The sequence below is a fragment of the Actinacidiphila rubida genome (assembly GCF_900110255.1).
Taxonomy (GTDB): domain Bacteria; phylum Actinomycetota; class Actinomycetes; order Streptomycetales; family Streptomycetaceae; genus Actinacidiphila; species Actinacidiphila rubida.
Window position 1 is genome coordinate 1 of record NZ_FODD01000004.1, and the last position, 115343, is coordinate 115343.

The window sequence follows — 115343 nt, forward strand, 5'->3', positions numbered from 1 at the left end:
GGGGACGAGGGGCGGGGTGGGGCGGAGGGCGGGGGGACCTGGTCGCGGCGGGGGCGGAGCCGGGAGCGGACGTCGGCGTGGGGGAGGAAGTCCGCCCATCGCTCGGGGTACTCCGCCGGAGGCGCGTCCTCGTCGCCGAACGCCTGGCGGGCCCGCCGGGCCGCGGCCCGGGCCACCACGTCGGCCGCCGCCGCCTCGCGGCGCCGCGCGTTCTCCTCGCGTGCCGCGGCCGTCGCCAGCGACGGCCACACCCGGTCGGCGGCCGCGTTGACCGCCGCGCCCACCAGCACGGCGAACGCCGAGACGCCGATCCACAGCAGCACCGCCACAGGCGCCGCCAGCGACCCGTAGATCGTCGGCCCCTCGACCGCGTGCGTCAGGTAGATGCGCAGGACGAAGCTGCCTATCACCCACATCAGGAGGGCGACGAGCGCGCCCGGGACGTCCTCGTACCAGGGCGCCCGCACGGGGACCGACACGTGGTAGAGCGTGGTGAGGAAGGCGACCGAGGCCAGCAGCACGAATGGCCAGTACAGGATGTTCATCAGGCCCGCGCCGCCGGGCAGCACGTCGGTCACCGCGCTCGGCCCGACCACCACCAGCGGCAGCACGGCCGCGCCGAGGATCAGGGCGACGACGTACAGCGCGAGCGACATCAGCCGCGTGCGGACGATGCCGCGGCGGCCCTCCAGGCCGTACATGATCGTGATGGTGTCCACGAAGACGTTGACCGCGCGGGACCCCGACCACAGGGCGATGACGAAGCCGAGCGAGATCAGGTCCGGCCGCCGGCCGTGGAAGACGTCGTCGACGAGCGGCTTGACCAGCTGGTTGACGCCCTTGTCGGAGAGCACCGTCGACGACGCCCGCAGGATGTTGTGACGTATGTGGTCTATGGTGTCGAGACCGATGACGGTGTCGACGTAGCCGAGCGCGCCGACGAGCCCGAGCAGCAGCGGCGGCAGCGACAGCAGCACGAAGAACGCGGCCTCCGCGGCGAGCCCGGTGACGCGGTACTCCATGCAGGAGTTGATCGTGTCCTTCAGCAGCAGCCAGGCCACCTTGCGCTTGGAGACGTTGCGGTACAGGGCCCGCGCACGGCGCCAGCGTCCGGGACGCCGGTGGCTTCTTTCTTCTGCTGCTTGCACCCCCTTACGTTAGCTGGCATGACAGCCCCCACTCACACGGTCACGAATCAGGCTCCGCCCCTGGTGGGGCATGACGTGTACCGCACCGACAGCGTGCTCAGCGAGGCCGTCGGGCGGCACGCGGACCCGGAACGGTTCGCCGAGATCGACGCGGAGCTGCGCCTTCTCGGGATCTCGGCGGGATCCGCGCAGGCGCAGAAGTGGGGTGAGCAGGCCAACGCCCACCCGCCGGTGCTGCGGACGCACGACCGCTACGGGCACCGGATCGACGAGGTCGAGTTCCATCCGGCCTGGCACCGGCTGCTCGGTCACGCGATCACCGCGGGGCTGACCGACGCCTGGTCACGGCCGGACGGGCACCTGCGGCGGGCGGCGGGCTTCCTGGTGTGGACGCAGGTCGAGGCCGGGCACGGCTGCCCGCTGTCGATGACGCACGCCGCGGTGCCGGCGCTGCGCACCGACCCGGAACTGGCCGCCGAGTGGGAGCCGCGGCTGGGGTCGCACGTGTACGACCCGCGCCTGGTGCCGGCGGGCGAGAAGCCGGGCGCGCTGTTCGGTATGGGCATGACGGAGAAGCAGGGCGGCTCCGACGTGCGCGCCAACACGACGCGGGCCGTGCCGCTCGCCGAGGACGGCACGTACACGCTCACCGGTCACAAGTGGTTCTGCTCGGCGCCGATGTCGGACGGTTTCCTGGTCCTGGCACAGGTGGACGAGGGCGGGCGGGACCGGCTGACCTGCTTCCTGGTGCCGCGGGTGCTGGCCGACGGCACGCGCAACGTCTTCGCGATCCAGCGGCTCAAGGACAAGCTCGGCAACCGCTCCAACGCCTCCTGGAGGTGGAGTTCGCCGGGACGTGGGCCCGCCGGGTGGGCGAGGTGGGGCGCGGTGTGGCGACCATCATCGAGATGGTGGCGGCCACCCGGCTCGACTGCGCGGTGGGCTCGGCGGCCCTGATGCGGCAGGCGGTGGCGCAGGCGGTGCACCACGCGACGCACCGCTCGGCGTTCGGCGGTCCGCTCGTCGACAAGCCGCTCATGCGGAACGTGCTGGCCGACATGGCACTGGAGTCGGAGGCGGCGACCACGACGGCGATGCGCCTGGCGGCGGCGTACGACGCGGACACCGAGCAGGAGCGGGCGTTCCGCCGCCTCGGGGTGGCCGTGACCAAGTACTGGGTGACCAAGCGCTGCCCGGTGATCGCCGCCGAGGCGCTGGAGTGCCTCGGCGGCAACGGCTACGTCGAGGAGTCGGGCATGCCGCGGCTGTTCCGCGAGTCCCCGCTGAACTCCGTGTGGGAGGGCTCGGGCAACGTGCAGGCGCTGGACGTGCTGCGGGTGCTGCAGCGCGAGCCGCAGGCACTGAACGCGTTCCTCGTGGAGATCGGCCGGGCCCGCGGCGCCGACCACCGGCTGGACGCGGCGGTCAAGGACCTGCTGGGCGAACTCGGCGACCTGGAGGGGATCGAGGCGCGCGCCCGCCGCATCGTCGAACGCATGGCCCTGGTCCTCCAGGGCTCGCTCCTGGTCCGGTTCGCCCCGCCCGCCGTCGCCGACGCCTTCGCCGCGTCCCGGCTCGGCCCGGACTGGGGCACGACCTTCGGCACCCTCCCCCCCACCCTCGACCTCGCCTCCCTCGTCACCCGCGCCCGACCGACGGAACACTGACGTCCCCGCGCCTCTCTCGCCGGAAAGCCCGTCCCCCGTGACCGGGACTCGTACCCGGCCACTTCCGAGCCGCGCCGAGAGGGGTGCCCCAGAAGGACCTCGTAGGGCTTGAGCCAAAGGGCGCGCCGCTGTCGAAAGGGTGGGGGCACCTCCCAGCGGTAGCTGGGGGAGCCCGGAGGCGAAAGCCCGGCAAAAAAAGGCCCCAAAAAAAGCAGAGGGTGGCGCCGCGCCGACTCGGCACCACCCTCTGTCTCGTAGGCCGACCGCGCAGGGGGTGCATGGGTGCAGCCCGAGTACGGTGACGCCCCGTCACTCTCCGTCCAAGTCGCGTAGGCTCGCAACCGTTGCATTCCGTTGCACGCCGCGGGCCGCGGCGGATGAGGGATCCAGGGTGGGAGCGACGTGGCGTTTCTTCCGAGCGGGCTCGGGCGGCTCGACGGCCTGGACGTCCGCAGGTCGCCCCATCTGCTGGCCTCGGTCCGGGAGGCGGCCCTCGCCGGGAGCGTGCCGCCGGAGGAGCCGCGCACGGTGATCGGACAGTCGTGGACCCGGGCGCTGGGACACGGCGTGGATCCGGACGTGGGCGGGCACAACGGCCTGATCGCCACGGAGGAGATCGAGCACCGCCGCCGGTCGTCGCCGCTCGGCGACCTCCTGCCGGTGCTGCGCGAGGGTCTGGTGTCGGTCGCGGACGCGGCCTGGCACATCATGGTCGTCACCGACGCCGACGGCCGGCTGCTGTGGCGGGACGGCAGTCTCGCGGTGCGCAGGAGCGCGGACCGCCTGGGGTTCGCGGAGGGCGCGTCCTGGGCCGAGGAGGTGGTGGGCACCAACGCGATCGGCACGGCGCTCATCACCCGGTCGCCCCTTCAGGTGCACTCCGCCGAGCACTTCGTCCGCACGCACCACGGCTGGACGTGTGCCGCGGCGCCGCTGCACGATCCGCGGGACGGGCGGCTGCTGGGGGTGGTGGACGTCAGTGGTCCGGCCGCGACGCTGCATCCGGCGACGCTGTCGCTGGTGGCGGCGGTGGCACGGGTCGCGGAGGGCGAGTTGCGGTCGCGGCACTGGGCGGCGGTGGAGGGGCTGCGGGCGATGGCGGCGCCGATCCTGGCGCGGATCGGGGGCCAGGCTCTGGCCGTGGACCGCAACGGCTGGACGGCGGCGGTGACCGGCATGGCGCCGCCGGATCGCGTGGCGCTGCCGGCGTCGATGGGGGCGGGGCCGCTGTGGCTGCCGTCGCTGGGGATGTGCACGGCGGAGCCGCTGCCGGGGGGCTGGCTGATCCGGGTGGACGGCGGGGAGCGGGCGCCGGACGCGGGCCGGGTGGTGCTGGACGTGAGCCGTCCGCGGTCGGCGTCGCTCACGGTGTCCGGGCCGGCGGGCAGTTGGACGCAGACGCTGAGCCCGCGCCATGCCGAGCTGCTGTTCGTGCTGGCGGTGCACCGGGACGGGCGGAGCGCGGCGGAGCTGGCGGGCGACCTGTTCGGGGACCCGAGCCGGACGGTGACGGTCCGCGCCGAGCTGTCGCGGCTGCGCCGCAGTCTGGCGGGCGTGCTGGCGCACCGGCCGTACCGGTTCGCGGACGGCGTGGACGTGGCGCTGGTCCGGCCGGAGAACCCGCTGGACCTGCTGCCGCACTCGGTGGCGCCGGTGGTGCTGGCCGCGCGGCGCTGAGCCGGACCGCCCGGCGGGCGGGTGCCGGCCGCATCGTAGGGTGTGCGGCATGAGCACCCCTGTGACCACCTGGTATCTGGAGCAGAACGCGCCCGAGGAGCTGCGGCCGGCGGCCGAGCCGGCGCTGCCCGGTGTCACGGTGGTGCGGGCCGAGGTGCCCTCGGGGGTGCTGGGCCGCTTCCTGTACGCGGCGGTCGGCGGCGACGTGTCGTGGGTCGACCGGCTGCCGTGGCCGGCCGAGCAGTGGCAGGCGCATCTGGAGCGGCCGGGCGCGGAGGTGTGGATCGCGTACGAGCGCGGCACGCCTGCCGGCTACATCGAGCTGGACGCGCAGGACGAAGGGGCCGTGGAGATCGCGTACTTCGGGCTGCTGCCGGCGTTCCGGGGCAGGGGCCTCGGCGGCCACCTGCTGTCGTTCGGCACCGCGCGGGCCTGGGACCTGGCCGGGCGCTGGCCGGGGCGGCCGGAGACCCGCCGGGTGTGGGTGCACACGTGCTCGCTGGACGGCCCCCATGCGCTGGGCAACTACCAGCGGCGCGGCTTCCGCGTGACCCACACCACAGTGTCTCACTGATCGAGATGATCGAGTCCACATGACGGATAACGGTGGACTGCCCGAAGACCCGCGTGCCACGCTTCCGTCATGTCGCGCACTGGAATCGCCTTGGTAGGTCGGCCGCACGTCGACTTCTGCCGCGTGTCCAGCGCCATCTGTCCGGCGGGCTGACAGCACGCTGACCGAGTTCAGCACCACTCCCCCGCCCTCCCCGTCGTCGTGGACGTGTGCGGTTCCCCGCTGCCCCGTTGAGCCTCACCTCCAGGCGTTCTCCCAGGCCGCAGGGTTCCTCCGCGTTGTTCCGACCGCATTTCGAGCCTGCCCGAAGGACGCATCGCCATGGCTGCCAGCCCCGATCAACCGCAGACCCCGGCCAGGAGCGCCGCGGCGGCCGCCCGCCGCAAGTCCGGGCGCCACCGCGGTGAGGGCCAGTGGGCCAAGGGCCACTTCACTCCGCTCAACGCCAACGAGCAGACGAAGAAGGACGACGACGGTCTCAATGTGCGGACACGTATTGAGACGATCTACGCCCACCGGGGTTTCGACTCGATCGACGGCGCCGACCTGCGCGGCCGCATGCGGTGGTGGGGCCTGTACACCCAGCGCCGCCCCGGGATCGACGGCGGCCGGACCGCCGTGCTGGAGCCCGAGGAGCTGGACGACCGCTACTTCATGATGCGGGTGCGGGTCGACGGCGGCCGGCTGACGGTGGCCCAGCTGCGGGTGATCGGCGAGGTCTCGCAGGAGTTCGCCCGCGGCACCGCGGACATCACCGACCGGCAGAACATCCAGCTGCACTGGATCCGCATCGAGGACGTCCCGGAGATCTGGCGACGGCTGGAGGGCGTGGGCCTGTCCACCACCGAGGCGTGCGGCGACGTGCCGCGCGTCATCGTCGGCTCGCCCGTCGCGGGCATCGCCGAGGACGAGATCATCGACGGCACGCCCGCGATCGACGAGATCACCGAGCGCTACATCGGCAGCAGGGAGTTCTCCAACCTGCCGCGCAAGTTCAAGACCGCGATCTCCGGGTCGCCGCTGCTGGACGTCGTCCACGAGATCAACGACCTGGCGTTCGTCGGGGTCGAACACCCCGAGCACGGGCCGGGGTTCGACCTGTGGGTGGGCGGCGGCCTGTCCACCAACCCGCGGCTGGGCGAGCGGCTGAACGCGTGGGTGCCGCTGGCCGAGGTGCCCGAGGTGTGGGCGGGCGTCGTCGGCATCTTCCGTGACTACGGCTACCGGCGGCTGCGCTCCCGCGCCCGGCTGAAGTTCCTGATGGCCGACTGGGGCCCGGAGAAGTTCCGCCAGGTGCTGGAGGAGGAGTACCTGAAGCGGGAGCTTGTCGACGGTCCGGCCCCCGAACTCCCCCGGCAGGTCTGGCGCGACCACGTCGGCGTGCACCGGCAGAAGGACGGCCGCTACTACGTCGGGTTCGCCCCGCGGGTCGGCCGGGTGGACGGCGCCACGCTCACCAAGATCGCGGAGGTCGCCGCCGGGCACGGTTCGGACCGGCTGCGCACCACCACCGACCAGAAGATGCTCGTGCTCGACGTGGCCGAGGACCGGATCGAGTCGCTGACGGCGGCCCTGGAAGCGATGGACCTGCGGGTGCGGCCGTCCTCGTTCCGGCGCGGGACGATGGCCTGCACCGGCATCGAGTTCTGCAAGCTCGCGATCGTCGAGACCAAGGAGCGGGCCTCCACGCTCATCGACGAACTGGAGCGCAGGCTGCCGGAGTTCGACTCGCCGATCGGCATCAACATCAACGGCTGCCCGAACTCCTGCGCACGGATCCAGACCGCGGACATCGGCCTCAAGGGCCAGCTGGTGACCGACGCCGACGGCAACCAGGTCGAGGGCTACCAGGTCCACCTCGGCGGCGGCCTGGGCCTGGACCCCGGCTTCGGCCGCAAGGTCCGCGGCCTGAAGGTCACCGCGGCCGAACTCCCGGACTACATCGAGCGGGTGCTGACCCGCTTCCAGGAGCAGCGCACCGACGGCGAGCGCTTCGCGCAGTGGGCGGCACGGGCCGACGAGGGGGCGCTGTCATGAGCGAGCGTGCCGCACCGTTCTACTGCCCCTACTGCGGCGACGAGGACCTCCGCCCGTCGGAGGAGGGCCACGGCGCGTGGGAGTGCCGGGCCTGCAACCGCGCGTTCCAGCTGAAGTTCCTCGGCCTGCTCGCCGAGGGGTTCAGGGCCGCTCCGTCCCAGCACTCCGCACCGGACTCCCCGCATGGAGGCGCTTCGTGACCACCGCTCAGCACACGGCGGAAGAACTGGAGCGGCTGGCCGTACAGGCCGGCCGCGACCTGGAGGAGGCGTCGGCGCTCGACGTGCTGCGCTGGGCCGCCGGCACCTTCGGCCGGCGCTTCTGCGTCACGTCCTCGATGGAGGACGCGGTCGTGGCGCACCTGGCCTCGCGGGCGCTGCCCGGTGTGGACGTGGTCTTCCTCGACACGGGCTACCACTTCCCGGAGACCATCGGCACCCGGGACGCGGTCGCGGCGGTGATGGACGTCAACGTCATCACGCTCACCCCGCGGCAGACGGTGGCCGAGCAGGACGCCGAGTACGGGCCGCGGCTGCACGACCGCGACCCCGACCGGTGCTGCGCGCTGCGCAAGGTGGCGCCGCTGGAGGAGGGCCTGCGCGGCTACGACGCCTGGGCGACCGGGCTGCGCCGCGACGAGTCCCCGACCCGCGCGAACACGCCGGTGGTCAGCTGGGACGCCCGCCGCCGGAAGGTCAAGATCGCCCCGATCGCGCGCTGGACACAGGACGACGTGGAGTCCTACGTCGCCGAGCACGGCGTCCTCACCAACCCGCTGCTGATGGACGGCTACGCGTCGATCGGCTGCGCGCCCTGCACCCGCCGGGTGCTGGAGGGTGAGGACGCGCGCGCCGGACGCTGGGCGGGGCTCGGCAAGACCGAGTGCGGGATCCACCAGTGACGGCGTCGCGGACGACGGTTCAGGAGAGCGAGAGCGGGATGAGCACCGGGGCCACGGTCTGGCTGACCGGTCTGCCGAGCGCGGGCAAGACCACCATCGCGCACGCGCTGGCGGAGCGGCTGCGCGGCGCGGGCCGCCGCGTCGAGGTGCTCGACGGGGACGAGATCCGCGAGTTCCTCTCCGCGGGCCTCGGCTTCAGCCGCGAGGACCGGCACACCAACGTGCAGCGGATCGGCTTCGTCGCCGAACTGCTCGCCTCCCACGGGGTGCTGGTGCTGGTGCCGGTCATCGCGCCGTACACGGACAGCCGCGAGGCGGTCCGCAAACGCCACCAGGCCCAGGGCACGGGCTACGTGGAGGTGCACGTCGCCACACCGGTCGACGTCTGCTCCGTCAGGGACGTCAAGGGCCTCTACGCCAGGCAGGCCGCGGGCGAACTCTCCGGGCTGACCGGCGTGGACGACCCGTACGAGGTGCCCGAGGACCCGGACCTGCGGATCGAGACGCAGGACCGCGCCGTCGAGGAGTCCGCGGCCGCCGTGTGGGCGCTGCTCGCCGAACGCGGCCTGGTGACGGGCGACGCCCTTGCTCGAGAAGCCCGCGAAAGGGGCCCGGCGGGCGACGCACCCGCGGCCACCGGGCCGCAGGCGACAGCGACATCCGAGCGTTCACGCCGCGGGGGCGGAGAAGCCCGCGAAAGGGGCACAGCGGGCGACGCACCCGCGGCCACCGGGCCGCAGGCGACAGCGACATCCGAGCGTTCACGCCGCGGGGGCGGAGAAGCCCGCGAAAGGGGCACAGCATGACGACGACCGTTGCGCACGGCGGGGCGACGGACAGTCCGTACGCGCTCTCGCACCTGGACGCGCTGGAGTCCGAGGCGGTGCACATCTTCCGCGAGGTGGCGGGCGAGTTCGAGCGGCCGGTGGTGCTGTTCTCCGGCGGCAAGGACTCGATCCTGATGCTGCACCTGGCGCTGAAGGCGTTCGCTCCGGCCGCGGTGCCGTTCTCCCTGCTGCACGTGGACACGGGCCACAACTTCCCGGAGGTGCTGGAGTTCCGCGACCGCACGGTCGCCGAGCACTCCCTGCGGCTGCACGTGGCGAGCGTGCAGGACTACATCGACGACGGCCGGCTGCGCGAGCGCCCGGACGGCACCCGCAACCCGCTGCAGACCGTGCCGCTCACCGACGCGATCCGCGAGCTGCGGTTCGACGCGGTGTTCGGCGGCGGCCGCCGCGACGAGGAGAAGGCCCGCGCCAAGGAGCGGGTGTTCAGCCTGCGCGACGAGTTCTCGCAATGGGACCCGCGCCGGCAGCGTCCGGAGCTGTGGCAGCTGTACAACGGGCGGCACGCGCCCGGCGAGCACGTCCGGGTCTTCCCGCTGTCCAACTGGACCGAGCTGGACGTGTGGCAGTACATCGCCCGCGAGGACATCGCGCTGCCGGAGATCTACTTCGCGCACGAGCGCGAGGTGTTCCAGCGGTCCGGGATGTGGCTGACCGCCGGCGAGTGGGGCGGCCCGAAGGACGGCGAGGCCGTGGAGACCCGGCTGGTGCGCTACCGCACGGTCGGCGACATGTCCTGCACCGGCGCGGTGGACTCGGACGCCACGACGCTCGACACGGTGATCGCGGAGATCGCCGCCTCCCGGCTGACCGAGCGGGGCGCGACCCGGGCGGACGACAAGATGTCCGAGGCCGCGATGGAGGACCGGAAGCGCGAGGGGTACTTCTAGCCATGACCAGCACCACGAGCCCGATCACCGCAGAGGCCCTGTCGGCGACGACCCTGCTGCGCTTCGCCACCGCCGGTTCGGTGGACGACGGCAAGTCGACCCTGGTCGGCCGGCTGCTGCACGACTCCAAGTCGGTGCTCACCGACCAGTTGGAGGCGGTCGAGCGCGCGTCGCAGATCCGCGGCCACGACGCGCCGGACCTGGCGCTGCTCACCGACGGCCTGCGGGCCGAGCGCGAGCAGGGCATCACCATCGACGTGGCCTACCGCTACTTCGCCACCCCCCGGCGCCGGTTCATCCTCGCCGACACCCCGGGGCACGTGCAGTACACCCGGAACATGGTCACCGGCGCGTCCACCGCCGAGCTGGCGGTGGTCCTGGTCGACGCCCGCAACGGCGTGGTCGAGCAGACCCGCCGGCACGCCGCGGTCGCCGCCCTGCTGCGGGTGCCGCACGTGGTGCTGGCCGTGAACAAGATGGACCTCGTCGACTACGCGGAGCCCGTGTTCGCCGCGATCGCCGAGGAGTTCACCGCGTACGCCGCGTCGCTGGGCGTCCCGGACATCACCGCGATCCCGATCTCGGCGCTGGCCGGCGACAACGTGGTCGAGCCGTCGGCGCACATGGACTGGTACGGCGGCCCGACGGTGCTGGAGCACCTGGAGACGGTGCCGGTCAGCCACGACCTGGCCGCCTGCCCGCCGCGGTTCCCGGTGCAGTACGTGATCCGCCCGCAGACCGCCGGCCACCCCGACTACCGCGGCTACGCCGGCCGGATCGCCTCCGGCATGCTGCGGGTCGGCGACCCGGTGACGGTCCTGCCGTCGGGCCGCACCACCACGATCACCGGCATCGACGTGCTGGGCACGAGCGTGGACACCGCGTGGGCGCCGCAGTCGGTGACGCTGCTGCTCGCCGACGACCTGGACGTCTCGCGCGGCGACCTGATCGCGCCGACCGCGTCCGCGCCGGCCGTCACCCAGGACGTCCGGGCGACGGTGTGCCACCTGCACGAGCGTGCGCTGCGGGTCGGCAGCCGGGTGCTGCTCAAGCACGGCACCCGCACCGTCAAGGCGCTGGTGAAGGAACTGCCGTACCGGATCGACCTGTCGCACGGGCTGGCGCACGAGAACGACCCGGCCGAGCTGGCCGTCAACGACATCGGCGCGGTGGTGCTGCGCACCGCGGAGCCGCTGCCGATCGACGCCTACGCGGACTCGCGGCTGACCGGATCGTTCCTGCTGATCGACCCGGCGGACGGCACGACTCTGACCGCCGGCATGGCCGGCGAGGCCTTCGCCGCGCAGCCGCCCCCGGCGGCGGCCGCGGCCGGGGACGACGAGGGATGGGACTTCTGACGATGTCCCAGCTGGCTCAGGAGGCCTTCTCGGGCTTCGCGAAGGAGGGCGGTCGCGTCGGCAGCGGCACGCTCGGCGCGGGCACGGGAGGAGTGGCGCGATGTGCGTGCTGACCGCGACCTCCTCTCCCGTCCGTGCGGCGCGTCCCGCGCCGCAGCCCTCTCGAAGACCTGACGCCACTCCGGCCGCGCCCTGACCCGTCTGGGCGCGACACGCCGGGCCTTACGAAAGGACACCCACGTGTCTGCCCTGCCCCGCCCGCTGGCCCGTTCCTCCTCCCGCCGCCGCAGACTCGTCGCCGCGGCCGCCGCCCTGCCGATCCTCATCGGCGCTCTGGCCGCCTGCGGCTACGGTTCCGACAAGTCCAGCACCGACGACAACGCCTCCGCCGCGGCGCCCGCGGCGAGCCCGAGCGGCGCCAAGCTCTCGGCCGACGAGGTGAAGATCGGCTACTTCCCGAACCTGACCCACGCCACCGCGCTGGTCGGCCTCAAGGAGGGCTTCTTCCAGCAGGCGCTGGGCAGCACCAAGATCAAGCAGGCCACGTTCAACGCGGGTCCGGCGGAGATCGAGGCGCTGAACGCCGGCTCCATCGACATCGGCTGGATCGGCCCCTCGCCGTCGATCAACGGCTACACCAAGTCGCAGGGCAGCGACCTGCGCATCATCTCCGGCTCCGCGTCGGGCGGCGTGAAGCTGGTGGTCAACCCGGCGAAGATCAAGACCCTGGCGGACGTCAAGGGCAAGAAGATCGCCACCCCGCAGCTCGGCAACACCCAGGACGTGGCCCTGCTGAACTGGATCAAGTCCCAGGGCTGGCACGTCGACGCGCAGAGCGGCAAGGGCGACGTGTCGGTGATCCGCACCGACAACAAGATCACCCCCGACGCCTACAAGAACGGCTCCATCGACGGCGCGTGGGTGCCGGAGCCCACCGCGTCCAAGCTGGTCTCCGAGGGCGCCAAGGTGCTGCTGGACGAGAGCACGCTGTGGCCCCAGAAGCAGTTCGTGATCACCAACGTCATCGTGTCGCAGAAGTTCCTGACGGCTCACCCGGACGTCGTCGAGGCGGTGCTGCGCGGCTCGGTGAAGACCAACGCGTGGATCAACGCCAACCCCGACAAGGCGAAGGCCGACGCCAACGACCAGCTCAAGGCGCTGACCCAGAAGGCGCTTCCGGCCGCCGTGCTCGACCCGGCCTGGGCGTCGATCAAGGTGCTGGACGACCCGCTGGCGTCCACCGCCAAGGACGAGGCGGACCACGCGGTGGCCGCCGGCCTGCTCAAGTCCCCGAAGCTGGACGGCATCTACGACCTGACGCTGCTCAACAAGGTCCTCAAGGCGCAGGGGCAGCCGGCGGTGTCCGCCGCGGGCCTCGGCACCGAGTAGGAGCGCCGCGCCCCGCCGCCCGACCGCAGCACTCCCAGACGCCAGCACCCGACAGACCCAGGAGGTGACACCGATGGCCGACACTCTCACCAGTGCCGCCGCTCCGGGCACGGAGACCGCCGCCTACGCCGCGCGGATCGACCACGTGTCGAAGGCGTTCGGCCGCCCCGGCGCCCAGCAGCTCGTGCTGGACGACATCGCCCTCGATGTGCGGCCGGGCGAGTTCGTGTGCCTCCTGGGCGCGTCGGGCTGCGGCAAGTCCACGCTGCTCAATCTGGTGGCGGGGCTCGACGAGCCGTCCGCCGGGACCATCGCCACTCCCGGCGGGCGGCCGGCCCTGATGTTCCAGGAGCACGCCCTGTTCCCGTGGCTGACCGCGGGCAGGAACATCGAACTGGCGCTGCGGCTGCGCGGGGTGCCGCGCGAGGAGCGCCGCACGGAGGCCGAGCGGCTGCTGGAGCTGGTCCGCCTCGGCGGCGCCCACCGCAAGCGGGTGCACGAGCTGTCCGGTGGTATGCGGCAGCGTGTGGCGCTCGCCAGGGCGCTCGCCCAGGACAGCCAACTGCTGCTGATGGACGAGCCGTTCGCTGCGCTCGACGCGATCACCCGGGACGTGCTGCACGACGAGCTGACCCGGATCTGGTCGGAGACCTCGCTGTCGGTGCTGTTCGTGACGCACAACGTGCGGGAGGCGGTCCGGCTGGCGCAGCGTGTGGTGCTGCTGTCCTCCCGGCCCGGCCGGATCAACCGCGAGTGGGCCATCGACATCCCGCAGCCGCGCCGCATCGAGGACGCCGCCGTGGCGGACCTGTCCGTCGAGATCACCGAAGAACTGCGTGGGGAGATCCGCCGCCATGGCCAGCACTGAGACGGGGACGGACGGTGCGGAGGCCGCGGCCGCCGCACCGCTCGACAAGACGCCGGCACCGGCCGCCGAGGCCGGGGTCCGCGGCGGCGACCTGTCGGGCCTGGAGGCCGGCCTCGACGCGCTGGAGACGGTGACGGTCGAGCGGTCGCCGCTGGGCCGGCTGCTGGTGCAGAAGGTGCTGCCGCCGGTCGTCGCGATCGTGCTGGTGCTGGTGGCCTGGCAGGTGGCGTACACACTGAAGCTGACGCCGTCGTACAAGCTGCCCAGTCCCCGCTCGGTCGCGTCCGCCCTGGGCGACCTGTGGGACCAGGGCATCCTGTTCAGCGTCATCTGGACGAGCGTGGAGCGCGGCCTGCTGGGCTTCGTCGTGGCCGTGCTGATCGGGACACCCCTCGGCCTGCTGGTCGCCCGGGTGAAGGTCGTGCGCGCGGCGATCGGCCCGATCCTGACGGGCCTCCAGTCGCTGCCTTCGGTGGCGTGGGTGCCGGCCGCCGTGATCTGGCTGGGCATCACCAGTTCGGCGATGTACGCGGTGATCCTGCTCGGGGCCGTGCCCTCGATCGCCAACGGCCTGGTGGCCGGCATCGACCAGGTGCCGCCGCTGTACCTGCGGGCCGGGCGGACCATGGGGGCGCGCGGGGTCCGCAGCGCCTGGTTCGTGCTGCTTCCGGCGGCGCTGCCGGGCTACACGGCCGGCCTCAAGCAGGGCTGGGCGTTCTCCTGGCGGTCGCTGATGGCCGCCGAGCTGATCGCCTCCTCGCCCGATCTCGGGCTGGGGCTGGGGCAGTTCCTCGAGAACGCCCGCACCAACTCGGACATGTCGCAGGTCCTGCTGGCCATTCTCATGATTCTGGCCGTCGGCATCGCCATCGACCTCATCGTCTTCAGCCCGCTGGAGCGGTGGGTGCTGCGCAGCCGCGGCCTGACCGCCAGGAGCCAGTGACCGTGCGCCGCGTCTTCCCGTCCCCGCCGCCGTCCCCGCGGCCGCTCGCGCCGCCGTTGGGGGCGCCGGCCGCCGGGCCGCCGCTGCTGATCGTCGCGCACGGCTCGCGCGACCCGCGGCACGCGGCGACCGTGCACGCGCTGGCCGGGCGGGTGGCGGCGGCGCGGCCGGGACTGCGGGTGGAGACGTCGTTCCTGGACTTCAACGCGCCCTCGGTGCCGCAGGCGGTGCGCCGGCTCGCGTCGGACGGAGTGCGCGACGTCGTGGCCCTCCCCCTGCTGTTGACCCGAGCATTCCATGCCAAGTCCGACATTCCCGCCGTTCTGCGCGAAGCCACCGCGCAGCTGCCCGCGTTGCGGGTGCGCACCGCGCAGGTGCTCGGCCCCTCACCGCTGCTGACGGCCGCGCTGGAACGGCGGCTGCGCGAGGCCGGGCTGACCGCCGCCGACCGTGCCGCCACCGGCGTCGTGCTGGCCTGTGCCGGCTCCACCGACCCCGAGGCGCGCGCCGTCGTCGACGGCATCGCCCGCCGCTGGCAGCGTTCCGGCTGGCGCGCCGTGCGGCCCGCGTTCGCCTCCGCGTCCCTCCCCCGTACGGATGAGGCCGTTCGGCAGCTCAGAGCGGAGGGCGTAAGGTCGGTCGCGGTCGCGCCGTACGTCATCGCGCCCGGCTTCCTGCCGGACCGCATCGCGCGCGGCGCCCGGGAGGCCGGGGCGGACGTGCTGGCTCCGGTACTCGGGGCGGCGCCGGAACTGGCGGAGCTGCTGCTGCGCCGGTACGACGACGCGCGTCTGCCGGTCGGACACCTGATCGTGGCCTGAGGACAACCCTTTCGGCCCGCCGAGCGGTCGACCGACCGAGGCTTCCGGAGCCCATGACCTGGAGGACGAGACCGGAAACGGCGGATGCATGACCCAGACCGAGGAGATATTCCAGCCCGGCGGGACAGGAAGCGGAGGGGATGACGTAGGCACGACGACGGGGGAGCCGACGGGGACCACGGCGGCCGGCAGCGCCGGCAGTGCGGCAGGACGCGGAGCGGCGCTCGGTACGCCGCCCCCCAGGGCGGCCCCCGCCCCGGCGGGCCAGGCCCGGCCGGGAGTGCGCAAGGACCGGCTGCCGGCGCTGGACGGGCTGCGGTTCGCCGCGGCGATGTCGGTGGTGCTGTTCCACTTCATGGGGCAGACCAGATGGTCGATGATCGGCATCTGGGGCCGCCCCTACCAGGAGACCTTTCCCGCCGCCCACCAGTACTTCGCCTTCGGGCGCCTGGGCGTCGACCTGTTCTTCCTGATCAGCGGATTCGTCATCTGCATGAGCGCCTGGGGACGCACCCCGCGGGACTTCTTCATCTCCCGCGTCACCCGGCTCTACCCGATGTACTGGCTGGCCATCGCGGTGTCCGCGGCGGTGATCTATCTCACCGACAGCCCGTTCGGGCACCCCAACCCGCGGCTGCTGTTCGCGAACTTCACGATGATGCAGCGCCCTCTCGGGGTGGACAACCTCGACCCGGTGTACTGGACGCTCTGGCCGGAGCTGTGCTTCTACCTCACCTTCGCGGTGGTGGTGTGGAAGGGGCTGAGCTACCGGCGGGTGGTGGTCTTCTGCGGGCTGTGGACGGTCGCCGCGGTCATCGCGCCCAGCGCCGACCTGCCGCTGCTGACGCTGCTCGCCAATCCGACCTCGGCGCCGTACTTCATCGGCGGCATGGCGTTCTACCTGATGTACCGGTACCGGTCGACGCCACTGCTGTGGGGCATCGTCGCGATGTCCTGGCTGCTGGCCCTGCACTTCCTGCTGGCGCCCAGCGGCGGCAGCAACAACTGGGACACCTGGTCGCCGTGGCGCGGCTGGCTGGTGCTGACGATCACGGTGTTCTACGGGCTCGTCGCGGCGATCGCCCTGGGCTGGACCCGGTGGGTGCGCTGGCGGCTGCTGACCACGGCCGGCACGCTGACGTTCCCGCTCTACCTGCTGCACGACGTGACGGGAATGACGCTCGCCCACTACTACGGCGACCGGATGGACCCGCGGCTGCTGGTCGCGGTCTCGGTCGCGGCACTCGTGGCGCTGTCGTACGTGGTGCACCGGTACGCCGAGCAGCCGCTCGCGCTGGCCATGCGGCGGTCCCTGAAGACCGCCGCGTTCGGCCTGCAGCCCCCCGCTCCACGCCGCTGACCTGCGGCGCGCTCCGGCCCGCGCGCCCCCGCGCGGTACCGGGTGTAAGGGGCATCCTCCCGTCGGGGGTGGGGTTCTCCCCACCCCTGAGGGGGAGAACGCCCTCCCCGAACTCACCAGTTGGCCGGATGGGTCGGGCCGCCCCCCGCCCCTAGCGTCGTAGGTGGTCAGAGCGGCAGGTCGCCGCCACCACGACGATCCACACAAGGGGGCACACCGTGAGTCGCGCACGCGGACGCACGCACGGCAGCAGGATGGGCATCGCGGCGGCGATGGGCAGTTGGAGCGCCCGCCACCGCTGGGCGGCGGTGGGCGGCTGGCTGCTGCTCGTCGTCCTGGTCGTGGTCATCGGGCAGGCCGCCGGCCGCCACGACGTCGACGAGGACCGGGCGATGCCCGGCGAGGTCTCGCAGGCGGCCACGATCATGGACGACGCCGGACTGGCCGACACGGCGAGCGAGATGGTCCTGATCCAGGCCCGGCACGCCGGCACCACCGTGGACGACCCGGCCTTCCGGGCCGCCGTCGGCGACGTGGTGGCCGCGGTCAAGGGCACCGGCAAGGTCACCGCCGTCGAGTCGCCGTACACCACCAGGGCCGTCTCGGCCGACCACCGCTCCGCGCTGGTCCGGTTCGACATGGCAGGACCGAAGGACAAGGCCGCCGACCAGGTGCAGCCCGTCCTCGACGCCGTCGACAAGGTCCAGGGCGGCCACCAGGACCTGAAGATCGCCGAGTTCGGCGACGCCAGCTCCGAGCAGGCGGTCAACCACGCCTTCGGCTCGGACTTCAAGACCGCCGAGTACTCGGCCCTGCCGGTGGCGCTCGGCATCCTGCTCGTCGCGTTCGGCGCGCTGGTCGCCGCACTGCTGCCGGTCGTGCTGGCCATGACCGCGTTCCTCGGCGCCACCGGCGTCGTCGCCCTGGTCAGCCACGCGGTGCCGATGAGCGACACCGCCAACTCCGTGATGCTGCTGGTGGGTCTGGCCGTCGGCGTCGACTACTGCCTGTTCTACCTGCGCCGGGAGCGCGAGGAGCGGGCCGCGGGGCACGACCCGGCGACCGCGCTGCGGATCGCCGCGGCGACCTCCGGCCGGGCCATCCTGATCTCCGGCATCACCGTGATCGTGGCCATGGCCGGCATGCTGTTCACCGGCATCGGGGACTTCGAGGCGATGGGCGTGGCGACCATGATCGTCGTCGCCATCGCGATGATCGGCTCGGTCACCGTGCTGCCCGCGCTGCTGTCGCTGCTCGGCGAGCGCGTCGAGAAGGGCCGGCTGCCGTTCCTGCGCCGGGCCGCGCGGAAGGGCGCTCCGGCCGCCGGTCCCGCCGGCGGCGGCAGCCGCTTCTGGCGGACCGTGCTGCGCCCGGTGCTGCGCAGCCCGAAGGCCGCCACGGTGCTGGCCGGCGGAGTGCTGGTGGCGATCGCGATCCCCGCGTTCGGCATGCACACCGCGAACCTGTCCATGGACCAGGAGCTCGGCGGCCACCTGAAGGTCGTCCAGACCTACGAGGCGATCAACGCCGCGTTCCCCGGCGGCCCGGACCCGGCCCACGTCGTCGTCAAGGCCGACGACATCACGGCACCGGCCGTCACCCGGGCCATCGCCGACTTCCGCGCCCAGGCCGTCTCCTCCGGCGCCAGCCGGGGCCGGTCACCCTGACCGTGCACGCCGACCGGAACATCGCCGAGATCCACGTGCCGCTGGCCGGCGGGACCGACCGCGGCAAGGCGGAGGCCGACCTCCACCTGCTGCGCGACCACGTCCGCCCCGCCACGCTCGGGAAGGTCGCCGGACTGCGGGCGCCGATCACGGGCGAGACCGCGGGTTCCATGGACTTCAACCACAAGATCACCAGCAGCGTCCCGCCGGTGTTCGCCTTCGTGACGGTCTTCGCCTTCGTGCTGATGCTGCTGTCCTTCAGGTCGCTGACCATCGCGCTGACCTCGGTGGTGCTCAACCTGCTCTCGGTGGGTGCGGCCTACGGCGTGCTGACCATGGTCTTCCAGCACGGCTGGGGCGCCTCGCTGGTCGGCGCGACCGGCACCGGCGCCGTGGTGGCCTGGCTGCCGCTGTTCCTCTTCGTGATCCTGTTCGGGCTGAGCATGGACTACCACGTCTTCGTGGTCTCCCGGATCCGCGAGGCCCGCATGCGCGGCCTGACCACCAAGGCCGCCATCGAGCAGGGCATCACCACCACCGCGGGCGTGGTGACCAGCGCCGCGGTGATCATGGTGGCGGTGTTCGCGATCTTCGGGACGCTGTCCATGCAGAGCATGAAGCAGATGGGCGTCGGCCTGGCCTTCGCGGTGCTCATCGACGCCACGGTGATCCGCGGGGTGCTGCTGCCGGCGGTGATGAGCCTGCTCGGCGACCGCAACTGGTACCTGCCGCGCTGGATGCACCGCCTGCCGGACCTGACCCACGACGAGCCGGCCGCCGCGGCGCCCGCCGCCCCGCAGGCCCCGACCGCTCCCCCGGTGCCGACGGGCCACGGCCGCTACTGACGGGCCCCGCGCCCGCCGCCGACCGCCCCGCACGGCCCCCGCGGGGCAGCGCAGCGCCCCCGTACCCGCCCGGGTACGGGGGCGCTGTCGGTGCCCGCTAGTACGGTGGGAAACATGACCGCAAGGAACAGCAGCGCAAGCGCCGCGGTGGTTCCGTCCGCCGGCGAGGTGGAGAGCCGGCTGGAGGACTACCGGGTCGAACTGACCGGCTACTGCTACCGCATGCTCGGCTCGGTCTTCGAGGCCGAGGACGCGGTGCAGGAGACCCTGGTCCGCGCCTGGCGCGCGGCCGACCGCTTCGAGGGACGCTCGTCGCTCCGCTCGTGGCTGTACCGGATCGCCACCAACGTGTGCCTGGACAGCCTGAACGCGGGCAAGCGCCGCGCCCGGCCGATGGACCTGTCGCCCGCCTCGCACGCCGGCGCGGTGCTGCCGGACATGACGCCGGAGTCGATGTGGGTCGAGCCGGTGCCGGACGCCCGCGCCGTGCCCGCCGCGGGCGCCGGCGACCCGGCCGACGTGGTGGTCTCCCGCGAGACGATCCGGCTGGCGTTCGTCGCCGCGCTGCAGCACCTGCCGCCGCGGCAGCGCGCGGTGCTGATCCTGCGCGAGGTGCTGGCGTGGAAGGCGAGCGAGACCGCCGAGCTGCTCGGCACCACCGTCGCCTCGGTGAACAGCGCGCTGCAGCGCGCCCGGGCCACCCTCGCCGAGGCCGAGGTGGGCGCCGACGTCCCGCCCGCCGCGCCGATGGACGGCGCGCAGGAGGCCCTGCTGGCTCGCTACGTCGACGCGTTCGAGCGCTACGACCTGGACTCGCTGACCAGCCTGCTGCACGAGGACGCCACGCTGAACATGCCGCCCTACCCGCTGTGGCTGCGCGGTCGCGAGGAGATACGCGCCTGGTTCCTGGGCACCGGCGCCGGCTGCAAGGGCTCGCGCCTCCTCCCGGTGAGTGCGAACGGCGCACCGGGCTTCGGCCAGTACCGTCCCGACCCCGACGGCGGCCACCGCGCGTGGGCGCTGCAGGTGCTGGACGTCACCGACGGCCGGATCACCGGTCTCAGCTCATTCCTCGACACCGAGCACCTGTTCCCCCTCTTCGGCCTCCCACTCGAACTCCCCGGCTAGACCGGCCAGTTCGACCAGGGCTCGCAGGTCCGCCGAGGCACCGCGCAGCCGCACGCGGTGACCGGTGCGGCGGGCGGCCAGGCGCAGGCGGGCCAGCGCGGCGACCGCGCCGAGACCGCCGAGGGCCTGGCTGTCCGGTGGCTCGGCGGCGGCCGGCAGGCCGCTGACGTCCACCGTGACCAGGCGCTCGACGGGATCCGGACAGGCCGGTTCCTGCGGGTCGCGGTCCGCCGCCACACTCGCTCCTCCCGGCCGGTCCGGACACGTCCTCAGCACGCGCCGGCACGCGTCGGCCCGCACCGGCCCGCACCGGCCTTCGACGGGGCCGGCGGGGCCCGAGGTCCCGCATCGGGGCCTCTGGGATATCGACCGCGCGCGCAGCCGTAACTCATCGCACCCGTGGGTACGTATGCGCCGCGGATTCCTGGGAAACCCGACGGAATTCCCGGGGGCGAGGGTGCGAGACTTGCCTGTGTCCGAACGAACGGCCGATGACCGCGGCATATGCGATCGGTCGGACACCCCAGCAGGCGGACGGAAGGCGAGAGGCTGGACATGGCGGACGCGGTGTTCACGCAGGAACGGGCGCGGGCGGTACTGGACGCGGCCGGCCACGCCCAGGCCGACCTGCTGTCCTTCGGGGAGAACGCGGTGTTCGCGGCCGGCCGCCTGGTGATCAAGGTCGGCCGGGGCGCCGACCTGCTGGACCGGGCCCGGCGCGAGGTCCGCACCGCGGACTGGCTCGCCAAGCACGACGTGCCCGCGGTGCGCTCGGCCGAGTCCGAGGTGCGGCTCGTCGAGGGTCACCCGGTGACGTACTGGCAGCGGCTGCCGGAGTCGCTGCGGCCCGCCGAACCGGCTGACGTCGCGCCGCTGCTGCTGCGCGTCCACGCCCTGCCCGAACCGGACTTCGGCCTGCCGCCGCGGGATCTGCTCGGCGGCGTCGAGCGCTGGCTGCGGCTGGCCGGCGACGCCGTCGACCCGGCCGACGCGGCGTTCCTGCGCAGGCGCAGGGACGGTTTCGCGGACGCGGCCGCGGCCCTCGAACCCCACCTGACGCCCGGTCCGATCCACGGCGACGCGCTGCCCCGCAACGTGCACATCGGCCCGGACGGCCCGGTCCTGGTCGACCTGGAGACCTTCTCCTCCGACCTGCGCGAGCACGACCTCGTCGTGCACACCCTCAGCCGTGACCGCTACGGCGTGCCCGCCGCCGCGTACGACGCCTTCACCGCCGCGTACGGCTGGGACGTCGCCGCCTGGCCCGGCTGCGAGGTCCTGCGCGGCGCCCGCGAGACCGCCAGCTGCGCCTGGGTCGCCCAGCACGCCCCCGCCAACCCCGCGGCCCTCACCGAGTTCCGCCGCCGCGTCGCCTCCCTGCGCGCCGGCGACCCCACGGTCCGCTGGTATCCGTTCTGATGGCGGCCCTCCCGCCTACGGGCGCCACCGGCCCCCGCGGCGAGGTACCCGCCGGCACCCGGTGTCAGCCGCGCAGGGGGACGGACGTACGCAGGGGCCAGGCGGTGTCGACCTGGGTGTCCTGGGAGCCCTTCCTGGCGAGCCACGCGGCGAAGTCCTCGGCCCAGGAGGCGTACCAGGCGGTCTGACGGGTCTGGAGGTCGGCGAGGTCGGCCTCGGCGACCTCGGGGAAGCGCAGGGCCAGGGCGCGGGCCACGCGGACCGCGGCGAGGGCGTCCACCCCCGCGTCGTGCGCGCCGTCCAGGGCGACGCCGTAGACCTGGCAGGCGGCCTCCAGGGTGCGCTTGCCGCGGCGGTACCGGTCGAGCGCGCGGTCCAGCACCAGCGGGTCGATGACGGGGCCGGGCGTGCCGCCCTCGGCCACCAGCGGCGGCAGCGCGTACCGCCGCAACTCCTCGTCGAGCAGCGTCAGGTCGAACGGCGCGTTGTAGACCACCACGGGCACCCCGGCCGCCCAGTGGCGGCGCAGCGCGTCGGCGACCTCCGCCACGACCTCCGGAGCCGGCCGCCCCTCGGCGGCCGCCCGCTGGGTGCTGACGCCGTGTATGGCCGTGGTCTCCGCCGGGATCGGCACGCCGGGGTTCGCGAGCCAGGCCCGGTGCCGCACCGGCTCGCCGCTCTTCACCTCGGTGACCGCGGCCGTCACGATCCGCGCCTGGCGCGGATCCGTCCCCGTGGTCTCCAGGTCGAAGCCGACCAGCAGATCCTCATGCCATGCCATGGCGCGTCCTTCCAGCCGATTCCCCCGTGTGCCCTGCCATCATCCCGTGCCCCACTGACAGCGCCGCGGGGCGGGCCGGGTTCAGGACACCGGGCGCGAATCGGTCCAGATCCCCTCGAACTCCTCGCGGTAGACCTCGAACAGGCCGCCCTCGTTCGGGCGTTCGCCCTCGACCACCTTGCGTGATCCGCCGCGCAGCACCATCACGGGGACCTCCATGCCGCGTGCCCGCCGCAGGTACGTCTGCACGACCGCCAGGCCGTCGCCGCTGTCGCCGTCGACCAGGTAGGCGGTGAAGCGCGGGGTCTCGTCGAAGACCTGGATCTCGAACGCGCCCTGGTCCCGCAGCCGGGCCCGCACCCGGCGCATGTGCATGATGTTCATCTCGACCGAGCGGCCCAGCTCGCCGCGCCCGAGGCCGAGTTCCCGCTCGCGCCGGCGCACCGCGCTGCTGGCGGGGTTGAGGAACGCCAGCCGTACCCGGCAGCCGGACTCGGCCAGCCGCACCAGGCGCCGCCCGGAGTAGTTCTGCACCAGCAGGTTCAGGCCGATCCCGATCGCGTCCAGCCGCCGGGCACCGGCGAACAGGTCCTCCACCGGCAGCTGGCGCTGCAGCCGCACCCGGTCCGGGTAGACGCCGATGACGTCGGCGTAGCGGTCGGCGACCAGCTGCTCGACCGCGTCCACCGGCAGCCGCTGCGAGGTGTTGCGGGGGGCGCCGGCGCCCAGCAGTTCCAGCAGCCGCGCCGAGGCCCGCTCGGCCTGGTCCAGCACCGTCCTGGACAGCGCCCGGTTGCGCGACACGACGTGCCGGGCCACCTCCAGCTCGTCCAGGGCCAGTTCGAGTTCGCGCCGGTCGTCGAAGTACGGCTCGAAGCAGGGCCAGTGCTGGACCACCAGCTCGCGCAGCTGCGGCAGGGTGAGGAAGCTCAGCACGTTGTCGTCGGCGGGGTCCAGCAGGAACCCCTTGCGGCGGCTCACCTCGCGGACGGCGACCGCCCGCTGCACCCACTCGCCGCCGGCCGGGCCGGCCGCGGCCACCACCCACTCCTCGCCGTGCACCGGCTCGTAGATCGGCCGCAGCACGGCGTTGACGACGGCGCGCAGCCGCTGCTCGACGAGATTGAGCCAGACGTACGCCCGCCCGGCCCGGCGCGCCCGGGTCCGCACCTCGGCCCAGGCCTCGGCACCCCAGTCCAGTTCCGCTCCGATCTCCAGGGGCGCGGCGAGGGTGACCGCGCCACTCGGGCCGTCGGCGCTGGCGTCGTCAGCGACGTGCCGGTCGCCCTGCTCACCGCCACCCGGGAGCATCAGACCTCCGGACGTCACCGTTGCACCGCCTCCCACCCCGTCCACGATCAAGGAAGGGTACTGCGGTGCGGGGGGTGCCGCAGCGGTATCGACCCTACTTGACGACTAACGGAAAACCTCATCACCCTTGCGATTGCGCCCTGTTGTGGCTAGGTCACCCTCGGGTGGGGCGTGATGGGAGGATGCGGGTTCGGCAACACAACTGCCGGGATCGCGGGAGATGTCCCACGAGGTCCGGTTCCGGAGTGGAAGAGTCACTACATGCAAGTCTGGCCGGGTCAGTCGTATCCCCTCGGCGCCACCTTCGACGGGGCGGGCACCAACTTCGCCGTCTTCTCCGAGGTCGCGTCGCGGATCGAGCTGTGTCTGCTGCACGACGACGGCTCCGAGACGGCGGTGGAGCTGCGGGAGGCGGACGCCTTCGTCCGCCACGCCTATCTGCCGGGGGTGATGCCCGGTCAGCGGTACGGGTTCCGGGTGCACGGGCCGTACGACCCGGCCCGCGGCCACCGCTGCAACTCGGCGAAGCTGCTGCTCGACCCCTACGCCAAGGCCATGAGCGGGGCCATCGACTGGGACGAGGCGGTCTACGGCTACCGCTTCGGCCAGCCGGACTCGCGCAACGACCTGGACTCCGCCCCGCACACCATGACCTCGGTGGTGGTCAACCCCTACTTCGACTGGGCCGACGACCGGGCGCCGCGCATCGACTACCACCGGACGATCATCTACGAGGCCCACGTCAAGGGCCTGACGATGACCCACCCCGGGCTGCCGGAGGAGATCCGCGGCACCTACGCGGCGCTCGCACACCCGTCCGTGATCAGCCATCTGGTGGAACTCGGGGTGACCACCCTGGAACTGATGCCGGTGCACCAGTTCGTCCAGGACCACCGCCTGGCCGACGCGGGCCTGGCGAACTACTGGGGCTACAACACCATCGGGTTCTTCGCCCCGCACAACGGCTACTCCTCGCTGGGCGACCGGGGCCAGCAGGTGCTGGAGTTCAAGACCGCGGTGCGGGCGCTGCACCGGGCGGGCATCGAGGTGATCCTCGACGTGGTGTACAACCACACCGCCGAGGGCAGCCACCTGGGCCCGACGCTGTCGCTGCGCGGCCTGGACAACGCCTCGTACTACCGGCTGAGCGGCGACAAGCGCTACTACACGGACACCACGGGCACCGGCAACAGCCTGCTGATGCGCAGCCCGCACGTGCTGCAGATGATCATGGACAGCCTGCGGTACTGGGTGACCGAGATGCACGTGGACGGCTTCCGCTTCGACCTGGCGGCCACGCTGGCCCGGCAGTTCCACGAGGTGGACCGGCTGTCGTCGTTCTTCGACCTGGTGCAGCAGGACCCGGTGGTCTCGCAGGTGAAGCTGATCGCCGAACCGTGGGACGTCGGCGAGGGCGGCTACCAGGTGGGCAACTTCCCGCCGCTGTGGACCGAGTGGAACGGCAAGTTCCGGGACACCGTCCGGGACCTGTGGCGGGGCGAGAGCGCGACGCTGGCGGAGTTCGCGTCGCGGCTGACCGGCTCCTCCGACCTGTACCAGGACGACGGCCGCCGCCCGCTGGCCTCGATCAACTTCGTCACCTGCCACGACGGCTTCACCCTGCGCGACATGGTGTCGTACAACGACAAGCACAACGACGCCAACGGCGAGGGCAACCGGGACGGCGAGAGCCACAACCGCTCGTGGAACTGCGGCGCGGAGGGCGAGACGGACGACCGGGCGGTGCAGACGCTGCGGGGCCGGCAGGTCCGCAACTTCGTGGCGACACTGATGCTGTCCCAGGGCGTGCCGATGCTGAGCCACGGCGACGAGTTCGGCCGCACCCAGCACGGCAACAACAACGCCTACTGCCAGGACAACGAGCTGTCGTGGCTCCTGTGGCCGGGCAAGGCGGGCACCTCGGACGCCGACGAGGAGGCGCTGCGGCTGCACGACTTCGTGAAGTCGATGGTGTGGCTGCGCCGCGACCACCCGGTGTTCCGGCGGCGCCGCTTCTTCCACGGCCGCCCGGTCGAGGGCACGCACGACGAGCTGTCGGACATCGCCTGGTTCACCGCCGAGGGCCAGGAGATGACGCAGCGCGACTGGCAGGCGGCGCACGCGCGCTCGCTGGTGGTGTTCCTCAACGGCAACGCCATCTCCGAGCCGGGCCCGCGCGGCGAGCGGGTCACCGACGACTCGTTCCTGCTGATGTTCAACGCCGCGCCGCGCGCCCAGGAGTTCGTGGTGCCGGTCAACCACGGCAAGGAGTGGCAGCTGGTGGTGGACACCGAGCGGCCGGAGGGCGTCGTGCCGGGCACCGGCGAGCTGGTGGCGGCGGGCGACCGGCTGCTGCTGGCGGACCGCAGCATGGTGGTGCTGCAGCGCCCGGCGGACTGACGGCGCTCCGGGCGCGGGCGGTGGCCGGCTCGGGGCACGGAGTGGCGTTCGGACCGCTCCGGCGCGCCCCGGGCGCCGATCCGGGGTAGAGAAGACCCCATGACGGCAACCCCCGTGACGCCCAGCTCGACCTACCGGATACAGCTGCAGCCCGGCTTCACCTTCGCCGACGCGGCCGGCGCCGTGCCCTACCTCGCGGCCCTCGGCATCACCCATCTGCACCTGTCGCCCGTGCTGGAGGCGGTCCCGGGCTCCCGGCACGGCTACGACGTGGTGGACCACACGCGGGTGCGGGCCGCCTTCGGCGGCGAGCAGGGCCTGCGGGAGCTTTCCCGCACCGCCCGCGAGCACGGCCTGGGGCTGATCCTGGACATCGTCCCGAACCATATGGCGGTCCCCGCCCCCGAGTACCTCAACGGCCCGCTGTGGGCCGTGCTGCGCGACGGGCCCTCGTCGCCGTACGCGCCCTGGTTCGACATCGACTGGGACGCGCTGGGCGGCCGGGTGCTGCTGCCGGTGCTGGGCGAGCCGGTGCCGGACGTCCTGGGCGAGCTGTCGGTGGTCAAGGACAAGGCCGCGGGCGGCCGGGTGCTGCGGTACTACGACCACCGCTTCCCGCTGCGGGCGGGCACGGAGGACCTGCCGCTGCCGGAGCTGCTGGAGGCCCAGTGGTACCGGCTCGCCTACTGGCGGACCGCCCGCACCGAGCTGAACTACCGCCGCTTCTTCACCATCTCGGACCTGATCGCGGTGCGCGTGGAGCGGCCGGAGGTGTTCGAGGCCACGCACGCGACGGTCCTGGGACTGCTGCGCGAGGGCGTCGTGGACGGGCTGCGGATCGACCACCCCGACGGACTCGCCGACCCCGCGGGCTACCTCCGGCGCCTGGCCGAGGCGACCGGCGGGCGGTGGACGGTGGTGGAGAAGATCCTCCAGCGCGACGAGGAGCTGCCGTCCGACTGGGCGTGCGCGGGCACGACGGGGTACGACGCGCTCGACCGTGTCGACGGGCTGTTCACCGACCCCGAGGGCGCGGCGGAACTGGCCGATTTCTACCGGGAGTTCACCGGCGTCCCGGACGACCGCGGCGGCCGGTGGGCGGCCACCGCGCGGCGCGCGGCGTACCGGGTGGTGACGCACGACCTGGCGGCCGAGGTGGCCCGGCTGACCCGTTCGGCCCAGCGCGCCCTCGCGGCGGCGCCGCCGGACGCGGACACGGGCGCGGGAGCAGGAGCGGGCGCGGGAGCCGAGGCGGGCGCGGGAGCCGAGGCGGGCGCGGACGGCGGCGCGGGGGCGGGGGCGCTGGCGGACGCGATCCGCGAGCTGCTCGTCCGCGTGCCCGTCTACCGACCGTACGTCCGGCCGGGGCAGCCCGCGGCGGACGCCGACACGGCGCTCATGGAGGGGGCCGCGGACCGGGCCCGCGAGCAGTGCCCAACGGCGCTGTCCCCCGTCCTCGACCTGATGCGCGACCTGGCGCTGGGGCGGCGGCCCGGGGAGGACGCCGCCGACTTCTGCGTGCGGTTCGCCCAGGTCGCCTCCGCGCTGCACGCGAAGTCCGTCGAGGACACGTCGTTCTACCGGTACGTGCCACTGCTGTCGCTGTGCGAGGTGGGCCGCGACCCCGGGCACCCGGCGACCACGCCCGAGGAGTTCCACGCCTACTGCGCCCGGCTGCTGCGGGAGCGGCCGGCGACCGGGACGGTGCTGTCCACCCACGACACCAAGCGCAGTGCCGACCTGAGGCTGCGGCTGGCGGTGCTCACGGAGCGGCCGGCGGCCTGGCGGGAGTGGCTGGCCGCCCGCGACGCCCGGGCCGCGCGACTCGGCACGCCGGCGGCGCCCGACCGGCACACCCAGTACACGGTCTTCCAGACCGGTGTCGGCCTCGGCTTCTGCTCCCCCGACCGGCTGGTGCCCGCGGTGCTGAAGGCCGTGCGCGAGTCGGGGCTGCGCACCTCGTGGACCGAGCAGGACGAGGCGTACGAGAAGGCGGTCGCCGACTTCACCGACGAGGGGCCCTGCGGGGTCCAGGTCTACGACATCGGCGAGTTCACCGGGACGCTGGAACGGTACGCCGCCGCCAACAGCCTGGGCGCGGCGCTGCTGCACCTGACGATGCCGGGCGTGCCGGACGTGTACCAGGGCACGGAGTACCCGGTGTACACGCTGGTCGACCCGGACAACCGGGGCACGCTCCACCAGCCGGAGCCCGGCACCAACCGGTTCGGGGTCGCCCGCACCCTCCAGGAGCTGCTGGACGGCGCCGAGCCGCGCGGCTTCGACCAGGCCAAGCTGCGGCTGACCGCGGTCGCGCTGCGGCTGCGCCGGGAACACCCCGAGTGGTACGGGCCGGCGGCCGCGTACCGGCCGCTGGCCGCGGCGGGCCCGGCCGCCGCGCACGCCGTCGCGTTCGTGCGCGGCGAGGGCGCGGTCTCCGTCGCCACGCGCCTGCCGGCACGACTGGAGGACGCCGGCGGCTGGGACGGCACCGTGCTGCCGCTGCCCCCGGGGACCTGGCAGGACCGGCTCACCGGCGCCCGGCACGAGGGCCGCGTCCCGCTCGCCACGCTCCTCGCCGGCTCCCCCGTGGCCCTGCTCACCCCGGCGTAGGCGCCGGCGGCCCGGCGGGGTCCGGGCGCCGAGGTCCGGGAGGGTGAGCGGCCCGTTTCCGCGCGGCCGGCAGGCCCGCGGAAATCCGGTGGACCCGCGGCCGGCGTCCGGGCTACGGTTCCGGGGACGTCCGAGAGACCAGGAGAGGAGGCGAGAGCGATGACCGTCACCGTGCCGCGCTCCCGCCCATCCGCCGGGCGTCCCTGAGTCCACGGGAGCGCATGCCTCCCGAAGGAATTCCAGGACACACATGTCTGATCTGATCTTCCGCCCGCTCGTCGCGGGCGAGTCCGCCCTGTTCACCTCGCTGCCCGACGCCGGCCTGGTCGGCCGCGCGCTGCTGGGCCGCACCTTCGCGACCGTGGACGAGGGCGGCGAGTACCGCCCCGACTGGTCGTGGGTCGCGCTGCGCGACGGCAGGGTCGTGGCCCGCGCCGCCTGGTGGGGCAAGGACGGGGACACCGCGCCGGTGGCCCTGGACTGGCTGGACTTCGCGCCGGGCGAGTCCACCGCGGCCTCCGAACTCCTGCGCGCCGCGCCGCTGCACGCCGAGTACGACCTACTGCTGCCGCACGGCTGGCGCGAGGACCCCGCGGTGCGGGCCGAGGCCGAGGGCCGGAGGGCCGCCGCGGAACAGGCCGGTATGCGGCTGCTGGTGGAGCGCTACCGCTACACGTGGTCCGGGGAGTCGGCGGGGTCCGCGGGGTCCGCGGAATCCGCGGGCACCACCCCGCTGCCGCCGCGCACCGGCCGCCTGGAGTGCCGCCCGGTGCCGGACGACGCGACGTTCCGCGCGGTGATGGCCCGCATCATGGAGGGCACGCTCGACGCCCACGACCGCCGCACGCTCGACGAACAGGGCCTGGAGGCCGCGCTCGACGAGACGATCGGCATCCTCGACTGGATGCCGTCGCCCAAGGACTGGCGGCGGCTCGCCTACGCGCCCGACGGCGGGATCGCCGGGCTGCACGTTCCGGCGGAGAACCCGGGCGGGCCGTGCATCGGGTTCATCGCCGTGGTCCCGGAGTACCGGGGCCGCGGCTACGCGTACGACCTGCTGCTGGAGTGCACCCACGACCTGGTCGACCGCGGCGCGACCCGGATCGCCGCCGCGACCGACCAGGGAAACTTCCCGATGGCCGCCGCGTTCGCCAAAGCGGGCTACCCGATCACGCAGGAGCGTGTGAACTTCGTCTGAACCACCCGGCCTCCGGGCATGGATCTGCTCGGGAGCAAGTCGACCTGAGCTGACGGAGGCCGTGCGTGCTGTTCGAGGTGTGGGCGCCGGGCGCCCGGCAGGTGGAGATCCTGATCGACGACCGCACGCACCGGCTCGGCCCCGACCCGTCACGGACGGGGTGGTGGCGGACGGAGCTGCCGGCCGGGGACGGCACGCGGTACGCGTACCGGCTCGACGGCGGCCCGCCGCTGCCGGACCCGCGCTCCCGGCGGCAGCCGGACGGTCCGGACGGCCCGTCCGCGGTGGTCGACCACGACGCGTTCGCGTGGTCGGTGCCGTGGCCGGGCCGCGGGCTGCCCCGCGCGGTGCTCTACGAACTGCACGTCGGCACGTTCACGCCCGAAGGCACCTTCGACGCCGCGATCGAGCGGCTGCCGCACCTGGCGCGGCTGGGCGTCACGCACGTCGAGCTGATGCCCGTCTGCCCCTTCCCCGGCACCAACGGGTGGGGGTACGAAGGGGTGTCGCTGTGGGCGGTGCACGAACCCTACGGTGGCCCCGAGGCGATGAAGCGCTTTGTCGACGCGGCACACGCGCACAGCCTGGGCGTGGTACTCGACGTGGTGCACAACCACCTCGGCCCGTCCGGCAACCATCTCCCGCCGTTCGGCCCGTACTTCACCGACCGGCACCACACGCCGTGGGGCGACGCGGTGAACCTGGACGCGCCCGGCTCCGACGAGGTGCGGGACTTCCTCATCGGCAGCGCGCTGGCCTGGCTGCGCGACTACCGGCTCGACGGCCTGCGGCTCGACGCGGTGCACGCCCTGGTCGACACCCGGGCGCTGCACTTCCTGGAGGAGCTGTCGGCCGCGGTGGACGGCCTGTCCGCGGCGCTGGGCCGGCCGCTGTTCCTGATCGCCGAGTCGGACCTGAACGACCCGCGGACCACCGCCCCGCGCGACCAGGGCGGCCTCGGCCTGCACGCGCAGTGGAACGACGACTTCCACCACGCCCTGCACACCGCGGTGACCGGCGAATCGCAGGGCTACTACGCCGACTTCGCCGCGTCCGGCCCGGCCGGGCTCGCCAAGGTGCTCGGCCGCGGCTTCTTCCACGACGGCAGCTGGTCGTCGTTCCGCGGCCGCCATCACGGGCGGCCGCTGGACCCGGCGTCCGCGCCCGGGCGGCGGCTGCTGGGCTACGCCCAGACCCACGACCAGGTCGGCAACCGCGCCACCGGCGACCGGCTGCCGCCGGCCCAGCTCGGCGCCGCCGCCGCGCTGGTGCTCACCTCGCCGTTCACGCCGATGCTGTTCATGGGCGAGGAGTGGGGGGCCGCGACCCCGTGGCAGTTCTTCACCGACCACTCCGACGCGGAGCTGGGCGCGGCCATCACCCGCGGCAGACGGCGGGAGTTCGCGGCCCACGGCTGGTCGGAGGAGGAGGTCCCGGACCCGCAGGACCCGGCGACCCGCGACCGCTCGGTGCTGGACTGGGCGGAGCCCGACAAGCAGGAGCACCGCGAACTCCTGGAGTGGTACCGGGCGCTGATCGCGCTGCGCAGGGCCGAGCCGGAGCTGGCCGACGGGCGGCTGGACGAGGTGACGGCGACCGCCGGGGGCCGCACCCTGCGGGTGGCGCGCGGCCCGTTCCGCATCCTCGTCAACTTCTCGGACACCCCCGCGCGCGTCCCGCTGAACGCGCCGTGCGAGGTGCTGCTGGCCCGGCCGGCGTGCACGCTCCAGCAGGGCGGCGCGGTGCAGCTGCCGCCGCGCGGCGCCGCGGTGCTGCGGGTCCGCGGCACCGGCGGGGCGGCTACGGTGGAGGGGTGACCGAGACAGCGGCCGGGACCGCCGCCGAGACCGTGGAGGACCGCGAGCCGCACGCCGACTGCGTGCTGTGCGGGGAGCCGACCGAGTACCCCGCCAGCACCAGGGGCGCCACGCTGTGCCCGGTGTGCGAGTGGCAGGAGGCGCAGCGCACCGCGTGCTCCGGCTGAGCCCGCGGTGCCGGCCGGCGACCGCCGGTCAGCTCCGGAGCAGTGCCCTCCTGCTCTCCTCCACGTCGAAGTCGCCCTGCGGGTACCGCGGGTCGATGCCCTCCAGATGCTCCAGCAGCAGCCGGCTGACCGCCCAGTTGCGATACCACTTGCGGTTGGCGGGCACGACGTACCAGGGCGCGGCGCCGGTCGAGCAGCGTTCCAGCACGGCCTGGTAGGCCTCCTGGTAGGCGGGCCACATCGCGCGCTCCTCGATGTCGCCGGCGTTGAACTTCCAGTGCTTGTCCGGCCGGTCGAGCCGGGCCAGCAGCCGCTCGCGCTGCTCGTCGTGGCCGATGTGCAGGAAGACCTTGAGGACGGTGACGCCGTCGTCGGCCAGGGACTGCTCGAAGCGGTTGATGGTGTCGTAGCGGCGCCGCCAGGTGGCCCGCGGCACGAGGTCGTGGACGCGGACGATGAGCACGTCCTCGTAGTGGGAGCGGTCGAAGACGCCGATCTCGCCGGCCTCGGGCAGCGCCTTGCGGATCCGCCAGAGGAACGGGTGCGCGCGCTCCTCGGCGGTGGGGGTCTTGAAGGCGGTGACCCGCACGCCGGTCGGGTTCAGGCCCGTGGCGACGTGCTTGATCGTGCCGCCCTTGCCGGAGGTGTCCATGCCCTGCAGGACCACCAGCAGGCGGCGCCGGTCCCCGGCGGTGCTCTGCGCGAAGAGCCGCTCCTGGAGGTCGGCGAGGCGCAGCCGCAGCTCCTCGGTCTCCTTCCGGGCGTGCTTCTTGCTCGGGGGCGCGCCGGGCGTGGCGGACGGGTCGAACGCCGCCAGGTCGACCGGACCGTCGCCGGCCGGCACCCTCAGCAGGGACCGCAGGTCCGCGGGCGCGGGCCCGCCGCCGGACGCGGCCTTGCCCCCGCCGGACTTGTCCTTGCCGGCCTTCTTGCCCTGGGGTGCGTCCCTGCCCTTGGACGCGGGCCTGTCCTTCGCGTGGTGGGCGTGCTTGGCCATGGCCCGATCCTCCGCCCGATCCGGGCCGGCCGCCAGCGCCGGGGCCGGACGGCCGGAGGAGTCAGGTGCCGGGCGGACGGCCGGAGGGCCAGGCGTCGGCGCGAGGGCTCAGGCGGCGGTCTCGTCGTCGGCGCGGGCGTCGCGGGCGAGTGCCGTGAGCCGGGAGACCGCGCGGAAGTACTTCTTGCGGTACCCGCCGGCCAGCATCTCCTCGGTGAACAGCCGGTCGAAGGCCACGCCGGAGGCCATCACCGGGATCTCCCGGTCGTACAGCCGGTCGGCGAGGACCACCAGGCGCAGCGCGGTGGCCTGGTCGGTGATCTGCTCGACGCCGCGCAGGTACAGCGCGTGCACGCCGTCGCACAGGGCTCCGTAGCGGCTGGGGTGCACCACGGCCAGGTGGGCGGTGAGCGCGCCGAAGTCGTCGAGGGCCGCACCCGGGGTGCCCTGGGCGGCCGCGGTCACCTCGTCGTCGCCGTAGGGGGCGGGCGCGGCGGGCAGTCCGCGGTGGCGGTAGTCGTCGCCGTCGATGCGCAGCGAGGCGAAGCGGGCGGACAGGCCCTGTATCTCGCGCATGAAGTCGGTGGCGGCGAAGCGGCCCTCGCCGAGCCTGCCGGGCAGCGTGTTGGACGTGGCGGCCAGCCGGACGCCCGCGTCGGCGAGGCGGCCGAGCAGGGTGGAGACCAGCACGGTGTCGCCCGGGTCGTCCAGCTCGAACTCGTCGATGCAGACCAGGCTGTGGTCGCTGAGCGCGGTGACGGCCTGCTGGAAGCCCAGCGCGCCGACGAGGTTGGTCAGCTCCACGAAGGTGCCGAACGCCTTGCGCTCGCGCGGGGCGGGGGCCGCGTGCCACACGCTGGCCAGCAGGTGGGTCTTGCCGACGCCGTAGCCGCCGTCGAGGTACACGCCGGTCGGCCCCTGCGGGGCCTGCGGCTCGCGGCGGAACCAGCGCCTGCGCTCGCCCGCGCCGGACGCGGCGCCGGTGCGCTGGGCGAAGGAGCGCAGCCTGCGCACCGCCTCGGCCTGACTGGGCTGCCGCTCGTCGGGGAGATAGGTCTCGAAGCGGACGGAGTCGAAGCGCGGCGGCGGGACCATGTCGCTGACCAGCCGCGCGGTGTCCACCACCGGCGTCCGCGCGCTCAGGGCCACCGGCCCGGTGGTCGGGACGGCGCCGGTCTCGGCGAGGGAGGAGGACACGACTACCCATCGTAGTGCGGCCGCGCCACCGTCCTGGCCCAATGTGGCGCAGCCCACGGCCCCGCCCCGTGCGACACTGCGCGACATGCAGCGGCTTTTCCCCGTGTCCGGACGGGACCCAGGGCAGGACGACGGCTCACCGGCACTCGGCACCCTCCTGGGACTCGCGGACGCGTACGCGTACCCGCCGCGGGAGTCCGGGCCGTACCTGCGGGCCAACATGGTGTCCGGGCTGGACGGCGCGGCGCGGGCCGAGGGGCGTTCGGCGCCGCTGTCCTCGCCCGCCGACATGCGGATCTTCGGCACCCTGCGGGCGCTGGCCGACGTGGTCGTGGTGGGCGCGGAGACCGTACGGCAGGAGGGCTACCGCCCGGCGAAGGTGCGGGAGGCGTTCGCGGACCGGCGGGCCGCCGACGGCCAGCCGCCGGCGGCGGCGATCGCCGTGGTCAGCCGCAGCCTGGACCTGGACCTGGCCGCTCCCCTGTTCACCCGGCCGGTGGTGCCCACGCTGGTGCTCACCGGCGCCGCCGCGAAGGAGGCGGACGTGGCGGCGGTGCGCGGCGCCGGGGCGCGCGTGGTGGTCGCCGGGGACGGCGACGGCGTGGACCCGGTGCGGGCGGTGCGGGAACTGGCCGCGCTCGGCCTGGGCCGGATGCTGCACGAGGGCGGCCCGCGGCTGCTCGCGCAGTTCACTGCCGCCGGCGCGGTGGACGAGCTGTGCCTGACGCTGTCCCCGCTGGTCACGGCGGGGGACGAGCCCCGGATCATGCACGGCCCGGCGGTCGTGCCGCCGTCCCGCTTCCGGCCGCTGTCGGTCCTGGAGGAGGACGGTTTCCTGTTCACCCGGTACGTCCGCGCCTAGCGGGTGCCGGGCCGGCGCCGGGGTACAGCCGGGGTACACGGGAGTGGCCGGACACCGGACGGGACCCGGCCGGGGGCCCGCGCGGGGCCGGGCTCGCCGGAGAACTCACCGAAAAAGCGGATTCTTCTGTTCCGCTTCGCGTCGCGTGGGAACACTTACCCCGGTGCCCTGTGAGGATCGGGGTAGGGCCCACGAGAGACAAGGACGCGTCCGTGTTCACGACCGTACTCATGATCGAGAAGCCGCTCGCCCCTGCCGACGTCGAGATGGTCACCACCCTGCACGGCGACGAGCAGGTCTCGTTCGTCGTGCTCATGCAGCCGCGCGGCGACCAGGACCGGCTGCTGCGGGCCGTCGACGACGTGGCACTGGGATACCTCGACGACGCCGCACGCGAGAACAGGGAGCCCGAGGGCGAGAACGCCGTGCCGCCGGCCGAGCGGGCGCTGGCGTACTCCCTGGACGCGTTGCGCGCGTCCGGCGCGGAGGCCGTCGGCGAGCTGGTCGAGCACCACCCGCTGGACCTGCTGCGCACCGTGGTGGAGCGGACCGGCGCCGACGAGGTGATCGTGCTCACCGCGCCGCACTTCGTCGAGGAGTTCTTCCACCGCGACTGGACGTCGCGGGCCCGCCACAAGGTCGGCGTTCCGGTGCTCAAGCTCTTCGCCCAGCACGAACCGGAGGGCCACGACGCCGAGCGGGACGAGCACGCGTGACGGAGGTGCGAGAATCGGGCCGCAGACCGTCGCCGAGCACGCACCCCGGGAGACCCGCGCATGAGCACGCCCACCCCGCCCCTGCCGTCCGCCCTGGAACGCCCGCACTTCGTCGGGATCGGCGGAGCCGGGATGTCGGGTATCGCCAAGATCCTCGCCCAGCGCGGGGCGCGGGTGGCGGGCAGCGACGCGAAGGACTCCGAGACGGCCCAGGCGCTGCGGGGCCTGGGCGTCACCGTGCACATCGGGCACGACGCCGGGCACCTGGCCCCGGACACCACCGCGGTCGTCGTGTCCAGCGCGATCCGCCAGGAGAACCCCGAGCTGGCCGCGGCCCGCGAGCGGGGCGTGCCGGTGGTGCACCGCAGCGACGCGCTGGCCGCGCTGATGGACGGCACCCGGCCGATCGCGGTGGCCGGCACGCACGGCAAGACCACCACGACCTCGATGCTGGCGGTCGCGCTGACCGCGCTGGGCCGCGGTCCGTCGTACGCGATCGGCGGCGACCTGGACGCGCCCGGCTCCAACGCGCACCACGGCGACGGCGAGATCTTCGTCGCCGAGGCCGACGAGAGCGACCGCAGCTTCCACACGTACTCCCCCGAGGTCGCCATCGTCCTCAACGTGGAGCTGGACCACCACGCGAACTACGCGTCGATGGAGGAGATCTACGAGTCCTTCGCGACGTTCGTCGGCAAGATCCGCCCCGGCGGCACGCTGGTGGTGGCCGCCGACCAGCCGGGCGCGGTGGAGCTGACCGCCCGCGTGCGGGACACCGCCGGTCTCGACGTCGTCACGTACGGTGAGTCCGAGGACGCCGACCTGCGGATCACCGCGATCACGGCGCACGGCCTGACCAGCGAGGTGACCGTGCTGCTCGACGGCGGCCCGCTCACCTTCACCGTCTCCGTGCCCGGCCGCCACTACGCGCACAACGCGGTGGCCGCGCTCGCCGCGGGCGTCGCGATGGGCGTCCCGGCCGGCGAGCTGGCCGCGGCCCTGGCGAAGTACACCGGGGTCAAGCGCCGGCTGCAGCTCAAGGGCGAGGCCGCGGGCGTGCAGGTCATCGACTCCTACGCGCACCACCCCACCGAGATGACCGCCGACCTGGAGGCCATCAGGAGCGCGGCCGGCCCGGACGCCCGGGTGCTGGTGGTCTTCCAGCCGCACCTGTTCAGCCGCACCCGGGAACTGGGCGCGGAGATGGGCGCCGCGCTGGCGCTGGCCGACGCGTCCGTCGTGCTGGACATCTACCCGGCCCGCGAGGACCCGGTTCCGGGGGTGACGAGCGACCTGGTGATCGACGCGGCCCGCGCGGCAGGCGCCGACGTCGCCGCCGAGCACGACAAGTCCGCGATTCCCGAGGTCGTGGCAGGAATGGCGAAGCCCGGTGATCTCGTTCTCACCATGGGGGCGGGAGACGTGACCGACCTGGGTCCGCTGGTGCTCGCCCGCCTCGGCAGCTGAGGAGGCCCCATGGCGTACGAAGTGAACAAGACCGACGCGCAGTGGCGCGCGGAGCTCTCCCCGGAGGAGTACTCGGTGCTCCGGCAGGCCGCCACCGAGCGCCCGTTCGTCGGGGAGTACACCGACACCAAGACGGAGGGCGTGTACTCCTGCCGCGCCTGCGGTGCGGAGCTGTTCCGGTCGGACACCAAGTTCGACTCGCACTGCGGGTGGCCGTCGTTCTACGACCCGTCCAAGTCCGAAGCGGTGGAGCTGATCCAGGACAAGACGCTGGGGATGGTCAGGACCGAGGTGCGCTGCGCGCGCTGCGGTTCCCACCTCGGCCACGTCTTCGAGGGCGAGGGCTACCCCACCCCGACCGACCAGCGCTACTGCATCAACTCGGTCTCCCTCCGGCTCACCCCGGAGCAGTGACCGCGGCCGTGTGAGGGCGCACGGCGGCCGGGCGGGACGGAAGTCCCGCACGGCCGCCGTGAGGGCGGTCGGGCCGGTGTCTGCCCGCGTGGGCCGGACCCGGTCAGCCGTCCCCGTCCGCGGCGGCCGGAAGCCCGTCGCGGATCGCGTCCATCACCGAGGAGTCGGTGAGCGTCGTCACGTCACCGAGCGGGCGGTTCTCGGCGATGTCCCGCAGCAGGCGCCGCATGATCTTGCCCGAGCGGGTCTTGGGGAGTTCGCCGACGACGAGGATCTGCCGGGGACGGGCGATCGGGCCGATCTCCTTGGCCACGTGGGCCCGCAGCTTCGCGGCGAGCTCACCGTCCGGCGTGTCCCCGCCGCCGTCGCCGCGCAGGATCACGAACGCGACGATCCCCTGCCCGGTGGTGGCGTCGGCGGCGCCGACGACCGCCGCCTCGGCGACCCGCGGGTGGGAGACCAGCGCGGACTCCACCTCGGTGGTGGAGATCCGGTGGCCGGACACGTTCATCACGTCGTCGACCCGGCCCAGCAGCCAGATGTCGCCGTCCTCGTCCTTCTTGGCGCCGTCCCCGGCGAAGTAGTAGCCGGGGAAGCGCGACCAGTAGGTGTCGATGTACCGCTGCTCGTCGCCCCAGATGGTGCGCAGCATCGACGGCCACGGCTCGGTCAGCACCAGGTACCCGCCGGAGCCGTTGGGCACCGGCTTGCCGGTGTCGTCGACGACCTCCGCCCGGATGCCGGGCAGCGCCCGCAGGGCGGAGCCCGGCTTGAGGGTGGCCGCGCCGGGGAGCGGGCTGATCATGTGCGCGCCGGTCTCGGTCTGCCACCAGGTGTCGACCACCGGGCAGCGGTCCGAGCCGATGGCGTGGCGGTACCACATCCACGCCTCGGGGTTGATCGGCTCGCCGACCGACCCGAGCAGCCGCAGCGAGGACAGGTCGAAGCGGCCCGGGATCTCCTCGCCCCACTTCATGAACGTCCGGATCGCGGTGGGCGCGCAGTACAGGATCGTCACCCCGTACTTCTGCACGATCTCCCACCAGCGGCCCTGGTGCGGGGTGTCGGGCGTCCCCTCGTACAGCACCGAGGTGACGCCGTTGGCGAGCGGCCCGTAGACGATGTACGAGTGGCCGGTGACCCAGCCGATGTCGGCGGCCGTCCAGTACACGTCCTGCTCGGGCTTGATGTCGAAGACGGCCCAGTGCGACCACGCGACCTGCGTGAGGTAGCCGCCCGTGGTGTGCAGGATGCCCTTGGGGCGGGCCGTCGTCCCGGAGGTGTACATGATGTAGAGCGGGTGCTCGGCGTCGAACGCCTCCGGCTCGTGCTCGGCCGGCTGGGCGCCGACCAGGTCGTGCCACCACACGTCCCGGCCGTCGGTCCAGCCGACGTCCTGGCCGGTGCGCCGCACGACCAGCACGCTGCGCACGTCCGGGCACTGCTCCAGCGCCTCGTCCACCGCGGGCTTGAGCGCCGAGGCCGCGCCCTTGCGGTAGCCGCCGTCGGCCGTGACGACGACGCGGGCGTCGCAGTCCAGGATGCGGCCGCGCAGCGCCTCCGCGGAGAACCCGCCGAAGACCACGGTGTGCGGGGCGCCGATGCGGGCACAGGCCAGCATCGCCACCACGGTCTCCGGGATCATCGGCATGTACAGCGCGACCCGGTCGCCGGCCCGCACCCCCAGTTCCAGCAGGGCGTTCGCGGCCCGGCAGACCTCGTCCTTGAGGTCGGCGTAGGTCAGGGTCCGGGTGTCGCCGGGCTCGCCCTCCCAGTGGAAGGCGACCCGGTCGCCGCGCCCGTCCCGCACGTGCCGGTCCAGGCAGTTGGCCGCCACGTTGAGCCGGCCGCCGGTGAACCAGCGGGCGAACGGCGCGCGGCTCCAGTCGCGGACCTGCGTCCACGGCTCGGCCCATTCCAGCCGGGCGGCGGCCGCCGCCCAGAACGCGTCGCCGTCCGCGTCGGCCGCCCGGAAGGCGTCCTCGCCGGCGTTGGCCGCCGCCGCCATCTCCGGCGGCGGCGGGAAACGCCGCTCCTCGCGAAGCAGGTTGGCGAGTGTCTCGCCGTCGCCGTCCATCAGTGGGCCTCGCCCGCCACCGGTCCGCCGCGGCCGCCGAGGGAGACCTTCGCGCCGGCGCCGGGGAAGACCGGCAGCACGTTCTGCTTCCACGTCGCGTTGGTGACCGCGGCGAAGGAGGCGTACCAGGCGCAGAGCGCGGTGATCAGGCCGACCCAGCCGCCGACCTTGGTCATGCCGGTGGACTGCGAGAACTCGGCGATCGTCAGCAGGATGAAGGTGAGCGACAGGGTGACGAACACCGCCAGGATCGCCCCGTTGGTGCGCAGCGCGGCGACCGTCATGTAGACCGTGAACACCGCCCATATCAGCAGGTAGAGCCCGGTGGCCTGGTGCGCGGTGCCGGCGGGCAGGCCGCCGGCGACGAACTTCACGTAGGCGGCGTACGACAGCCAGAACGCGCCGTAGGACACGAACGCGGTGGAGCCGAACGTGTTGCCCTTGCGGAACTCCCAGAGGCCCGCGAGGAGTTGGGCCAGGCCGCCGTAGAACAGCGCGAGTGGCAGCACCACGGCGAGCAGGTTCTGGTCGATGAGGTGGGCGTTGAAGGAACTGAGGACGAACGTGGTGGCGGCGAAGCCGGCGAGCCCGAGCGGCCCGGGGTCGGCGATCGAGTCCGCGCCGGGCGCGGGGGTCGTGTCGGGAGTGCTCATCTGCGAGTTCTCCTCCTCATCGAGGAACGGCAGGGGTGGCGGGCCCGTAGGGGGCCTGCTGTCACGCTAGGAAGTGATCACCACGGGCGGCCAGACGCTCCGCGGCGGGCGTCGCCCAGCGGTGCGGCCGGTTCGGCGGACGGTCGCCCCGGCACGCCGAGCGGTAGCCGTGGTGCGCCCAACGGCCCTGGCACTCCGTGCAGTTCACGGCACCGGAGGCCACGATGCGGGCGGGTAAGCGGAAGCCGGGGTCTGCCGGTGAGGGGAAGCCGGATGTCTGCGGGCGGGGTCTCCGCGTCTCTGCCGGAGCCGGGCGCCGGGGTCGGGTTCTGGTGCCGGGGTCGGGCGACGGATCGGTGCCGGGCTCGGGCGCCCGGGGTCCGCGCCGCGGTCCGGCGACGGGCTGTCTGCCGCGCCGCACGCGCGCGCCCGCGCCGTGCCCGCGACCGCGGCCGCTCGGGGTCGGTCCCGGGTCAACGGGGCTGCGGCAGCGGCTCGGCCGCGCCGACCTCCTCCGGCAGGTGCATCCGCAGCATCACCCGGTCCACCGCGTCCTCCGACAGCCGGTGGCGGGTCAGCAGCGACCCGCCGACCATCACCGCGAACGCCACCGGCACCGTCCACGCGGCCGGCTGCTCCAGCAGCGCCGCCGACCAGCCGCCGCCGGGGCCGCGCACGCTGGTCAGCACCACCGCGCACGCCGCCAGGCCGCCGCCGGTCACCAGGCCCAGCAGCGCGCCGGTGTCGGTCAGCCCGCGCCACCAGATCCCCAGGACCAGCAGCGGGCAGAACGACGACGCGGCCACCGCGAACGCCAGGCCGATCGCGTCGGCCACCGGCAGCCCCGCGGTCACCGCCGCCATCACCAGTGGCGGCCCGGCGGCCAGCAGCGTCGCCCAGCGGAAGCCGCGGGCCGACCCGTGCATCAGGTCCTGCGACAGCACCCCGGCGACCGACACCGTCAGCCCGGAGGCCGTCGAGACGAACGCGGCGAACGCCCCGGCGGTGGCGAGCGCGGCGAGCAGCCGGCCGCCCGCGCCCGCCTCGGTGAGCTGCGGGAGCACCAGCACCGCGGTGTCGGTCCGGCCGGTGAGCAGCAGTTGCGGTGCGAAGACCCGTCCGAGGGCGCCGTACAGCGTCGGCAGCAGGTAGAAGACGCTGAGCAGGACCAGCACCAGCACGGTGGTGCGGCGGGCCGCGCGGCCGTCGGGGTTGGTGTAGAAGCGCACCAGGACGTGCGGCAGGCCCATCGTGCCGAGGAACGTCGCGAGCAGGATCGAGTACACCGCGTACAGCGGGTGGGAGCGCCCGCCCGCGCCGGACAGCGGGTCGGCCCACGCGGCGCCGGTGGCCGGCTTCAGGCCGTCGCGGTGCGGGACGGCGGCGCCCGCGGGGAACCCCAGGCGGGTCCCGTCCCCGGCGACATGCTGTCCCCGCCCCAGCCGCACGGCGGTGCCGGCCCCGGTGGAGGCGGAGTCGGGGTCGTGCGGACCCGAACCACTCGCGCCGCCAGGTGAGTTGCCGGGTCCGACGTCCGGCCCGCGGCCGTAGGCGGTGCCGTCGAGGGTGCCGCGGACGGTCACGGTGACCGGGGCGGTCACGTCGAACCGCACCTGCCCGTCCAGGGTGACGACGGTGCTGTGCGCGAACCGCGGCACGTCAGGTCCGGTCAGTGCGGGCGACCCCGCCGAGCGCCAGGCCAGGACCAGGAAGACGGCCGGTACGGCTATCGCGGTGAGCTTGAGCCAGAAGTGGAAGCCCTGCACGAGGGTGACGCTGCGCATGCCGCCGGCCGCGGCGACGCCGGTGACCGCGACCGCCACGACCACCGCACCGGCCCAGCGCGGTGCGCCGGTGACCGTCTGCAGCGTGAGCCCGGCCCCCTGGAGCTGCGGCAGCAGGTACAGCCAGGCGATCACCGCGACCAGCACGCTCGCCACCCGCCGCACCGCGACCGAGCCCAGCCGTTCCTCGGCGAAGTCCGGCAGCGTGTAGGCGCCGGAGCGGCGCAGCGGCGCAGCGACCAGGAGCAGCAGCACCAGGTATCCGGCGGTGTAGCCCACGGGGTACGCCAGCATGTCGACGCCGTAGGCCATCACCAGCCCGGCCACCCCGAGGAACGACGCGGCCGACAGGTACTCGCCGCCGATCGCGGAGGCGTTCCACAGCGGCGACACCTCCCGCGAGGCCACGTAGAAGTCCGAGGTGCCGCGGGACAGGCGCAGCCCGTAGACGCCGACGGCGACGGTCGCCGCGAGGACCAGGGCGAGCGCCGCCAGCCCGAGCGCCGGGTTCACCGCTCGCCCGGGACGCCGGACGGCCCGGCTTCTGCGGCCGTCCCGTCGCCGGGAGGCGGGGCGGCGGCCCGCGGTGCGTCGCCCTCGGCGACCTCGGGGACGGTCGCGTCCGCGTCGCCGCCCGGTCCGCCCGGTCCGCCCGGTCCGCCCGGTCCGCCCGGTGCGCCCGGTGCGCCCGGTGCGGGGACGGCGGGCGCGCCCGGCGCGTTGAGCATGTCGGTGAAGTCCCGCTCCACGCGCTCGGCGTGGCGCACGTGGAACCAGGCCGCGCCGACCATCACCGGGTAGGCGACCGCGCCCAGCAGCAGCCAGGGCAGCCGGATCCCCGCGACCTCCAGCGTGCGCAGCCCCGGCAGCAGCGCGAACGCGGCGGGCAGCCCGCCGAGCACCACCGCGAGGACCGCGAGCACGCCCAAGGCCAGCCGCAACTGGTCGCGCACCAGGGCGCGCAGGTAGATCTGGCCGAGGCGCGGCTGGGCGTGCAGGTCCTGCGCGCCCGCGCGGGCCGACCAGCCGCCCGAGCGGTTGCGGCGCGGCGCCGAGACCGCGACCCGGCGCGACGGCGGCGGCGTCCCCGTCATGACGGCCCGTCGCCGGACGCCGGCGCCCAGCGCACGAGCAGGTCCCGCAGTTCCCTGGAGTGCCGCCGGGCGACCGGGAGTTCGGTGCCCGCGACCCGCACGGTCCAGTGCCCGGCGTCCGACCGCAGCTCCTCGACGTGCCGCAGCGAGACCAGGTAGCCGCGGTGGATGCGCACGAAGCCGTGCATCGCCCAGCGCTCCTCCAGCACCGTGAGGGAGACCCGCACCAGCGGTGCCCGGCCGCCCGCGTGGAGCCGCACGTAGTCGCCGCGCGCCTCCGCGTAGGCCACCTCGTCCCGCGAGACGAACCGGGTGACGCCGCCCAGGTCGACGGGTATGCGCTCGTCGGCCGGGTCGGCGGCGCGGGTGCCGCGCGGCACCCCGGGTCCGGCCGGCACGGAGGTGCCGGGACCGCCGGCGCCCCCGTCGATGAGTTCCGCCGCCCGGCGCACCGCCTCGGCCAGCCGCTCCCGGCCGACCGGCTTGAGCAGGTAGTCGCACGCCTTGAGCGCGAACGCGTCGACCGCGAAGTCCTCGTAGGCGGTGACGAACACGACGGCGGGCGGGCGGGCGAACCGCCGCAGCACCCGCACCAGGTCGAGGCCGTCGAGGCCGGGCATGCGGATGTCCAGGAAGACCGCGTCGATCGTCTCGCACTCCAGCAGCCGCAGCGCGGCGTCACTGCTGCCGGCCGCGAGCACCCGCCCGATCCGGTGGTCGCCGCGCAGCAGGTACGTCAGGTCCTCCAGGGCGGGCGGCTCGTCGTCCACGGCCAGCACCCGCAGCGGCATCCTCACGCGCGCACCCCGTTCCGGTACTTGGGCACCCGGACGTTCACCTTGGTCCCGGCGCCCGGGGCGGTCTCCACGACGAGCCCGTACTCGTCGCCGAACACCGCGCGCAGCCGCTCGTCCACGTTGCCGAGGCCGAGCGAGTCCCCGTCGCCCTCCCCGGCCAGCTGCACGCGGACCTCCTCGGGGTCCATGCCCACCCCGTCGTCCTCCACACTGATCCGGCACTCCGCTCCCGCGTCCACGGCCCGTATCGTGACCCGGCCCGGCGTCGGCTTGGGGCCCAGGCCGTGGCGCACGGCGTTCTCCACGATCGGCTGCAGGCACAAGAACGGCACGGCCACCGGCAGCACTTCGGGGGCGATCAGCAGGTCGACCTGGAGCCGGGCGCCGAACCGGGCGCGTTCCAGCCGCAAGTACCGGTCCACGGACCGCAGTTCCTCGGCGAGAGTACTGAACTGGCCGTGCCTGCGCAGGCTGTAGCGGGTCAACTCGGCGAATTCCAGCAGCAGTTCCCGGGCCTGGTCGGGGTCGGTGCGGACGAACGAGGCGATCGCGGTGAGCGAGTTGTACACGAAGTGCGGCGAGATCTGGGCGCGCAGGGCGCGCAGTTCGGCCTCCACCATGCGGGTGCGGGACCGGTCGAGCTCGGCGAGTTCGAGCTGCGCGATGACCCAGTGCGCGACCTCCCCCGCGGCCCGCACCAGCCCCGCGGAGACCTGCCGTCCGTAGACCGACAGGGCGCCGACGACCAAGCCGTCGACGACCAGCGGCACCACCACCGCGCTGCGCACCGGGCAGTCGAGGTCGCCGCACTCGACGATCTCGGGCGGCACCACCCAGGGCCGGCCGCTCTCCATCGCCTCGCGGGCGTGCTCGACCGCCGCGGGCGCGTGCCGGCGGCCCGGCCCCTCCCACGCCAGCAGCTCGCCGTCCCCGACGACCGCGAGCGCCGGAGTGCCCAGCAGCGCGCGCAGGTGGCGGGCGGCGCGGCGCGCGGAGTCCGGGTTGAGGCCGTCACGCAGCGGGGGCGCGGCCAGCGACGCCTCGTGCAGGGTGGCGAAGGCGGCCCGGTCGGCCGGCGTGCCGAACCCGCGGCGCCCGCGGACCAGCCAGAACAGCCCCGCCGCGGCGCCCGCGACCACCAACGCGACGGCCACCACGGTGATCACGGACCCCATGCCGCGTCATTATCGCGGTGGCCGGGTGGCCCGGACAGGCCCGCGGCACGGGATTCTCGGCCGGGCGGGCGCCCGATCCGCGCCCGCGCGCCGCCCGGGGCTTCCGCACGCCACCCAGCGGACCCCGTACGCCGTCCGCCCGCCGGCCCTCGGCCGCGGCCGCCGGGCGCCCGACTGGCCGCCGCACGCTCGCGGGCCGGCGGGCGGTGGCCGACGGTAGGAGGAAACGAGGGCCGCGGGGCGGGACGCCCGCGTGTCCCGGACACCGGGCGGACCACCGAACGGGCGCCGGTCCGGGAGCCGGGGCCGGGTGCCCGGACCGCGAGCGAGGACCGAGCAGCGAGGAGCGGGCGTGAGCGGATCGGCGGCGGGCGGCGGCGGAACGGGGCAGCGGAACCTGGTCCTGGCGGCGATGATCTTCGCGGTCGCGATGACCTTCATCGACCAGACCATCGTGTCGATCGCCGCTCCCGACATCCAGCGCGAGCTGAACCTGTCGACGACCGGCCTGCAGTGGGCCGTCAACGCCTACCTGCTGACCCTGGCCGCGTTCTTCGCCTACGGCGGCCGGCTCGCCGACACCGCCGGCCACCGGCGGGTCGTGGTCGCCGGCGTGGTGATCTTCGCCCTCTCCTCGCTGCTGTGCGGGCTGACGCCCAAGGGCGGCGCCGCCCAGGCGTGGATCGTGACGTTCCGGGCGGTGCAGGGCGTCGGCGGCGCGATCATGTTCCCCGCCGCGCTGGGCATCGTGGTGCAGACGTTCGCGCTGCGCGAGCGCGGCCGGGCGCTGGCCCTGTTCTTCGGGATCGCCGGCGGCCTGACCGCGATCGGGCCGATCCTCGGCGGCTACCTGACGCAGTGGACGTGGCGGGCCATCTTCTGGGTGAACGTGCCGGTCGCCGTGATCGCCCTGGTCCTCATCGCGCTCTCCAAGCCGGTGACCGACCACCGCCCCGCGCCGATGGACTACCGCGGCCTGGCGCTGATCGCCGGCGGGGTGGGGCTGAGCGTGTTCGGGTTCCAGCAGGCGCAGATCTGGCACTGGTCGAACCCGGGCATCGCGCTGTGCATCGCGGGCGGCCTGCTGCTGCTCGCCGTCTTCTACGCGGTGGAGCTGCGGACGCCCTCGCCGCTGATGCAGGTGCGGATCTTCCGCAACCGTGCGTTCGGGGTGCAGAACCTGGTGCTGGGCACCTCGATGCTGGTGTTCGTGCCGCTGTTCTTCTTCGCCAGCGAGTACGCCCAGATCGGCCTGGGCAAGTCGGCGTCGGAGGCCGGCCTCTACCTGCTCTACTTCTTCGTCGGGTTCGTCATCGCGTCCCAGATCGGCGGCCGGATGCTGGACCGCGGCGGGGCGAAGCGGCCGGTCGTGCTGGGGTGCGTGCTCGCCGCGGTCGGCTTCTTCCTGCTCGCCGGCGAGGTGACCGGCCTCGATTTCGGCACGCAGCAGTGGTACGTCATCCTCGCCGGCTTCGGCATGGGCATGATGCTGACGCCCGCGACGACGGACGCGGTGAACCGGGCCGGGCGCCTGTCGTACGGCGAGGCCACCGGCATCACCCAGACCGTCCGCAACTACGCGGCCAGCCTCGGTCTCGCGGTGCTCGGCACGATCTCGCTGGCCGTCTTCGAGTCCCATCTGCGCACGTCCCTGATCTCCCAGGGCGTCCCCGCGGCCCAGGCCTCCTCCCAGGCCCACTCCCTCGCGCAGTCGCACTCCGCGCCGTCCGGCTCGGGCACCGTCCCGCACTACGTCCGGCTGGACTTCGCGTACTCCACCCGCACGGTCTTCTACGTGATGGCCGGGATCATGGCCGCGGCCGCGATCGTCGCGAAGATCGGCCTGCGGCCCGGCCTCCAGGAGGAGCACGAGGGCGCGGGCGCGGCCGGGACGGACGGGAACGCGACCGCGGGGGCCCGCTCCGGGGAGTCGGGCGCGGACGGGGCGGGGGCACAGGGGTCGGGCGCTGGAGGCTCGGGCGCGGGCGGGTCGCAGGCCGCGGGGTCTCCGACGCCGTACGAGAAGGGGGCGCCGCCTCCCCCGGCGGACCGGCCGCCGTCGGGCTGACGGGCCGGCGGCTCAGCGCCAGGAGCGGGCGACGGCCCAGGCGGACAGGCGGGCGGCGGCGAGGGCCACCACCGCGGCCGCGAGGAGGGCGAGGACCGGATAGTGCACGGCGCCGGTGCGCGAGCCCGTCACCAGGCCGGTGACCGCGGCCTGCGCGGGCGAGCCGGAGACGATGAGCACCGCGCCCGCGGCGACCGCGGTGGTCAGCACCGGCCAGCCGGCGCCCCGCACGAGCGGCGGGTTGGTGAGGGCGCCGACGGCGGTCCCCAGCAGGACGGACACCGCCGCCGCCATCGCGCCGGCCAGGGCGGCGGGGCCGATCGGCACCGCGGTGTGCAGGTCGTCGGCGTGCGGCCCGCTGACCGCGGCGACGACCGCCGTCCCGGCGAGCCCCAGCACCCCGGACACCACGGCCGCGGCGGCGAGCGCGGCGCTCTGCGCCCGGGCCGGCCCCACCGCCGAGGCGACGCAGGCGCGGGCCGCGGCGGGCTCGTTGGTCACGCACACGCGGACCGTCCACGCCGCGACCGGCAGCAGCAGCGCCGCCGCGTAGCCGAGCGATCCGAGCAGGGGTTCGCCGCCCGCGATGCCGATCGCCATCACGGCGCCGTAGAAGATCAGCGGCGGCAGCCAGCGGTGCGAGCGCAGCAGCAGGTCGAGCTGGTAGCGCACCAGCACGCCCGGGCGACGGGCCCGCGCGGACGGACCCGTGGCCCCGACCGGGGCCGTCAGCCGGGGCGTTCGCGGCGCCGGGCGGGGGCCCGGCACCGCCGTCGCGGGCGGCGCGTCCGTCCGCACGGCGGTGATGTGCCAGGGCGGTGCGGCCGCCAGCAGGGCCCGCAGCACGGCGTCGGACCGTCCGGCCGGCACGGCGCCCCGGACCGCGCCGCTCTCCCCCACCGGCAGCAGGCCCTCGGCCCCCGCGGGCAGCGGGCGCCCGGTGCCGACGGCTTCGATCACGACGGTGGCCGCGTCGTCGGGCGCAGGGTCGGCAGCGGAGAGGGCGGGGGCGGTCATGGTCAGGACGCCGGTGTCCACGGCGTGGACGGCGGTCGTGTCGGCCGCCAGCCGCCGCGGGTCGTGGTCGACGAACACGACGATCGCCCCGGCCGCGACCCGTTCGCGTACCGCCGCGTCGAGCACGGCGCGGGCCGCCACGTCCAGGCCCGTCCACGCCTCGTCCAGGACGAGCAGCGCGGGGTCGGCCAGCAGCGCCTGGATCACCGCGACCTTCTGGCAGGTGCCCTTGGAGAGCTCGTCGAGCGGGGTGCGGGCGTGGCCGGCGAGGCCGAAGCGGTCGAGCCAGTACAGGGCGCTGTCCGCGGCCTCGCGTGCGGGCAGCCCGCGCACCGCGCCCATGTGCGTGAGGTAGCGCAGTACGGCGAAGGGCAGGGCGGGCGGGAACCGCTCGGGCACGTACGCGGTGCCGGCCGCGGGCCTCCCGCTCACCTGCCCGGCGGTGGGGCGGTCGACCCCGGCGAGGATCCGCAGCAGCGTCGACTTGCCGCTGCCGTTCGGGCCCTCGACCCGCACGAGGCTGCCGGGCGGCACCTCGAACGCGACGTCACGCAGCACCCACGGCCCGCGGAGCCCGTAGCGCCGCCCCACACCGTCCAGTCGCAGCCCGCCGCCGGCCGCGGCCGCCTCCCCGTCGTCTCGCACGGGCCCATCCTCACCCACGCGGGCGGGGGCGTGGAAGGCGCGGATGGCAGACTTGCCACGTGAGTACGCCTGTCGAACGCAGTACCAGCACCAGCAGCACCAGCACCAGCCCCTTCCGGGACGAGGCGCCGGACCGGGACGAGGCCCCGCAGTTCGTCCTGCCGCTCGTCGTCCGCATCGAGCGCGACGCGCCGCCGGGGCGGACGGACGCGCTGGAGACGGCGGCCCGCGCGGTCCTCACGCTGCTCGCCGACGAGCGGTCGACGGCGCCGGACGGGGAGTGGGCGGAGGCGGTGCGCGACTGGCAGGACGCGCGCATCCGCAAGGTCGTGCGGCGCGCGCGGGGCGCGGAGTGGCGCCGGGCCGGGGCGCTGCCGGGGATCACCGTGACGGGTGACGCCGCGGAGGTGCGGGTGTTCCCGCCGGTGCCGCTGGACGCGTGGCCCAAGGACCTGGCGCGGCTCCAGGTCTCCGGCACCGAGCTCGACGAGCCGCAGCCGCCGGCCGCCCCCGCACCGGGCGTCCCCGTCCTGTGGATGAACCCGGACGTCGCGATGTCCGCGGGCAAGGCGATGGCCCAGGCCGGGCACGGCGCGCAGCTCGCCTGGTGGGAGCTGTCCGCAGAGGAGCGGGCCGCCTGGGCGGCGTCCGGTTTCCGGCTCGCCGTCCGCACCGCCGCCCCCGCCGACTGGCCGCGCCTGACGGCCGCCGGCCTCCCGGTCGTCCGCGACGCCGGCTTCACCGAGATCGCCGCCGGCTCCTGCACCGTCGTCGCCGCCCACCCGGCCCTCAAGGGGGCCACCCCGTAGCACGGAGCCCGTCCCCGGGCGCAGCACGACCCCGGGCCCCCAAGGGGCTCGGGGTCGTGCTGCGCCCGGCCGGGCGATGCCCCCGGCGCGGGGCCGAGCCCACGCCGGGTCCGCGCCCGGAGGGGGCTACGCGAGCGTCGCGATCAGGTCCGGGAGGGAGCGGCGACGACCCGTGTAGAACGGGACCTCCTCGCGGACGTGGCGGCGGGCCTCGGACCCGCGCAGGTGCCGCATGAGGTCGACGATGCGGTACAGCTCGTCCGCCTCGAACGCGAGGATCCACTCGTAGTCGCCGAGCGAGAACGACGCCACGGTGTTGGCCCGCACGTCGGGGTAGCCGCGCGCCATCTTGCCGTGGTCGGCCAGCATCCGCCGCCGGTCCTCGTCGGGCAGCAGGTACCAGTCGTACGACCGGACGAACGGGTAGACGCTGACCCAGTCGCGGGGCGTCTCGTCCGCGAGGAACGCGGGCACGTGGGACTTGTTGAACTCCGCGGGGCGGTGCAGCGCCATGTTGGACCACACCGGCTCCAGCGCGCGGCCGAGCCGGGTGCGGCGGAAGAGGTTGTACGCCTCCTGCAGGGCGTCCGCGGTCTCCGCGTGCCACCAGATCATGACGTCCGCGTCGGCCCGCATGCCGGACACGTCGTAGGTGCCGCGCACGGTGACGTCCTTCGCGGCGAGCTGCGCGAACAGCTCCTCCACCTCGTCCGCCCAGCCGCCGCGGTCCTCCGGCAGCGCCGCGCGCAGCCGGAACACCGACCACAGCGTGTAACGGATGACCTCGTTGAGGTCCTTGGCCTTCTTGCCCGCGTGGGGCGCCTTCGCGGGCCCTTCGGCGTCGGCGCTGGAACGGGCGGCAGTCGAGTCGGTCATGCGGCTATTCTCCCGCGCCGTCCCCCGCGCCCCGCACCAGGGTCGCCAGGACCTCGCGGGCCGCCCGCCGGCCGCTGCCGACGCACGCCGGGATGCCCACGCCGTCGTAGACCGCGCCGCACACCGCGAGTCCCGGCAGCTTGCCGACCTGTTCGCGGATGCGCGCGACCCGGCCGACGTGCCCGACGGCATACTGCGGCAGGCCGGCCTCCCAGCGGGTGACGCGTGCGGCGACGGGAGCCGCGCGGAGCCCGGCGGCCTCGCCGAGGTCCTCGCGGGACAGGCGCACCAGGTCGGTGTCGTCCCAGGCGAGATCCGCCTCGCTGCCGTAGCGGCCGACGGAGGTGCGCAGCACGAAGGTGTCGCCGCCGGCCTTGCCGAGCCAGCCCCACTTGTGGCTGGAGAAGGTGGCCGCCTTGATGGTGCGGCCGTCCACCGGGGGCACCAGGAACCCGCTGCCGACCGGGAGTTGGTGGACGTCGCGGCGGCGGAAGGCCATGGTGACCAGGGCCATGCCGGCGTACTCGACGGCGGCCAGGTCCGCGGCCGCAGCCGGCGCCTCCGCGGCCAGCAGCCGGGCGGCGGCCGGTGCGGGCGCGGCGACCACCACGGCGTCGGCGGTGAGGTCCCGGTCGGCGAGCACGACCTGCCAGCCGTGCGGGCGCCGCCGCAGCTCGCGCACCGCCGCGCCCGTCTCGATGGTGACGCCCGCGGCCCGGCAGGCGCCGGCGACGGCGACCGGGAGGCGGCCGACGCCCCCGCTGATGCCGTTGAAGACCGGTCCGGTCTGGCGCGCGGCGACGGCCTTGCGCTGCAGCTCGCGGGCGGCCTCGATGAGGGAGCGGCCGTCGCGGGCGGCGGTGTAGAGCTGCGGGATGGCCGCACGCAGCGAGATCTCGTAGGCGTTGCCCGCGTAGACGCCGCCGAGCAGGGGCTCGACGAGCCGGTCGACGACCTCGCGGCCGAGCCGGGCCGCGACGTACGTGCCGACCGCGGTGTCCTCGCCGATGTCGGTGCGGGGCAGGACGTGGTCGAGCGGTATGCGGGCCAGGCCCGCGGCGGACAGCACTCCGGAGGAGGCCAGCGGGCCGAGGTCGGCGGGCACGCCCATGACGCCGCCGGACGGCATGGGCCGCAGCCGGCCGCGGGTCCACAGCTTCGCGCCGAGCACCGCGGGCGGCTCCAGCGCGTCGGCCAGGCCCACCGCGCGGGCCAGCTCGATCGCTTCGGGCCGCCTGGCCAGCAGGGACTCGGCGCCCAGGTCGACGGGGACGCCGGCGATCTCGTCGGCGTGCAGCTTGCCGCCGAGGCGTTCCGAGGCCTCCAGCAGTGTCACGCGGGCCCCGGCCCCGGCCAGGTCGTACGCGGCCGCGAGACCGGAGATCCCGCCGCCGACGACCACCACGTGCCCCGCGTCGGGGGCGCCTCCCGGGGCCGGCGCGGGGACGGTCGGGCGGTGGGTCTGGCTCATGCCCCCACTGTCTCAGACACCGGATCGCGTTCCGAACGTGACCCCATCGGGATCGCCCGGCGGCAACCCGCCGCGGGGCCGGTCCGTCCAACTCGCGACACCGTTCCGACGGCCCTGACTCCGGGGGGATTTGATGGAAGCGAACGACACGGCACGCACTGCCGCGCGGCAGTGGAGACGGCGGCGGCGGACGGCCGCGGCCTGCGGGCTGCTGCTGGCCGCCGCGGTGGCCCTCGCGGGCTGCGGCAGCTCGGGCGGGAGCAGGTCGAACGACTCGGCGGCCGCGCCGCAGGCCAGGAACCAGCAGGATACGGGGAACGCGGACGCGGCGGGCACCGGCGGCACGGGCGGGGCGGGTGGCGGCACGGCGGGGACGGGGGGCGCGGGCACGACCGCACCGCGGCCGGCGCCCGGTTCCCTGATCCGCGTCGCCCACCTGACGGTGCGCACCCCGCACGTCGAGCAGCAGTTGGACGCCGCGCGCACGATGGCCGCGGACGCCGGCGGGTACGCGGGGGACGAGCAGACCACCGTCGACGCGCGCGGGCACGCCGAGTCCACGGTCGAGCTGCGGGTGCCGGTGGCCGCGTACGACGCGACGGTCACCCGCCTCGCGAAGCTGGGCACGCTGCTGGCGCGCACGGTCAGCGTCCAGGACGTCACGGGGCAGGTGGTGGACGTCGCCAGCCGGGTCAGGTCGCAGCAGGCGAGTGTGGCGCGGGTGCGGGCGCTGATGGACCGGGCGTCGAGCCTGAGCGACGTGGTGTCGCTGGAGAGCGAGCTGAGCACCCGTGAGTCGGCGCTGGAGGCGCTGGAGGCGCAGCAGGCCGCGCTCAGGTCGCAGACGGAGCTGGCGACGATCAGCCTGCGGCTCACGGAGCCGCCGGCCAGGCCCGCGCCACCGCACCCGGCCCGGAAGCACGACGGCTTCTGGACCGTGGTCGGGCACGGCCTCGGCCAGGGCTGGCACGCCTTCTACGTGACGATGCGGGTGCTGCTGGTCGTGGCCGCCGTGGTGCTGCCGTTCGCGCTGCTCGCGCTGCTGGTCTGGTACGGCTACCGGCTGCTGCGGCGCCGGCTGCCCGGCATCGTGCCCGGACACCGGCCCGAGCCGTCGACACTTCGCGCGCCCGACGGCTCCGGACCGCGGGTGCCGGGCCCGGCACTCCCCGCCTACCCGGGCGCGGCCCGGAAGGCGGCTCCGAAGGCGTCCGGCGCGCCGGACCGGCCGAACGCGCCGGAGGGGCAGGACGAGCCGGAGGGGCCGCCCGCCGGCTAGGCGGACGGCCGGGGGCGGCTCAGACCGCGCTCGCCTTGTGCACGAACTCGACGAGGCGGGTCAGGGCGTCCGGGTCGGTGCTGGGCATCACGCCGTGGCCGAGGTTGAAGACATGGCCGGTCCCGGCGGCCGCGGCGGCGTCCAGCACCTCCTGCGCCTTGACCTCGACGGCCGCGGTCGGGGCGAACAGCACCGTCGGGTCGAGGTTGCCCTGGAGCGCCTTGCCGGGGCCGACCCGGCGGGCCGCCTCGTCCAGCGGGACGCGCCAGTCCACGCCGACGACGTCGGCGCCGGCCTCTCCCATCAGGCCGAGCAGTTCGCCGGTGCCGACGCCGAAGTGGATGCGGGGCACCCCGTAGCCGGCGACGGCGTCGAAGACCTTGGCGGAGGCGGGCATCACGTAGCGCCGGTAGTCGGCGGGGGCGAGCGCGCCGGCCCAGGAGTCGAAGAGCTGGACGGCGCTGGCGCCCGCCTCGATCTGCACCTTGAGGAACGCGACGGTCATGTCGGCGAGGCGGTCGGTGAGGTCGGCCCACAGCTCGGGCTCGCCGTACATCATCGCCTTGGTGCGCTCGTAGGTGCGCGAGGGGCCGCCCTCGATGAGGTAGCTGGCCAGCGTGAAGGGCGCGCCCGCGAAGCCGATGAGCGGGGTCTCGCCCAGCTCGTCGGTGAGCATGCCGACGGCCTCGGTGACGTAGGGGACGTCGCCGGGCTCCAGGGGGCGCAGCCGCGACAGGTCGGCGCGGGTGCGGAGCGGCTCGGCGACGACCGGGCCGACGCCGGGCTTGATGTCCAGGTCGATGCCGATGGCCCGGAGCGGCACCACGATGTCGCTGAAGTAGATGGCGGCGTCGACGTGGTGGCGGCGGACCGGCTGCAGGGTGATCTCGGTGATCAGGTCCGGGCGCGTGCAGGACTCCAGCATCGGGACGCCCTCGCGGACCTTCAGGTACTCGGGCAGCGAACGCCCTGCCTGCCGCATGAACCACACCGGGGTGTGCGGTACGGGCTCGCTCCGGCAGGCGCGGACGAAGGGGGAATCAGCGGTCTTCTGGTGCGCACTCACACCCGAATCCTCCCACGCCGTCACGACCGCTCCGGCCCCGCGGTCCGCTCGCGGGCCGGCCGGCGGCGCGCCACCCGCCCGGCCGCGGCCGGGCGGGCCGGCACGCACGGCGCGCGGGAGGTGCGCGGAACGTGCGCTCAAGGTGCACGAAAGGGAACGACATGGCCGAGTTGGCGTCAAGAAACCGGTGTTGGTCCGGGCAGCGGGCCGCCGGGGCGCTTACCCTTCCGGGCATGGCAGCGGTTACCGGGCACCTGGACGACGAGGCACCCCTCTCCTTCCGTCGGGCGGTCGAGGCGCTGCGCTCGGCACGGGTGCGGCCGGAGGTCCGGATCGAGGAGACCGCGGCGCCGCGCCGCCTCGCCCCCTACGCCTACGCCCTGGAGGCCACGGTCATGTCGGGCGGCGAGGAACTGGCCGACGGCCGCCTCGTGCTGCTGCACGAGCCCGGCGGGCACGACTCGTGGAACGGCGAGTTCCGGCTCGTCACGCTGGCCAGGGCGGAGCTGGAGCCGGAGATGGCCGGCGATCCGCTGCTGCCCGAGGTGAGCTGGTCCTGGCTGACCGGCGCGCTGGCCGCCCGCGGCGCGGGCTACCACGACCCCAGCGGCACCGTCTCGCGCGCCTCGTCCCACCACTTCGGCGGGCTCGCGGACCGTCCGGACGACACCCAGATCGAGATCCGGGCGTCCTGGACGCCGTCGTCGCCTGACGACGCGGCCGGTCATGTGGCGGCCTGGTGCGACCTGCTGTGCGCCTGCGCGGGACTGCCGCCGTCGGACGGCCCGGAGGCGGGGACGCGAGGCGGCGCCAGCGGGGTCCTCCCGCTGCCCAAGCGCCGTAGCTGAACCACCCGGCCGGAGCGGCGCGGCTGAGGCCCCGTCATCTCGCGGCCGTGCTCCCGGGCAGCGCCCGCGGAGCACCGCACGGGTGTGCCCAGGGAGACCACCCGTTCGATCGGGCGTCCGATTTGCCTGAAATGCCACTCAATAAATCGTGATCTTTCCCTAAAGGCCGGAGCAATTGCTGCCGAAGGAGACTGTGACCGTTCCAGTCCCCTTTGCCACAGGAGGCCCGGTGTCCGTTCTTCTCGAGCAGCCCACGAGCCTGGTCGCCTACCGTCCCAGCAAGCCGACGGCCATGGTCGTCGTCGCCGACCCCCGCGTCCGCTCCACTGTCACCCGACACCTGTGGGCTCTCGGGGTTCGTGATGTGATCGAGGCCTCGTCCATCGCCGAGGCCCGTCCCCGGGTCGGTAATCCCCGCGACATCTGCGTTGCCGACGTCCATCTGCCCGACGGCTCGGGCCTCACCCTGCTCGCCGAGACCCGCGCGGCGGGCTGGCCCAACGGCCTGGCCCTGTCCGCCGCCGACGACATCGGCGCGGTCCGCAACGCGCTCGCCGGCGGCGTGAAGGGCTATGTCGTCACCGGCACCCGCAACACCGCGGGCGCGCTGGCCGGACGCCCCGGCCTCGCCCCGCTCGGCGCCACCGCGGCCCGCATGCAACGGCGCCCGCCCGGCTCCCACGGCCACCCGGGCAACGGCTACCGCGAGCTGTCGGGCCGCGAGGTCGAGGTGCTGCGGCTGGTCGCGGAGGGCCAGTCGAACAAGGCGATCGGCGTGTCCATGGGACTGTCGGCGCTGACCGTGAAGAGCCATCTGGCCCGGATCGCCCGCAAGCTGGGCACCGGCGACCGGGCGGGCATGGTCGCGGTGGCGCTGCGTACCGGCATCATCCACTGACCCCTGCGGCATGCGCGCCCGTCGGCGGAACGTTCCGCCCGGCGGGCGCGCGCGCATGAGCGGGGCCGCGGAGCCGGCCGGGAGCGGGCCGGACACGGGCCGGACGGAAGGCGGGCCGGGAGTGCTCCGGCCGGAACCGGCGGGAGGGCAGTGCTGTGGATCTCCGCGGGACCGGCCCGGCCCGGCTACCCTTGACAGGTGACCGACGCCAGAGACCCCGAATCCCCAGTAACCTCGGCGCCGGTCCCGCTGCTGGACCCGCGTGAGGGGATCCCGCCGGTCACCGCCGGCCCGGAGGCCCTGGACGACGTCGTGACGGCTTTCGCCGCGGGCTCCGGCCCGGTCGCCGTCGATGCCGAGCGCGCCTCCGGCTACCGCTACGGGCAGCGGGCCTATCTGGTCCAGCTGCGCCGCACCGGAGCAGGGACCGCGCTGATCGACCCCGTCGCATGCCCCGACCTGACCGACCTGGGCGAGGCGCTCGCCGACACGGAGTGGGTGCTGCACGCGGCGACCCAGGACCTGCCGTGCCTGGCTGAGCTGGGCATGCGTCCCACCTCGCTGTTCGACACCGAACTCGCCGGCCGGCTGGCCGGGTTCGCGCGGGTCGGGCTCGGCGCGATGGTGGAGAACGTGCTCGGGTTCGCACTGGAGAAGGGCCACTCCGCGGTCGACTGGTCGACGCGCCCGCTGCCCGAGCCGTGGCTGCGGTACGCGGCGCTGGACGTGGAGCTGCTGGTCGACCTGCGCGACGCACTGGAGGAGGAGCTGCGCTCCCAGGGGAAGCTGGAGTGGGCGCTGCAGGAGTTCGCCGCGATCGCGGCCGCGCCCGCACCCGCCCCGCGGGTCGACCCGTGGCGCCGCACGTCGGGCATGCACAAGGTGCGCAGGCGCCGGCAGATCGCGGTGGTCCGCGAGCTGTGGCAGGCGCGGGACCGCGCCGCCCAGGACCGGGACGTGTCGCCGGGCCGGGTGCTGACCGACGCCGCGATCGTCGCCGCGGCTCTGGAGTCGCCGCCCAACGTGCACGCGCTCGCCGCGCTGCCCGGATTCGGGCACCGCATGGGCCGCCGCCAGCTCGACCAGTGGCAGGCCGCGGTGGACCGGGCCCGGGCACTGCCCGAGAAGGAACTGCCGCAGCCCACCGCCGCGTACACCGGTCCCCCGCCGCCGCGCGCGTGGGCGGACAAGGACCCGGTGGCGGCCGCCCGCCTGTCGGCTGCGCGGGCCGCGGTCTCGGCGCTGGCCGACGAGCTGAACCTCCCGCAGGAGAACCTGATCTCGCCCGACACCGTCCGGCGGCTGTGCTGGGCGCCGCCCGCGGTGCCGACCCCCGAACCGGTGGCGGAGACGCTCTCCTCGCTCGGCGCCCGCCCGTGGCAGGTCCAGCTCACGACGCCGCTGCTCACGAAGGCGCTCGCGGCCCGGCCGACCGAGGCATAACCGTCGGTAACTCCGATGGGCGTGTGACCTACACCGCTTCCGCGGGTAAGACTGTGCACATGGGTTACCCACGAGTAGCATGACCATGAGCAAGCGCTCGCTCGTTCACGGGCAGCGGGCAGGACGAGCGAGTGAGCACGGTCGACCGCCGACGCCGGGTCCCAGCACCCGGCGGGGCACCCCCGGGTGACGTGCCGGGGAAGAGCGAACAGACTAAGAGGGAGCCATCGTGCCTCGTACCGGAAGGGACGTCGTCTTCGTCGACGGCGTCCGCACCCCGTTCGGCAAGGCGGGCCCGAAGGGCATCTACCACGAGACCCGCGCCGACGACCTGGTGATCAAGTGCATCCGGGAGCTGCTGCGCCGCAATCCCGGACTGGACCCGGCCCGCATCGACGAGGTCGCGGTCGCCGCCACCACGCAGATCGGCGACCAGGGCCTGACCCTCGGCCGCACCGCCGGCATCCTGGCCGGGCTGCCGACGACCGTCCCCGGCTTCTCCATCGACCGCATGTGCGCGGGCGCGATGACCGCGGTCACCACGACGGCCGGCGGCATCGCCTTCGGCGCGTACGACGTGGTGGTCGCCGGCGGCGTCGAGCACATGGGCCGGCACCCGATGGGCGAGGGCGTCGACCCCAACCCGCGGTTCGTCTCGGAGAAGCTCGTCGACGAGTCCGCGCTGTTCATGGGCATGACGGCGGAGAACCTGCACGACCGCTTCCCGCAGCTGACCCGGCAGCGCTCCGACGAGTTCGCCGCGCGCAGCCAGGAGAAGGCCGCGAAGGCGTACGCCAACGGCAGCATCCAGCAGGACCTGGTACCGATCGCGATCCGCCGCACCAGCCCCGAGGCCGGGGAGACCGGCTGGGGTCTGGCGACCGCGGACGAGCCGATGCGCCCGGGCACCACGGTGGAGCAGCTGGCCGGCCTGAAGACCCCGTTCCGCCCGCACGGCCGGGTCACCGCGGGCAACGCGGCCGGCCTGAACGACGGCGCGACCGCCTCGCTGCTGGCGGCCGAGGACGTGGCCCGTGAGCTGGAACTGCCGGTGCGGATGCGCCTGGTGGCCTACGCCTTCGCGGGCGTCGAGCCCGAGGTGATGGGCATCGGCCCGGTGCCGGCGACCCAGAAGGCGCTGGCGAAGGCCGGTCTGACGATCGACGACATCGGCCTGTTCGAGATCAACGAGGCGTTCGCCGTCCAGGTCCTGTCGCTGCTGGACCACTACGGCATCGCCGACGACGACCCGCGGGTCAACCAGTACGGCGGCGCGATCGCGTTCGGTCACCCGCTGGCGTCCTCGGGCGTGCGCCTGATGACGCAGCTGGCGCGGCAGTTCGAGGAGCAGCCGCACGTGCGCTACGGCATCACCACCATGTGCGTCGGGTTCGGCATGGGCGGCACGGTCATCTGGGAGAACCCGCACTTCGAGGGGGAAAAGTGAGCACGACCGCAGAACTGCTGAAGGGCGCGGCCGAGCTGTTCCCCGGCGAGGTCGTCACCAGCGCCCACGTCCGCCACCTGGATCTGCCGGGCGGCGCCGGGCGCTTCGCCCTGATCACCCTGGACAACGGCCTGGACCACACCAAGCCGACCACGTTCGGGCCGCAGTCGCTGGCGAACCTGTCCGCCGCGATCGACCAGGTCGAGAAGGAGGCCGCGGCCGGCGAGATCGCCGGTGCCGGCATCACCGGCAAGCCGTTCATCTTCGCCGTGGGCGCCGACCTCAAGGGCGTCGAGCTGCTCACGCGGCACGAGGACGCGCTGGCCATCGGGAAGGGCGGTCACGACGTCTTCAAGCGGCTGGCGTCGCTGGCGGTGCCGACCTTCGCGTACTACAACGGCGCGGCGATGGGCGGCGGCGTCGAGGTCGGCCTGCACTGCACGTACCGCACGGTCTCCGCGTCGGTCCCGGCCTTCTCGCTGCCCGAGGTCTTCCTCGGCCTGATCCCCGGCTGGGGCGGCTGCACGCTGCTGCCGAACCTGATCGGCGCGGACCGCGCGGTCACGGTCGTCATCGAGAACTCGCTCAACCAGAACCGGCAGCTCAAGGGCATGCAGGTGCACGAACTGGGCATCGCCGACGCCCTGTTCGACGCCGCGGACTTCCTGGAGCAGTCGCTGCAGTGGACCGCGGCCGTCCTCCGCGGCGAGATCGCGGTGGCCCGCCCCGAGGTGGACCGCGGCGAGGCGTGGGACCGCGCCGTGGAGCGCGGCCGGTCCCTCGCCGACGGCAAGGTGCACGGTGCGGCCCCGGCCGCCTACCGGGCGCTGGACATCATCGCGGCGGCGAAGAACGGCGACCTGCGCCAGGGCTTCGACGCCGAGGACCAGGCGCTGGCCGACCTGATCATGGGCGGCGAGGTGCGCAGCGGCATCTACGCCTTCAACCTGGTGCAGAAGCGCGGCAAGCGGCCCGCCGGCGCGCCCGACAAGGCACTGGCCCGCCCGGTGTCGAAGGTCGGCGTGGTCGGCGCGGGCCTGATGGCCTCGCAGCTGGCGCTGCTGTTCGCCCGCCGCCTGGAGGTGCCGGTCGTGCTGACCGACATCGACCAGGAGCGGATCGACAAGGGCGTCGGCTACGTGCACGGTGAGATCGACAAGCTGCTGCTCAAGGGCCGGGTCAACCCGGACAAGGCCAACCGCCTCAAGGGCCTGGTCTCCGGCCACCTGGACAAGGCGACGGCGTTCGGCGACGCGGACTTCGTGATCGAGGCCGTCTTCGAGGAGATGGGCGTCAAGCAGCAGGTCTTCGCCGAACTGGAGGCCGTCGTCCGGCCGGACGCGATCCTGGCGACGAACACCTCCTCGCTGTCGGTGACGGAGATGGCCGCGAAGCTGGAGCACCCCGAGCGGGTCGTCGGCTTCCACTTCTTCAACCCGGTGGCGGTGCTCCCGCTGCTGGAGATCGTCCGCGGCGAGGACACCGACGACGCGTCGCTGGCCACCGCGTTCGCGGTCGCCAGGAAGCTGAAGAAGACCGCGGTCCTGGTGAAGGACGCCCCGGCGTTCGTCGTGAACCGCATCCTGACCCGCTTCATGGGCGAGATCCAGAACGTCATCGACGAGGGCACCCCGATCCCGGTGGCCGAGAAGGCGGTCGAGCCGCTGGGCCTGCCGATGTCGCCGCTGGTGCTGCTGGAACTGGTCGGCCCGGCGATCGGCCTGCACGTCTCCGAGACGCTGCACGCCGCGTTCCCCGACCGGTTCACGGTCTCGGAGAACCTGGCGGCGGTCGTGAAGGCCGGCAAGCGCGGCTTCTTCGTCTACGACTCCGGAGTGCCGGAGCTGGACCCGGAGGTCGCCGCGCTGCTCAGGCAGGGCGACACCGTGCTGACCGAGGAGCAGGTCCGCGCCCGCGTCCTGGACGCGGTCGCGCAGGAGATCGGTGTGATGCTCGACGAGGGCGTCGTCGCGGAGGCCCAGGACATCGACCTGTGCCTGATCACCGGCGCCGGCTGGCCGTTCCACCTCGGCGGCATCACCCCCTACCTGGACCGCGAGGGCGTCTCCGAGCGGGTGAACGGCAAGCCGTTCCTCGCGCCGGGCGTCGCCAGCGTCCCCGCGTAGGTCGCGCCGTCCGCGTCACCCGGTGCCCGGCACCCCCGCGGGGGTGCCGGGCACCGGCATGTCCGGGCGTTCCGGGATTCCGGATGACTCCGGATTGCTCCGGATGACTCAGGACCGCGTGTTTGCGACAGGTGCACATCAAGATCCTGACGGAGCGCCCCCGGGCCCAGTACATTGCGTGAGGAAGGCACCGGCCGGGCGAGCGGGGGGGTGACCGGATGACGCTGCGGATCCACTTCACGCCGGAGGACCTCGCGCGGGTCACCGTGGCGCCGGGCACCAGCATCCTGTGGGAGGCGGTGCTCAGCCTGCACACCCTGCGGTCGGCGCGGGTCCCCCCGGCCTACCGGGAGTGGCGGGACGGGACGCGGCGGCGGCTGACCGCGAGCCCGGCGTGCCGGCAGATCCTCCTGCTGGTCTCGCTGATACCGGAGAGCGGCGACTTCCCCGACTTCCTGACGCCCTCCCAGTCCCAAGACCTCGCCGAGGGACTGGAGGAGGTGCGCTCCACTCCCGCCGCCTTCCTGCGCTCCGACCTCAGCCGGGTGTTCGCCGAACGCCGGCCCCCCGACTGGGTGCGGCAGCTGGCCGGCGGCGGCACGGCCGAACTCGCGCCGGTGGCCGAGGCGTTACGGGTGTACGCGGACGCCGTCCTCGCGCCCTGCCGGGACGCCGTCGACGCCGCGGTGGGCACCGACCGGTCGCTGCGGGGCAGGACCCTGATGAACGGCGGCGTGGGGCAGTTGCTCGGCGGGCTGCCGGCGCCCGTCCGCTGGACGGCGCCGGTCCTGGAGACCCCCTACCCGGTGGACCGCGACCTGCGTCTGGACGGGCGGGGGCTGACGCTGGTACCCGCGTACTTCTGCTGGGGCGCCCCGGTCACCCTCATCGACGAGGAGCTGCCGCCGGTGCTGGTGTATCCGGCCGCCGGCCCGGCGACGGGGCCGACGCCCGGGACCGCGAACCGCCACCTCACCGCGCTGCTCGGCCGGACCCGGGCGAACGCGCTGCGCGCGCTGTGCGTGCCGCACTCCACCACCGAACTGGCCCGCCGCATCGGCACGACGGCGGGCTCCGCCAGCAAGCACGCGGCCGTGCTGCGCGGCTCGGGCCTCATCACGAGCACCCGCCACGGCAACACGGTGATCCACGTCATCACCCCCGTCGGGCAGACCCTCCTCGCCCCTCCCCCGGGCCCCTGACCGCCGGCCCGCCAGGTCCTGCCGCCCACGTCCGCCACGACCCCGTCACGACCCCGCCACGGCCCCTCACGGCGCGCTCACGGCCCCGCGGTGCCCGCCGGGGGAAGGTGCGCCGGGGCCAGCAGGACGATCGTCAAGTCCCGTACGAGAGAGGTGCGTTCGTAGTCGTCGAGGTCGGCGAGGCCGTGCCACCCGACCGAGCGGGCGCACGAACGGCCCGTTCCGGCAGGGACTCCTGCGGAACGGGCCGTTCGGGAAGGTGCTGCGTGCCCGGCGGGTGACCCCGGTGTCAGCCCACCATCGTGCTGGTCGGCGACGGCGTCGCCTGGACCGCGATCACGTGCTTGGCCTCGGCCAGGATCATCGACCGCAGCTTCTGCGGCGAGACGCCCGAGACGTCCTTCACCGGCTTGTTGTCGATCTCCACGGCCGGCACGTCACCGAGCCCGGAGGCGGCGAAGTCGGTCTGCGAGGTGCTCACCCAGCCGATGTGGTCGCCCTGCTCGATGCACGGCTCGAACGTCTGCATCTTGATCTTGTGGGCCTTCAGCGCGAGGTTCTTCAGGAACGCCTCGTGGGCCAGCGAGTCGGTCTGCGGGTCCGGCTGGTGCCGGAACACCTGGTCCACGAACTGCGTGAACCGGGTCTGGTCCTGGGCGCAGGCCGCGGCCGCGGCCGCCTTCAGCGAGCCGTCGCCGCCGTACTTCTTGTCGGACGCGGTCACCAGGCGGTAGTGGATCTGCACCTGACCGGTCGTCAGCAGCTGGGTCAGCATCGGCGAGTACTCGTCGTAGAACGCCTTGGAGACCGGGCTGCGCAGGTCCTCGTAGACGGTGACGGTCACCGGGACGGTCGGGTGCACCGGCACGTCGAGCTTGGGGCCCTTGGGGGTGTCGGTGGGGCTCGGGCTCACCTGCGGGCCGGTCGGGACCACCACCGGGGCTGCGGCGCCGGTCGGCTCCTTGACCTTGGTGTCCTTGTTGCCGCGCACGTGGGCGCCGATGACGGCGGAGCCGCCGAAGACCACGGCCATCACCACCAGGGTCATCGCGTAGGGACGCACCCGGTCCAGCGGGGTCTTCCGCTTCTTCTTGCCGGGGACAGCCGCGTCTCCGGCCTGGGGGCCCTTGGACTCCGTCATGACTACGCCACCTCGATCATCCCGCACTGCTCTCGCGCATTTCTACCACCGCTCGCGCCTGTGCCCGAATTCCGGGTGCCCTCAGCGGCCGGCGGCCCTGCTCACGGCGCTGCCCGGCGTGCGCGAGGTGCCCTCCGTCACCGTTACCGCCCGTTACCGCGGCGGCGCTTCCCGCGCTCCCGCGGCCTCCTCCGCGTCGCGCACCGCCGCCGGCTCCCGCGTCCCGCCGCGGGCCAGCCGGCTGTGCGAGCGGCCGTAGCCGACGTAGACGACGAGGCCGGCCAGCATCCAGCCGGCGAAGCGCAGCCAGGTCTCGGCGCTGAGGTTGATCATGAGCCACAGCGACGCGCACACCGACAGCGACGGGAGGACCGGCACCCAGGGCGCCCGGAAGGCCCGGTGCAGGTCGGGGCGGGTGCGGCGGAGCACGATGACGCCGACGGCGACGACGACGAAGGCGAAGAGGGTGCCGATGTTCACCATCTGCTCCAGCTCGCCGACGGTGAAGAAGCCGGCGATCAGCGCCACGACCACGCCGAGCAGCACGGTGGTGCGGTACGGGGTGCCGTACCGGGGGTGGACCTGGGAGAAGGCCCGCGGCAGCAGGCCGTCGCGGCTCATCGCGAAGAACACGCGGGTCTGGCCGAGCAGCAGGATCATCACCACGGACGTGAGGCCGACCGCGGCCCCGAAGCTGATCAGGCCCGACCAGAAGGGCGCCCCGACCGCCTTGAAGGCGTTGGACAGCGGCGCGCTGGTGTCCAGGTCGGAGTACTTCTGCATGCCCGTGACGACCAGCGAGACGGCGACGTACAGGGTCGTGCACAGGATCAGCGAGCCGAAGATGCCGCGCGGCATGTCGCGCTGCGGGTTGCGGGTCTCCTCGGCGGCGGTCGCCACGATGTCGAAGCCGATGAACGCGAAGAACACCACCGCGGCGGCCGAGAAGATCCCCATGACGCCGAAGGACGAGGGCGTGAAGCCGAACACCACCTGCACCAGCGGGGCGTGCAGCGTGGAGCCGGTGCCGGTGGTCGCCCGGGACGGCGGCAGGAACGGAGAGTAGTTGCTGCCGGTGACGTAGAAGAGGCCGGCGAAGATGACGACGAGGACCACCGTGACCTTGGTCGCCACCACCAGGCCCGTGATGCGGGCGGACAGCTTCATGCCCATCATCACGATGCCGGTGAGCACCAGGACGAGCGCGGCCGCCAGGACGTCGAAGCCGAACCTTCCGTCGCGGTGGCTGAGCGAGGCCGGCACCTCGATCCCGGCGTGCGACAGCAGGCTCGCCACGTAGCCGGACCAGCCGCCGGCCACCACGCCCGCGCCCAGGGCGAGCTCCAGCACCAGGTCCCAGCCGATGATCCAGGCCGGCAGCTCCCCGATGGAGGCGTAGCTGAAGGTGTAGGCGGAGCCGGCCACGGGGACCGTCGAGGCGAACTCGGCGTAGCACAGGGCCGCCAGCCCGCAGACGACCGCGGAGGCGACGAAGGCCAGGGACACCGCGGGGCCCGCGTACTCCTTGGCGACCGAGCCGGTCACCACGAAGATGCCGGTGCCGACGATGACGCCGACGCCGTACACGACGAGGTCCAGCGCGGACAGTTCCTTGCGCAGCCCGTGCTCGGGCTCCTCGGTGTCCGCGATGGACTGCTCGACGGTCTTGGTGCGGAAGGCTCCGCGCGCCGGCCGCTGCGGGGCCGCACCGCCGCCGCTGCCGTCGCGGGAACCGATGTCCAGGCCCATGGGGCCACCTCCAGGCGTCCGCCGGCCCCGACCGGGCCGGCAGTCGCCACTCCACTGGCGCGGCGGCCGCGCACCCGGACAGGCGCGCCCACGGGTACGCCCACGGCACAGGGGGTCCACCCCTGCGGGTGAACCCCCTGGTGGGGCGCTGACGGCGGCGCGCGGCGCGTGGCCGTCAGCGGTGGCCGGATCAGTCCCGGGCGATCTCCGGGGCCGCCTCCGCGGTCTTCCCCTCGGCCGCCTCGGCCGCCTCGTCGGCCTCGTCCACGAAGCGGCCGTCGATGGTGGCGACGACGCCGGTGACCTGGCGGGCGACGGCGGGCGCGGTGAGGCCGATGGCCGCCATCACGTCCTTGCGGGAGCCGTGGGACAGGAACTCCTGCGGGATGCCGAAGTCGCGCAGCGGGACGTCCACCTCGGCGTCGCGCAGCGCCTGGGCGATCGCCGTGCCGACGCCGCCGGCCCGCCCGTTGTCCTCGACGGTGACCACGACGCGGTGCCGGGCGGCCAGGCCCGGCAGCGCCTCGTCGACCGGCTTGACCCAGCGCGGGTCGACGACCGTGGTGGTGATGCCCTGGGCGTCCAGCAGGTCGGCGATCTCCAGGCACATCGGCGCCAGCGCGCCGACCGACACCAGGAGCACGTCGGGCCGTGCCGTGCCGTCGGCGGGGGTGCGCAGCACGTCCATGCCGCCGATCCGCCCGACCGCGGGCACCGCGGGGCCCACGGCGCCCTTGGAGTAGCGGACCACGGTGGGCGCGTCCTCGACGGTGACGGCCTCCCGCAGCTGGGCGCGGACCTGGTCGGCGTCGCGCGGCGCGGCGATCCGCAGGCCGGGCACGACCTGGAGGATCGACATGTCCCACATGCCGTTGTGCGAGGCGCCGTCGCTGCCGGTGACGCCGGCGCGGTCCAGCACGAACGTCACACCGCACTTGTGCAGGGCGACGTCCATCAGCACCTGGTCGAACGCCCGGTTGAGGAACGTCGCGTAGACCGCGACGACCGGGTGCAGGCCGCCGGTGGCCAGGCCGGCCGCGGACACGGCGGCGTGCTGCTCGGCGATGCCGACGTCGTAGACCCGCTCCGGGAACTCGGCGGCGAACTTCGTCAGGCCCACCGGGTGCAGCATGGCCGCGGTGATGGCCACGATGTCCTTGCGCTCCCGGCCGAGTTCGAGCATCTCGTCGCCGAACACCGAGGTCCAGTCCGCGCCGCCGGCCGAGAGGGGCAGGCCGGTGTCGGGGTGGATCGGCGCGATGCCGTGGAAACGGTCGATCTCGTCCCGCTCGGCCGGGCGGTAGCCGCGGCCCTTCTCGGTGATGCAGTGCACGATCACCGGGCCGCGGAAGCGCTTGGCGCGCTGCAGCGCGGACTCGACGGCCTCGATGTCGTGGCCATCGATCGGACCGACGTACTTCAGGCCCAGGTCCTCGAACATGCCCTGCGGCGTGATGAAGTCCTTCAGGCCCTTCTTGGCGCCGTGCAGGGTCTCGTACAGCGGGCGGCCGATGAGCGGGGTGCGCTCCAGGAGCTCCCTGGTGCGGGCCAGGAACTGCTCGTAGCCGTCGGTGGTGCGCAGCGTCGCCAGGTGGTTCGCGAGGCCGCCGATGGTCGGCGAGTAGGACCACTCGTTGTCGTTGACGACGATGACCAGCGGGCGGTCCTTGGCGGCCGCGATGTTGTTCAGCGCCTCCCAGGCCATGCCGCCGGTCAGCGCGCCGTCACCGATCACCGCGACCACGTGGTCGTCGCGGTCCAGCAGCTCGTTGGCCTTGGCCAGGCCGTCGGCCCAGCCCAGCACGGTCGAGGCGTGGCTGTTCTCGATGACGTCGTGCTCGGACTCGGCCCGCGAGGGGTAGCCGGACAGCCCGCCCGTGCTCTTCAGCCGCGTGAAGTCCTGGCGTCCGGTCAGCAGCTTGTGGACGTAGGCCTGGTGGCCGGTGTCGAAGAGGATGCGGTCCTGCGGGGAGTGGAAGACCCGGTGCAGGGCGATGGTCAGCTCGACCACGCCGAGGTTGGGGCCCAGGTGCCCACCGGTCTTGGACACCGCGTCGACGAGGAAGGTACGGATCTCGGCCGCCAGCTCCTCCAGCTGCTGGGGGCCGAGCGGGTCCAGGTCGCGGGGTCCGTTGATACGGGTCAGCACTGCCACCCGTGCCTCCTCTTGCCTGTGGCTCTGCCTGCGGCTCGGCCTTCGCCTGTTGTGTCGCTGTGTACCGCGGTGGGTCCACCGCGCCTGTGCCTACCGGCCGGTCGGGCCGATCCGACGAGTCTAGACCGCACGAAACCGCCGGGCGGCTCTGGAGGGTCCAGGGCCGCCCGGCGGTTCGCGTGATCTGTGTCGCGGTTACGCGCGCCCGGACGACTTCTGGGTGCGACGCGAGAGCGAGTCGACGATGACAGCGGCGAGCAGAACGGCGCCGGTGATCATGTACTGGATCGACTGGTTCATGTTCAGCAGGTCGAGGCCGGTCTGGATGGACTGGATGACCAGCATGCCCAGCAGGGCGGACCAGACGTTGCCGCGGCCGCCGAAGAGGCTGGTGCCGCCGATGACGGCGGCGGCGATGGCCAGCATCAGCAGGTTGCCGCCGCCACCCTGGAGGGTGGCCGCCTGGGTCTGGCCGGCCAGGAACAGGCCGCCGATCGCCGCGAAGCCACCGGAGATGCCGAAGACCGCCATGCGGACGACGCCCACGTTGATACCGGCACGGCGGGACGCCTCGACGCTGCCGCCGAGCGCGAAGACCTTGCGGCCGAAGGTGGTGCGGCGCAGCACGAAGTCGCAGATGATCAGCGCGATCAGGAAGAACACCAGGGCGTTGGGCACACCGCCGGCGTTGTTGAGCACGATCGCCATGCCGTACGCCACGATCGCCAGCAGCACGGTGCGGAGCAGGATCTCGCCGGTGGTCCGGAACGGCACCCCCGCCTTGCGGCGGCGGCCCTGCTCGACCAGCGAGCCGGCCAGCAGCGCGGCGACACCGACGGTGGCCAGGACGTACGCACCGGCGATGTCCTGGTTCATGAAGTACGAGTTCTGCCCGAGCAGGTGGATCGGGCCCGTGTCGGCGATCTGCAGGGAGCCGGTGTCACCCAGCACCCACAGCATCAGACCGTTCCAGCCGAGGAAGCCGGCCAGGGTGACGACGAACGCTGGTACGCCGATCTTCGCGAAGAAGAATCCCTGGAAGACGCCGATACCGGCGCCGATCGCGACCGTGAGCACCAGCGCTAGCCACACGTTCATGCCATGTGTGGCGGTGAACACCGCGAACAACGCCGAGGCGAGGCCGCTGACCGACGCGACCGACAGGTCGATCTCACCCAGCAGCAGGACGAAGACCAGCCCGATGGCCAGCATGCCCGTGCCGGACAGGAAGTAGGTGATGTGGAGGACGTTTCCGGACGTCAGGAACTTGCTGCTCTGACTCTGGAAGATCACCCAGATGACGATCAGCGCGACGATGACCGGGAGGGAGCCCAGCTCGCCGCCCCTGAGCCTGCGCTTGAACTCGGTGATGTAGCCCTTGAAGCCCTCTTCGCGGACCAGCAGCCGGGGGTCGACGGCCACGACCGCCGGCGGCGGAACCTCTTCCGCCGGGATGCCCTTGTCCAGGGTGGTCTTGTCGCTGCTCACTTGGCCGCCTCCGCGTTACGCGACTGCCGACGGGTCACGGCGTTGTCCGTGGCACCGGTGATCGCCGCGATGATCTGTTCGTTCGTGGTCTCCTTCACCGGGAAGGAGCCGTTGTTGCGGCCGAGGCGCAGCACGTGGACGGTGTCCGCGACGGCGGTGACGTCGGCCATGTTGTGGCTGATGAGGATGACGCCCAGACCGCGCTCGCGGAGCCGCTCCACCAGGTCGAGGACCTGGGCGGTCTGCTCGACGCCGAGGGCGGCGGTGGGCTCGTCGAGGATGACGACCTTGGGGTCGCCGATCAGGGCGCGGGCGATCGCCACGACCTGGCGCTGGCCACCGGAGAGGCTGGCGATCGGGATCCGGACGCTGGGGATGCGGATCGACAGCGTGTTGAGCAGCTCGCGGGCGCGCTGCTCCATCGTGACCTCGTCGAGGCTGCCGAGGCGCAGCAACTCCCGTCCGAGGTACAGGTTTCCGACCACGTCGAGGTTGTCGCACAGGGCGAGGTCCTGGTAGACGGTGGCGATACCGAGCTGCTGGGCGTCCTGCGGCCGGTTGATGCTGACCGCGCTGCCCTCCCACTCGATGACGCCCTCGTCGATGGGGTGGACCCCGGCGATCGTCTTGACCAGCGTGGACTTACCGGCACCGTTGTCGCCGACCAGGGCGACGACTTCTCCGGTGTGGACCTCCAGTTCGACATCGGTGAGGGCCTGGACCGCACCGAATCGCTTGGAGACTCCGCGCAACGCCAGCACGGGCGTAGCGGACACGTGAACCATCTCCTTCGCCGCCTGACCGGCGGGGATGCCGCGTGCTGGAACAGCCGCGGAGGGAGTGCACAAGGCACAGGACTACATAGTGAACGGGGAAGCCGCAGGAGGTCTTCCTGCGATTCCCCCTCGTTTTCCCCACGTTGCGGGAATTTCTTCCCCGTTGCCCCCAGGGTTTCCGTCCGGCGCCCCGCCCCGGCAGCGGGGTGGATTGGTGGGGCGGGGCGCCGGACAGGCTCTGCGGGCGGAGGCGGCCGCACACGGGGTCCCCGGGCGTTCCGGGGTCCTTGCGGGGCCGCCGTCCTGGTTGTTACTGGATGCCGGCGGCCGTGCAGGCCGCGGCGAACTCACCGGAGCAGAGCTGGGCGGTGGTGTACAGCCCGTCCTTGATCACGGTGTCCTTGATGTTCGCCTTGGTGACCGGGGTGGCGCCGATCAGCAGGGCCGGAACGGTCTCGCCGGAAGCGCTGGTCGCGGTCGTGGTGGCGACGGACTTGAAGTCCTTGCCCTCGAGCAGGTCCACGGCGATCTCGGCGGTGGCGTTGGCCTCCGGAGCGTACGGCTTGTAGATCGTGGCCGTCTGCGCGCCGGTCAGGATCCGCTGCAGGCCCGCGAGTTCGGCGTCCTGGCCGGTCAGCGGCACGGTCATGCCGTTGCCCTTGAGGACCGTGGAGACACCGCCGGCCATGCCGTCGTTCGCCGAGTAGACGCCCTTGATGTTGCCCTTGCCGAGCTGGGTGACCGCCGCGGTCATCTTCTGGGCGGCGACCGTGTCCTTCCAGAGACCGCTCTGCTCGTAGGCGATCTTCACCTTGCCGTCGAGGACCTTGTGGGCGCCGGCCTTGAACATGGCGGCGTTCGGGTCCGCCGGGTCGCCGTCGATCATGACAACGTTCGCCGACGGCGTGGCCGCCGAGCCCATCGCGTCCAGCAGGGCCTGACCCTGCAGCTCGCCGATCTTCTCGTTGTCGTAGGAGACGTAGGCCGAGATCGGGCCCTGGGCGAGGCGGTCGTACGCGACGACCTTGATGCCCTTGTCGACCGCGGACTGGATGGAGCTCTTGATGGCCGCCGAGTCCTGCGGGTCCACGATCAGGACCTTGACACCCTTGGTGATCATGGTCTGAACCTGCTGGGCCTGCTTCTGCGGGTCGGCACCGGCGTTCGCGTACTCGACCGAGCAGTCGGAGCACAGGGACTTGATCTTGGCCTCGATCAGCGGCTTGTCGAACTTCTCGTACCGCGTCGTGGCGTTCTCCGGGAGGAGCAGGCCGATGGACTTGCCACCCTTGCTCGACGTGCTGTCGCTGCTGCTGCTGCTCTTGTCACCGGCCTTGCCGCAAGCGGCCATGGTGAAGGCGATCGAAACGGCGACCGATCCGATCGCGATGCGACGCGTCATTGCGTTCATGTGAGGTTGCCTCCCTGACAGGGCCGCAACACCGCGGCCGAGGTGCTGGTGAGTCAACTCCGGCTGACGCCATGTCGTCAAGAAGTAAACACTTAACGAGATGGCAACGACCCGTTTCGTTAGCTGTGTGAACGCTCCGTTATGCCGAGAAGGCGGGGGTGTCAACCGGGGCATTGCCATCCAAAAGGGTCGAATCGCCCATTTCGCTCAGAACCAGGGCAAGGGCTCCCAGAACCTCCGCCCTGGCGCCCAGTGCGCCGGGGACGACCGAAAGCCGTTGGGCCGCACTGGGGATGGCGTACCGCGACACGGACTCCCTGATCGGCCCCAGGACCAGCTCACCGGCCTCCGCGAGGTCGCCGCCGAGCACGACCCGGCTGGGGTTGAGCAGGTTGCACAGGCTCGCCACGCCCATCCCTATGTGGCGCCCGACGTCGCCGATGACACGGCGGCACCCCGGGTCCCCCTCCCGCCCCAGCTGCACCATGCGCGGGATCGTCAGACCCTCGCCGTGGCTGCCGCGGAGCAGTTCCAGCACGTACCGGGCGGCGGTGAAGGTCTCCAGGCAGCCGCGGTTGCCGCAGCGGCAGACCGGCCCCGACTCGTCGAGCGTGATGTGGCCGATCTCCCCCGCGGTGCCGCCGGGTCCGCGGTAGATCCGGCCGTCGATCACCAGGCCGGCGCCGACGCCGCTGGCCACCTTGATGTAGGCCAGGTCCTTGACACCGCGCCCGCCGCCCCAGACCAGCTCGCCCAGCGCCCCCAGATTGGCGTCGTTGTCCACCTGGACGGGCACGCCGAGCCGGTCGGAGAGTTCCTGGCGGGGGTTGATCCCGCTCCACCCCGGCAGGATCGCGGTGGAGCCCAGCGCCCCGGTCTCCACGTCGATCGGGCCGGGCACGCCGAGGCCGACGCCCAGCACCTTTTCCGGGCTGACGCCGGTGGACTCCACCAGCCGGGCCACCAACTGCTCGGCCCTGTCGAAGCCCTGGGACGCCGAGGCGTCCACGTCGATGGGCTCGGACTGCTCGGCGAGGACCTGGTGGGCCAGGTTGCCGACCGCGACCCGCAGGTGCGAGTGTCCGAAATCGACTCCGACGACGATTCCCGCGTCTCCCGACAGCGCCACGCTGCGGGCCCGCCGACCACCCGAGGAGGTCGGCGTGACCTGCACCGTTCCGTTGTCGCGCAGCTCGCGGACGATGTTGGACACCGTCGCCGCCGACAGCCCCGTGCTCCGCGCGATCTCGGCCTGGGTGAGCGATCCGGCGAGCCGTACGGCCCGCACCACGCGCTCCAGGTTGGCCCGGTGCAGCGACGACTGCGATCCCGGAGTCTCCACGACATCCACTCCTGCCCGGCAGGCGGAGACAGCTCCGTCTGCCCGCACGGGACGGGACTCGGGCCGGTGTCGATGTCGCCACACCCGCGAGACCCCGTCGTCTACAACATGTGAACTCTAAGTTGAGTGTTTGGTGTGATGTCCCGTCAAGGGGGAGAACCACACCGTTATGGGTTTTCCCCGGCCGGGAACGCGGACGAGCGGCTCCGCGCGATCGCGGAGCCGCTCGTCGGGACTCGTCGTTCCGGTCCCGGTCCGGCCGGGAGGTGTCGGGACGATTCGTGACAGGGCCGGGCTTACTTCAGGGTGCCCGCGGTCAGGCCGGCCTGGACCTGGCGCTGGAAGGACAGGTACACCACCAGCACGGGCAGCATCGCCACGACCATGCCGGCGAACAGCGCCGGGTAGTCGCCGGAGTAGCCCTGCTGGAGGGACAGGTTGACCAGGCCCTGGGCCAGCATCGAGCGGTCCGGGTCGGTGCTGGACTGCGGCTGCATCAGGGTCACCGGCAGGATGTACTGGTTCCACTGGCCCAGCACGTTGAAGATGCCGACGCTCAGCAGACCCGGCTTGGCCATCGGGATCATGACCTGGAAGAACGTCCTGGTGTGCGACGCCCCGTCGAGCACCGCCGCCTCGTGGATCGCCGTCGGCAGCGTCTTGAAGAACGAGTGCATGAAGAACGTGGTGAACGGCAGCGAGTACGCGATGTAGACCAGGATCAGACCCTGGTAGGTGTTGAGCATGCCGAGGTTCTTGACCATGAAGAACAGCGGCACCAGGGCGAGGAAGTACGGGAACATCGCGCCGCCGACGAACAGGAAGTAGAAGAACCTGTTGCCGGGGAAGGTGTACCGCGCCAGGACGTAGGCGACCATGGAGCCGAAGAGCATCGTCAGCGGCACCGAGAAGATCATCACGATCACGGTGTTCAGGAAGAACTTGCCGATGCCCTTGTCCCAGGCCCGGCCGAAGGAACCGAAGCTCCAGTGCGACGGCCAGGACCAGGCGCTGGAGCCGATCTCCGCATTGTTCTTGAACGCGCCGAGGATGATCCACAGCAGCGGCAGGATGATCAGGATCGCCCAGAGGATCAGGAAGCCGTGCGAGAAGACGTTGAGGACCCGGCCGCCGGCGCCGTCGTAGCGCTCGTCGTCGGCCGCCTTCTGCCCCTTGCGCAGCCCCCTGGCGTCGGGGGTCTGGTTGATCAGGCCCGCCTGCGACTCGGTGATGGGTGAGGTCATGGTGCTTCCCCGCTCAGAACTCGATGCGGTCACGGCGGGAGGCCCGCAGCGTGATCACGGACACGATCATTGTCAGCAGCATGATCATGACGCCCTGCGCACAGGCGTAGCCGCTCTTACCGAAGTACAGGAAGTTACGCATCAGGTAGGTCGACATGACCTCGCTGTGGTGGTCGGGGCCACCGCCGTAGGTTCCCTGTGTCAGGCCGGAGACCAGCGCGAAGAAGTCCATGGCGAAGATCGAGATGTACACCCACGAGGTCTGGACCGTGTCCCACAGCAGCGGGAGGGTGACCTTGAAGAAGGTCTGCGACCGGTCGGCGCCGTCGAGCAGCGCGGCCTCGTAGATGTCCTTGGGGATGGACTGCATCGCCGCCGAGAACAGCACCAGGTAGAAGCCCACACCTGCCCAGACCTGGACGCCCAGCAGGCACCACAGCACCAGGTTCGGATCGTTCAGCCACTCGATCGGGTTGTTCGCGTCCTCCAGGTGCAGCTTCGTCAGCACACCGTTGAGGAGGCCGGCCGAGTCACTCCGGTAGATCGCGCCGAACAGCACGATCAGAATGGCCACCGACAGCACCTGCGGGAAGAAGTACACGACCTTGTAGATCGACGCGCCCCGCACACCCTGGACGCCACCCGCCGTGGAGCGCCCGCCCACGTTCACCATGAAGGCGAAGAACAGGGCGAGCAGGATGGTGACGACCGGGAGGAAGATCAGAAGCAGGATGTTGTGCCACAACGCGGTCCGGAACACGCCGTCGTGGAACAGGTCCGAGTAGTTCTGGAACCCGACGAACTTGAAGGTCTGCGACTCGCCCTGCCAGTTCGTGAGCGAATAGCCGATCGTCTGAATGTACGGCCAGATCACGAACGTGATGTAGAGGACGAGCGGAACGATGAGGAACCCCACGATGAAGGGGTATTTGCGATGCTGCATGGATCCTGCTCCTGGTCGAGTGGCTGTGCCGGAGCGGGGGCCGGCAGATCTCCGGCCCCCGCCTCACGCACGCTGTCGGCGAATCAGCTCGACTTGGCCTTGGCGGCGAGCTGCTTGGCCTTGGCGACCCACTCGGCCGGCTTCAGGCGCTTGGCCATCAGCTCGGCGCTGAGGTTCTGCAGGTCCGTGTCGAACTGGCTGTTCGTGTTCGGGTAGTTGTAGTTGAACGTGTTGGTGCCCGCGGCGGTCAGCGCGGTCACGGTCGACGCGGTACCCGGACGCAGCTGGACGTCGGAGCCGACGCCGTCCTTCAGGACCGTGAGGGAGTTGGCGGCGGCGGCGAACTTGCCGGAGCCCTCCTTCGTCAGCATCATGCGCAGGAACTCCAGGCCACCGGCCTGGTTCTTGGCCTTCGCCGGGACGATGAACGGCTCGCCGGCGCCGGCGCGGATCGCGTCCGGCGGCAGCTTGTCGCCGTCGAGCGAGGGCATCGGCATGAACTTCATGTCGAAGTCGCTCGGCGTCGCCTTGAGCTGCTCGTTCTCCAGCCAGGAGCCACAGGGGATGAACGCGGCCTTGTACTGGTTCCACTTGGTCTGCGACTCGATGTGGGTCAGACCGTTGGTGCCGGGGAGCAGGTAGCCCTTGTCGACGATCTCGTAGATGGCCGTGATGCCCTTGAGGACGGCCGGGTCGTCCCACGCGGTGGGGTCGAAGGCGTCGATGCGCTTCTGCAGGTCCACGCCGCCGTTCTTGGCGATCAGGTCCATGATGGCGACGTTGATGTAGTACGGGTACTTGCCCTGGTGGGCGAAGGGCGCGATGCCGGCCTTCTTGATCTCCGCGGACAGCGACATGAAGTCGGTCCACGTCTTCGGCGCGGTCCAGCCCTTCTCCTTGAAGAGCTTGCCGGAGTACCACAGACCCCACACGGTGTAGATGTAGCTCAGCGAGTACATCTTGCCGTCGAGCGTGCCGGTCTCGATCGTGCCGGGCTGCAGCACGTCGCGGATCTTCTTGCTCGGGTCGTCGATGTACGGCGCGTCGAGCAGCGGCGTCAGGTCGGAGAGCTGGCCGTTCTTCTGCAGGACGTCGAGCTTGATCTGCTGGGCGCCCGAGTCGTCGATGACGTCCGGCGGGTTGCCGCCGTTGAAGCGCGGCTGCAGCTTGCCGGTGATGTCCTGCGTCGGCAGGACGGAGGCCTTCGAGCCCGCGTGCTTGGACTCGTACAGCTTGCCCAGCGCGGTGGCGTAGTCGTGGCCGTAACCACCGTCGAAGATGACGATGTCGAGGGCCGCGGAGTCGTTGACGCCGAAGGGGTTGTCCTTGGACGCCGCGCCCTTGGTGGGCTTGGTCGAGCTGTTGCTGTCGCTGCCACCGCTGGACGCGCACGCGCTCAGCAGACCGGCCGCGGGAACTGCCACCAGGCCAAGCGCCGCAGACCGCTTGACCAGATCCCGGCGGTTCATTTCGGATCCCATGCTCAAGTCCTCGCCTTCTCCAGGACTCATGCGGTGCAGCGGAATCCGCCGACTACCGCGAACAGTTGAAGCGTGAGTGAAGCCGTACATCCAGTGAGGCGAGGAACAATATCGAAAACGACTGGCTGAGCCACTCGTCCGCCCCCCGCGCGTCCCCGCTCCCAGCGGGTTCCTTGGACGCGACAGGTATAGTCCACTTGGCTCGGGCAGGGCAAGATCGAGACAACCCGGACCGCCAAGCTTTCCCGAGTTGAGACCTGGCCGAAACGTGGAAGGGGCAGCGGATCCGGCGTCGTGAGGGCCTCCAGGACAGCGCGAAAGGGCCGCACTCCGCCATGGCGGAGTGCGGCCCTGTGAGTGCCGCTGAGCGGCCCTGGAACCGCTGTTGGGCGGCCCGGGGACGCGCGGGCGCTACTTGCGCAGCAGCGACCGCAGCACGTACTGCATGATGCCGCCGTTGCGGTAGTAGTCCGCCTCGCCGGGGGTGTCGATCCGGACAACCGCGTCGAACTCGACACCGGTGTCGGTGGTGACCTTCACCGTGCGCGGGGTGCTGCCGTCGTTGAGCGCGGTGACGCCCGCGAAGGCGAACGTCTCCTCACCCGTCAGGCCCAGCGTCAGCGCCGTGGCGCCCTCCGGGAACTGCAGCGGCAGCACGCCCATGCCGATCAGGTTGGAGCGGTGGATGCGCTCGTAGGACTCGGCGATCACGGCCTTGACGCCGAGCAGCGCGGTGCCCTTGGCCGCCCAGTCGCGGGACGAGCCGGAGCCGTACTCCTTGCCCGCCAGGACGACCAGCGGCACGCCCTGCTCGATGTAGTTCCGGGAGGCGTCGTAGATGAACGCCACCGGGCCCCCGTCCTGGGTGAAGTCCCGGGTGAAGCCGCCCTCGGTGCCCGGCGCGATCTGGTTGCGCAGGCGGATGTTGGCGAAGGTGCCGCGGATCATGACCTCGTGGTTGCCGCGGCGCGAGCCGTAGCTGTTGAAGTCGCGCCGCTGCACGCCGTGCTCGGTGAGGTACTGCCCGGCCGGCGTGTCGGCCTTGATGGCGCCGGCCGGAGAGATGTGGTCGGTGGTGACCGAGTCGCCGAGCTTGGCCAGCACGCGGGCGCCGGCGATGTCGGTGACCGCGGCCGGCTCCATCTCCATGCCCTCGAAGTACGGGGGCTTGCGGACGTAGGTGGACTCCGCGTCCCACTCGAAGGTGTTGCCGGTGGGGATCGGCAGCGCCTGCCACTGGGCGTCGCCCGCGAACACGTCCTGGTAGGACTGGCTGAACATGTCCTGGCCGATCGCGGACGCGACCACGTCGTTGACCTCGGCCTCGGACGGCCAGATGTCGGCCAGGTAGACCGGCTTGCCGTCGGTGTCGGTGCCCAGGGCGTCCTTGGTGATGTCGACCTTCATCGACCCGGCGATGGCGTACGCGACCACCAGCGGCGGGGACGCCAGGTAGTTCATCTTGACGTCCGGGTTGATCCGGCCCTCGAAGTTGCGGTTGCCGGAGAGCACCGAGGTGACCGCCAGGTCGGCGGCGTTGACCGCCTGCGAGACCTCCTCGGGCAGCGGGCCCGAGTTGCCGATGCAGGTGGTGCAGCCGTAGCCGACCAGGTTGAAGCCCAGCTTGTCCAGGTACGGGGTGAGGTTGGCCTTGTCGAAGTAGTCGGTGACGACCTTCGAGCCGGGGGCCAGGGTGGTCTTCACCCACGGCTTGCGGGTCAGGCCACGCTCGACCGCCTTCTTGGCCACCAGCGCGGCGGCGACCATGACGTACGGGTTCGAGGTGTTGGTGCACGAGGTGATCGCGGCGACGGTGACGGCGCCGTGGTCGAGCTCGTAGCTGGTGCCGTCGGGGGCGGTGACCAGCGTCGGCTTCGTCGGCACGCCGTTGTGCGTGGCCGGGGAGTCCGAGGCCGGGAAGGACTCCTTGCCCGCCTCCTCGTCGTCCGTGACGTAGTTGCGCACGTCGACGGCGAACTGCTCGGCGGCGTTCGCCAGCACGATGCGGTCCTGCGGGCGCTTGGGGCCGGCGATGGACGGCACGACGGTGGACAGGTCCAGCTCGAGCTTCTCGGAGTAGTCCGGCTCCGCGGCCGGGTCCAGCCACAGGCCCTGCTCCTTGGCGTACGCCTCGACCAGCGCGACCTGCTGCTCGCTGCGGCCGGTCAGCTTCAGGTAGCCGAGGGTCTCCGCGTCGATCGGGAAGATCGCGGCGGTGGAACCGAACTCCGGCGACATGTTGCCGATGGTGGCGCGGTTGGCCAGGGACGTGGCGGCCACGCCCTCGCCGTAGAACTCGACGAACTTGCCGACCACGCCGTGCTTGCGCAGCATCTCGGTGATGGTCAGCACCAGGTCGGTCGCGGTGGTGCCGGTGGGCAGCTCGCCGGTCAGCTTGAAGCCGACCACGCGCGGGATGAGCATGGAGACCGGCTGGCCGAGCATCGCGGCCTCGGCCTCGATGCCGCCGACGCCCCAGCCCAGCACACCGAGGCCGTTGACCATCGTGGTGTGCGAGTCGGTGCCGACGAGGGTGTCGGGGTACGCCTGGCCGTTGCGCACCATGACCGTGCGGGCCAGGTGCTCGATGTTCACCTGGTGAACGATGCCGGTGCCGGGCGGGACGACCTTGAACTCGTCGAACGCGGTCTGGCCCCAGCGCAGGAACTGGTAGCGCTCCTTGTTGCGGCCGTACTCCAGCTCCACGTTCTGCGCGAAGGAGTCGGGGGTGCCGAAGCGGTCGGCGATCACCGAGTGGTCGATGACCAGCTCGGCCGGCGCCAGCGGGTTGATCTTCGCCGGGTCGCCGCCCAGCTCCTTGACGGCCTCGCGCATGGTGGCGAGGTCGACCACGCAGGGCACGCCGGTGAAGTCCTGCATGATCACGCGGGCCGGCGTGAACTGGATCTCCTGGCTCGGCTGGGCCTGCGAGTCCCATCCGCCGAGAGCCCGGATGTGGTCGGCGGTGATGTTGGCGCCGTCCTCGGTGCGCAGGAGGTTCTCCAGCAGCACCTTCAGGCTGTACGGCAGCCGGGCGGAGCCCTCCACCTTGTCCAGCCGGAAGATCTCATACGATTCGTCGCCCACCTGCAGGGTGCTGCGGGCGTCGAAGCTGTTCGCCGACACGACAGTCTCCTTCATGCATGTTTTTCGCGCGTACCACCGCATTGCTGCCGATCTGACGGTACGCCTCGGCAGATATCTCGATGTCGAGATAACTCTAGTACACGACCCCGCCCGGGTCATGCCCCGGCCTGGCGGGTACCCGGACGGCGCCGCCTCAAAGGCCCGCGGCGCCTGCCGGCGCGGAGGTCCGGGTCCGGGGCCCGCGGAGCCCGCGGGCCGGGCGCTCTCCCGGCGGCCGCGCGGTCACCGGCCGCGCCCGGCGGGAGGCACGGCGCGGGGCCGGGGCGCTGCCCGGTGCGGCGTGCGGCGAGACGTCCCGCCGGGCTCGGCCATCGCGGTCACGGCGTGGGCCACCCGGGTGGCCCACGCCGTACGGCACGCCCGCACGGCCCGCACGGGGGCGCGTCGCGGGACACGTCCCCGGGACACGTCCCCGGGGCACGTCGGCCGGCGCGGGCCCGCGGAACGCGTCACGCGGCAGGGCCGGCGGGCGGGCGCCGGACTTGCGCCGGGCCCATCGGGCAGTGGTACCAAGGAGGTTGACGCCGTGTCACGGCACTGACCGACGGGGGTTGTCCGGCATGCGGGATGGGGTCGAGCTGACGGCGTATCTCGTCAACGAGTCGCGGGCCCGCAGACCGGAACTGGCCGAGGACCGGCTGGCCGCGGCGTGGATCCCGGACGGCGAGCGCGGCGCGGTGCGCGAGCTGTGGGACGAGTACGCGGCCGCCGTGTACGCGCACGACGACCTGGTGGTGTCGCTGCGCGGCCGGTTCGTCGCCGACACCCTCACCAGGGCGCTGGCCGCCGATCCGGACACCGTGCTGGTGGTCTGCGGGGCGGGCTTCTCGTCCTACCCCTGGCTGCTGCCGTTCGCGCTCTCGGTCGAGGTGGACCTGCCCGACATGGTCGCGGCCAAGCGGCGGCGCGCCGCGGAGCTGGTCGGCGACGGGGTCGCCACGGGCCGCGAGGTGCACCACGTGGCCGCCGACCTGGGCAGCGCCGAGGACCGGGAGCGGCTGATCGGCACGGTCCGCGCGCTGGCCGGCGGGCGCCCGGTCGCCTACGTCGCGGAGGGCGTGCTGTTCTACCTGCCGGAGACCGACGCGGAGGCCGTGGTGACCCTGGGCGCCGGCTTCGGCACCACGGCGGTGACGGCCGTCAGCTACTGGCCGGCCGCCGCCGCGGGCAGCCGCGTGCTGGCCGAGCAGCGGCACTGGTTCCGCCGCCGCGAGGTCCCCGCGGACGCCAGCTACCTCACCCACGACCGGCTGGTGCGGCTGCTCGGCCCCGGCCTGGAGGACCTCGGGCCCGAGGACCTGCAGCGCCGCTACCTCGGCGGCGTCACGGTGCCGGAGAGCGACCTGATCCCCGAGTACGTGGCCGTCTCGTGGGCGGCGCCGCGGGGAGCCGCCGGGTGAGCGAGGTCCTGCACCTGCAGAGCAGGGCGTACCCGTTGCACCACCGTTCCCCCGACACCGGCACCGAACTCGTCGTCGTCCCCGGTCTGGGCGAACTGCGCCCGGTCGTCGGCGCGCTGCGGTCGCTCGCGTACAACCCGGACACCACCATCGAGCTGGACCTGACCACGGTGATCCGGTCCGCGGTGACGCTGCCGGGCGCCGAGATCATCGCCTGCCACGCGCGCATCCTGACCGCCGGCACCGTCCTCGTGGTGTACGCGCTGCGGCACGAACGGGACCTGCGGCAGCTCGGGCTGCACGAGCTGGACGCCCTCGACGCGCAGGTCAACCGGGTGCTGCGGGAGGCCGACTCGCCGGTGCTGACGGCCGTGCTGGCCGCATCCGTGGCCGGCGGCCTGATGGACGGCGTGGCGCTGCGGCCCGACCTGGCACTCGGCGGTGGCCGCTCCCCCATCGACCGCCAGTCCGCGCGCTACAACGCGCACTTCGTCACCGTCGATCCGCCGTGGGAGCCCGACGCCCGGGTGCCGGACCTGACCGCCGGTCCGGACTGCCGCCTCCTGCTGCCGTACACGTACGCGTGGGACCGCGATCCGGCCACCCCGCTGTTCGACCTGCTGACCATGACCGAGCCCACCGACATCGCGGTGGCCCAGCAGTCGCTGCTGGTGGGCGCGCTCATCGCGGGCCGGTGGGTGCTGGCCGACCTGGCGCACGGCCAGCCGGAGAGCACCGACGTGCACGCCTTCCGGCGCTTCCTGGACGGCCTGTGGTCCGACTTCCACCACCTGGACGGCTACCGGATCGAGTCGACGCAGGCGCACCGGGCCAGCTATCTGGCGGCCCGCGAGGTGATCGGCCTGGACGACACCCAGGAGCGGGCCGACAAGCTGCTCGGCTACGTCTCCAACTCGCTGCTGGCCGCGGCGTCGCAGCGCTCCGAGGAGCTGGACGCCCGCCTCAACCGCGTGGCCGCGGCGCTGGCGGTGGTGAGCGCCGCGTCGTTCGGCCTGGACATCGCGGTGTTCGTGCTGCCCCAGGTGTCGCTGGCCACGAAGCTCGGGGTGGTCGTCGGCCTGCTGGGCATGGCGGTCTCGTGCCTGATGGCGGTCATCGTCCCCCGTTCGGCCCGACGCTCGGCGCGCCGCCGTCTGCTGGACCGGACGGTGCCGAGGCCCCGTACGCCGGGCGGTCTGGCCGTTCCCGGCGACGACGAGGCGCTGTTCGCCCCGCAGGGCCCGTGACCGCCGCCGGGCGGCACGCCCGGGGCGGAGGTACCGTGCTCACGCGGGCTGCGGGGAATGTACGGAATCCGTTCTGGGGCTGTCACGAATGGACGCCCCCGAATGGCCGTATCTCACCTATGAGATAGCCTCGCGGTATGACCGACGACTACCTCGCACGTATCGGCAGGCTCATCCGTGACGCACGGCAGCACCGTGGCTGGACTCAGGCGCAACTCGCCGAAGCGCTGAGCACCAGCCAGAGCGCCGTCAACCGTATCGAACGAGGCAATCAGAACATCAGCCTTGAGATGATCGCGCGTATCGGCGAGGCACTGGACAGCGAGATCGTCTCGCTCGGCTACGCCGGGCCGATGCATCTGCGCGTCGTCGGCCGCCGGCGGCTGTCCGGCTCGATCGACGTCAAGACGAGCAAGAACGCGTGCGTGGCGCTGCTGTGCGCGACGCTGCTGAACGCCGGGCGCACCACGCTGCGCCGCGTCGCGCGGATCGAGGAGGTCTACCGGATCCTCGAGGTGCTCGGCAGCATCGGCGTCCGCACCCGCTGGATCAACGACGGCAACGACCTGGAGATCGTGCCGCCGGCCGAGCTGCAGCTCGACGCGATGGACACCGAGGCCGCCCGCCGCACCCGCAGCGTCATCATGTTCCTCGGCCCGCTGCTGCACCGCACCGACCGCTTCCGCATCCCGTACGCGGGCGGCTGCGACCTGGGCACCCGCACGGTGCAGCCGCACATGAACGCGCTGCGCCACTTCGGGCTCGACGTCACCGCCACCGACGGCTCGTACCACGCCGTCGTGGAGCGGGACATCGTGCCGAACCGGCCGATCGTGCTGACCGAGCGCGGCGACACCGTGACGGAGAACGCGCTGCTGGCCGCCGCCCGCCACGAGGGCGTCACCGTCATCCGCAACGCCAGCTCCAACTACATGGTCCAGGACCTGTGCTTCTTCCTGGAGGAGCTGGGCGTGCGGGTCGAGGGCATCGGCACCACCACCCTCACCGTCTACGGCACCGGCCACATCGACCGCGACGTGGACTACGCGCCGTCCGAGGACCCGGTCGAGGCGATGAGCCTGCTGGCCGCGGCCGTGGTCACCGAGTCGGAGCTGACGATCCGCCGGGTGCCGATCGAGTTCATGGAGATCGAGCTCGCGGTCCTGGAGGAGATGGGCCTGGACCACGAGCTGACCCCGGAGTACCGCGCGGACAACGGCCGCACCCGGCTGGTCGACCTCACGGTGCGGCCGTCCAAGCTCAGCTCGCCCATCGACAAGATCCACCCGATGCCGTTCCCCGGCATCAACATCGACAACGTGCCCTTCTTCGCGGCGATCGCGGCCACCGCCCAGGGCTCGACGCTCATCCACGACTGGGTCTACGACAACCGCGCGATCTACCTGACGGAGCTGACCCGGCTGGGCGCCCAGGTCAAACTGCTGGACCCGCACCGGGTCCTGGTCGAGGGCCCGACCCGGTGGCGGGCCGCCGAGATGATGTGCCCGCCCGCGCTGCGCCCCGCCGTCGTCGTGCTGCTGGCGATGATGGCCGCCGAGGGCACGTCCGTGCTGCGCAACGTCTACGTCATCAACCGCGGCTACGAGGACCTGGCCGAGCGCCTCAACTCGATCGGCGCGCAGATCGAGACGTTCCGCGACATCTGATCCGCCGCCCGGCGCCGGCGGCCCCGGCCGGCGGCGCGTTCACCGCCGTCCGGCCGGCTGCGGCGCCGCGCCGTCGCCGTCGGCGTCGGCGTCGAGGGCGTCGGCCAGCCAGGTGTACGCGGCGACCCGGGACACCGGGGGCTCCTGCCCGTGCATCACGGCCAGCAGGCCGCGGTAGCGCTCCAGACGGTCGTCGATACCGGCGTCCAGCCGGGCCCGGACCCGGCCGCGCACCACGGAGCGCCGCTCCGGCCCGGGGTGGCCGAGCAGGCGGTCGACGACCTCGGTCGCCTGCGGCGAGTGGGGGGCGACACCCGCGCGCAGGGCCGCGCCGACGGTGCGGTCCAGATTCACCGCGAACCGCCGGTGCGGGTCCGGCTCCCGACCCGGCGCGGCTCCGGAGACCGGGGTCGCCCCGCCGCCCGGCCCGGGTTCGCTGTGCTCCGCGGCCCGGCGGGCGAGCCGCTCGAACTCCGGATCGGCCAGCAACTCCGAGAGTTCCAGCCAGGCGTCCAGTTGCTGCTGCGTGGGGTCGTCCGGCAGCCGGTGGCCGCCGCCGGTCAGCCGCTCGCGCAGGTGCGAGCCGCCCGCGAGGTCCGCGCAGACGCGTGCGGCGAAGTCGTCGATGATCTGCTGCCGTTCCCGTGCCGACAGCCGTGCCATACGGTGCAGCCGGTCCATGTGCCCTGGCTCCTCTCGATCTCCCGCGGCGATGGCGGACAGCACGGCGCGGCGCAGCCGCAGAGCGGCGATCTCGGCGTCCAGCGCCGCGAGATGGACCGCGGCCACCTCGGCCACGCTGCTCTCGCGGTCGAGGACCTGCCGCACCTCGGCGTGGCTGAGACCCAACGCCCGCAGCGTGGCGACCAGTTCCAGCCGGGCCAGGGCCGCCGCGTCGTACAGCCGGTGGCCGCCCGCGCTGCGGGCGGACTCCGGGACCACTCCGGCCTCCGCCCAGTACCGGATCGTGCGCACCGGCAGTCCGGTCCTGCGGGCGAGATCGCCGATGGTGAGCAGCGGGGACGCCGCCGCGTGCGTGCCGTCCATGGGGTCGAGTCTGCGACTTCCACCCGCTGGAGATGCAAGCCCGGCACCGGACCTTCTCCGGCCTCCCGCCTCCCTCGCCCCGGGACCGGCTACCGCCCGCTACCGCAGGCAGGCCGAGCGAAGTGCACCGACGCCTCCGGCCGGGGGCCGGACCGGATGTGGCCGGCCGGGGCGGAGATCCGTGGACGGCGTCGAGACGGTGCCGCTCGTGGGCCGTTCGGCGGTGCCCACCCGCCTGTTACGGCTCCGTCCGAGTGTCGGCGCCGGACCCGGCCCGGTGGGCCGGGGTGGCGGCCCGCGTCGTGGGTCGCGGGCGGCGGCTGGTGGCATGCGGTGGGGTCCCGTGGCAGGGTGGCGCGATGCGTACGGATCCTGTGGACTGGCCGGGCCTCGCCGGCGACGGCTTCCCGTTCCCCAGCCGCCTGCCCGCGGATGAACTCGCCGCGGAACTGGCGGAGATGCTGGTGTCGCCCGACCCGCGGGTGCGGGACGACCACGCCTACACCGCGGCCGCGCGGTGGATCCGGGCGGGGCACCTGGACGCGGTGCTGGCGGCGATGGGCGACACCGCGGCGGAGCGTCTCGGGCATCCCGACGTCCAGGCGCGCACGTTCGCGCCGCTGATCCTCACGCGCGTGCTGGCCCGCGGACGGGACGTGCCGGGTGCGGTGCCCGAGCCGGCAGTGCGCCGCTGGTACGCGGCGTTCACCGCCTGGTTCCCGGCCGAGACCGACACCCGGGGCTGGGACGACGCGCTGGGCTGGCTGCACGCCGTGGCCCACGGCGCCGACGCCGCCGCGGCGTTCGCCGCCGCGCTGCCCGACCGCCGCACCGAGCTGCTGGAGACGTGCGCGCGCCGGATGACGGCGGGCGGCACCGCCCACCGCTACGTCCAGTTGGAGGACGCCCGCCTGGCCGCGGCGATCACCCGCGTCCTGCTCGCGCCCGGCCTGGACGCGGCCCAGGCCACCGGCTGGCTGGACGTCGTCATGGCGGCGTTCGAGGGCGGCGGCCCCGGTGCCGTCCCGCCGTGGGCGTTCAACACGTTCGCCACGCTCCAGTCCCTGCACCTGCACCTGAACCGCGGCCTGGCCGACGGCGGCGTGCCGCCACACGCCGGCGCGGTGTCGGCGCGGGTGCTGGAGGTGCTGCGGCTGCCCTACGGCTGGCTGGGCTGAACCGGCGGTCCCGGCAGCACGGCGATGCCGTCGAGTTCGATCAGGGCCTCCTCGTCCCACAGGCGGACCACGCCCACCAGCGCCATCGCGGGGTAGTCCCGGCCCGCCGACTCCCGCCAGATCCGGCCGAGTTCGGGGGCGTGCGCCCGGTACGCGGCGACGTCGGTGGTGTAGACGGTGACGCGTGCCAGGTCGGCCGGGGTGCCGCCGGCGGCGCGCAGCGCGGTCAGCAGGTTGGCCAGCGCGCGGGCGAACTGGGCGGGGAGGCCGTCCCCGGTGACGACGCCGTCCGCGTCCAGCGCGGTCTGCCCGGCGAGCATGACGAGGGTGCCGCCGGTCGCGGTGACCGCGTGGGAGAAGCCGCTCGGCGGGGCGAGCCCGGGCGGGTTGACGCGGTGCAGGGCCGGCCGTGAGATGTCGGTCATCGGTACAGCTCCCGGGCGATGATGGTGCGCTGGACTTCGCTGGCGCCCTCGTAGATCCTCGGTGCCCGCACTTCGCGGTACAGGTGTTCCAGCAGGTGGCCGCGGCGCAGGGCGCGGGCGCCGTGGATCTGCACGGCCGTGTCGACCGCGAACTGCGCGGTCTCGGTGGCGTAGAGCTTGGCCATCGCCGCACGTGCGGTGACGTCGGGAGCGCCCGCGTCGTACGCGGCGGCCGCCGCGTACACCAGCAGGCGGGCGGCCTCGACGCGGGTGGCCGTCTCGGCCAGCGGGTGGGACACCGCCTGCAGGTCCTTCAGCGGTCCGCCGAACGCGGTGCGTTCCCCCGCGTGGGCGACCGCCGCGTCGAGCGCGGCCTGCGCCATGCCGACCGCGAACGCGCCGACGCTGGGCCGGAAGAGGTCGAGGGTGCCCATCGCCACCCGGAAGCCGTGGGCCTCCTCGCCGAGCAGGTCGTCGGTGCCGACCGGCACCCCGTCGAAGTCCAGGCGCCCGATCGGGTGCGGGGAGAGCATGTCGAGCGGCTCGCCGGACAGGCCGGGCCGGTCGGCGGGGACGGCGAACGCGGTGACGCCGCGGGCGCCGGCGCCGGGCCGGGTGCGGGCGAACACCGTGTAGACGTCGGCCTCGGGCGCGTTGGAGATCCAGCACTTCTCACCGGTCAGCCGCCAGCGGCCGGGGCCGTCCGGTTCCGCGGCCAGGCGGAGGGCGCCGGCGTCGGAGCCCGCGGCCTCCTCGCTGAGCGCGAAGGCGGCGACCGCCCGTCCGGCCGCGACCTCCGGCAGCCAGCGGGCGGCGATCGCGGGCGCGTGGAGCAGCGGGTGGGCGCCGAGGCCCTGGAGGGCCAGCGCGGTCTCCGCCTCGGTGCACTCGCGGGCCAGCGACTCGCGCAGTACGCACAGGTCCAGCGCGGAGGGTGGCCGGCCGGCGGGCAGGGCGCGGGCGATCAGCCCGGCGTCGGCGAGCCCGGCGAGCAGCGCCCGGTTCACCCGGCCGGGCGCGCGGGCGGGTACGGAGGGGGCCGAGGGGGCGGACGGTGCCATGGTGGACGTGACGGCCAGCCCGCCGGAGCCCCCGGTCCCGGCGCCGGCCCGGGCCTCGGCGCCGCCCTCCGCTCCGGTCCCGGGCGAAGCTCCGGTCCCGGCGCGGGCCTTGGCACCGGGGTCGTCGAACATCTCGGTGGCCAGCGGACGCAGCCGTTCCCGCGCGATCGCCCGCACCTCCTCGGCCCACGCGGCGCGGGCCGGATCGAGCCCGAATCGGGCAACGGGGTGCTCAGAAGAATCCATCACTCACACCCTTATCGCGTTCAGTTGACTGTCGTCATGAACACGTTACGCTGAAAACCGTCCGCCTTCAGGTGCCGACGAGGGGCTCTGCCGCCATGGACCTGGACCTGCTGCCGTCAGCCCATGTGGACACGTTCACGCGCGACCACCTGCCCCCGCCGGACCGGTGGCCGGTGCTGGAGAACATCCCGGACTACCCCGAACGGCTCAACTGCGCGGCCGAGTTGCTGGCCGGCGGCGCGCCGGACGCGGTGTGCCTGCGGACCCCGGACGGGCAGAGCTGGACGTACGGGGAGCTGCGGGCGCGCTCGGCGCGGATCGCGCACGTGCTGACCGGCGAGCTGGGCGTCGTGCCCGGCAACCGGGTGCTGCTGCGCGGGCCGACCACCCCGTGGCTGGTGGCCTGCTGGATGGCGGTGCTGCAGGCGGGCGCGGTCGCGGTGACGGTCCTCGCGGCCCAGCGGGCGCACGAGTTGGCGGACGTCTGCGACATCGGGCAGGTGCGGTACGCGCTGTGCGACCACCGCTTCACCGGCGAGCTGGTCAAGGCCGCGGTCCCGGACCTGCGGATCGTCCCGTACGGCGGAGGCGGCGACGACGACCTGCTGCGGCGGGCGCAGGACCGGCCGGACTCCTACGACGCGGTGCCGACGTCGTGCGACGACGTGGCGCTGATCGCCTTCACCTCCGGCACCACCGGGCGCCCCAAGGGCTGCCTCCATTTCCACCGGGACGTGCTGGCGATCGCCGACACCTTCTCCGCGACGGTGCTGCGGCCGTCGGCCGACGACCTGTTCACCGGCAGCCCGCCGCTGGGCTTCACCTTCGGCCTCGGTGGCCTGGTGGTCTTCCCGATGCGCGTCGGGGCCTCCTCGCTGCTGCTGGAGAAGGCCGGGCCGGCCGAGCTGCTGGCCGCCGTCGCGGACCAGCGGGTGACGGTGCTGTTCACCGCGCCGACCGCGTACCGGGCGATGCTCGCCGAGGCCGACGCGTACGACCTGACGAGCCTGCGGCGGTGCGTGTCCGCGGGCGAGAACCTGCCGGCCGCGACCTGGCAGGCCTGGTACGACCGGACGGGGCTGCGGCTGATCAACGGGATCGGGGCCACGGAGATGCTGCACATCTTCATCTCCGCGGCCGGCCAGGAGGCACGCCCCGGCGCGACCGGCCGGCCGGTCCCGGGGTACGCGGCGCGGATCGTGGACGCCGCCCTGCAGCCGGTGCCGGACGGGCAGCCGGGTCTGCTGGCGGTGCGCGGCCCGACCGGCTGCCGCTATCTGGCCGACGAGCGGCAGCGGGAGTACGTGCGCGCCGGGTGGAACCTCACCGGCGACACCTACGTCCGGGACATCGACGGCTGGTACCGCTACGTGGCGCGGGCCGACGACATGATCATCTCGGCGGGCTACAACATCGCGGGTCCGGAGGTCGAGGAGACGCTGCTGCGCCATCCGGACGTCGTGGAGGCCGCGGTGATCGGCGTGCCCGACGACGAACGCGGCCAGGTGGTCAAGGCGTTCGTGGTGCTGCGGGAGGGCGTGCCGGCGGACGACGCCACGGTGGCGGAGCTGCGGCGGTTCGCCAAGAGCGTGATGGTGCCGTACAAGTGCCCGCGCGAGTTCCGCTTCCTGCCCGGCCTGCCCCGCACGCCCACCGGCAAGCTGCAGCGCTTCCGGCTGCGCGACGCGACGTGACCCTGCCACATAAAGTGACCGTGTGACCGCCGATCCGCGCCCCGCCCACACGCCCGGTTCGCTCATCCTCAGCTTCTACGGCGCCTACGGCCGCTCCGAGCTGGGCGGCACCGTCCCGGTGGCGCTGCTGATCAGGCTGATGGGCGCGGCGGACGTGGACGCGCCGTCGGTGCGCTCGGCGGTGTCGCGGCTGAAGCGGCGTGGCCTGCTGGTGGCGCGCCGGGAGGAGGGCGCCGCCGCGTACGGGCTGTCCGAGGACGCGCGGCAGCTGCTCGCCGACGGCGACCGGCGGATCTACGGGACGAGGCCCGCGGAGGACGCGGACTGGCTGCTCGCCGTGTTCTCGGTGCCGGAGTCGGAGCGGGCCAGGCGGCACGTGCTGCGCTCACGGCTGGCCGGGCTGGGCTTCGGCCAGGCGGCGCCGGGCGTGTGGATCGCGCCGGCCGCCCTGCACGAGGAGACCCGGCACGCCCTGGACCGCCTGGGCCTGGCCGCGTACGTCGACCTGTTCCGCGGCACGCACGCCGGTTTCGAGCCGACCGCCCGCGCGGTGCGCAGGTGGTGGGACCTGGACGCGCTGGCGGACCTGCACCGCGCGTTCCTGGCCGCCCAGGAGCCGGCGCTGGCCCGCTGGTCGGAGCGGCCGCCGAGCCCGGACCTGGCCTTCCGCGACTACCTGCGGGCCCTGGACTCCTGGCGGCGGCTGCCCTACGCCGACCCCGGACTGCCACCGGCGCTGCTGCCCGCGGACTGGCCGGGCGCGCGCTCGGCTGAGGTGTTCGACGCGCTGCACTCCCTGCTGCGCGACCGCGGCGCGCGGTTCGTGCGCGACGAGGAATGACGGAGCCGACGGCACCCGCACAGAAGGGGCCGGCGGGCCGCACCCACCGCACGAGCCGCCCGGGTCGCCGGGGTCGCTTGCGGTTCCTCAACCGTCCAGCGTGAGGCGGGGCTTGGGGGCGTCGGTGCGGCCGGTCGGGGGCGGTCGCCGGCCGGCCAGGTAGGACGGCGGCCAGGGGGCGGCCGGTCCCTCGTAGCCCTGCTCGGCCGCGGCGTGCAGCGTCCAGTGCGGGTCGTACAGGTGCGGGCGGGCCAGCGCGCACAGGTCGGCGCGGCCCGCCAGCAGCAGGGAGTTGACGTCGTCCCACGACGAGATGGCGCCGACCGCGATGACCGGCAGCCCCGTCGCGTTGCGGATGCGGTCGGCGAACGGCGTCTGGTAGGAGCGGCCGAACGCCGGGGCCTCGTCGGCGACGACCTGCCCGGTGGACACGTCGACGGCGTCGGCACCGTGCGCCGCCAGCGCGCGGGCGATCTCCACCGCGTCGTCACCCGAAGTGCCGCCGTCGGCCCAGTCGGTGGCGGAGATCCGGACGCTCAGGGGGCGGTCGCCCGGCCACACCCGCCGTACCGCGTCGAGCACGTCGAGGGGGAAGCGCAGCCGGCCGGCGAGGTCGCCGCCGTAGGCGTCGGTGCGGTGGTTGGTGAGCGGGGAGAGGAAGGAGGACAGCAGGTAGCCGTGGGCGCAGTGCAGTTCGAGCAGGTCGAAGCCGGCGCGGGCGCCGCGTTCGGCGGCGGCGGCGAACTGGTCGCGGATGCGGGCGAGTCCGGCCTGGTCGAGCGCGTGCGGCACCTGGTTGACGCCGCTCCGGTAGGGCAGTGCGGACGGCGCGACGACCGGCCAGTTGCCGTCGGGCAGCGGCTGGTCGATGCCCTCCCACATCAGGCGGGTGGAGCCCTTGCGGCCGCTGTGGCCGAGTTGCAGCCCGACGGCCGCGCCCTGCCCGGAGGCGTGCACGAAGTCGGCGACGCGGCGCCAGGCCGCCTCCTGCTCGTCGGACCACAGGCCGGTGCAGCCCGGGGTGATGCGCCCTTCGGGACTCACGCACACCATCTCGGTCATCACCAGGCCGGCGCCGCCCAGCGCCCGCGCGCCCAGGTGGACGAGGTGGAAGTCGCCGGGCAGGCCGTCGCGCGCGGTGTACAGGTCCATCGGCGAGACGACGACGCGGTTGCGCAGGGTCAGGCCGCGCAGGGTGAACGGGGTGAACATCGGCGGCGTGCCGGGCGGGGCGCCGAACGCGGCCTCCACGGTGTCGGTGAACTCCCGGTCGCGCAGCCGCAGATTGTCGTGGGTGACGCGGCGGCTGCGGGTGAGCAGGTTGAACGCGAACTGCAGCGGCGGCTGGTCGACATACTGGGCGATCCGCTCGAACCACTCCGAGCTGGCCAGCGCCGCCCGCTGGGTGCTCGCCACGACCGGGCGGCGCTCGGCCTCGTACGCGGCGAGCGCGGTGCCGGTGTCCGGGTGCTCACGCAGGCAGGCGGCGAGCGCCAGGGCGTCCTCCATGGCCAGTTTGGTGCCGGAGCCGATGGAGAAGTGCGCGGTGTGCGCGGCGTCGCCGAGCAGCACCGTGTTCCCGTGCCGCCAGCGGTCGTTGACGACGGTGGTGAAGTACTGCCAGCGCGAGCGGTTGCCGCGCAGCGGGCGGCCGTCGAGGACCTGGGCGAACAGCTTCTCGCAGGCGGCGATGCTGCCGGCCTCGTCCAGCGCGTCGAACCCGGCGCGCCGCCACACGTCCTCGGCCATCTCGACGATGAAGGTGGCGGCGTCGGCACGGTAGGGGTAGGCGTGCGCCTGCATCACGCCGTGCGGGGTCTGCAGGATCTCGAACCGAAAGGCGTCCAGCGGGAGTTCGGCGGAGAGCCAGATGTAGCGGCAGCCGTGCGGGGTCAGATGGGGGCCGAACGCGTCGGCGTGCCCGGCGCGGGTGGCGCTGCGCGCGCCGTCGGCGGCGACCACGAGGTCGTACGCGGCGGCGAGTGCGGCGGCCGGCGGCGCCGGGGTGCGGACATGGACCCGCACGCCGAGAGCGCGGCAGCGCTCGGCGAGCAGCACGAGCAGCCGGCGCCGGTCGAGGGCGGCGAAACCGTGGCCGCCGCTGCGGACCGCGCGGCCGCGGTGGTGGATCTCGATGTCCTGCCAGCGGACGAACTCCCGCTGCACGGCATCGTGCAGGACCGGGTCGGCCTGGGCGATGCCGCCGAGGGTCTCGTCGGAGAACACGACGCCGAAGCCGAAGCTGTCCTCGGGGGCGCCGCGCTCCCAGACGGTCACCGAGCGGTCCGGGTCGAGGCGTTTGAGCAGGGCGGCGGCGTAGAGGCCGCCGGGTCCGCCGCCGACGACGGCGACCCGCAGGCCGGTGTTCGGACCCGCGTCCGGGACGGTGTCCGGGCCGGCGGCGGGCCCGGTCACGGTCAGCGGCCTTCCCACTCGGGTTCGCGCCGTGCGGTGAACGCGGCGTGGAACTCGGCGTAGTCGGCGCTGGTCATCAGCAGCGCCTGGGCGGCGGCGTCCATCTCGACGGCGGCGCCGAGCGGCATGTCGAGTTCCGCGGTGAGCAGCGCCTTGGTCTGGCGGTAGGCCAGCGCGGGGCCGTCGGCGAGCTTCCGGGCCAGGGCCGCGGCGGCCGCGTGCGCGCCGCCCTCCGGCGCGGTCTGGCTGACCAGCCCGATCCGCTCGGCCTCCGCCGCGTCGACCGCGTCGCCGAGCATCAGCAGCCGGGTGGCGTGGCCGAGGCCGACCAGGCGCGGCAGCAGGTAGGCGGCGCCCATGTCGGCGCCGGCCAGTCCGACGCGGGTGAACAGGAACGCGAAGCGGGCGCCGGGTTCGACGATCCGGAAGTCCGAGGCGAGCGCCAGGACCGCGCCGGCCCCGGCGGCCACGCCGTGCACGGCGGCGATGACGGGGAACGGGGCCTCGCGGATGGCGCGGACGACCTGGCCGGTCATGCGGGTGAAGTCCAGCAGTTCGCCGGCGCTCATGGCGAGCGTGGCGCCGATGATCTCCTCCACGTCACCGCCGGAGCAGAAGCCGCGGCCGGCGCCGCCGAGCACCAGGGCGCGGGTGTCGCCCTCGCGGGCCAGCTCGGCGAGCAGGTCGCGCAGGTCGGCGTAGGCGCCGAAGGTGAGGGCGTTGAGCCGGTCGGGACGGTCGAGCGTGACGGTGGCGACGCCCTCGGAGCGGTCCAGGCGCAGATGGCGCCAGTGGCCGGTGGGGCTCGCGGAGCTGGGGTGCGGACTCATGGCGCGGCCTCCTCGCGCTCGACGGTATCACCAGTTCGTGACTGTCGTCAGTAACGCGAGACAAGGCCGTGCCGTGGTCCGCTCCGGCCGGGAGCCGCCTCCCCGGGGTCAGCCCAGGGTGGCGACCATGATCGCCTTGATGGTGTGCATGCGGTTCTCCGCCTGGTCGAACACCACGGAGCGCGGGGACTCGAAGACCTCGTCCGAGACCTCGAGGAAGTCCAGGCCGTGGCGGGCGTGGATGTCCCGGCCGACGGTGGTGCCCAGGTCGTGGAAGGCCGGCAGGCAGTGCAGGAAGGTGGCCTCGGGGTTGCCGGTGGCGCGCATGACGTCGGCGGTGACGGCGTAGGGGCGCAGCAGCGCGATCCGCTCGTCCCAGATCTCCTTGGGCTCGCCCATCGAGACCCACACGTCGGTGTGGATGTGGTCGGCGCCGCTGACGCCCTCCTCCACGTCGTCGGTGAGGGTGATGCGGGCACCGGAGCTCTCGGCGACCCGGCGCGCCTCGGCGACGACGTCGGCGTCGGGCCACAGGCCCTGCGGCGCGGCGATGCGCACGTCCATGCCGAGCAGCGCGCCGGTGACCAGCAGGGAGTTGCCCATGTTGGAGCGGGCGTCGCCGAGGTAGGCGTAGGCGATCTCGCCGAGCGGCTTGGGGTTGTGCTCGGTCATGGTGAGGACGTCGGCGAGCATCTGGGTGGGGTGCCACTCGTCGGTGAGGCCGTTCCACACCGGCACACCGGCGTGCGCGGCCAGCTCCTCGACGACGGTCTGGCCGTGGCCGCGGTACTGGATGCCGTCGAACATCCGGCCCAGGACGCGCGCGGTGTCCTTGACCGACTCCTTGTGGCCGATCTGCGAGCCGGACGGGTCGAGGTAGGTGGAGGAGGCGCCCTGGTCGGCGGCGGCCACCTCGAACGAGCACCGGGTGCGGGTGGAGGTCTTCTCGAAGACCAGCGCGATGTTCTTCCCGCGCAGCCGCTGCTGCTCGGCGCCCGCCTTCTTGGCGGCCTTGAGCTCCGCGGCCAGGTCCACCAGGGAGCGGAACTCCTCGGCGGTGAAGTCCAGCTCCTTCAGGAAGTGCCGGCCCTTGAGGTCGACGGCCATGCGGATACTCCTATGGTGCGTACGGTGCGGTGCGCGCTCGGCGGACGCGGGAACACTGGAACCCTATACGATAGTCAGCATTCTTATACACCCCCTTCTCGGCTGGCGGACGACGGTCAGACGGCCTCCCGCTCGACCGGGCAGCTCATGCAGCGCGGCCCGCCGCGGCCGCGGCCCAGCTCGCTGCCGGGGATCTCGATGACCTCGATGCCGCGCTTGCGCAGGAAGGTGTTGGTGGTCGCGTTGCGCTCGTAGGCGACGACCACGCCCGGCTCCACGGCCAGCACGTTGCAGCCGTCGTCCCACTGCTCGCGCTCGGCGGAGTGCACGTCCTGGGTGGCGGTGAGCACCGTGATCATGTCCAGGCCGAGGGCCGCCGCGATCGCGCGGTGCATGTGCTCCGGCGGGTGGTCGGTGACCTTCAGCTCGCCCGGCTCGGCGCCCGGCTCGATGGTGTAGGAGCGGAGCATGCCCAGGCCCGCGTACTGGGTGAAGGTGTCCCCGTCGACCATCGTCATGACCGTGTCCAGGTGCATGAACGCCCGCGCCTTGGGCATGTCCAGCGCCACGATGGTCTGTGCGGACCCGGTCGCGAACAGGCCGCGGGCCAGCATCTCCACCGCCTGCGGGGTGGTGCGCTCGCTCATCCCGATGAGCACCGCGCCGCGCCCGATCACCAGCACGTCGCCGCCTTCTATGGTCGACGGGTAGGCGCTCTGGCCCTCGGACCACACGTGGAAACCGCCGCCCGCGAACAGCGGGTGGTGCCGGTAGATCGCCTCGAAGTGCACGGTCTCGCGCTGCCGCGCCGGCCAGCGCATCGCGTTGATGCTCACGCCGTCGTACACCCACGCCGAGGTGTCGCGGGTGAACAGGTGGTTGGGCAGCGGGCTGAGCAGGAAGTCGTCCAGGTCCATGGCGTGGAACAGCACGGACACCGGCTCGGGGAAGCGCTCCAGGTACTCGCGCTTGGTCATGCCGCCGACCAGCGCCTCGGTCAGCTCGGCCGGGGCCAGCTCGTCGAAGGCGGCCCGCAGCCGGTCGGTGGCGAGCGGCCCGTACTCCTTCTCGTGGAACACCCGGTCGAGAACCAGCCGCCGCGCCTCGGGCACCGCCAGCGACTCCGCGAGCAGGTCCCCGAACAGGTGGACCTGCACTCCGCGGTCGCGCAGCACGTCGGCGAAGCCGTCGTGCTCGGCGCGCGCCCGGCGCACCCACAGCAGGTCGTCGAAGAGCAGCGCGTCCTTGTTGCTGGGGGTCAGGCGCTTCAGCTCGAGGTCCGGGCGGTGCAGGATGACGCTGCGCAGCCGCCCGGCCTCGGAGTCGACGTGGAATCCCATGGCACCAGACCTTCCCACTTTTCCCGTGCCGTCACGCCGGAGTGACGGCACGGGAAGGAGGGCTCGGTCACAGCCGCGGGTCGACCGGCTCCGACTCCAGCGCGAGGACCGCGAACACCGCCTCGTGGACGCGCCACAGCGGTTCGCCGCCCGCCAGCCGGTCCAGGGCCTCCAGGCCGAGGGCGTACTCGCGCAGCGCCAGCGACCGCTTGTGTCCCAGCGACCGGCCGCGCAGCCGTGCCAGGTGCTCGGGTCGGGTGTACTCCGGGCCGTAGATGATCCGCAGGTACTCCCGGCCGCGGCACTTGACGCCCGGCTGCACGAGCCGCCCGGACTCCGTCCGTGCCAGCGCCGCGAGCGGCTTGACGACCATGCCCTCACCACCCGCGGCGGTCAGGTCCAGCCACCAGTCCGTGCCGGCCGCCACCGACGCCTCGTCCCCGGTGTCGACGACCAGCCGCCGGGTGGTGCGCAGCAGCCCGCTGGGGTCGGCCTCCACCAGCCGGTCCAGCAGCGCGAGCTGCTGGTCGTGCGGCAGCCCGGCCAGGCTGCGGCCCTGCACCGCGAGCAGCTGGAACGGCGCGAGGTGCACGCCCTCCAGGCCGTCCGTGGTCCAGCAGTAGCGGCCGTAGGCGTCGGTGAACGCGCCCGCGTCGGCGGCGCGTTCACGCTGCCTGCCCAGCAGCGGGGACACCTCGGCGCCGCGGCCCGCGGCGGCCTCCAGCGCGGCCAGCGCCGGCGGGAAGACCGCGCCCGCGGCCGCGCCGACCGCCGCGTACTGGCGGCGCAGCAGCCCGGACGCCTTCAGCGACCAGGGCAGCAGCTCGGCGTCGAGCAGCAGCCAGCCGGTGCCGAACTCCTCCCACAGGCCGGCGGCCGTCGCGGCCGCCCGCAGCCGGGCCAGCACCTCCTCGGTGACCTGGGGGTCGTCGAAGAACGGCCGCCCGGTGCGGGTGTGCAGCGCGCCGGTCACGCCCCGGGTGCCGAACCGTTCGGCGGCCGCCTCCTCGTCGCGGCACACCAGGGCGACCGCCCGGGAGCCCATGTGCTTCTCCTCGCACACCACGTGCCGCACGCCGTCCTCGCGGTAGGCGGCGAACGCCTCCCGCGGGTGCTCCAGGTAGCCGTCCCGCAGGGACGTGGCGCACGGCGCCATCGTCGGCGGCAGGTAGGCCAGCAGCCGCGGGTCGACGGCGAACCGGCTCATCACCTCCAGCGCCGCCGCCGCGTTCTCCTCGCGCACGGCGAGCCGTCCCATGGCGGAGGTCTCCACCACGCGCCGGCCCGCGACGTCCGCGAGGTCCAGCGGGCGGCCCTCCCGGCCGCCGGGTGCCTCCGTCTGCAGCGGCTTGGCCGGCTCGTACCAGACCCGCTCAGCCGGCACGTCGACGATCTCTCGCTCCGGCCAGCGCAGCGCGGTCAGGCGGCCGCCGAACACCGCGCCGGTGTCCAGGCACAGGGTGTTGTTGATCCACGAGGTGCGCGGCACCGGGGTGTGGCCGTAGACCACGGCGGCGCGGCCGCGGTAGTCCTCGGCCCACGGGTAGCGCACGGGCAGGCCGAACTCGTCGGTCTCGCCGGTGGTGTCGCCGTACAGGGCGTGCGAGCGCACCCGGCCCGAGGTGCGGCCGTGGTACTTCTCCGGCAGGCCGGCGTGGCAGACCACGAGCCGGCCGCCGTCCAGCACGTAGTGGCTGACCAGGCCGTCCACGAAGGTGCGCACCCGCTCGCGGAACTCCGGGTCCCGGGCGTCCTCGCGGGTGAACTGCTCGATGGTCTCGGCCAGGCCGTGGGTGTGCTGGACGGCGCGGCCCTTGAGCCAGCGCCCGAGCTTGTTCTCGTGGTTGCCGGGCACGCACAGCGCGGTGCCCGCCTCGACCATGCCCATGACGCGGCGCAGCACGCCGGGGCTGTCCGGGCCGCGGTCGACCAGGTCGCCGACGAACACGGCGGTGCGGCCCTCGGGGTGCGCCCCGTCGCGGTAGCCGAGCTTCGCCAGCAGCGTGTCCAGCTCGGAGCTGCAGCCGTGCACGTCGCCGATGATGTCGAACGGGCCGGTGAGGTGGGCCAGGTCGTTGTACCGGCGCTCGGTGACGATCCGGGCGGCGTCGATCTCCGCGGTGCCGCGCAGCACGTGCACCTTGCGGAAGCCCTCGCGCTCCAGACCGCGCAGGGAGCGGCGCAGCTCGCGCTGGTGCCGCTGGATGACGTGGCGGGGCATCCCGGCCCGGTCGGGGCGGGCGGCGTTGCGCTCGGCGCACACCTGCTCGGGCACGTCGAGGACGATCGCGATGGGCAGCACGTCGTACTCGCGGGCCAGCCTGACCAGCTGCCGGCGGGACTCGGGCTGGACGCTCGTCGCGTCGACGACGGTACGGCGGCCGGCCGCCAGCCGCTTGCCGGCGATGTAGTGGAGCACATCGAACGCGTCGGAGCTGGCGCTCTGGTCGTTCTCGTCGTCGCTGACCAGGGCGCGGCAGAAGTCCGACGAGATCACCTCGGTCGGCGTGAAGTGCCGGGCGGCGAACGTGGACTTGCCCGATCCGGTGGCTCCGATCAGCACGACCAGGGACAGGTCGGTGACGGGCAGGGTGCGGACGGCGGCGGACTGCTCGGTCATGCCGCTGCCTCCTTCGCGCTGGTGCGGGAACCGTTCTCGGAACCGGTGCCGGTCGAGTCACCGGTACCGGTCGTGCTGCCGGTGCGGGTCGTGCTGCCGTCGCGGGCGCCGGCGAGGGTGAGCACCGCCATCTGGGTCGGCGGGCCCACCTCGGGGTCGTCGGGGCCGACGGGGGCGAACGCCACGGTGTAACCGTGCCGTTCGGCCACCGCGCCCGCCCACGCGGCGAACTCCGCGCGGGTCCACTCGAAGCGGTGGTCGGCGTGCCGGACGTGGCCGTGCGGCAGCGACTCCCAGCGCACGTTGTACTCGGCGTTCGGGGTCGTCACCACGACCGTGCGGGGCCGCGCGGCCCCGAACACCGCGTACTCCAGCGCGGGCAGCCGCGGCGGGTCGACGTGCTCGACGACCTCGCAGAGCACTGCCGCGTCGTAGCCCTTCAGCCGCTGGTCGGTGTACGTCAGCGCGCCCTGGAACAGCGTGACCCGGGACGCCTGCCGCTCGCCCATCCGGTCCAGGTGCAGCCGGCGCGCGGCCATGTCGAGTGCGCGTACCGACACGTCCACCCCCACGACCTCGGTGAACCGCGGGTCCTTCAGCAGCGCGGCCACCAGCTGGCCCTGGCCGCAGCCGAGGTCCAGCACCCGGGCGGCCCCGGCCTCGCGCAGCGCGGCCAGGATCGCCTCGCGGCGCTGCACGGCCAGCGGGGCCGGGCGCTCCTCGGCGCCTTCGGGCGCCTCGGCCTCGACCGCGTTGTCCAGGTCCTCGACCTCGACGTCGTCGGCGTCCGCGAGCCGGGCCAGCTCCAGCCGCTCCCTGGCCTGACGGGTCAGCGACCAGCGGCGCGCCAGGTAGCGCGTGGTGATCAGGCTCTGCTCGGGGTGGCGCGGCAGCCATCCCTCGCCGAACCGCAGCAGCTTGTCGACCTCGTCCTCCGACACCCAGTAGTGCTTGGCGTCGTCGAGCACAGGGAGGAGTACATAGAGGTGGCGCAGCGCCTCCGACAGCCGCAGGTCGCCCTCCAGCGTCAGCGCCACGTAGCGCGACTCGCCCCACTCGGGGAACCGGGCGTCCAGCGCGACCGGTTCCGCCGTCACCCGCCAGCCCAGTGGCTCGAAGAGCCGGGCGACGAGCGCGGCGCCGCCGCGCGCGGGCACTGCCGGCACCTCGACGCGCAGTGGCATCGGCGCCGCCGCCCGCTCCGGGTGGCTGCGGCACTCTCCCTTGAGCGCGCTGGAGAACACGGTCCGCAGCGCGACCGCGAGCAGCGACGACGCCGCGTACGGCCGGTCGTTGACGTACTGCGCCAGCGCCGCGTCGGGCGCCCCGCCACGGCCCCTTCCCCGCCCGCGCCGCAGCAGCGCGGGCGGATCGACCTCCAGCAGCAGTGCCGCGGTGGTGCGCTCCTGCGACGCCTCGGGGTAGAACACGTGGGCGTCGCCGTAGGACGTCGAGAACGTCTGCGCCTTGTCCGGGTGCTTGTGCAGCAGGAAGCCGAGGTCGGTGGCAGGGGCCGCCGCGGTGCCGGTGGTGGTGAGGGTCAGGAACACCCGATCGAGTATCCCCGCAGGTCGCCCGGGTGACGAGCCGTTTTCCCTCCCCCGTCACCCCCCGCGCCGGACCGCGCCCGTTGCCCGCGGACCGCGTCAGGTGTGGAGCGCCTGGGCCAGGGCGGCGATCACCGGCGGGCCGACGCGGCAGCAGCCGCCGATGAGGCGGGCCCCGGAGGCGCGCCAGCTGACGGCCCGGGCGGGGTCGAGGGACGTGCCGCCCGTCCAGGCGCGGGCGTCCGGGTCCCAGCGCTCGCCGCTGTTGGGGTAGGCGACGACCGGTTTGCCGGTGGCCGCCGCGGCCAGTTCGACGGCGGCGTCCACGTCGGCGGGTGCGCAGCAGTTCACGCCCACGGCCACCACCTCGGGACGTCCGGCGGCCACCGCGAACGCCTCGGCCAGGGGCTGGCCCGCGCGGGTGCGCTCGCCGTCGACCGTGTAGGAGAGCCACACCGGCACGCCCGTGCCCTCGGCCGCCCGCAGCATGGCCTCCGCCTCGTCCGCGTCCGGGACGGTCTCCAGCGCCAGCGCGTCCGGAGCGGCCTCGGCGAGCGTCTCGATCCGCGGCCGGTGGAACGCGGCCAGTTCCCGCACCGATCTGCCGTACCGGCCGCGGTACTCGCTGCCGTCCGCGAGCATCGCCCCGTACGGGCCGACGGACGCCGCGACCCGCACGTCCGTGCCGCCCGCCGCGGCCCGCCGGGCCAGCTCCACGCTGGAGCGGAGCAGCCGGGCGGCCTCCGCCCGGTCGGTGCCGCGGTGCGCGAAGCCTTCGTACGTCGCCTGGTAGCTGGCCGTGATGAGCACCTGCGCCCCCGCCCGGACGTAGGCGGCGTGGGCCGCCTCGATCTGCCCGGGCGCGTCGGCCAGCAGCCGGGCCGACCACAGCGCGTCGGACAGGTCGCAGCCCTGGTCGGCGAGCTGGTTGGACAGCCCGCCGTCCAGCACCAGCGTCGTGCCGGACGCCAGTACCTGGCCCAGGGGCGCGAGGGTGCTCATCGCGGAGTCACCCCAGCTGGGCCTGGACCTGCGAGGAGATCAGCTCCAGGTGGTCCAGGTCGTGGAGGTCGAGGATCTGGAGGTAGAACCGGCTCGCGCCCTGCTCGGCGTACCGCCCGATCTTGTCGACCACCTCGGCGGGCGAGCCGGCCAGGCCGTTCTCCTTCAGCTCGTCGGCCTCGCGGCCGATGGCGGCGGCGCGCCGGGCCACCTCGGCGTCGTCCCGGCCGACGACCGCGACCAGCGCGTTGGAGTACACCAGGTCGCCGGGGTCCCGGCCGGCCGCCCCGGCCGCTTCCCTGACGCGGGTGAACTGGGTCCCGGTGTCGGCGACCGACGCGAACGGCACGTTGAACTCGTCGGCGTACCGGGCGGCCAGCTCCGGCGTGCGGCGGGCGCCCATGCCGCCGATCAGCACGGGAATCCTCGACTGGGCGGGCTTGGGCAGCGCGGGCGAGTCCTTGAGCTGGTAGAACTGCCCGTCGTAGGTGAAGGTCTCGCCGGCGGGCGTCCCCCACAGGCCGGTGACGACGGCCAGTTGCTCCTCCAGCCGGCCGAACTTCTCCTTGGGGAACGGGATGCCGTAGGCGGTGTGCTCCGCCTCGTACCACCCGGCGCCCAGCCCGAACTCGACGCGCCCGCCCGACATCTGGTCGACCTGCGCCACCTGGATGGCGAGGACGCCCGGCAGCCGGAACGTGCCGGCGGTCATCAGGGTGCCGAGCTTGATCCTGCTGGTCTCGCGGGCCAGGCCGGCCAGGGTGATCCACGCGTCCGTGGGTCCGGGGAAGCCGTCCCCGTCCCCCATCACCAGATAGTGGTCGGAGCGGAAGAAGGCGTCGAAGCCGAGGTCCTCGGTCGCCTTGGCGACGGCCAGCAGCGTGTCGTAGCTCGCCCCCTGCTGGGGCTCGGTGAAGATTCGCAGATCCATTCCTCCATCCTGCATCCCTGCCGCCCCGTCCGGGGCGGCGCCCTGCTGTCGGCCCGCGGAACGACCGGTCGCCCGGCGCACGCGTCCGCCCCTCAGCCCCCTTCGTCCCGGGCCAGGCCGCGCACCGCGTCCTTGGCCTCGTCCACCGCGTCCAGCGCCTCGATGCACTGCCAGTACGCGGCCTCGTCCTCGGCCGAGCTCGTCAGGCCCACCAGCGCGAGGCCGATCTCGCCGAGGAGCACGTGCAGGGCACGCAGCGTGCCGGGCGCGTCCCGCACACCCGTGAGGCGCGCGGCTCTGGGCGGACCCGCGCCCGTGGCCGCCCCGGGGGGCAGCCCGGGCCCGCGCCGCCGGCCGGACCCCGGCCCCGCCCCCTCCGCCAGCAGCAGCCCGACCGCCCCGGCCAGCTCGTAGGCCTGCCATGCCTCCGCGAGGACGTCCTCAGGACGCGGGCAGCCCCGCATCCTCCGCTCCGCCTCCGCCACCAGCCGTGCCGCGTCCATCTCCCGGCCCCCGCTTCCCCGTTCCCACGAGGCGGCCTCGTGCCGCCCCGCCGTCGTCATGTCACCCAGCGTGACAGAGTCGGCGGGGGCGGGAACGGGCCGGAGCCGGATCTGTGGACAACGGGCCGCCTGTGGACAACTTCGTCACCCCGGCGAGTGACCGTCCGCCTCCGGCCGGGGAAACCGCAGCTCATTGCGGTCGATCTTCGCCGCGAGCGCGGCCAGCGGATCGACGCCCAGCACCTCGCAGAACTGCAGCAGATACGCCAGCACGTCCGCCACCTCGTCCCTGACGCGGTGGGCGGACGCGGCATCGTCCATCACCGCGGCGGACTGCTCGGGCGTCAGCCACTGGAAGATCTCCAGCAGTTCCGACGCCTCGACGCTGAGGGCGACGGCGAGGTTCTTCGGCGTGTGGAAGGGCTGCCACCGCCGCGCCGCGGCGAACTCGGCCAGGCGAGCCTGGAGCGCGGCGAGTCCGGGCACGGGCGACGGCTCGGAGGAGCTGGACTGGGCATCCTGCGCGGGTCGTTCGGTCACCCGGACTGGTCTACCTCATCCTGCCGGCCGGGCGCACCGCCCTGCTCGGCGCCCAGCGCCCGCACCGACACCCCGCCCACGCCCTCCACGCACGCCGCGTCCTGCACCGTGCCCAGGAGCCGGATGTGCCCGCGGGCCGCGGCGAGGCCCGCGAGCCGCAGCAGTTCGCGCACCTGCCGCCGGTCGAGCCCGAGGTCGAGCCCGTCAGCCAGTACGGTCAGCACCTGGCCGGCCGGAAGATGCTCGGTGCTGGTGTCCACGTCCAGCACGCCCGGCCCGGTGAGCAGCACCAACGCCTGTGCGAGGAAACGCAGTTCGCCGTCCCCGAGGCGGTCGATGGGCAGCGTGCCCTGCGGGCCGCGGTCGACCGCGGCGATCACCGCGTCGACGGCCGGGCCGCGCGCGTCGCCCGGCAGCACCGCGGGCAGCGTGGTCAGCCCCTCGACCGGCCCGCTGCACACCCCGCGCATCGCGTGGACGAGCGCGGCGTGCCGCGTGGCGCACTCCCCCTCCGTCCTGGCCAGCACCGCCGAGAGGTTGTCGCACGCCTCGCGCAGCCGGCCGTCGCCGAGCGGCACGGCCGCGCGCATCAACTCCGGCCGCGGCGCGACCGGGAACACCCCGCGCAGCGCGACGACCACCTGCTCGGCCGCGGCCAGCACCAGCCGCTGCCCGTCGGTGCGCCCGGCGACGCGCAACGGCAGCAGCGCTGTGGCGAGCAGGTCGTCGGGCAGCGGTGCCCGGGTGACCGGGACGACACCGGCGGTGTGCCACGCGGCCTGCACCGAGGACCGGGCCGGGTCCCGCAAAGCGGTCGTCAGCAACGTCTCCCCCGCGCCGGTGAGCCGTTCGCCGACGATGCGCAGGCAGGGTTCGGCCTGGATCGCGACGTCGAGCCGCACCGGGCCGACCGGGCCGGTGACCGTGCAGCCGATCCGGAAGCCGCGCCTGCCCTCCGCGTCGGGCAAGGCGGCCTGCGGCACGCACGCGGCCGCGCCCCCGCGCACCACCGTGCCGAAGACCTCCTCCAGCGAGGCGCCGCAGGCCAGCCGGCCGAGCGCGGCGAGCCCTTCGAGCACGCTGGACTTGCCCGTGCCGCTGCCGCCGGTGAGCAGGGTCAGCGGCCCGAAGGAGAACGTGGCTCCCCGGTGCGACTTGAAGGCCGACAGCCGCAGTTCGGTGACGACGGGCCGGTGGTGCCTGGTGCTCATGGGCGCGAACGTAACGAGCCCGACGGCCGCCGAACCGTTCCAGCGGGCGAGGGTTCCTTCGAAAGAAGGACAACACGCATGATTCGCGTGGCCGGTGGATAACGGGCCCTCGCGACGGCGCCCAGTAGCGTGGCCGCGTGACGAGGACGACGGGCACATCGGGGACGGCGAAGGACGCGGGGACGACTCCCCGGTACGTGGCGCTTCTGCGCGGCATCAATGTCGGCGGCCACAACAAGGTGCCCATGCAGACACTCCGCGAGCTGCTGGCCGGGATCGGCGGCACCGAGGTGCGCACCCATCTGCAGAGCGGCAACGCGGTGTTCGCCCACGACGAGCGCGACCCGGCGCTGCTGGCCGCCGATCTGGAGCGGGCGCTCGCCGACGAACTCGGCCTGACCATCACCTGCATGGTGCGCACCGGCGCGGATCTGCGCCGCGTCGTGGATGCGAACCCCTACGCGATGGACGACGTCAACGGCTCGCGTTTCCTGGTGGTGTTCCTGTCCGGGCCCGTCCCGCTGGACAAGCTCGCCGCCATCGACCGGAGCACGTACGCGCCGGACAGCCTGGAGCCGGGCGAGCGGGAGATCTACGGGCACTTTCCGGACGGCATCCGGGACTCGAAGCTGGCGGCGCTGCTGACCGACCGCCGTCTCGGGGTGAGCGCGACCGCCCGCAACTGGAACACGGTGACCAAGCTGCTGGAGTTCGCTGAGGCATGACGCCCCGGCATGACATGGGCCGGGGCCCGTCCGGCGGATCGCGGCGGACGGGCCCCGGGGTGGAGGAGCGCGGACCTACGGCTTCACGGCGAGGGCGAAGACGTGGATCGCGGGCTGGTTCGGCAGGGTCACGGTGCGCACCGTCTTGCCCGCGGTGAGCGGGACGGTGTTGGAGAACACCCGGTAGCTGACGCCGAAGTTGGCGGGACCGGCCTGGGTGTTGCGGTGGTCCATCGTGAGCACGGTCTTCGCGCCGTAGTCCGTGGTGGTCGAGCAGCACCAGTTCGGGAAGCCGAGCGTGCCGGTGCTGGTCGTGCCGTCGGTGTACGTGACGACGACCGGGCCGGAGGTGAAGCCCGTCTCGGTGCCGAGGAAGGCCAGCGCGCTGCCCTGGCCCGTGAGTTCGACGGCCTGGCCGCCGGTCGCCACGTTGTCGGGGGTGCCGGGCGCGGCGGCCGGCCAGGTGAAGGACGCGCCGTCGGAGGTGACGGTGGCGCCGGGGGTCGCGCCGGCCGCGGCGAGCGCGTCAGCGGAGTAACTGTCGCCGCCGCCGTCCAGGTTGCCCGGCGCGGTGTCGCTCTCCAGAGTGGCACCGACATTGTTGAAGGCGTCGGCGAGCGTCGGGTAGGGCACCACGCTGGTGATCGTCAGCGGTCCGCTCACCGAGTCGGCGCCGGCCGGCGCGGCGACGTACCGCGCGGTGGCGGTGACGGTGCTGACCGTGGTGCCGGGTGACGCCTTGGGCGCGGTGACGGTGACCGTCGTGGTGGCGGTCTGCCCGGGGTCCACCCGGTTGATGCGGACCGACGACGGGGTGACGGTCCAGCCGGCGGGCGCGGTGAGCGTCAGCGTGGTGGCGGACAGGCCGGTCGCCCCGTGGTCGGTCAGGCCGACGGTGTAGGTGCCGGGGTGGGCGGCGGTGCTGACGTCCTTCCAGGTCAGGGCAGTGGCGGGCGCGGTGGAGCGGTCGCCGCCAGCGCTGACCCGGTACAGGACGGTGGCGTGCGGCGGGACGTCCGCGGCGATGGTGCCGGTGGTCCGGGTGACGTGCTTGGTCACCAGGTCCTTGAGCAGGAACGACGAGCCGGGGCCGAAGCCGGCCGCGGCGGCCGACGTGGTGACGGTCTGCGCGGAGTCCGACTCGTTGAACAGCGCGACCGCGCGGTCGCCGTTCGCGAGCGGCTTGGACAGCACGTCGTAGCCGTCGCCGTGCTGGACGACCCGCCCCTGGAGGCCGGTCGGGTCCTGGTCGACGGCGATGACGTCGGGGTTGCCGAGGACGGCGAGGGCGTCCGCGGACAGATGGGTGAGGTCCGTGCTGGAGATGAGCGGGGCGGCCATGACGGACCACAGCGACATCTGGCTCTGGATCTCGTCGCGGGTCAGCCCGGAGTCGCCGGCGAGCAGGAAGTCCGGGTCGTTCCAGCGGCCCGGCCGCTGGAGGTCGGCCAGGCCCACGTTGTAGCCGTAGTTGTACTTCAGGGAGCTCCACTTGGCGCCGGCGCTCTCCTGGCCGAGGGCGACGTCGGCGCCCTCGCGCCAGAGGTTGCCGACCTCGGCGGACCAGCCGATGACGGTGTCCCAGTCGGGCCCGCCCTCGAAGTACGCGGGCGCGGACACCGAGAAGACCATGGGGCGGCCGGTGTTGAGCATCGCCTGGCTCCACGCCGCGTAGGTGTCGTGGTAGCTCTGCTCGTCGGTCTCGCCGGTTTTCGTCGGCACGTTGCAGCCGTCGAGCTTGACGTAGTCGACGCCCCACTTCGCGAACAGGTCGGCGTCCTGCTGCCAGTGGCCGAGGGAGCCGGGGTAGCCGCCGCAGGTGGCTGTTCCGGCGTCCTCGTAGATGCCGAACTTCAGCCCCATCGCGTGGAGTTGCTGCCCCACGTAGTCCATGCCGTGCGGGAACTTCAACGGGTCGGCGACGAGGTTGCCGGAGCTGTCGCGGGTGTGCGCCATCCAGCAGTCGTCGGTGGTGACGGTGTCGTAGCCCTTGGCGGCCAGTCCGGTGCTCACCAGCGCGCGTGCGTTGCCGAGGATGGTGTTCTCGTCGATGTCGCACTGGTAGTACGACCAGTCGTTCCAGCCCATGGGCGGCGTGGGCGCGTAGTTGGGGTACTGCGCGGCGGCCGCGGGTGGAGCGGCGAGCGCCGCGGGCGCGGCCACGAGTCCGGCGAGTGCGAGGGCGAGCGAGCCGCATCCGGCGGCTGCGATGCGCAGCCGCCGGGCGAGAGGTGATGTCACGGGGGCAACCTCACTGATCGGTCGGGCCGCCGGAGCGGCTGATCCAGAACCGTTGCGAGGTATATCTAGGCAGTCCTGCACAGACATGACAAGAGTCTGGCGCCAACACGCAGAAACACGCAGCGCCGCACACGCGGTGTGCGCAGTCGGATTCCCCTGGCCCGTGCCGCGTCGGAGCTGGTGACGGTGATTCAGGGCCGTCGCGCGTACACGGGGACGCCGCTCACGCCCGCGCTCACCTGCCCGGGCACCGGGGGCGGCAGCCATCCCCGGCGGCACCGCGCGGTCCCGACGGGACCGCGCAGCCAAGGGGCACCGGCGTCCGTGCGGTAGGGCGCCGCGTCAGACGCACTGCACCTCGACGCCCTGCGCGGTGAACCGCTCGACCAGCTCCTCGGGAGCGTCCTTGTCGGTGATCAGCACCGCGATCGCGGCGATGTCGCAGACCTGGGCGAACGCGCGCTTGCCGAGCTTGGTGGAGTCGGCGACCACGATGACCTTCTCGGCGCGCTCCGCCATCGCGCGGTTCGCGCTGGCCTCGCCCTCGTCGTGGGTGGCCGCGCCGAACCGGGGGTCGACCGCGTTCACGCCGAGGATCGCGTAGTCGAGCGAGATGGCCTGGAGCACCATGGTGGCCAACGGACCCGTCAGCTCGTAGGAGTTGGGCCTGGCCACCCCACCGGTGACGACCGTCTTCACGTAGGGCCGCACGGCCAGCTCGTTGGCGATGTTGATCGCGTTGGTGACGATGGTCAGCGCGGTCGCGGTGCCGCGGTCGGCGATGTCGGCGCGGATCGCCAGCTCCCGGGCGACGTCCGACGCGGTGGTCCCGCCGTTGACGCCGACCACCGCGCCCGGCGGGACCAGGCCGGCCGCCGCCTTGGCGATGCGGTGCTTCTCGTCGGCCTGGCGCGCGGCCTTGTAGCGCAGCGGCAGGTCGTAGGCGACACCACTGAGCACGGCTCCGCCGCGGGTGCGGGTCAGCAGCTGCTGCCGCGCCAGTTCCTCCATGTCGCGCCGGACCGTCGCCGTGGAGACGCCGAGCAGTTCGGCCGCCTCGGCGACCTGGATGCGGCCCTTGTCGCCCAGGACCTCCAGCAGCCGCGTCCACCGCTCGTGCGTGCCCATCGCCGCCCCGCTCTCCGCCGTCGCCCGTTGCCCCGTACCCCGCCGCCCGTCCACCGGAAGGGCGGGCTGCCGAGATTACCGCGCGCACGGTCGCGGAGTACCCGCCCTGCGGGCACCTGCTCGTTCGTGACACATCGCGCACGAACGCGTCACATCCGCGCATCGTCTCGCACGCCCGTGCAGGTCGCCGCCCCCGCTGCCCTTGCGCGCTCGGCGGCGGCGAACCGCGCAACGGCGGAGCGCGGCGCTCGGCACGACGCGCGGCACGACGCACGGCCCCCGCACGGCCCGGCGCTCGGCGCTCGCCGCCCCGTCGGCGGGTGGCGTCCGAGCCCGGGTGTCCGGACCTGCGGTCGGTGCCCGTGTCCGGACCTGCGGTCAGTGCCGTTGTCAGTGGGCCGGTGTCAGTGGCCGGTGCCAGGATGGGCGGATGCTGAGGATGGGTTCTGTGGTGATGGGCGTCGCGGACATGGAACGCGCCGCGGCCTTCTGGAAGGCGGCGCTGGAGTACGTGCCGCGCGAGGAGATGTCGGACGACTGGGTGGTGCTGGTCCCGGCGCGAGGGGCGGGCCCGCAGCTCTCCCTCGGTCTGAGCGAGACGCCGGTGCAGGACCGCCCCCGGGTCCACCTGGACCTGTACGCCGGTGACGCCGCGGACCAGGCCGCGGAGGTGGAGCGCCTGGTGGCCCTCGGGGCGACGCGGGTGGACTGGGACGCGTATCCGGACGACGCGGACTTCGTCGTCCTCGCCGACACCGAGGGCAACCGCTTCTGCGTCATCGACACCGGCCACGGCGGCTGAGACGCCGTGGTCGGCCGGGCCGGCGCACGGCGACGCGCGGCGACGCGCGGCAGTTGCGACCAACACCCGGACAAGGTCAGGTCGCGTCGTGGAAGACCAGGCCGAGGGTGTGCCTGCGCCCCGAGCGCACGGTGCTGACGCCGTGCCGCATCGGCGCGCTCGACCAGCCGCGGCGGGAGGCCACCGGCCGGTCGCGGGTGGTGAAGACCAGCCCGCGGCCCTGCGGGAGCACGGTCGCCGACCCGCGCGACTGGGCACGCGGCCGCTGCTCCGTCATCAGGAACTCGCCCCCGGTGAAGTCCTCACCGGGCACGTCGAGACCGATCACCACCTGGAGCGGGAAGACCCGCTCGCCGAACAGGTCGCGGTGCAGCGCGTTCCAGTCCCCGGCCCCGTACCGCAGCAGGATCTGGGCCGACCTGGACTGCCCGGCCGCGTGGCAGAGCGCGATCCACTCGTCGAGGCGGTCGGGCCAGGGCGCGGGCCGGCCGAGCCGCGCGGCCCAGTCCCGTGCGACCGGCAGCAGCCGCGGGTACAGCGCCTCGCGCAGCGAGCGGACGCCGTCCGGCAGGTCACGGGTGAAGTAGCGGTACTGCCCGGAGCCGAAGCGGTGCCGGGCCATGTCGACGGTCGACCGGAACCGCGTGTCGTCGCCGTACAGCGCGCTGAGCCCGCGGCACTCGTCGGCCGTGAGCAGCGGGCCGGTCAACGCGCTGCCGTAGGTGTCCAGTTCGGCGGTCAGGGCGGTCCAGTCGGTGGCGGCCACCCGCTGGGCGAGGGTGCCGCCGGGGCGGACGGTGGTGGTCATGGCGGTGGTGGTCATGGCGGTGGTCCTCCGCTGGGGTTGCGCGGCACGGCGCCGTTTCCCGGCGCCCGCCTGGTCACCCCCAGCCTCGGTGCGGACCGGCCGCACTGCTGGCGGGAATCGGACGCCGCGCACCGCGGAGGCCGCCCCTGCCGACGCCGCCCCTGCGGACGGCGCGCGACCACGGACACCGCCCTCACGACGCCCGCCGTCACGGACGGCACCACCACGCACGAGACCCCACGTGCACGCGCCCCGGCACGCCATCGCCATGCGGCCGGCGCGTCATCGACGCGCCCCGCGGTCAGGACGTCAGCACACCTCGGCGACGAGCAGCGCGATGTCGTCCGGGTGGTCCGGGGGCGGCAGCGCGGCCAGCAGCCGGTCGCAGGTGTCCTCCAGGGGGATGCGCGGCTGGGTGACCACGTCGAGCAGGGCGCGCAGCCGGTCGCCGATGGCCTGGCGGCGGCTCTCCACCAGGCCGTCGGTGTAGAGGACGAGGCGGTCGCCCGGCTCCACGTCCACGGTCGTGGTGGTGAACGGCACGCCGCCGACGCCCAGGGGCGCGCCGGTGGGCAGGTCGAGCAGCACGGGCGGGCGGTGGGCGTGGTCCAGCACCGGCGGCGGATGGCCGGCCAGCGAGATCCTGCACTGGCCGCGCTGCGGGTCGTACACCGCGTACACGCAGGTCGCGATGATCTCGTCGAGTTCCAGGGTGGCCTTGTCGAGGTGGCCGAGTATCTCGGCCGGGTCCAGGTCGAGACGGGCGAGCGTGCGGGTCACGGTGCGGAGCTGGCCCATGGTGGCGGCCGCGTTGATGCCGTGTCCCATGACGTCGCCGACCACCAGCGCGGTCTTGTCGCCACCGAGCCGTATCGTGTCGAACCAGTCGCCGCCGGCCTGCTGCGCGGTCCCGGCCGGCTGGTAGCGGTAGGCGACCTCCAGGCCGGGCAGCTCCGGCGGGCGCTGCGGCAGCAGGTGCCGTTGGAGGGCGACCGCGGCGTGGCGCTGGCGCTGGTACCAGCGCGCGTTGTCGATGGCGACCGCGGCACGGGCGGCCAGCTCGCCGGCCAGCACGAGGTCGTCCTGGGTGAACGGGTTCGGGTTGCGGGTCCGCGCGAGGTCCAGCACGCCGAGCACCTGGCCGCGCGCGATGAGCGGCACTATCAGGTACGAGTGCAGCCCCGCCCGCTCCCACCTGGCCGCGGACCGCTCGTCGCGGGCGATGCGCCGCAGGTCGTCGGGCCGGACGTGCGGGACGAGGATGGGGCGCCGGGTGCGCGCGGACCGGGTGACCAGCCGGTGCGCCCCGTACGCGGCTATCTCCCCGGCCGGGTCGGCGGCCTCCATCACGTCGGTGGCGTAGGAGGTGGCCATCGCCAGGGCCCGGAAGTTCGCCGGGCCGAAGCCGGGATCGGTCGGGTCGTCGTCGCGCAGTACCGCGTCCAGCACGTCGACCGCCGCGAGGTCGGCCAGGTCGGTGACGACCACGTCGGCCAGCTCGCGCGCGGTGCGCTCCAGGTCGAGGGTGGTGCCGATGCGGACGGAGGCGTTGGCGATGACGGCGAGGCGGCGGCGGGCCTCGGCGGCCTCGGCCGCCGCCCGGTACTGGTCGGTGATGTCCACGACGGAGATCGCCACGCCGATGACCCGGCCCGAGGGGTCCTGCAGCCGGTAGTAGGACGCGTTCCAGGTGTGGTCGGTGCCGGGGTCGGCCGCGGTCCTGCCGGTGCGCACCCGGTCCAGCAGCGGCTTGCCGGTGGCCAGCACCTGCCGCATGTCGGCCTCGATGGCCTTGGTGTCGAGCTTCGGCACCACTTCGGAGACCGAGCGGCCCAGGTGGTCCTCGGCGCGTATGCCGGTGATGTGCTCCATCACCGGGTTGACCAGGACGTAGCGCAGGTCCTCGTCGAGGACGGCGAGGCCGATCGGCGAGTGCGAGACCAGGCCGACGGTCAGCGCCACGTCCCGTTCGAGGTCACGCAGCGTGGTCGCGTCGGTGGCCAGGCCCAGCGCGTAGTACTCGCCGTGTTCGCCCTGCAACCGCACGTTGCGGAACTCCACGGGGCGCGTCGTGCCGTCCTTGTGCCGGACGGGGAAGACCCCGGCCCAGGGCTCGCCGCCGCCCATCACGCGCGAGAAGAGCTCCAGCACCAGCCCGATGTGCTCGTCGGCGACCATCCGGCCCGCCGCGGGGCGGCCGAGGACCTCCTCCGCGCTCCAGCCGAAGAGCTCCTGTGCCTGCGGGCTCCACAGCACGACCCGCCCCTCGGCGTCGAGCACCACGGCGGCGACGCCCAGCACGTCCATCAGCCCTCCCGCCTCGGACGTGACGAGGCCCGCGGGACCGGGCACGGCCCGCACACTCTCGGAGGTTGTCACCCCGGGCCCTCCTTCCCCCAGGTCACCGCGCCGCGTAAGCCCCCGCGCGCGTGCGCCGGGGCCGCGGTGAGCCGGGACACCATCCAGCGCGCACGTCCCATGGTCTCTCCGCCCCACGCGGGCGGCAGCCCGGGACGCCGGCCGATGTGCGCCGGCGGCGTCCCCGGCCGCTTCCCCGTTGTCTCACATGGCGGTCGTCCGGCCGCCGAAGGCGCCCATTGTGCCGTACGCCCGGCGTCCGCGCCCCAGGGGGGAAGCACTGGCGCCTCCCCGTGCGGGGTACCGTCCAGAGTGCCCCGCGCGGGCCGCCGCCGCCAGATGTGCGGGGTGCCGAATTCGTCCAGGTCAGGCGGGCCCGACCGGAGGCGGGACGCGCCCCGCGGGCGGTGCCGCCGCTCGCGGGGCGCGGTGGCCGGTCCGCCGGCCGGTGGTGGGATCAGGCGCAGGTGGTGGCGAAGGCACCGGCGGTCAGCAGGGAGCAGAACGCGGCGCGGCCCTGCGGATAGCGGCTGACGAGCGAGTTGACGTACCAGCCGCTGGTGGGCGGCAGGGCGATGGGGGCGCCGGGCGAGGTCTGCCCGTCGAATCCGTACCGCCAGTCGACGTTGATGTAGGTGACCGCCCTGATCACCTGCGACAGGTCGTAGCCGGTGCCGATGAAGTGGGTCGGGGCGCCGTCGACGACGCCGTTGGGCAGCGGCCCGCGGTACGTGGTCAGCGTGGCCAGCCGCTGCATGAACGCGGTGACGTCGCTGTCGTGCTGGGTGCCGTCGGCGGCGAGGTCGTCGGACATGCGCTGCACGCCGGACTCGGCGACGAGCATCGGCTTGCCGTGGGACTGCGCCCACCACATCATCCGCAGGATGTTCAGGTCGACCGGGTAGCCGTGCGGGATGGCGTTGACGTTGCCGTTGACGTAGTCGTCGTAGTAGCCGGAGCAGGTGCGGGCGGCGGTGTCCTCGGTACCGTTCCAGTAGGTGGTGCCGTTCTCCCGGTAGGGCTGGCACAGGTCCTGGTCGAACACGCTGACGCCGACCCAGTCGGTGACGTCGTCGCCGGGGTAGAGCTTGTCGAACTCGCCCCGCACCGGGTGGTAGACGAACTGCACGCGGCTGCCGGCGCCGCTCTGCCCGCGCACCAGCTGGACGACGTGGCGGAAGGCGTTCTTGTACGGGGTGCAGTCGGTGCCGCCGGCGCAGAAGAAGGCACTGCTGACCTCGTAGTCGACGCGGATCAGGAACGTCGCGGCGGGGTGGGCGGCGATGAAGGAGGACAGGGCGGCGAACTGCCCGTCGTAGCCGCCTTCGGCGATGGCGGCCGTGGCCTGCTGCGACGCGGTCTGCTTGTCGGCGTCGGCGCCGTCCCAGCCGGGCGGGTCGTCCTTCCAGCTGACGCCGACCTCGATCTGCTTGCCGCGGTCGGCGAGGAAGGAGGCGTAGCCGGTCTCACATCCCGTGCCGCAGGCGCCGGAGAAGCCGCCGTCGCGGACGCTGTAGTACACCGAACCGCCCTGCGGGTTCGCCCCGGTGGACGAGGTCAGGTCGTTCCACGCGCCGGTGTTGCTCTGCCCGACGAGCAGGGCGCGGGGTCCGGCCGCGGCGGGAACGGCCTTCGCGGACGCGGAGTTCGGGGCGGCGGGGGCGGGAGCGGCGGAAGCGGGCGCGGCGGCGTGGGCCGCGGTCCCCGCGGTGAGGACGGCGGCGGCCGCGAGCAGCGCGGAGGTGAGGGCCGCGGCGAACCTGCGTGGGGCGCGGGTTCGGACGCGCCTGGGGGTGGGGGGCACGGTGACTCCTTCGGCGTGGGGGGCGGGAGTTGGTGCGTCGGTGGTGCGGGCGCCGGCCGCCGCGGACGGATGACCACGCGGCGGCCGGCGGCTTGTGGGGGGGTGGCGGCTCAGTGCTCCCGGTAGGTGGCGAAGTCGAAGTCGGCGTAGGCGCCGTCGGCCCCGATGTCCTGCACCCACAGGCCGAGGAAGGCGCCGGTGAAGGCCGGGCTCGCGGCCCGCCCGTCCGGGGCCTGCTTCTCGCCGGCGTACTCGTCGGACAGGATGGTGGCGTTCAGCGCCGGGCCGAGCGCGCTCCATGCCCCGTCCTCGAGCCGGTGGTCGAACAGCACGTGCTCGCCGTCGAGCGTGACCCGCAGCTCGACCGGCCCGGTGCCGGGCAGCGCGAAGTCGGCGGCCGGGTAGGCGATGCGGTCGCCGTCGTCGCATGTGAGCAGCGACAGCACGGTGCGGCCCTCGTCGTCGCGGGTGACGTAGGCGAAGTGCCAGTTGCGGCTGTCGTAGTAGGCGGTGACGCCGGCGAGCTGGCGCACGTCGGCGGGCCGGAACTCCAGCGAGGTCTCCAGCGAGCAGTGCAGCGAGCCGGCCCTCCGGGCGACCAGGCTGGGGCTGCGCAGGCCGCGCGGCGACTGCCCGCCGTGCACCCGCAGATGCGAGCGGCGGGCGCTCGGATCGGCCCAGTCGGGGGTGGCGGGCCGGCGCAGCGTCGCCCAGTGCGGGCCGAGCCGGGCGCCGTCGAACTCGTCCCGCTCGGGCTCCGCGGGGAACGGGTGGGCGGGCAGCCGGGGCGCCGGGACCTCTTCGGCGGGGACGCCGCCGGCCACCCGCGGCCAGCCGTCCGGCGTCCAGTCGACGCGCTGGATCGCCGTCTCCCGGCCGAGCACGCAGCGGCCGAGCCGGGAGTCGGGGCGGCCGGTGAGGTGCGCCAGGTACCACTCGCCGGTCTGCGTCTCGACGAGGCTGCCGTGCCCGGCCTTCTGCAGCACCAGGTCGGGGCGGCCGCGGGAGGTGAGGGTGGGTCCGGCGGGGTCGGACTCGTAGGGGCCGAGCAGGGTGCGGGAGCGGGCGACGGTGACCTGGTGGTCGTAGGCGGTGCCGCCCTCGGCGGTCATCAGGTAGTACCAGCCGTCACGGCGGTAGAGGTGCGGGCCCTCGGTGACGCCGGCGTCGGTGCCGTCGAAGAGCATGTGCACCTCGCCGGTCAGCCGGCTCGCGGAGCAGTCCCACGCCTGGGCCTGGATGCCGGCGAACGGGTCCCGCCGCGGCCGCCAGTCGCCGGTCAGCGACAGCATCCAGCAGGAGCCGTCCTCGTCGTGGAAGAGCGACGGGTCGAAGCCGCGGGCGTGCACCGGTACCGGGTCGGACCACGGCCCCTCGGGCGAGGGGGCGGTCGTGACGTAGTTCTGCGCGTCCCACCAGCCGCCGTGGTGGTTGTCGACGCGGGTGAAGACCAGGTGGAACAAGCCGTGCGCGTACGACAGGCAGGGGGCCCA

At 73.5% G+C, this 115343-nt stretch carries 88 protein-coding genes and 3 pseudogenes (1 of these 91 running past the window's edge); 44 read left to right on the forward strand and 47 right to left on the reverse strand.

Annotated elements, in window-relative coordinates:
- A partial coding sequence (locus BMW99_RS04655; protein WP_107485334.1) for a YihY/virulence factor BrkB family protein occupies positions 1–1148 on the reverse strand: 1148 nt, incomplete at its 3' end.
- A gap of 18 nt (positions 1149–1166) precedes the next feature.
- Here BMW99_RS04655 and BMW99_RS04660 point away from each other — a divergent pair.
- From BMW99_RS04660 to BMW99_RS04735, 17 genes and pseudogenes are all read left to right on the forward strand, one after another.
- Positions 1167–2815: pseudogene (locus BMW99_RS04660) on the forward strand (acyl-CoA dehydrogenase family protein).
- 402 nt (positions 2816–3217) lie between these two features.
- Positions 3218–4492, forward strand: a complete 1275-nt coding sequence (locus tag BMW99_RS04665; protein WP_176735512.1) for a GAF domain-containing protein — start codon at positions 3218–3220, stop codon at positions 4490–4492.
- A gap of 49 nt (positions 4493–4541) precedes the next feature.
- Positions 4542–5066: a GNAT family N-acetyltransferase gene (locus BMW99_RS04670; RefSeq protein ID WP_069464097.1), complete on the forward strand. Its 525-nt coding sequence runs from the start codon at positions 4542–4544 to the stop codon at positions 5064–5066.
- A 69-nt stretch (positions 5067–5135) separates the two neighbouring features.
- Positions 5136–5219: a putative leader peptide gene (locus BMW99_RS42870; protein ID WP_322899662.1), complete on the forward strand. Its 84-nt coding sequence runs from the start codon at positions 5136–5138 to the stop codon at positions 5217–5219.
- 168 nt (positions 5220–5387) lie between these two features.
- Positions 5388–7103, forward strand: a complete 1716-nt coding sequence (locus tag BMW99_RS04675; RefSeq protein WP_069464098.1) for a nitrite/sulfite reductase — start codon at positions 5388–5390, stop codon at positions 7101–7103.
- A complete protein-coding gene (locus tag BMW99_RS04680) occupies positions 7100–7303 on the forward strand; it encodes a hypothetical protein (RefSeq protein WP_069464099.1) in 204 nt (67 codons plus the stop codon). The genes BMW99_RS04675 and BMW99_RS04680 overlap by 4 nt, the downstream gene beginning before the upstream one ends.
- Positions 7300–8004: a phosphoadenylyl-sulfate reductase gene (locus BMW99_RS04685; protein WP_069464100.1), complete on the forward strand. Its 705-nt coding sequence runs from the start codon at positions 7300–7302 to the stop codon at positions 8002–8004. The genes BMW99_RS04680 and BMW99_RS04685 overlap by 4 nt, the downstream gene beginning before the upstream one ends.
- Positions 8001–8573: pseudogene (gene cysC, locus BMW99_RS04690) on the forward strand (adenylyl-sulfate kinase); the annotation flags it as partial. The gene BMW99_RS04685 and the pseudogene cysC, both read left to right, overlap by 4 nt.
- A gap of 233 nt (positions 8574–8806) precedes the next feature.
- Positions 8807–9742, forward strand: coding sequence for a sulfate adenylyltransferase subunit CysD (gene cysD / locus BMW99_RS04695; protein ID WP_069464101.1), 936 nt, complete (start codon positions 8807–8809; stop codon positions 9740–9742).
- 2 nt (positions 9743–9744) lie between these two features.
- Positions 9745–11100, forward strand: coding sequence for a sulfate adenylyltransferase subunit 1 (locus BMW99_RS04700; RefSeq protein ID WP_075016285.1), 1356 nt, complete (start codon positions 9745–9747; stop codon positions 11098–11100).
- A 240-nt stretch (positions 11101–11340) separates the two neighbouring features.
- Positions 11341–12489 carry an aliphatic sulfonate ABC transporter substrate-binding protein gene (locus BMW99_RS04705; protein ID WP_245791202.1) on the forward strand — a complete coding sequence of 383 codons (1149 nt, stop codon included), beginning with the start codon at positions 11341–11343 and terminating at the stop codon, positions 12487–12489.
- Between the two features lie 64 nt (positions 12490–12553).
- A complete protein-coding gene (locus BMW99_RS04710) occupies positions 12554–13357 on the forward strand; it encodes an ABC transporter ATP-binding protein (RefSeq protein ID WP_075016286.1) in 804 nt (267 codons plus the stop codon).
- Positions 13344–14300 (forward strand): ABC transporter permease, encoded by a 957-nt coding sequence (locus BMW99_RS04715; protein ID WP_075016287.1) that lies wholly within the window; start codon positions 13344–13346, stop codon positions 14298–14300. Before BMW99_RS04710 ends, BMW99_RS04715 begins: the two co-directional genes overlap by 14 nt.
- 56 nt (positions 14301–14356) lie before the next feature.
- Positions 14357–15121, forward strand: a complete 765-nt coding sequence (locus BMW99_RS04720) for a sirohydrochlorin chelatase (RefSeq protein WP_075016351.1) — start codon at positions 14357–14359, stop codon at positions 15119–15121.
- 88 nt (positions 15122–15209) lie between these two features.
- The gene (locus BMW99_RS04725; RefSeq protein WP_079175932.1) at positions 15210–16481 is read left to right on the forward strand and encodes an acyltransferase family protein; all 1272 of its coding nucleotides are present in this window, start codon (positions 15210–15212) and stop codon (positions 16479–16481) included.
- 254 nt (positions 16482–16735) lie between these two features.
- Positions 16736–18993: pseudogene (locus tag BMW99_RS04730) on the forward strand (MMPL family transporter).
- 114 nt (positions 18994–19107) lie between these two features.
- Complete coding sequence (locus BMW99_RS04735) at positions 19108–20121, forward strand: sigma-70 family RNA polymerase sigma factor (RefSeq protein WP_069465635.1); 1014 nt, start codon at positions 19108–19110, stop codon at positions 20119–20121.
- On the opposite strand, the gene BMW99_RS04740 is transcribed toward BMW99_RS04735, so the two are convergent.
- Positions 20059–20358, reverse strand: a complete 300-nt coding sequence (locus BMW99_RS04740) for a hypothetical protein (RefSeq protein WP_069465634.1) — start codon at positions 20356–20358, stop codon at positions 20059–20061. The two genes, BMW99_RS04735 and BMW99_RS04740, sit on opposite strands and share 63 nt — an antisense overlap.
- 318 nt (positions 20359–20676) lie before the next feature.
- Between BMW99_RS04740 and BMW99_RS04745 the strand changes: the two genes are divergently transcribed.
- Entirely contained in the window at positions 20677–21540 is an 864-nt protein-coding gene (locus tag BMW99_RS04745; RefSeq protein ID WP_069465633.1) for an aminoglycoside phosphotransferase family protein, read from the forward strand.
- A 64-nt stretch (positions 21541–21604) separates the two neighbouring features.
- Here BMW99_RS04745 and BMW99_RS04750 read toward each other — a convergent pair whose 3' ends face one another.
- Together BMW99_RS04750 and BMW99_RS04755 are read right to left on the reverse strand one after the other, a co-directional pair.
- Positions 21605–22321, reverse strand: a complete 717-nt coding sequence (locus BMW99_RS04750) for a 3'-5' exonuclease (RefSeq protein WP_069465632.1) — start codon at positions 22319–22321, stop codon at positions 21605–21607.
- Positions 22322–22402: 81 nt separating this feature from the next.
- On the reverse strand, positions 22403–23650 hold the full coding sequence (locus tag BMW99_RS04755) for an SAV2148 family HEPN domain-containing protein (RefSeq protein WP_069465631.1): 1248 nt from the start codon (positions 23648–23650) through the stop codon (positions 22403–22405).
- Positions 23651–23893: 243 nt separating this feature from the next.
- Between BMW99_RS04755 and glgX the strand changes: the two genes are divergently transcribed.
- The 5 genes from glgX (at position 23894) to BMW99_RS41175 (ending at position 31827) form a co-directional block, all read left to right on the forward strand.
- Positions 23894–26032, forward strand: coding sequence for a glycogen debranching protein GlgX (gene glgX, locus BMW99_RS04760; RefSeq protein ID WP_069465630.1), 2139 nt, complete (start codon positions 23894–23896; stop codon positions 26030–26032).
- 99 nt (positions 26033–26131) lie between these two features.
- Positions 26132–28645: an alpha-amylase family glycosyl hydrolase gene (locus BMW99_RS04765; protein WP_075016289.1), complete on the forward strand. Its 2514-nt coding sequence runs from the start codon at positions 26132–26134 to the stop codon at positions 28643–28645.
- Between the two features lie 250 nt (positions 28646–28895).
- Positions 28896–29843 (forward strand): GNAT family N-acetyltransferase, encoded by a 948-nt coding sequence (locus BMW99_RS04770; protein WP_075016290.1) that lies wholly within the window; start codon positions 28896–28898, stop codon positions 29841–29843.
- A gap of 65 nt (positions 29844–29908) precedes the next feature.
- Complete coding sequence (gene treZ, locus BMW99_RS04775; protein WP_079175933.1) at positions 29909–31660, forward strand: malto-oligosyltrehalose trehalohydrolase; 1752 nt, start codon at positions 29909–29911, stop codon at positions 31658–31660.
- Entirely contained in the window at positions 31657–31827 is a 171-nt protein-coding gene (locus BMW99_RS41175) for a hypothetical protein (protein WP_176735486.1), read from the forward strand. The genes treZ and BMW99_RS41175 overlap by 4 nt, the downstream gene beginning before the upstream one ends.
- A gap of 28 nt (positions 31828–31855) precedes the next feature.
- Here the strand turns inward: BMW99_RS41175 and BMW99_RS04780 are convergent, their stop codons facing one another.
- Both BMW99_RS04780 and zapE read right to left on the reverse strand, forming a co-directional pair.
- Entirely contained in the window at positions 31856–32824 is a 969-nt protein-coding gene (locus BMW99_RS04780) for a polyphosphate kinase 2 family protein (protein ID WP_079138434.1), read from the reverse strand.
- A gap of 108 nt (positions 32825–32932) precedes the next feature.
- A complete protein-coding gene (zapE, locus tag BMW99_RS04785; RefSeq protein ID WP_069463701.1) occupies positions 32933–34021 on the reverse strand; it encodes a cell division protein ZapE in 1089 nt (362 codons plus the stop codon).
- Between the two features lie 85 nt (positions 34022–34106).
- On the opposite strand from zapE, the gene BMW99_RS04790 reads away from it, so the two are divergent.
- The 4 genes from BMW99_RS04790 (at position 34107) to msrB (ending at position 37480) form a co-directional block, all read left to right on the forward strand.
- Positions 34107–34883, forward strand: coding sequence for a pyrimidine reductase family protein (locus tag BMW99_RS04790; protein WP_069463702.1), 777 nt, complete (start codon positions 34107–34109; stop codon positions 34881–34883).
- A gap of 212 nt (positions 34884–35095) precedes the next feature.
- On the forward strand, positions 35096–35599 hold the full coding sequence (locus BMW99_RS04795; RefSeq protein ID WP_075016291.1) for an indole-3-glycerol phosphate synthase: 504 nt from the start codon (positions 35096–35098) through the stop codon (positions 35597–35599).
- 60 nt (positions 35600–35659) lie between these two features.
- A complete protein-coding gene (gene murC / locus BMW99_RS04800; RefSeq protein ID WP_075016292.1) occupies positions 35660–37066 on the forward strand; it encodes a UDP-N-acetylmuramate--L-alanine ligase in 1407 nt (468 codons plus the stop codon).
- A gap of 9 nt (positions 37067–37075) precedes the next feature.
- A complete protein-coding gene (gene msrB / locus BMW99_RS04805) occupies positions 37076–37480 on the forward strand; it encodes a peptide-methionine (R)-S-oxide reductase MsrB (protein WP_069467377.1) in 405 nt (134 codons plus the stop codon).
- Positions 37481–37583: 103 nt separating this feature from the next.
- On the opposite strand, the gene acs is transcribed toward msrB, so the two are convergent.
- The 6 genes from acs to BMW99_RS04835 form a co-directional block, all read right to left on the reverse strand.
- Positions 37584–39557 (reverse strand): acetate--CoA ligase, encoded by a 1974-nt coding sequence (acs, locus tag BMW99_RS04810; RefSeq protein ID WP_069467118.1) that lies wholly within the window; start codon positions 39555–39557, stop codon positions 37584–37586.
- On the reverse strand, positions 39557–40210 hold the full coding sequence (locus BMW99_RS04815) for an acetate uptake transporter (RefSeq protein WP_069467119.1): 654 nt from the start codon (positions 40208–40210) through the stop codon (positions 39557–39559). Before BMW99_RS04815 ends, acs begins: the two co-directional genes overlap by 1 nt.
- A 473-nt stretch (positions 40211–40683) precedes the next feature.
- The gene (locus BMW99_RS04820) at positions 40684–42507 is read right to left on the reverse strand and encodes a sodium/solute symporter (protein ID WP_075016293.1); all 1824 of its coding nucleotides are present in this window, start codon (positions 42505–42507) and stop codon (positions 40684–40686) included.
- A complete protein-coding gene (locus BMW99_RS04825) occupies positions 42504–43088 on the reverse strand; it encodes a hypothetical protein (RefSeq protein WP_069465212.1) in 585 nt (194 codons plus the stop codon). Before BMW99_RS04825 ends, BMW99_RS04820 begins: the two co-directional genes overlap by 4 nt.
- On the reverse strand, positions 43085–43879 hold the full coding sequence (locus tag BMW99_RS04830; RefSeq protein ID WP_069465211.1) for a LytR/AlgR family response regulator transcription factor: 795 nt from the start codon (positions 43877–43879) through the stop codon (positions 43085–43087). The genes BMW99_RS04825 and BMW99_RS04830 overlap by 4 nt, the downstream gene beginning before the upstream one ends.
- Before the next feature lie 2 nt (positions 43880–43881).
- Positions 43882–45060, reverse strand: coding sequence for a histidine kinase (locus BMW99_RS04835; RefSeq protein WP_075016294.1), 1179 nt, complete (start codon positions 45058–45060; stop codon positions 43882–43884).
- A gap of 412 nt (positions 45061–45472) precedes the next feature.
- Here BMW99_RS04835 and BMW99_RS04840 point away from each other — a divergent pair, with 412 nt between their 5' ends.
- Positions 45473–47128: an MFS transporter gene (locus tag BMW99_RS04840; protein WP_079175947.1), complete on the forward strand. Its 1656-nt coding sequence runs from the start codon at positions 45473–45475 to the stop codon at positions 47126–47128.
- Positions 47129–47140: 12 nt separating this feature from the next.
- Here BMW99_RS04840 and BMW99_RS42875 read toward each other — a convergent pair whose 3' ends face one another.
- The gene (locus tag BMW99_RS42875; RefSeq protein ID WP_322900194.1) at positions 47141–48790 is read right to left on the reverse strand and encodes an ATP-binding cassette domain-containing protein; all 1650 of its coding nucleotides are present in this window, start codon (positions 48788–48790) and stop codon (positions 47141–47143) included.
- A 59-nt stretch (positions 48791–48849) separates the two neighbouring features.
- Here BMW99_RS42875 and BMW99_RS04850 point away from each other — a divergent pair, with 59 nt between their 5' ends.
- Positions 48850–49599 (forward strand): peptidyl-tRNA hydrolase, encoded by a 750-nt coding sequence (locus BMW99_RS04850; protein WP_069463240.1) that lies wholly within the window; start codon positions 48850–48852, stop codon positions 49597–49599.
- Positions 49600–49725: 126 nt separating this feature from the next.
- Here BMW99_RS04850 and hemQ read toward each other — a convergent pair whose 3' ends face one another.
- Positions 49726–50475 carry a hydrogen peroxide-dependent heme synthase gene (gene hemQ / locus BMW99_RS04855; RefSeq protein ID WP_069463241.1) on the reverse strand — a complete coding sequence of 250 codons (750 nt, stop codon included), beginning with the start codon at positions 50473–50475 and terminating at the stop codon, positions 49726–49728.
- A gap of 4 nt (positions 50476–50479) precedes the next feature.
- Positions 50480–51946 (reverse strand): protoporphyrinogen oxidase, encoded by a 1467-nt coding sequence (gene hemG / locus BMW99_RS04860; protein WP_075016296.1) that lies wholly within the window; start codon positions 51944–51946, stop codon positions 50480–50482.
- A gap of 133 nt (positions 51947–52079) precedes the next feature.
- On the opposite strand from hemG, the gene BMW99_RS04865 reads away from it, so the two are divergent.
- The gene (locus BMW99_RS04865) at positions 52080–53225 is read left to right on the forward strand and encodes a DUF4349 domain-containing protein (protein ID WP_245791204.1); all 1146 of its coding nucleotides are present in this window, start codon (positions 52080–52082) and stop codon (positions 53223–53225) included.
- 19 nt (positions 53226–53244) lie between these two features.
- On the opposite strand, the gene hemE is transcribed toward BMW99_RS04865, so the two are convergent.
- Positions 53245–54291: a uroporphyrinogen decarboxylase gene (gene hemE, locus BMW99_RS04870; protein WP_176735406.1), complete on the reverse strand. Its 1047-nt coding sequence runs from the start codon at positions 54289–54291 to the stop codon at positions 53245–53247.
- Between the two features lie 233 nt (positions 54292–54524).
- On the opposite strand from hemE, the gene BMW99_RS04875 reads away from it, so the two are divergent.
- The 6 genes from BMW99_RS04875 (at position 54525) to BMW99_RS04900 (ending at position 62255) form a co-directional block, all read left to right on the forward strand.
- Positions 54525–55139 (forward strand): DUF3000 domain-containing protein, encoded by a 615-nt coding sequence (locus tag BMW99_RS04875; RefSeq protein ID WP_069462347.1) that lies wholly within the window; start codon positions 54525–54527, stop codon positions 55137–55139.
- A 229-nt stretch (positions 55140–55368) separates the two neighbouring features.
- Positions 55369–56037 (forward strand): response regulator transcription factor, encoded by a 669-nt coding sequence (locus BMW99_RS04880; protein ID WP_069462348.1) that lies wholly within the window; start codon positions 55369–55371, stop codon positions 56035–56037.
- Positions 56038–56235: 198 nt separating this feature from the next.
- Positions 56236–57480 carry a ribonuclease D gene (locus BMW99_RS04885; RefSeq protein ID WP_069462349.1) on the forward strand — a complete coding sequence of 415 codons (1245 nt, stop codon included), beginning with the start codon at positions 56236–56238 and terminating at the stop codon, positions 57478–57480.
- A gap of 229 nt (positions 57481–57709) precedes the next feature.
- Positions 57710–58927 (forward strand): thiolase family protein, encoded by a 1218-nt coding sequence (locus BMW99_RS04890; protein ID WP_069462350.1) that lies wholly within the window; start codon positions 57710–57712, stop codon positions 58925–58927.
- The gene (locus BMW99_RS04895) at positions 58924–61053 is read left to right on the forward strand and encodes a 3-hydroxyacyl-CoA dehydrogenase NAD-binding domain-containing protein (protein ID WP_069462351.1); all 2130 of its coding nucleotides are present in this window, start codon (positions 58924–58926) and stop codon (positions 61051–61053) included. Before BMW99_RS04890 ends, BMW99_RS04895 begins: the two co-directional genes overlap by 4 nt.
- Before the next feature lie 218 nt (positions 61054–61271).
- Positions 61272–62255, forward strand: coding sequence for an ArsR/SmtB family transcription factor (locus BMW99_RS04900; protein WP_069462352.1), 984 nt, complete (start codon positions 61272–61274; stop codon positions 62253–62255).
- Positions 62256–62544: 289 nt separating this feature from the next.
- Here the strand turns inward: BMW99_RS04900 and BMW99_RS04905 are convergent, their stop codons facing one another.
- The 11 genes from BMW99_RS04905 to acnA form a co-directional block, all read right to left on the reverse strand.
- Entirely contained in the window at positions 62545–63396 is an 852-nt protein-coding gene (locus tag BMW99_RS04905) for a DsbA family protein (RefSeq protein WP_069462849.1), read from the reverse strand.
- A gap of 153 nt (positions 63397–63549) precedes the next feature.
- A complete protein-coding gene (locus BMW99_RS04910) occupies positions 63550–65145 on the reverse strand; it encodes an amino acid permease (protein ID WP_079175935.1) in 1596 nt (531 codons plus the stop codon).
- Between the two features lie 190 nt (positions 65146–65335).
- Positions 65336–67300 (reverse strand): 1-deoxy-D-xylulose-5-phosphate synthase, encoded by a 1965-nt coding sequence (gene dxs / locus BMW99_RS04915; protein ID WP_069463662.1) that lies wholly within the window; start codon positions 67298–67300, stop codon positions 65336–65338.
- A 195-nt stretch (positions 67301–67495) separates the two neighbouring features.
- A complete protein-coding gene (locus tag BMW99_RS04920) occupies positions 67496–68767 on the reverse strand; it encodes a sugar ABC transporter permease (protein WP_245791227.1) in 1272 nt (423 codons plus the stop codon).
- Between the two features lie 17 nt (positions 68768–68784).
- On the reverse strand, positions 68785–69573 hold the full coding sequence (locus BMW99_RS04925) for an ATP-binding cassette domain-containing protein (RefSeq protein ID WP_075016297.1): 789 nt from the start codon (positions 69571–69573) through the stop codon (positions 68785–68787).
- Between the two features lie 301 nt (positions 69574–69874).
- A complete protein-coding gene (locus BMW99_RS04930) occupies positions 69875–70975 on the reverse strand; it encodes a sugar ABC transporter substrate-binding protein (RefSeq protein WP_069463659.1) in 1101 nt (366 codons plus the stop codon).
- A 139-nt stretch (positions 70976–71114) separates the two neighbouring features.
- Positions 71115–72317: an ROK family transcriptional regulator gene (locus tag BMW99_RS04935; RefSeq protein ID WP_075016298.1), complete on the reverse strand. Its 1203-nt coding sequence runs from the start codon at positions 72315–72317 to the stop codon at positions 71115–71117.
- A gap of 296 nt (positions 72318–72613) precedes the next feature.
- Positions 72614–73561, reverse strand: coding sequence for a carbohydrate ABC transporter permease (locus BMW99_RS04940; protein ID WP_069465806.1), 948 nt, complete (start codon positions 73559–73561; stop codon positions 72614–72616).
- Between the two features lie 13 nt (positions 73562–73574).
- Positions 73575–74504 carry a carbohydrate ABC transporter permease gene (locus BMW99_RS04945; protein WP_069465807.1) on the reverse strand — a complete coding sequence of 310 codons (930 nt, stop codon included), beginning with the start codon at positions 74502–74504 and terminating at the stop codon, positions 73575–73577.
- Positions 74505–74587: 83 nt separating this feature from the next.
- Positions 74588–75985, reverse strand: coding sequence for an N-acetylglucosamine/diacetylchitobiose ABC transporter substrate-binding protein (ngcE, locus tag BMW99_RS04950; protein ID WP_069465808.1), 1398 nt, complete (start codon positions 75983–75985; stop codon positions 74588–74590).
- A gap of 411 nt (positions 75986–76396) precedes the next feature.
- Positions 76397–79111, reverse strand: coding sequence for an aconitate hydratase AcnA (gene acnA / locus BMW99_RS04955; protein ID WP_069465809.1), 2715 nt, complete (start codon positions 79109–79111; stop codon positions 76397–76399).
- Between the two features lie 581 nt (positions 79112–79692).
- On the opposite strand from acnA, the gene BMW99_RS04960 reads away from it, so the two are divergent.
- From BMW99_RS04960 to BMW99_RS04970, 3 genes are all read left to right on the forward strand, one after another.
- Positions 79693–80532, forward strand: coding sequence for a class I SAM-dependent methyltransferase (locus tag BMW99_RS04960; RefSeq protein WP_069463883.1), 840 nt, complete (start codon positions 79693–79695; stop codon positions 80530–80532).
- Positions 80529–81779, forward strand: coding sequence for a hypothetical protein (locus BMW99_RS04965; RefSeq protein WP_141726162.1), 1251 nt, complete (start codon positions 80529–80531; stop codon positions 81777–81779). Before BMW99_RS04960 ends, BMW99_RS04965 begins: the two co-directional genes overlap by 4 nt.
- Positions 81780–81916: 137 nt before the next feature.
- Entirely contained in the window at positions 81917–83446 is a 1530-nt protein-coding gene (locus tag BMW99_RS04970) for a UDP-N-acetylglucosamine 1-carboxyvinyltransferase (RefSeq protein WP_069463879.1), read from the forward strand.
- Between the two features lie 39 nt (positions 83447–83485).
- On the opposite strand, the gene BMW99_RS04975 is transcribed toward BMW99_RS04970, so the two are convergent.
- The gene (locus BMW99_RS04975; RefSeq protein ID WP_069463880.1) at positions 83486–84493 is read right to left on the reverse strand and encodes a helix-turn-helix domain-containing protein; all 1008 of its coding nucleotides are present in this window, start codon (positions 84491–84493) and stop codon (positions 83486–83488) included.
- Between the two features lie 359 nt (positions 84494–84852).
- On the opposite strand from BMW99_RS04975, the gene BMW99_RS04980 reads away from it, so the two are divergent.
- A complete protein-coding gene (locus tag BMW99_RS04980; RefSeq protein ID WP_069463881.1) occupies positions 84853–85671 on the forward strand; it encodes a DUF2785 domain-containing protein in 819 nt (272 codons plus the stop codon).
- Here BMW99_RS04980 and BMW99_RS04985 read toward each other — a convergent pair.
- Together BMW99_RS04985 and BMW99_RS04990 are read right to left on the reverse strand one after the other, a co-directional pair.
- On the reverse strand, positions 85653–86096 hold the full coding sequence (locus BMW99_RS04985; protein WP_069463882.1) for a RidA family protein: 444 nt from the start codon (positions 86094–86096) through the stop codon (positions 85653–85655). The genes BMW99_RS04980 and BMW99_RS04985 overlap by 19 nt on opposite strands.
- Positions 86093–87157 carry an acyl-CoA dehydrogenase family protein gene (locus tag BMW99_RS04990; protein ID WP_075016356.1) on the reverse strand — a complete coding sequence of 355 codons (1065 nt, stop codon included), beginning with the start codon at positions 87155–87157 and terminating at the stop codon, positions 86093–86095. Before BMW99_RS04990 ends, BMW99_RS04985 begins: the two co-directional genes overlap by 4 nt.
- 341 nt (positions 87158–87498) lie before the next feature.
- On the opposite strand from BMW99_RS04990, the gene BMW99_RS04995 reads away from it, so the two are divergent.
- Entirely contained in the window at positions 87499–89097 is a 1599-nt protein-coding gene (locus BMW99_RS04995; RefSeq protein WP_075016299.1) for an AMP-binding protein, read from the forward strand.
- 22 nt (positions 89098–89119) lie between these two features.
- Positions 89120–89938 carry a PaaX family transcriptional regulator gene (locus BMW99_RS05000; protein ID WP_075016300.1) on the forward strand — a complete coding sequence of 273 codons (819 nt, stop codon included), beginning with the start codon at positions 89120–89122 and terminating at the stop codon, positions 89936–89938.
- A gap of 87 nt (positions 89939–90025) precedes the next feature.
- Here BMW99_RS05000 and BMW99_RS05005 read toward each other — a convergent pair whose 3' ends face one another.
- The 11 genes from BMW99_RS05005 to BMW99_RS05055 all read right to left on the reverse strand — a co-directional run bounded on the left by BMW99_RS05005 (position 90026) and on the right by BMW99_RS05055 (position 103984).
- Positions 90026–92353, reverse strand: coding sequence for a bifunctional salicylyl-CoA 5-hydroxylase/oxidoreductase (locus tag BMW99_RS05005; protein ID WP_075016357.1), 2328 nt, complete (start codon positions 92351–92353; stop codon positions 90026–90028).
- Positions 92354–92355: 2 nt separating this feature from the next.
- Entirely contained in the window at positions 92356–93183 is an 828-nt protein-coding gene (locus BMW99_RS05010) for an enoyl-CoA hydratase family protein (RefSeq protein ID WP_069465970.1), read from the reverse strand.
- 108 nt (positions 93184–93291) lie between these two features.
- Positions 93292–94290: an ornithine carbamoyltransferase gene (gene argF, locus BMW99_RS05015; protein ID WP_069465971.1), complete on the reverse strand. Its 999-nt coding sequence runs from the start codon at positions 94288–94290 to the stop codon at positions 93292–93294.
- A 116-nt stretch (positions 94291–94406) separates the two neighbouring features.
- Entirely contained in the window at positions 94407–95630 is a 1224-nt protein-coding gene (locus BMW99_RS05020) for an arginine deiminase (RefSeq protein ID WP_069465972.1), read from the reverse strand.
- A 67-nt stretch (positions 95631–95697) separates the two neighbouring features.
- Entirely contained in the window at positions 95698–98250 is a 2553-nt protein-coding gene (locus tag BMW99_RS05025) for a polynucleotide kinase-phosphatase (RefSeq protein WP_075016301.1), read from the reverse strand.
- Positions 98247–99800, reverse strand: a complete 1554-nt coding sequence (locus BMW99_RS05030) for a 3' terminal RNA ribose 2'-O-methyltransferase Hen1 (protein WP_069461902.1) — start codon at positions 99798–99800, stop codon at positions 98247–98249. Before BMW99_RS05030 ends, BMW99_RS05025 begins: the two co-directional genes overlap by 4 nt.
- 96 nt (positions 99801–99896) lie before the next feature.
- Complete coding sequence (gene mmuM / locus BMW99_RS05035; RefSeq protein WP_069461901.1) at positions 99897–100799, reverse strand: homocysteine S-methyltransferase; 903 nt, start codon at positions 100797–100799, stop codon at positions 99897–99899.
- A 7-nt stretch (positions 100800–100806) separates the two neighbouring features.
- Positions 100807–101730, reverse strand: a complete 924-nt coding sequence (locus BMW99_RS05040) for an LLM class F420-dependent oxidoreductase (protein WP_069461900.1) — start codon at positions 101728–101730, stop codon at positions 100807–100809.
- A gap of 92 nt (positions 101731–101822) precedes the next feature.
- Complete coding sequence (locus BMW99_RS05045) at positions 101823–102293, reverse strand: DUF6099 family protein (RefSeq protein ID WP_245791206.1); 471 nt, start codon at positions 102291–102293, stop codon at positions 101823–101825.
- 84 nt (positions 102294–102377) lie between these two features.
- Positions 102378–102719, reverse strand: a complete 342-nt coding sequence (locus BMW99_RS05050) for a nucleotide pyrophosphohydrolase (protein WP_075016358.1) — start codon at positions 102717–102719, stop codon at positions 102378–102380.
- Between the two features lie 50 nt (positions 102720–102769).
- Positions 102770–103984 carry an AAA family ATPase gene (locus tag BMW99_RS05055; protein ID WP_075016303.1) on the reverse strand — a complete coding sequence of 405 codons (1215 nt, stop codon included), beginning with the start codon at positions 103982–103984 and terminating at the stop codon, positions 102770–102772.
- A gap of 137 nt (positions 103985–104121) precedes the next feature.
- Here BMW99_RS05055 and BMW99_RS05060 point away from each other — a divergent pair, with 137 nt between their 5' ends.
- Entirely contained in the window at positions 104122–104709 is a 588-nt protein-coding gene (locus BMW99_RS05060; RefSeq protein ID WP_069462823.1) for a DUF1697 domain-containing protein, read from the forward strand.
- Positions 104710–104784: 75 nt separating this feature from the next.
- Here the strand turns inward: BMW99_RS05060 and BMW99_RS05065 are convergent, their stop codons facing one another.
- Together BMW99_RS05065 and BMW99_RS05070 are read right to left on the reverse strand one after the other, a co-directional pair.
- Positions 104785–106950 carry an NEW3 domain-containing protein gene (locus tag BMW99_RS05065; protein WP_069462824.1) on the reverse strand — a complete coding sequence of 722 codons (2166 nt, stop codon included), beginning with the start codon at positions 106948–106950 and terminating at the stop codon, positions 104785–104787.
- 342 nt (positions 106951–107292) lie between these two features.
- Positions 107293–108078: a DeoR/GlpR family DNA-binding transcription regulator gene (locus BMW99_RS05070; protein WP_069462825.1), complete on the reverse strand. Its 786-nt coding sequence runs from the start codon at positions 108076–108078 to the stop codon at positions 107293–107295.
- A 430-nt stretch (positions 108079–108508) separates the two neighbouring features.
- On the opposite strand from BMW99_RS05070, the gene BMW99_RS05075 reads away from it, so the two are divergent.
- The gene (locus BMW99_RS05075; RefSeq protein WP_069462826.1) at positions 108509–108880 is read left to right on the forward strand and encodes a VOC family protein; all 372 of its coding nucleotides are present in this window, start codon (positions 108509–108511) and stop codon (positions 108878–108880) included.
- A 76-nt stretch (positions 108881–108956) separates the two neighbouring features.
- On the opposite strand, the gene BMW99_RS05080 is transcribed toward BMW99_RS05075, so the two are convergent.
- The 4 genes from BMW99_RS05080 to BMW99_RS05095 form a co-directional block, all read right to left on the reverse strand.
- Positions 108957–109703, reverse strand: coding sequence for a 2OG-Fe(II) oxygenase (locus BMW99_RS05080; RefSeq protein WP_245791208.1), 747 nt, complete (start codon positions 109701–109703; stop codon positions 108957–108959).
- A 294-nt stretch (positions 109704–109997) separates the two neighbouring features.
- Complete coding sequence (locus BMW99_RS05085) at positions 109998–111995, reverse strand: SpoIIE family protein phosphatase (protein ID WP_079138294.1); 1998 nt, start codon at positions 111993–111995, stop codon at positions 109998–110000.
- Between the two features lie 508 nt (positions 111996–112503).
- Positions 112504–113850 (reverse strand): glycoside hydrolase family 26 protein, encoded by a 1347-nt coding sequence (locus tag BMW99_RS05090; RefSeq protein ID WP_075016304.1) that lies wholly within the window; start codon positions 113848–113850, stop codon positions 112504–112506.
- 110 nt (positions 113851–113960) lie between these two features.
- Positions 113961–115343: the 3' portion of a glycoside hydrolase family 43 protein gene (locus BMW99_RS05095; RefSeq protein WP_075016305.1), read on the reverse strand. It continues 267 nt past the right edge of the window; 1383 of the gene's 1650 nt are visible here — the last part of the coding sequence; the start codon falls outside the window, past its right edge; its stop codon occupies positions 113961–113963.

What these genes read in the sequence shown, in the direction of transcription:
- BMW99_RS04670 (WP_069464097.1), top strand. Translation starts at nt 4,542, where the DNA reads ATGAGCACCCCTGTGACCACCTGGTATCTGGAGCAGAACGCGCCCGAG.
- BMW99_RS42870 (WP_322899662.1), top strand. Translation starts at nt 5,136, where the DNA reads ATGTCGCGCACTGGAATCGCCTTGGTAGGTCGGCCGCACGTCGACTTC.
- BMW99_RS04675 (WP_069464098.1), top strand. Translation starts at nt 5,388, where the DNA reads ATGGCTGCCAGCCCCGATCAACCGCAGACCCCGGCCAGGAGCGCCGCG.
- BMW99_RS04680 (WP_069464099.1), top strand. Translation starts at nt 7,100, where the DNA reads ATGAGCGAGCGTGCCGCACCGTTCTACTGCCCCTACTGCGGCGACGAG.
- cysD (WP_069464101.1), top strand. Translation starts at nt 8,807, where the DNA reads ATGACGACGACCGTTGCGCACGGCGGGGCGACGGACAGTCCGTACGCG.
- BMW99_RS04700 (WP_075016285.1), top strand. Translation starts at nt 9,745, where the DNA reads ATGACCAGCACCACGAGCCCGATCACCGCAGAGGCCCTGTCGGCGACG.
- BMW99_RS04715 (WP_075016287.1), top strand. Translation starts at nt 13,344, where the DNA reads ATGGCCAGCACTGAGACGGGGACGGACGGTGCGGAGGCCGCGGCCGCC.
- BMW99_RS04725 (WP_079175932.1), top strand. Translation starts at nt 15,210, where the DNA reads ATGACCCAGACCGAGGAGATATTCCAGCCCGGCGGGACAGGAAGCGGA.
- BMW99_RS04735 (WP_069465635.1), top strand. Translation starts at nt 19,108, where the DNA reads ATGACCGCAAGGAACAGCAGCGCAAGCGCCGCGGTGGTTCCGTCCGCC.
- BMW99_RS04745 (WP_069465633.1), top strand. Translation starts at nt 20,677, where the DNA reads ATGGCGGACGCGGTGTTCACGCAGGAACGGGCGCGGGCGGTACTGGAC.
- BMW99_RS04750 (WP_069465632.1), bottom strand. Translation starts at nt 22,321, where the DNA reads ATGGCATGGCATGAGGATCTGCTGGTCGGCTTCGACCTGGAGACCACG.
- glgX (WP_069465630.1), top strand. Translation starts at nt 23,894, where the DNA reads ATGCAAGTCTGGCCGGGTCAGTCGTATCCCCTCGGCGCCACCTTCGAC.
- BMW99_RS04765 (WP_075016289.1), top strand. Translation starts at nt 26,132, where the DNA reads ATGACGGCAACCCCCGTGACGCCCAGCTCGACCTACCGGATACAGCTG.
- BMW99_RS04770 (WP_075016290.1), top strand. Translation starts at nt 28,896, where the DNA reads ATGTCTGATCTGATCTTCCGCCCGCTCGTCGCGGGCGAGTCCGCCCTG.
- BMW99_RS04780 (WP_079138434.1), bottom strand. Translation starts at nt 32,824, where the DNA reads ATGGCCAAGCACGCCCACCACGCGAAGGACAGGCCCGCGTCCAAGGGC.
- BMW99_RS04790 (WP_069463702.1), top strand. Translation starts at nt 34,107, where the DNA reads ATGCAGCGGCTTTTCCCCGTGTCCGGACGGGACCCAGGGCAGGACGAC.
- murC (WP_075016292.1), top strand. Translation starts at nt 35,660, where the DNA reads ATGAGCACGCCCACCCCGCCCCTGCCGTCCGCCCTGGAACGCCCGCAC.
- msrB (WP_069467377.1), top strand. Translation starts at nt 37,076, where the DNA reads ATGGCGTACGAAGTGAACAAGACCGACGCGCAGTGGCGCGCGGAGCTC.
- acs (WP_069467118.1), bottom strand. Translation starts at nt 39,557, where the DNA reads ATGGACGGCGACGGCGAGACACTCGCCAACCTGCTTCGCGAGGAGCGG.
- BMW99_RS04815 (WP_069467119.1), bottom strand. Translation starts at nt 40,210, where the DNA reads ATGAGCACTCCCGACACGACCCCCGCGCCCGGCGCGGACTCGATCGCC.
- BMW99_RS04825 (WP_069465212.1), bottom strand. Translation starts at nt 43,088, where the DNA reads ATGACGGGGACGCCGCCGCCGTCGCGCCGGGTCGCGGTCTCGGCGCCG.
- BMW99_RS04830 (WP_069465211.1), bottom strand. Translation starts at nt 43,879, where the DNA reads ATGCCGCTGCGGGTGCTGGCCGTGGACGACGAGCCGCCCGCCCTGGAG.
- BMW99_RS04835 (WP_075016294.1), bottom strand. Translation starts at nt 45,060, where the DNA reads ATGGGGTCCGTGATCACCGTGGTGGCCGTCGCGTTGGTGGTCGCGGGC.
- BMW99_RS04840 (WP_079175947.1), top strand. Translation starts at nt 45,473, where the DNA reads ATGATCTTCGCGGTCGCGATGACCTTCATCGACCAGACCATCGTGTCG.
- hemQ (WP_069463241.1), bottom strand. Translation starts at nt 50,475, where the DNA reads ATGACCGACTCGACTGCCGCCCGTTCCAGCGCCGACGCCGAAGGGCCC.
- hemG (WP_075016296.1), bottom strand. Translation starts at nt 51,946, where the DNA reads ATGAGCCAGACCCACCGCCCGACCGTCCCCGCGCCGGCCCCGGGAGGC.
- BMW99_RS04865 (WP_245791204.1), top strand. Translation starts at nt 52,080, where the DNA reads ATGGAAGCGAACGACACGGCACGCACTGCCGCGCGGCAGTGGAGACGG.
- BMW99_RS04875 (WP_069462347.1), top strand. Translation starts at nt 54,525, where the DNA reads ATGGCAGCGGTTACCGGGCACCTGGACGACGAGGCACCCCTCTCCTTC.
- BMW99_RS04900 (WP_069462352.1), top strand. Translation starts at nt 61,272, where the DNA reads ATGACGCTGCGGATCCACTTCACGCCGGAGGACCTCGCGCGGGTCACC.
- BMW99_RS04905 (WP_069462849.1), bottom strand. Translation starts at nt 63,396, where the DNA reads ATGACGGAGTCCAAGGGCCCCCAGGCCGGAGACGCGGCTGTCCCCGGC.
- BMW99_RS04910 (WP_079175935.1), bottom strand. Translation starts at nt 65,145, where the DNA reads ATGGGCCTGGACATCGGTTCCCGCGACGGCAGCGGCGGCGGTGCGGCC.
- BMW99_RS04925 (WP_075016297.1), bottom strand. Translation starts at nt 69,573, where the DNA reads ATGGTTCACGTGTCCGCTACGCCCGTGCTGGCGTTGCGCGGAGTCTCC.
- BMW99_RS04930 (WP_069463659.1), bottom strand. Translation starts at nt 70,975, where the DNA reads ATGAACGCAATGACGCGTCGCATCGCGATCGGATCGGTCGCCGTTTCG.
- BMW99_RS04940 (WP_069465806.1), bottom strand. Translation starts at nt 73,561, where the DNA reads ATGACCTCACCCATCACCGAGTCGCAGGCGGGCCTGATCAACCAGACC.
- BMW99_RS04945 (WP_069465807.1), bottom strand. Translation starts at nt 74,504, where the DNA reads ATGCAGCATCGCAAATACCCCTTCATCGTGGGGTTCCTCATCGTTCCG.
- ngcE (WP_069465808.1), bottom strand. Translation starts at nt 75,985, where the DNA reads ATGGGATCCGAAATGAACCGCCGGGATCTGGTCAAGCGGTCTGCGGCG.
- BMW99_RS04960 (WP_069463883.1), top strand. Translation starts at nt 79,693, where the DNA reads ATGCGGGATGGGGTCGAGCTGACGGCGTATCTCGTCAACGAGTCGCGG.
- BMW99_RS04970 (WP_069463879.1), top strand. Translation starts at nt 81,917, where the DNA reads ATGACCGACGACTACCTCGCACGTATCGGCAGGCTCATCCGTGACGCA.
- BMW99_RS04975 (WP_069463880.1), bottom strand. Translation starts at nt 84,493, where the DNA reads ATGGACGGCACGCACGCGGCGGCGTCCCCGCTGCTCACCATCGGCGAT.
- BMW99_RS04980 (WP_069463881.1), top strand. Translation starts at nt 84,853, where the DNA reads ATGCGTACGGATCCTGTGGACTGGCCGGGCCTCGCCGGCGACGGCTTC.
- BMW99_RS04985 (WP_069463882.1), bottom strand. Translation starts at nt 86,096, where the DNA reads ATGACCGACATCTCACGGCCGGCCCTGCACCGCGTCAACCCGCCCGGG.
- BMW99_RS04990 (WP_075016356.1), bottom strand. Translation starts at nt 87,157, where the DNA reads ATGGCACCGTCCGCCCCCTCGGCCCCCTCCGTACCCGCCCGCGCGCCC.
- BMW99_RS04995 (WP_075016299.1), top strand. Translation starts at nt 87,499, where the DNA reads ATGGACCTGGACCTGCTGCCGTCAGCCCATGTGGACACGTTCACGCGC.
- BMW99_RS05010 (WP_069465970.1), bottom strand. Translation starts at nt 93,183, where the DNA reads ATGAGTCCGCACCCCAGCTCCGCGAGCCCCACCGGCCACTGGCGCCAT.
- argF (WP_069465971.1), bottom strand. Translation starts at nt 94,290, where the DNA reads ATGGCCGTCGACCTCAAGGGCCGGCACTTCCTGAAGGAGCTGGACTTC.
- BMW99_RS05020 (WP_069465972.1), bottom strand. Translation starts at nt 95,630, where the DNA reads ATGGGATTCCACGTCGACTCCGAGGCCGGGCGGCTGCGCAGCGTCATC.
- BMW99_RS05025 (WP_075016301.1), bottom strand. Translation starts at nt 98,250, where the DNA reads ATGACCGAGCAGTCCGCCGCCGTCCGCACCCTGCCCGTCACCGACCTG.
- mmuM (WP_069461901.1), bottom strand. Translation starts at nt 100,799, where the DNA reads ATGAGCACCCTCGCGCCCCTGGGCCAGGTACTGGCGTCCGGCACGACG.
- BMW99_RS05040 (WP_069461900.1), bottom strand. Translation starts at nt 101,730, where the DNA reads ATGGATCTGCGAATCTTCACCGAGCCCCAGCAGGGGGCGAGCTACGAC.
- BMW99_RS05045 (WP_245791206.1), bottom strand. Translation starts at nt 102,293, where the DNA reads ATGACGACGGCGGGGCGGCACGAGGCCGCCTCGTGGGAACGGGGAAGC.
- BMW99_RS05055 (WP_075016303.1), bottom strand. Translation starts at nt 103,984, where the DNA reads ATGAGCACCAGGCACCACCGGCCCGTCGTCACCGAACTGCGGCTGTCG.
- BMW99_RS05070 (WP_069462825.1), bottom strand. Translation starts at nt 108,078, where the DNA reads ATGGGCACGCACGAGCGGTGGACGCGGCTGCTGGAGGTCCTGGGCGAC.
- BMW99_RS05075 (WP_069462826.1), top strand. Translation starts at nt 108,509, where the DNA reads ATGCTGAGGATGGGTTCTGTGGTGATGGGCGTCGCGGACATGGAACGC.
- BMW99_RS05080 (WP_245791208.1), bottom strand. Translation starts at nt 109,703, where the DNA reads ATGACCACCACCGCCATGACCACCACCGTCCGCCCCGGCGGCACCCTC.
- BMW99_RS05085 (WP_079138294.1), bottom strand. Translation starts at nt 111,995, where the DNA reads ATGGACGTGCTGGGCGTCGCCGCCGTGGTGCTCGACGCCGAGGGGCGG.